Source organism: Paenibacillus piri, assembly GCF_004354045.1.
In the GTDB taxonomy this organism is placed as follows: Bacteria; Bacillota; Bacilli; order Paenibacillales; family NBRC-103111; genus Paenibacillus_S; species Paenibacillus_S piri.
In genome coordinates, this window is record NZ_SMRT01000012.1 from 1 (window position 1) to 115,343 (window position 115,343).

The 115,343-nt window shown below is 47.3% G+C and carries 110 protein-coding genes, 2 tRNA genes and 3 pseudogenes (1 of these 115 running past the window's edge); 91 read left to right on the plus strand and 24 right to left on the minus strand.

The window, feature by feature from the left end; translation table 11 throughout:
• The 15 genes from E1757_RS22130 to E1757_RS22200 form a co-directional block, all read left to right on the plus strand.
• Nucleotides 1-258, plus strand: a 258-nt coding sequence (locus E1757_RS22130; RefSeq protein ID WP_165972235.1) for an IS3 family transposase, incomplete at its 5' end; no start/stop codon positions are given.
• Between the two features lie 454 nt (nucleotides 259-712).
• Nucleotides 713-1,867 carry an AlbA family DNA-binding domain-containing protein gene (locus E1757_RS22135; protein ID WP_133232193.1) on the plus strand — a complete coding sequence of 385 codons (1,155 nt, stop codon included), beginning with the start codon at nucleotides 713-715 and terminating at the stop codon, nucleotides 1,865-1,867.
• 124 nt (nucleotides 1,868-1,991) lie between these two features.
• The gene (locus E1757_RS22140) at nucleotides 1,992-2,597 is read left to right on the plus strand and encodes a hypothetical protein (protein WP_133232195.1); all 606 of its coding nucleotides are present in this window, start codon (nucleotides 1,992-1,994) and stop codon (nucleotides 2,595-2,597) included.
• A 23-nt stretch (nucleotides 2,598-2,620) separates the two neighbouring features.
• Complete coding sequence (locus E1757_RS22145) at nucleotides 2,621-2,848, plus strand: hypothetical protein (protein WP_133232197.1); 228 nt, start codon at nucleotides 2,621-2,623, stop codon at nucleotides 2,846-2,848.
• A gap of 26 nt (nucleotides 2,849-2,874) precedes the next feature.
• The gene (locus E1757_RS22150) at nucleotides 2,875-3,975 is read left to right on the plus strand and encodes an AlbA family DNA-binding domain-containing protein (protein WP_133232199.1); all 1,101 of its coding nucleotides are present in this window, start codon (nucleotides 2,875-2,877) and stop codon (nucleotides 3,973-3,975) included.
• Nucleotides 3,976-4,119: 144 nt separating this feature from the next.
• Nucleotides 4,120-5,478 (plus strand): AbiJ-related protein, encoded by a 1,359-nt coding sequence (locus E1757_RS22155; RefSeq protein ID WP_133232201.1) that lies wholly within the window; start codon nucleotides 4,120-4,122, stop codon nucleotides 5,476-5,478.
• A gap of 195 nt (nucleotides 5,479-5,673) precedes the next feature.
• Entirely contained in the window at nucleotides 5,674-5,991 is a 318-nt protein-coding gene (locus tag E1757_RS22160; RefSeq protein WP_133232203.1) for a hypothetical protein, read from the plus strand.
• A 108-nt stretch (nucleotides 5,992-6,099) separates the two neighbouring features.
• Nucleotides 6,100-6,330 (plus strand): AbrB/MazE/SpoVT family DNA-binding domain-containing protein, encoded by a 231-nt coding sequence (locus E1757_RS22165; protein ID WP_133232205.1) that lies wholly within the window; start codon nucleotides 6,100-6,102, stop codon nucleotides 6,328-6,330.
• Nucleotides 6,324-6,665 carry an endoribonuclease MazF gene (gene mazF / locus E1757_RS22170; RefSeq protein WP_133232207.1) on the plus strand — a complete coding sequence of 114 codons (342 nt, stop codon included), beginning with the start codon at nucleotides 6,324-6,326 and terminating at the stop codon, nucleotides 6,663-6,665. Before E1757_RS22165 ends, mazF begins: the two co-directional genes overlap by 7 nt.
• A gap of 69 nt (nucleotides 6,666-6,734) precedes the next feature.
• On the plus strand, nucleotides 6,735-7,460 hold the full coding sequence (locus tag E1757_RS22175; protein ID WP_133232209.1) for a Cthe_2314 family HEPN domain-containing protein: 726 nt from the start codon (nucleotides 6,735-6,737) through the stop codon (nucleotides 7,458-7,460).
• A 96-nt stretch (nucleotides 7,461-7,556) separates the two neighbouring features.
• Nucleotides 7,557-7,892: a YolD-like family protein gene (locus E1757_RS22180; RefSeq protein ID WP_133232211.1), complete on the plus strand. Its 336-nt coding sequence runs from the start codon at nucleotides 7,557-7,559 to the stop codon at nucleotides 7,890-7,892.
• 355 nt (nucleotides 7,893-8,247) lie between these two features.
• Nucleotides 8,248-11,001, plus strand: coding sequence for a type I restriction endonuclease subunit R (locus E1757_RS22185; protein ID WP_133232213.1), 2,754 nt, complete (start codon nucleotides 8,248-8,250; stop codon nucleotides 10,999-11,001).
• Nucleotides 11,002-11,112: 111 nt separating this feature from the next.
• Entirely contained in the window at nucleotides 11,113-11,721 is a 609-nt protein-coding gene (locus E1757_RS22190) for a restriction endonuclease subunit S domain-containing protein (protein ID WP_133232215.1), read from the plus strand.
• Nucleotides 11,718-13,271 (plus strand): type I restriction-modification system subunit M, encoded by a 1,554-nt coding sequence (locus E1757_RS22195; protein WP_133232217.1) that lies wholly within the window; start codon nucleotides 11,718-11,720, stop codon nucleotides 13,269-13,271. Before E1757_RS22190 ends, E1757_RS22195 begins: the two co-directional genes overlap by 4 nt.
• A 5-nt stretch (nucleotides 13,272-13,276) precedes the next feature.
• Nucleotides 13,277-14,527 carry a restriction endonuclease subunit S gene (locus E1757_RS22200; protein ID WP_133232219.1) on the plus strand — a complete coding sequence of 417 codons (1,251 nt, stop codon included), beginning with the start codon at nucleotides 13,277-13,279 and terminating at the stop codon, nucleotides 14,525-14,527.
• Between the two features lie 36 nt (nucleotides 14,528-14,563).
• On the opposite strand, the gene E1757_RS22205 is transcribed toward E1757_RS22200, so the two are convergent.
• The gene (locus E1757_RS22205) at nucleotides 14,564-14,920 is read right to left on the minus strand and encodes a hypothetical protein (RefSeq protein ID WP_133232221.1); all 357 of its coding nucleotides are present in this window, start codon (nucleotides 14,918-14,920) and stop codon (nucleotides 14,564-14,566) included.
• A gap of 270 nt (nucleotides 14,921-15,190) precedes the next feature.
• On the opposite strand from E1757_RS22205, the gene E1757_RS22210 reads away from it, so the two are divergent.
• From E1757_RS22210 to E1757_RS22220, 3 genes are all read left to right on the plus strand, one after another.
• Entirely contained in the window at nucleotides 15,191-15,478 is a 288-nt protein-coding gene (locus E1757_RS22210; RefSeq protein ID WP_246079394.1) for a hypothetical protein, read from the plus strand.
• Nucleotides 15,479-15,492: 14 nt separating this feature from the next.
• A complete protein-coding gene (locus tag E1757_RS22215) occupies nucleotides 15,493-15,768 on the plus strand; it encodes a hypothetical protein (RefSeq protein WP_133232223.1) in 276 nt (91 codons plus the stop codon).
• Between the two features lie 281 nt (nucleotides 15,769-16,049).
• A complete protein-coding gene (locus E1757_RS22220) occupies nucleotides 16,050-16,793 on the plus strand; it encodes a hypothetical protein (protein ID WP_133232225.1) in 744 nt (247 codons plus the stop codon).
• Nucleotides 16,794-16,810: 17 nt separating this feature from the next.
• Here the strand turns inward: E1757_RS22220 and E1757_RS22225 are convergent, their stop codons facing one another.
• Nucleotides 16,811-18,037: a hypothetical protein gene (locus E1757_RS22225; RefSeq protein ID WP_133232227.1), complete on the minus strand. Its 1,227-nt coding sequence runs from the start codon at nucleotides 18,035-18,037 to the stop codon at nucleotides 16,811-16,813.
• Nucleotides 18,038-18,716: 679 nt separating this feature from the next.
• Between E1757_RS22225 and E1757_RS22230 the strand changes: the two genes are divergently transcribed.
• From E1757_RS22230 to E1757_RS22240, 4 genes are all read left to right on the plus strand, one after another.
• Nucleotides 18,717-20,450: a recombinase family protein gene (locus tag E1757_RS22230; RefSeq protein ID WP_165972236.1), complete on the plus strand. Its 1,734-nt coding sequence runs from the start codon at nucleotides 18,717-18,719 to the stop codon at nucleotides 20,448-20,450.
• 33 nt (nucleotides 20,451-20,483) lie between these two features.
• Nucleotides 20,484-20,604: transfer RNA gene (locus E1757_RS35925), tRNA-Ala, on the plus strand.
• Nucleotides 20,605-21,639: 1,035 nt separating this feature from the next.
• Nucleotides 21,640-22,383, plus strand: a complete 744-nt coding sequence (locus E1757_RS22235) for an alpha/beta fold hydrolase (RefSeq protein WP_133232231.1) — start codon at nucleotides 21,640-21,642, stop codon at nucleotides 22,381-22,383.
• Nucleotides 22,384-22,641: 258 nt separating this feature from the next.
• Nucleotides 22,642-23,352 carry a CAP domain-containing protein gene (locus tag E1757_RS22240; protein ID WP_246079396.1) on the plus strand — a complete coding sequence of 237 codons (711 nt, stop codon included), beginning with the start codon at nucleotides 22,642-22,644 and terminating at the stop codon, nucleotides 23,350-23,352.
• Between the two features lie 1,823 nt (nucleotides 23,353-25,175).
• Here E1757_RS22240 and E1757_RS22255 read toward each other — a convergent pair.
• Complete coding sequence (locus tag E1757_RS22255; protein WP_133232233.1) at nucleotides 25,176-25,655, minus strand: SRPBCC family protein; 480 nt, start codon at nucleotides 25,653-25,655, stop codon at nucleotides 25,176-25,178.
• Between the two features lie 94 nt (nucleotides 25,656-25,749).
• On the opposite strand from E1757_RS22255, the gene E1757_RS22260 reads away from it, so the two are divergent.
• The 3 genes from E1757_RS22260 to E1757_RS22270 all read left to right on the plus strand — a co-directional run bounded on the left by E1757_RS22260 (nucleotide 25,750) and on the right by E1757_RS22270 (nucleotide 27,777).
• The gene (locus E1757_RS22260; protein WP_133232235.1) at nucleotides 25,750-26,175 is read left to right on the plus strand and encodes a winged helix-turn-helix transcriptional regulator; all 426 of its coding nucleotides are present in this window, start codon (nucleotides 25,750-25,752) and stop codon (nucleotides 26,173-26,175) included.
• 671 nt (nucleotides 26,176-26,846) lie between these two features.
• Nucleotides 26,847-27,119, plus strand: coding sequence for a serine aminopeptidase domain-containing protein (locus E1757_RS22265; RefSeq protein ID WP_246079398.1), 273 nt, complete (start codon nucleotides 26,847-26,849; stop codon nucleotides 27,117-27,119).
• A 67-nt stretch (nucleotides 27,120-27,186) separates the two neighbouring features.
• Complete coding sequence (locus E1757_RS22270; protein WP_133232239.1) at nucleotides 27,187-27,777, plus strand: TetR/AcrR family transcriptional regulator; 591 nt, start codon at nucleotides 27,187-27,189, stop codon at nucleotides 27,775-27,777.
• Between the two features lie 331 nt (nucleotides 27,778-28,108).
• Here the strand turns inward: E1757_RS22270 and E1757_RS22275 are convergent, their stop codons facing one another.
• The 6 genes and pseudogenes from E1757_RS22275 to E1757_RS22300 all read right to left on the minus strand — a co-directional run bounded on the left by E1757_RS22275 (nucleotide 28,109) and on the right by E1757_RS22300 (nucleotide 33,128).
• On the minus strand, nucleotides 28,109-28,660 hold the full coding sequence (locus E1757_RS22275) for a site-specific integrase (RefSeq protein ID WP_133232241.1): 552 nt from the start codon (nucleotides 28,658-28,660) through the stop codon (nucleotides 28,109-28,111).
• Between the two features lie 17 nt (nucleotides 28,661-28,677).
• Nucleotides 28,678-28,962, minus strand: a complete 285-nt coding sequence (locus E1757_RS22280; protein WP_165972237.1) for a helix-turn-helix domain-containing protein — start codon at nucleotides 28,960-28,962, stop codon at nucleotides 28,678-28,680.
• Between the two features lie 5 nt (nucleotides 28,963-28,967).
• Nucleotides 28,968-30,063, minus strand: a pseudogene (locus E1757_RS22285) (IS1182 family transposase); the annotation flags it as partial.
• Between the two features lie 147 nt (nucleotides 30,064-30,210).
• Entirely contained in the window at nucleotides 30,211-30,933 is a 723-nt protein-coding gene (locus E1757_RS22290; protein ID WP_133232245.1) for a hypothetical protein, read from the minus strand.
• 106 nt (nucleotides 30,934-31,039) lie between these two features.
• Nucleotides 31,040-32,458 carry a sensor histidine kinase gene (locus tag E1757_RS22295; RefSeq protein WP_133232247.1) on the minus strand — a complete coding sequence of 473 codons (1,419 nt, stop codon included), beginning with the start codon at nucleotides 32,456-32,458 and terminating at the stop codon, nucleotides 31,040-31,042.
• Complete coding sequence (locus tag E1757_RS22300) at nucleotides 32,439-33,128, minus strand: response regulator transcription factor (RefSeq protein WP_133232249.1); 690 nt, start codon at nucleotides 33,126-33,128, stop codon at nucleotides 32,439-32,441. Before E1757_RS22300 ends, E1757_RS22295 begins: the two co-directional genes overlap by 20 nt.
• A 362-nt stretch (nucleotides 33,129-33,490) precedes the next feature.
• Here E1757_RS22300 and E1757_RS35930 point away from each other — a divergent pair, with 362 nt between their 5' ends.
• The 20 genes and pseudogenes from E1757_RS35930 (at nucleotide 33,491) to E1757_RS22385 (ending at nucleotide 50,726) form a co-directional block, all read left to right on the plus strand.
• Entirely contained in the window at nucleotides 33,491-33,652 is a 162-nt protein-coding gene (locus tag E1757_RS35930) for a hypothetical protein (RefSeq protein WP_165972238.1), read from the plus strand.
• A gap of 337 nt (nucleotides 33,653-33,989) precedes the next feature.
• Nucleotides 33,990-34,247 carry a hypothetical protein gene (locus tag E1757_RS22305; RefSeq protein WP_220446523.1) on the plus strand — a complete coding sequence of 86 codons (258 nt, stop codon included), beginning with the start codon at nucleotides 33,990-33,992 and terminating at the stop codon, nucleotides 34,245-34,247.
• A 57-nt stretch (nucleotides 34,248-34,304) separates the two neighbouring features.
• Nucleotides 34,305-34,871, plus strand: a complete 567-nt coding sequence (locus E1757_RS22310; protein WP_133232253.1) for an S-layer homology domain-containing protein — start codon at nucleotides 34,305-34,307, stop codon at nucleotides 34,869-34,871.
• A 61-nt stretch (nucleotides 34,872-34,932) separates the two neighbouring features.
• A pseudogene (locus E1757_RS36930) lies at nucleotides 34,933-35,040 on the plus strand (S-layer homology domain-containing protein); the annotation flags it as partial.
• Nucleotides 35,023-35,307: an S-layer homology domain-containing protein gene (locus tag E1757_RS22315; RefSeq protein ID WP_342774590.1), complete on the plus strand. Its 285-nt coding sequence runs from the start codon at nucleotides 35,023-35,025 to the stop codon at nucleotides 35,305-35,307. The pseudogene E1757_RS36930 and the gene E1757_RS22315, both read left to right, overlap by 18 nt.
• A gap of 47 nt (nucleotides 35,308-35,354) precedes the next feature.
• On the plus strand, nucleotides 35,355-35,492 hold the full coding sequence (locus tag E1757_RS35935; RefSeq protein ID WP_165972239.1) for a hypothetical protein: 138 nt from the start codon (nucleotides 35,355-35,357) through the stop codon (nucleotides 35,490-35,492).
• A 472-nt stretch (nucleotides 35,493-35,964) separates the two neighbouring features.
• On the plus strand, nucleotides 35,965-36,735 hold the full coding sequence (locus E1757_RS22320) for a peptidylprolyl isomerase (RefSeq protein ID WP_133232257.1): 771 nt from the start codon (nucleotides 35,965-35,967) through the stop codon (nucleotides 36,733-36,735).
• A 19-nt stretch (nucleotides 36,736-36,754) separates the two neighbouring features.
• Nucleotides 36,755-39,802 carry a peptidase domain-containing ABC transporter gene (locus E1757_RS22325; RefSeq protein WP_133232259.1) on the plus strand — a complete coding sequence of 1,016 codons (3,048 nt, stop codon included), beginning with the start codon at nucleotides 36,755-36,757 and terminating at the stop codon, nucleotides 39,800-39,802.
• A gap of 30 nt (nucleotides 39,803-39,832) precedes the next feature.
• A complete protein-coding gene (locus tag E1757_RS22330; RefSeq protein ID WP_133232261.1) occupies nucleotides 39,833-43,603 on the plus strand; it encodes a histidine kinase N-terminal 7TM domain-containing protein in 3,771 nt (1,256 codons plus the stop codon).
• A gap of 26 nt (nucleotides 43,604-43,629) precedes the next feature.
• Entirely contained in the window at nucleotides 43,630-44,448 is an 819-nt protein-coding gene (locus E1757_RS37110; RefSeq protein WP_133232263.1) for a response regulator, read from the plus strand.
• A 505-nt stretch (nucleotides 44,449-44,953) separates the two neighbouring features.
• Nucleotides 44,954-45,064, plus strand: a complete 111-nt coding sequence (locus tag E1757_RS37270; RefSeq protein WP_425464861.1) for a transposase zinc-binding domain-containing protein — start codon at nucleotides 44,954-44,956, stop codon at nucleotides 45,062-45,064.
• Nucleotides 45,021-45,248 (plus strand): P-type ATPase actuator domain-containing protein, encoded by a 228-nt coding sequence (locus tag E1757_RS36605; RefSeq protein ID WP_133232265.1) that lies wholly within the window; start codon nucleotides 45,021-45,023, stop codon nucleotides 45,246-45,248. The genes E1757_RS37270 and E1757_RS36605 overlap by 44 nt, the downstream gene beginning before the upstream one ends.
• Nucleotides 45,235-45,384 (plus strand): P-type ATPase actuator domain-containing protein, encoded by a 150-nt coding sequence (locus E1757_RS37430; protein ID WP_133232267.1) that lies wholly within the window; start codon nucleotides 45,235-45,237, stop codon nucleotides 45,382-45,384. Before E1757_RS36605 ends, E1757_RS37430 begins: the two co-directional genes overlap by 14 nt.
• An 811-nt stretch (nucleotides 45,385-46,195) precedes the next feature.
• Nucleotides 46,196-47,431: a three-Cys-motif partner protein TcmP gene (tcmP, locus tag E1757_RS22360; protein WP_133232271.1), complete on the plus strand. Its 1,236-nt coding sequence runs from the start codon at nucleotides 46,196-46,198 to the stop codon at nucleotides 47,429-47,431.
• Nucleotides 47,432-47,458: 27 nt separating this feature from the next.
• The gene (locus E1757_RS22365) at nucleotides 47,459-48,163 is read left to right on the plus strand and encodes a DUF5131 family protein (RefSeq protein ID WP_133232273.1); all 705 of its coding nucleotides are present in this window, start codon (nucleotides 47,459-47,461) and stop codon (nucleotides 48,161-48,163) included.
• 518 nt (nucleotides 48,164-48,681) lie between these two features.
• Nucleotides 48,682-48,792 (plus strand): GyrI-like domain-containing protein, encoded by a 111-nt coding sequence (locus E1757_RS36610; protein ID WP_246079402.1) that lies wholly within the window; start codon nucleotides 48,682-48,684, stop codon nucleotides 48,790-48,792.
• A gap of 43 nt (nucleotides 48,793-48,835) precedes the next feature.
• Nucleotides 48,836-48,914: transfer RNA gene (locus E1757_RS35940), tRNA-Ala, on the plus strand.
• A gap of 359 nt (nucleotides 48,915-49,273) precedes the next feature.
• On the plus strand, nucleotides 49,274-49,747 hold the full coding sequence (locus E1757_RS22375) for a MerR family transcriptional regulator (protein ID WP_133232275.1): 474 nt from the start codon (nucleotides 49,274-49,276) through the stop codon (nucleotides 49,745-49,747).
• Nucleotides 49,728-50,162: a hypothetical protein gene (locus tag E1757_RS22380; protein ID WP_181956676.1), complete on the plus strand. Its 435-nt coding sequence runs from the start codon at nucleotides 49,728-49,730 to the stop codon at nucleotides 50,160-50,162. Before E1757_RS22375 ends, E1757_RS22380 begins: the two co-directional genes overlap by 20 nt.
• Nucleotides 50,163-50,357: 195 nt before the next feature.
• Nucleotides 50,358-50,726 carry a DUF4180 domain-containing protein gene (locus E1757_RS22385; protein WP_133232279.1) on the plus strand — a complete coding sequence of 123 codons (369 nt, stop codon included), beginning with the start codon at nucleotides 50,358-50,360 and terminating at the stop codon, nucleotides 50,724-50,726.
• 984 nt (nucleotides 50,727-51,710) lie between these two features.
• On the opposite strand, the gene E1757_RS22395 is transcribed toward E1757_RS22385, so the two are convergent.
• The 4 genes from E1757_RS22395 to E1757_RS22410 all read right to left on the minus strand — a co-directional run bounded on the left by E1757_RS22395 (nucleotide 51,711) and on the right by E1757_RS22410 (nucleotide 55,538).
• Nucleotides 51,711-53,276, minus strand: a complete 1,566-nt coding sequence (locus E1757_RS22395; protein WP_133232283.1) for a sigma-70 family RNA polymerase sigma factor — start codon at nucleotides 53,274-53,276, stop codon at nucleotides 51,711-51,713.
• A 179-nt stretch (nucleotides 53,277-53,455) separates the two neighbouring features.
• The gene (locus E1757_RS22400; RefSeq protein WP_246079403.1) at nucleotides 53,456-53,683 is read right to left on the minus strand and encodes a hypothetical protein; all 228 of its coding nucleotides are present in this window, start codon (nucleotides 53,681-53,683) and stop codon (nucleotides 53,456-53,458) included.
• 113 nt (nucleotides 53,684-53,796) lie between these two features.
• Nucleotides 53,797-54,651, minus strand: coding sequence for an SDR family NAD(P)-dependent oxidoreductase (locus E1757_RS22405; protein WP_133232285.1), 855 nt, complete (start codon nucleotides 54,649-54,651; stop codon nucleotides 53,797-53,799).
• On the minus strand, nucleotides 54,648-55,538 hold the full coding sequence (locus E1757_RS22410; RefSeq protein ID WP_133232287.1) for an NAD(P)H-binding protein: 891 nt from the start codon (nucleotides 55,536-55,538) through the stop codon (nucleotides 54,648-54,650). Before E1757_RS22410 ends, E1757_RS22405 begins: the two co-directional genes overlap by 4 nt.
• A 149-nt stretch (nucleotides 55,539-55,687) precedes the next feature.
• Here E1757_RS22410 and E1757_RS22415 point away from each other — a divergent pair, with 149 nt between their 5' ends.
• Nucleotides 55,688-56,239: a TetR/AcrR family transcriptional regulator gene (locus tag E1757_RS22415; RefSeq protein WP_133232289.1), complete on the plus strand. Its 552-nt coding sequence runs from the start codon at nucleotides 55,688-55,690 to the stop codon at nucleotides 56,237-56,239.
• A gap of 346 nt (nucleotides 56,240-56,585) precedes the next feature.
• Here E1757_RS22415 and E1757_RS22420 read toward each other — a convergent pair whose 3' ends face one another.
• The 3 genes from E1757_RS22420 to E1757_RS22435 all read right to left on the minus strand — a co-directional run bounded on the left by E1757_RS22420 (nucleotide 56,586) and on the right by E1757_RS22435 (nucleotide 59,759).
• Complete coding sequence (locus E1757_RS22420; RefSeq protein WP_133232291.1) at nucleotides 56,586-57,827, minus strand: MFS transporter; 1,242 nt, start codon at nucleotides 57,825-57,827, stop codon at nucleotides 56,586-56,588.
• 27 nt (nucleotides 57,828-57,854) lie between these two features.
• On the minus strand, nucleotides 57,855-58,889 hold the full coding sequence (locus tag E1757_RS22425; RefSeq protein WP_133232293.1) for an ROK family protein: 1,035 nt from the start codon (nucleotides 58,887-58,889) through the stop codon (nucleotides 57,855-57,857).
• Between the two features lie 465 nt (nucleotides 58,890-59,354).
• Entirely contained in the window at nucleotides 59,355-59,759 is a 405-nt protein-coding gene (locus E1757_RS22435) for a MerR family transcriptional regulator (RefSeq protein ID WP_133232295.1), read from the minus strand.
• Nucleotides 59,760-59,870: 111 nt separating this feature from the next.
• Here E1757_RS22435 and E1757_RS22440 point away from each other — a divergent pair, with 111 nt between their 5' ends.
• From E1757_RS22440 to E1757_RS22450, 3 genes are all read left to right on the plus strand, one after another.
• Nucleotides 59,871-60,635 (plus strand): SDR family oxidoreductase, encoded by a 765-nt coding sequence (locus E1757_RS22440; protein WP_133232297.1) that lies wholly within the window; start codon nucleotides 59,871-59,873, stop codon nucleotides 60,633-60,635.
• A gap of 270 nt (nucleotides 60,636-60,905) precedes the next feature.
• The gene (locus tag E1757_RS22445) at nucleotides 60,906-61,568 is read left to right on the plus strand and encodes a FusB/FusC family EF-G-binding protein (protein ID WP_133232299.1); all 663 of its coding nucleotides are present in this window, start codon (nucleotides 60,906-60,908) and stop codon (nucleotides 61,566-61,568) included.
• 222 nt (nucleotides 61,569-61,790) lie between these two features.
• A complete protein-coding gene (locus E1757_RS22450; protein WP_133232301.1) occupies nucleotides 61,791-62,672 on the plus strand; it encodes an AraC family transcriptional regulator in 882 nt (293 codons plus the stop codon).
• 356 nt (nucleotides 62,673-63,028) lie between these two features.
• On the opposite strand, the gene E1757_RS22455 is transcribed toward E1757_RS22450, so the two are convergent.
• On the minus strand, nucleotides 63,029-63,862 hold the full coding sequence (locus tag E1757_RS22455; RefSeq protein ID WP_133232303.1) for an alpha/beta fold hydrolase: 834 nt from the start codon (nucleotides 63,860-63,862) through the stop codon (nucleotides 63,029-63,031).
• An 86-nt stretch (nucleotides 63,863-63,948) separates the two neighbouring features.
• Between E1757_RS22455 and E1757_RS22460 the strand changes: the two genes are divergently transcribed.
• Nucleotides 63,949-64,236, plus strand: coding sequence for a hypothetical protein (locus E1757_RS22460; protein ID WP_133232305.1), 288 nt, complete (start codon nucleotides 63,949-63,951; stop codon nucleotides 64,234-64,236).
• A gap of 315 nt (nucleotides 64,237-64,551) precedes the next feature.
• Here E1757_RS22460 and E1757_RS22465 read toward each other — a convergent pair whose 3' ends face one another.
• Nucleotides 64,552-65,331 carry a MerR family transcriptional regulator gene (locus E1757_RS22465; protein ID WP_133232307.1) on the minus strand — a complete coding sequence of 260 codons (780 nt, stop codon included), beginning with the start codon at nucleotides 65,329-65,331 and terminating at the stop codon, nucleotides 64,552-64,554.
• A 583-nt stretch (nucleotides 65,332-65,914) separates the two neighbouring features.
• Here E1757_RS22465 and E1757_RS22470 point away from each other — a divergent pair.
• From E1757_RS22470 to sigJ, 5 genes are all read left to right on the plus strand, one after another.
• Nucleotides 65,915-66,448 carry a helix-turn-helix domain-containing protein gene (locus tag E1757_RS22470; RefSeq protein ID WP_133232309.1) on the plus strand — a complete coding sequence of 178 codons (534 nt, stop codon included), beginning with the start codon at nucleotides 65,915-65,917 and terminating at the stop codon, nucleotides 66,446-66,448.
• A gap of 92 nt (nucleotides 66,449-66,540) precedes the next feature.
• Nucleotides 66,541-66,894: a hypothetical protein gene (locus E1757_RS22475; RefSeq protein WP_133232311.1), complete on the plus strand. Its 354-nt coding sequence runs from the start codon at nucleotides 66,541-66,543 to the stop codon at nucleotides 66,892-66,894.
• A gap of 232 nt (nucleotides 66,895-67,126) precedes the next feature.
• Nucleotides 67,127-68,338, plus strand: coding sequence for a multidrug effflux MFS transporter (locus E1757_RS22480; RefSeq protein ID WP_133232313.1), 1,212 nt, complete (start codon nucleotides 67,127-67,129; stop codon nucleotides 68,336-68,338).
• Nucleotides 68,339-68,463: 125 nt separating this feature from the next.
• Complete coding sequence (locus E1757_RS22485) at nucleotides 68,464-69,774, plus strand: phytoene desaturase family protein (RefSeq protein ID WP_246079404.1); 1,311 nt, start codon at nucleotides 68,464-68,466, stop codon at nucleotides 69,772-69,774.
• A 37-nt stretch (nucleotides 69,775-69,811) separates the two neighbouring features.
• A complete protein-coding gene (gene sigJ / locus E1757_RS22490; protein WP_246079426.1) occupies nucleotides 69,812-70,615 on the plus strand; it encodes an RNA polymerase sigma factor SigJ in 804 nt (267 codons plus the stop codon).
• 69 nt (nucleotides 70,616-70,684) lie between these two features.
• Here the strand turns inward: sigJ and shc are convergent, their stop codons facing one another.
• Nucleotides 70,685-72,577, minus strand: a complete 1,893-nt coding sequence (shc, locus tag E1757_RS22495) for a squalene--hopene cyclase (protein WP_181956677.1) — start codon at nucleotides 72,575-72,577, stop codon at nucleotides 70,685-70,687.
• A 206-nt stretch (nucleotides 72,578-72,783) separates the two neighbouring features.
• Between shc and E1757_RS22500 the strand changes: the two genes are divergently transcribed.
• From E1757_RS22500 to E1757_RS22515, 4 genes are all read left to right on the plus strand, one after another.
• A complete protein-coding gene (locus E1757_RS22500) occupies nucleotides 72,784-75,909 on the plus strand; it encodes an ATP-binding protein (RefSeq protein WP_133232317.1) in 3,126 nt (1,041 codons plus the stop codon).
• Between the two features lie 158 nt (nucleotides 75,910-76,067).
• Nucleotides 76,068-78,140, plus strand: coding sequence for an Ig-like domain repeat protein (locus E1757_RS22505; RefSeq protein WP_133232319.1), 2,073 nt, complete (start codon nucleotides 76,068-76,070; stop codon nucleotides 78,138-78,140).
• A gap of 135 nt (nucleotides 78,141-78,275) precedes the next feature.
• Nucleotides 78,276-79,085, plus strand: a complete 810-nt coding sequence (locus E1757_RS22510; RefSeq protein ID WP_133232321.1) for a helix-turn-helix transcriptional regulator — start codon at nucleotides 78,276-78,278, stop codon at nucleotides 79,083-79,085.
• Between the two features lie 92 nt (nucleotides 79,086-79,177).
• Nucleotides 79,178-79,600: a VOC family protein gene (locus E1757_RS22515; RefSeq protein WP_133232323.1), complete on the plus strand. Its 423-nt coding sequence runs from the start codon at nucleotides 79,178-79,180 to the stop codon at nucleotides 79,598-79,600.
• 24 nt (nucleotides 79,601-79,624) lie between these two features.
• Here E1757_RS22515 and E1757_RS37275 read toward each other — a convergent pair.
• A pseudogene (locus E1757_RS37275) lies at nucleotides 79,625-79,763 on the minus strand (glycerophosphodiester phosphodiesterase family protein); the annotation flags it as partial.
• Nucleotides 79,764-80,247: 484 nt separating this feature from the next.
• On the opposite strand from E1757_RS37275, the gene E1757_RS22520 reads away from it, so the two are divergent.
• The 17 genes from E1757_RS22520 (at nucleotide 80,248) to E1757_RS22600 (ending at nucleotide 95,093) form a co-directional block, all read left to right on the plus strand.
• Nucleotides 80,248-81,117: a PHP domain-containing protein gene (locus E1757_RS22520; RefSeq protein WP_133232325.1), complete on the plus strand. Its 870-nt coding sequence runs from the start codon at nucleotides 80,248-80,250 to the stop codon at nucleotides 81,115-81,117.
• Nucleotides 81,114-81,746 (plus strand): DapH/DapD/GlmU-related protein, encoded by a 633-nt coding sequence (locus E1757_RS22525; RefSeq protein ID WP_133232327.1) that lies wholly within the window; start codon nucleotides 81,114-81,116, stop codon nucleotides 81,744-81,746. The genes E1757_RS22520 and E1757_RS22525 overlap by 4 nt, the downstream gene beginning before the upstream one ends.
• Before the next feature lie 19 nt (nucleotides 81,747-81,765).
• Nucleotides 81,766-82,467, plus strand: coding sequence for a GntR family transcriptional regulator (locus E1757_RS22530; protein ID WP_133232329.1), 702 nt, complete (start codon nucleotides 81,766-81,768; stop codon nucleotides 82,465-82,467).
• A 102-nt stretch (nucleotides 82,468-82,569) separates the two neighbouring features.
• Nucleotides 82,570-82,995, plus strand: coding sequence for a phosphonate C-P lyase system protein PhnG (gene phnG / locus E1757_RS22535; protein ID WP_133232331.1), 426 nt, complete (start codon nucleotides 82,570-82,572; stop codon nucleotides 82,993-82,995).
• Nucleotides 82,996-83,015: 20 nt separating this feature from the next.
• The gene (phnH, locus tag E1757_RS22540) at nucleotides 83,016-83,609 is read left to right on the plus strand and encodes a phosphonate C-P lyase system protein PhnH (RefSeq protein WP_133232333.1); all 594 of its coding nucleotides are present in this window, start codon (nucleotides 83,016-83,018) and stop codon (nucleotides 83,607-83,609) included.
• A gap of 4 nt (nucleotides 83,610-83,613) precedes the next feature.
• The gene (locus E1757_RS22545) at nucleotides 83,614-84,720 is read left to right on the plus strand and encodes a carbon-phosphorus lyase complex subunit PhnI (RefSeq protein WP_133232335.1); all 1,107 of its coding nucleotides are present in this window, start codon (nucleotides 83,614-83,616) and stop codon (nucleotides 84,718-84,720) included.
• A gap of 28 nt (nucleotides 84,721-84,748) precedes the next feature.
• Entirely contained in the window at nucleotides 84,749-85,591 is an 843-nt protein-coding gene (locus tag E1757_RS22550; RefSeq protein ID WP_133232337.1) for an alpha-D-ribose 1-methylphosphonate 5-phosphate C-P-lyase PhnJ, read from the plus strand.
• Between the two features lie 26 nt (nucleotides 85,592-85,617).
• Nucleotides 85,618-86,463, plus strand: a complete 846-nt coding sequence (locus E1757_RS22555; protein WP_133232339.1) for an ATP-binding cassette domain-containing protein — start codon at nucleotides 85,618-85,620, stop codon at nucleotides 86,461-86,463.
• A gap of 25 nt (nucleotides 86,464-86,488) precedes the next feature.
• On the plus strand, nucleotides 86,489-87,670 hold the full coding sequence (gene phnM, locus E1757_RS22560; RefSeq protein ID WP_133232341.1) for a phosphonate metabolism protein PhnM: 1,182 nt from the start codon (nucleotides 86,489-86,491) through the stop codon (nucleotides 87,668-87,670).
• Nucleotides 87,671-87,688: 18 nt separating this feature from the next.
• Nucleotides 87,689-88,417 (plus strand): phosphonate C-P lyase system protein PhnL, encoded by a 729-nt coding sequence (locus E1757_RS22565; protein ID WP_133232343.1) that lies wholly within the window; start codon nucleotides 87,689-87,691, stop codon nucleotides 88,415-88,417.
• An 86-nt stretch (nucleotides 88,418-88,503) separates the two neighbouring features.
• Complete coding sequence (locus tag E1757_RS22570; RefSeq protein WP_133232345.1) at nucleotides 88,504-89,562, plus strand: phosphate/phosphite/phosphonate ABC transporter substrate-binding protein; 1,059 nt, start codon at nucleotides 88,504-88,506, stop codon at nucleotides 89,560-89,562.
• Nucleotides 89,563-89,716: 154 nt separating this feature from the next.
• Nucleotides 89,717-90,505 carry a phosphonate ABC transporter ATP-binding protein gene (gene phnC, locus E1757_RS22575; protein WP_133232347.1) on the plus strand — a complete coding sequence of 263 codons (789 nt, stop codon included), beginning with the start codon at nucleotides 89,717-89,719 and terminating at the stop codon, nucleotides 90,503-90,505.
• Complete coding sequence (locus E1757_RS22580) at nucleotides 90,495-91,280, plus strand: PhnE/PtxC family ABC transporter permease (RefSeq protein ID WP_133232349.1); 786 nt, start codon at nucleotides 90,495-90,497, stop codon at nucleotides 91,278-91,280. Before phnC ends, E1757_RS22580 begins: the two co-directional genes overlap by 11 nt.
• Nucleotide 91,281: 1 nt before the next feature.
• The gene (locus E1757_RS22585; protein ID WP_133232351.1) at nucleotides 91,282-92,151 is read left to right on the plus strand and encodes a PhnE/PtxC family ABC transporter permease; all 870 of its coding nucleotides are present in this window, start codon (nucleotides 91,282-91,284) and stop codon (nucleotides 92,149-92,151) included.
• Between the two features lie 233 nt (nucleotides 92,152-92,384).
• Nucleotides 92,385-93,074 (plus strand): response regulator transcription factor, encoded by a 690-nt coding sequence (locus E1757_RS22590; RefSeq protein WP_133232353.1) that lies wholly within the window; start codon nucleotides 92,385-92,387, stop codon nucleotides 93,072-93,074.
• Nucleotides 93,067-94,161: a HAMP domain-containing sensor histidine kinase gene (locus E1757_RS22595; protein WP_133232355.1), complete on the plus strand. Its 1,095-nt coding sequence runs from the start codon at nucleotides 93,067-93,069 to the stop codon at nucleotides 94,159-94,161. Before E1757_RS22590 ends, E1757_RS22595 begins: the two co-directional genes overlap by 8 nt.
• 89 nt (nucleotides 94,162-94,250) lie before the next feature.
• Nucleotides 94,251-95,093, plus strand: a complete 843-nt coding sequence (locus E1757_RS22600) for a M15 family metallopeptidase (protein WP_133232357.1) — start codon at nucleotides 94,251-94,253, stop codon at nucleotides 95,091-95,093.
• Between the two features lie 12 nt (nucleotides 95,094-95,105).
• On the opposite strand, the gene E1757_RS22605 is transcribed toward E1757_RS22600, so the two are convergent.
• Complete coding sequence (locus E1757_RS22605; protein WP_133232359.1) at nucleotides 95,106-95,975, minus strand: LysR family transcriptional regulator; 870 nt, start codon at nucleotides 95,973-95,975, stop codon at nucleotides 95,106-95,108.
• Between the two features lie 120 nt (nucleotides 95,976-96,095).
• Between E1757_RS22605 and E1757_RS22610 the strand changes: the two genes are divergently transcribed.
• Nucleotides 96,096-97,010 carry an NADP-dependent oxidoreductase gene (locus E1757_RS22610; protein WP_133232361.1) on the plus strand — a complete coding sequence of 305 codons (915 nt, stop codon included), beginning with the start codon at nucleotides 96,096-96,098 and terminating at the stop codon, nucleotides 97,008-97,010.
• A gap of 41 nt (nucleotides 97,011-97,051) precedes the next feature.
• A complete protein-coding gene (locus E1757_RS22615; protein WP_165972241.1) occupies nucleotides 97,052-97,612 on the plus strand; it encodes an NADPH-dependent FMN reductase in 561 nt (186 codons plus the stop codon).
• Between the two features lie 167 nt (nucleotides 97,613-97,779).
• On the opposite strand, the gene E1757_RS22620 is transcribed toward E1757_RS22615, so the two are convergent.
• Both E1757_RS22620 and E1757_RS22625 read right to left on the minus strand, forming a co-directional pair.
• Complete coding sequence (locus E1757_RS22620; protein ID WP_133232365.1) at nucleotides 97,780-98,556, minus strand: arylamine N-acetyltransferase family protein; 777 nt, start codon at nucleotides 98,554-98,556, stop codon at nucleotides 97,780-97,782.
• Between the two features lie 30 nt (nucleotides 98,557-98,586).
• Nucleotides 98,587-99,549 (minus strand): DMT family transporter, encoded by a 963-nt coding sequence (locus E1757_RS22625; protein ID WP_133232367.1) that lies wholly within the window; start codon nucleotides 99,547-99,549, stop codon nucleotides 98,587-98,589.
• Nucleotides 99,550-99,715: 166 nt separating this feature from the next.
• On the opposite strand from E1757_RS22625, the gene E1757_RS22630 reads away from it, so the two are divergent.
• The 5 genes from E1757_RS22630 to E1757_RS22650 all read left to right on the plus strand — a co-directional run bounded on the left by E1757_RS22630 (nucleotide 99,716) and on the right by E1757_RS22650 (nucleotide 103,753).
• Nucleotides 99,716-101,086: an aminotransferase-like domain-containing protein gene (locus E1757_RS22630; protein ID WP_133232369.1), complete on the plus strand. Its 1,371-nt coding sequence runs from the start codon at nucleotides 99,716-99,718 to the stop codon at nucleotides 101,084-101,086.
• A 97-nt stretch (nucleotides 101,087-101,183) separates the two neighbouring features.
• On the plus strand, nucleotides 101,184-101,762 hold the full coding sequence (locus E1757_RS22635; RefSeq protein ID WP_133232371.1) for a TetR/AcrR family transcriptional regulator: 579 nt from the start codon (nucleotides 101,184-101,186) through the stop codon (nucleotides 101,760-101,762).
• Between the two features lie 94 nt (nucleotides 101,763-101,856).
• Nucleotides 101,857-103,032 carry an MFS transporter gene (locus E1757_RS22640; protein WP_133232373.1) on the plus strand — a complete coding sequence of 392 codons (1,176 nt, stop codon included), beginning with the start codon at nucleotides 101,857-101,859 and terminating at the stop codon, nucleotides 103,030-103,032.
• 159 nt (nucleotides 103,033-103,191) lie between these two features.
• Nucleotides 103,192-103,464, plus strand: coding sequence for a type II toxin-antitoxin system Phd/YefM family antitoxin (locus E1757_RS22645; RefSeq protein WP_133232375.1), 273 nt, complete (start codon nucleotides 103,192-103,194; stop codon nucleotides 103,462-103,464).
• Nucleotides 103,451-103,753: a type II toxin-antitoxin system RelE/ParE family toxin gene (locus tag E1757_RS22650; RefSeq protein ID WP_133232377.1), complete on the plus strand. Its 303-nt coding sequence runs from the start codon at nucleotides 103,451-103,453 to the stop codon at nucleotides 103,751-103,753. The genes E1757_RS22645 and E1757_RS22650 overlap by 14 nt, the downstream gene beginning before the upstream one ends.
• Before the next feature lie 161 nt (nucleotides 103,754-103,914).
• Here the strand turns inward: E1757_RS22650 and E1757_RS22655 are convergent, their stop codons facing one another.
• On the minus strand, nucleotides 103,915-105,513 hold the full coding sequence (locus E1757_RS22655; protein WP_246079406.1) for a catalase: 1,599 nt from the start codon (nucleotides 105,511-105,513) through the stop codon (nucleotides 103,915-103,917).
• A 266-nt stretch (nucleotides 105,514-105,779) separates the two neighbouring features.
• Here E1757_RS22655 and E1757_RS22660 point away from each other — a divergent pair, with 266 nt between their 5' ends.
• The 8 genes from E1757_RS22660 to E1757_RS22695 all read left to right on the plus strand — a co-directional run.
• On the plus strand, nucleotides 105,780-106,652 hold the full coding sequence (locus E1757_RS22660; RefSeq protein ID WP_133232381.1) for an aminoglycoside 6-adenylyltransferase: 873 nt from the start codon (nucleotides 105,780-105,782) through the stop codon (nucleotides 106,650-106,652).
• Between the two features lie 168 nt (nucleotides 106,653-106,820).
• On the plus strand, nucleotides 106,821-107,690 hold the full coding sequence (locus tag E1757_RS22665; RefSeq protein ID WP_220446525.1) for a carbohydrate ABC transporter permease: 870 nt from the start codon (nucleotides 106,821-106,823) through the stop codon (nucleotides 107,688-107,690).
• A 31-nt stretch (nucleotides 107,691-107,721) separates the two neighbouring features.
• On the plus strand, nucleotides 107,722-108,714 hold the full coding sequence (locus E1757_RS22670) for a carbohydrate ABC transporter permease (protein ID WP_133232383.1): 993 nt from the start codon (nucleotides 107,722-107,724) through the stop codon (nucleotides 108,712-108,714).
• Between the two features lie 22 nt (nucleotides 108,715-108,736).
• Nucleotides 108,737-109,891: an efflux RND transporter periplasmic adaptor subunit gene (locus E1757_RS22675; protein ID WP_133232385.1), complete on the plus strand. Its 1,155-nt coding sequence runs from the start codon at nucleotides 108,737-108,739 to the stop codon at nucleotides 109,889-109,891.
• A 27-nt stretch (nucleotides 109,892-109,918) separates the two neighbouring features.
• Entirely contained in the window at nucleotides 109,919-111,322 is a 1,404-nt protein-coding gene (locus E1757_RS22680) for an ABC transporter permease (protein WP_133232387.1), read from the plus strand.
• Nucleotides 111,303-112,733, plus strand: a complete 1,431-nt coding sequence (locus E1757_RS22685) for an ABC transporter substrate-binding protein (protein WP_133232389.1) — start codon at nucleotides 111,303-111,305, stop codon at nucleotides 112,731-112,733. Before E1757_RS22680 ends, E1757_RS22685 begins: the two co-directional genes overlap by 20 nt.
• A gap of 209 nt (nucleotides 112,734-112,942) precedes the next feature.
• Nucleotides 112,943-115,075: a hypothetical protein gene (locus E1757_RS22690; protein ID WP_133232391.1), complete on the plus strand. Its 2,133-nt coding sequence runs from the start codon at nucleotides 112,943-112,945 to the stop codon at nucleotides 115,073-115,075.
• Between the two features lie 104 nt (nucleotides 115,076-115,179).
• Nucleotides 115,180-115,343, plus strand: partial view of a response regulator transcription factor gene (locus tag E1757_RS22695; RefSeq protein WP_133232393.1) — the 5' portion only. It continues 541 nt past the right edge of the window; 164 of the gene's 705 nt are visible here — the first part of the coding sequence; it begins with the start codon at nucleotides 115,180-115,182; its stop codon lies off the right edge, out of view.

Here is a 115,343-nt window from a genome sequence, read left to right on the forward strand (position 1 = left end):
CAGGAGCGGCTTAAAACATATAAGATGAAAGGCAGCATGAGCCGCAAAGGGAATTGCTATGATAACGCTTGTATAGAGTCATTCCACAGCGTGTTGAAGAAAGAGCTCGTATATTTAGCGAAGTTCAAGACCCGCAAAGAAGCTAGAGAACGGATTTTTGAGTATATTACATGCTTCTACAATGGAAAGCGAATCCATTCCTCCATTGGGTATTTTACACCCAATCAGTACGAACGTATGTACCGCCTTGCTGCGTAATTCTCTCGATTCTATGTGTCCAATCTATTGACAGAAGTCCATAATAAACCATACTTTATAAATCGAGAAAAAAAATAGCTTACAAAAGAAGAACCTCCCCAACTTCTATTTTAGGGTATGCAGCCACCCCGAAGAACAGCAGTTTATGTTTCGGGGGTGAAGACTTTCCCGAAGTCGTGATCCAAACCAATGAAGATCTTTCCTATCCTTTACCCTACTTGCCCTCTCCTACCCTTCTGATTAATACTTATATAAAGTAAGTTCTCCAGTATCAGGAAGGGGAAAACACTCCATCTGTCGAATTTTGTATCAAGAAATTCGTCTGGTGGGGTATTTTTATTTATTAAATAGGTTGTGAAGTAAGTCAACCCGCCAACCGAATGGGGTATTGATGGTTCTCTTAGAGCTAGATCAATTCTATAACACATGAAGTTAAAGAAGGTGTGAGCCTTAAATGAGTTATACGCTAGAGGAAGAAATTCTAAGGTTAATTGATTCTAAGCGTGAAGATGATTACTGGGACTTTAAGCAGCAGCATCATACCAATAAAGCTGACTTACTACTCGACATCATTTGTATGGCAAACAACAGGGTTGACAGGGATGCCTACATCATCTTCGGTATCGCTGACAAGACCTTCGAGGTGATCGGGGTTGAGAATGACGAGAATCGTAAGAATCAGCAGATGGTTATCGACTTCTTAAAAAGCAAGAGTTTTGTTTCCGGCATCCGACCAAGGATTGAGATTCGGACACTAATGCTGGCTGATCATGAGATTGATGTTCTGATCGTCAAGAACAGTACTGACACACCTTATTTCTTGACTGACCGATATTCTGATGGTAACAGAACAGTTCGCTCCAACCATATCTATACCCGTGTCGGTGACACAAATACCGATATTGATAAAAGCGCGGACATCAATAACATCGAGTACCTATGGAAGAAGCGCTTTTTACTTACGAGATCTCCCTTCGAGCAGATCATGAAACGTCTTGAAAACAAGGACGAATGGAAAACTGATGAGTATGTTTACTACAACGTCTATAATCCCGAGTTTACCATCACACTTGAGGATGACGATGAAGGATTCGAATTGAGACCCGAGTTCTATGCATATGCAATGACTAATTCGTCAACGATGTACCAAATGTTGAGTATCAAATATTTCGGGACGCAGCTATACGGAAGGCAGATAGTAATTCTGGATGGAGGTCGGTATTCCACACCAACTCCCGAATGGGAGTTCCTCTATTTTGGAGAATACAGGACACAAGCTGATTATGCTCTCAAGTGTTTTACAAAGGACAGTCCTGCTTACAAGTTGAATGAGTTTCTCTACAACGAGGACAACCATGAACAGGGGTATGCCCGAAGGCGTTTCTTCGAGGTCGTTCTGTTGTTTGAGGATTCGCTTGAGAAGGATGCGTTTCTTGAATACGTCCATCACTACAAAGACGATTTTCTTAAAAGATTAGATGCCCTAGATGGCGAGTGGTCATGGATTGAGTCCAACACCCAACGTCAGCAGGAGCAAGTCGTGATCCGGCTGAAAACGGGGAAAGTATTGAAGCAGATGCTTGAAGAGTTCCGACAATTGAATTGGTGATGATGTTATTTGGTTTGCCACAATCTCCAACTCACACCACTTTACTCATAATCTCCAATTACTTATAGGAGTTTCACATCTCTTGTAAAATGGTCTTAATTAGAACGTATGGGAGTTGTTAACCATGAGCCGACAGTATAACCGAGAACTCGAATTGAAAGAGCGATTCAACCGATTCATCGCTGACAAAATAACCGGTACCGCCGAAGATTATTATTCAAGGCTGTCAGTTGAAGATTTTGAGGACATCAAGACTACCTTGAAGGACATCCACAATATTATTACATACAAGACCACGATCCGTTTCATCGAATGGGTCAGTGACCGCTTCCCATACGTTAAGGAGAATTACCAGGTATATTTGGATCAGGTTCTTGGAACGAGACCGAATGATAATGGTTTCGACCTCATCGTAACCGGAGAGGTAAACATTATCGCTGAAATCAAGTGTAACAAGCCGATCAACAATGGTTACAAATTTGGTCCACAACAGAAAAACGGTCTCATTAAAGATATTCGAGGTCTACTTGAAGGTAAGTCTAAGGTTAAGTCGATTGATCCCGCGGTAGCATTCAAATTTTTGGTGATCTATGATTTTGGCGACCATACTTTACTCGCCGCGCAACACTTAATAAAGAATCTTTCAACTGATATTAAGGACAAAGTAAAAATTCATGAAGATAACATTGAGTTGACGCTGGATAGTGTATACATCGTATTTATCAAATAAGAAATGTGAGGTTGGGGTTCTACATGACAAAAGCCGAACTGCTTAAGCGACTCCAAAATGAAGGCATTCCAGAAGAAAGTTATAGCCTTGAAGGTGGGCTACCTAATGAGCGACTATGCTTAGAGTGGAAAAACAACCGTTGGTATGTCTATTACAGTGAACGAGGAATCAAAACCAATACAAAGGATTTTCTGATTGAAGAAATAGCTTGCCAATATTTCTATAACGAGATTGTCAGAATGGTAGTGTAGCGTCTCAAACGAAAGGGGCAAATCTGATGACATTGTTCCATAAGCCAATACAGCAAGTAACCCTAACTGATCTAGAAGCACTGATGGGTGATTTCCCGGTCAAGGAAGGACAGCAGATAGATTTTAAACGTGAAATGATCCGCCCCGAATCATTATGTGAGGCGGTAACCTCTTTCGCCAACTCTCAAGGCGGCGATTTACTGATCGGTATCGATGAGAAAGAAGGCTCCCCTATCGCTATCGTCGGAGTATCTTGTGAAGATACGGATAAAGAGAAATTGCGACTTCTGAACATTTTTCATAATAATATTGAACCCAAGCTAACTAATATTGAAATTGAGTTTATTGCTATAGAGGGGTTCAACTATGTGATTCTGATCAGGACGAGAAGGAGTTGGCTTCGTCCACATCGGGTTAAGCATAACTCGAAATTTTATGCTCGACAATCAAATGGGAAATACGAGTTAGATGTTCAGCAGCTAAGACAGATGTTTTTAGGAGCCAGTGAATTTGCAGATAAATATGCTAAGTTTCATGAGGAACGAGTCGCTCATCACATTGAGAGATTCGGGACAAAGCCCTTTGTTTTACTACAGTTTGTTCCTGTTTCGGCATTTGAAAATCCAAATGTGGTTGATTTGACAGGAATATTTAATTATTTAAGGACAGTTCCTATTTCGACTTCAAATGATAATAGGCGTATAAATTTTACTGGAGTATACTCCGAGTCTAACGATAAGTCGAGTAAGTTCCAATTATTCAGAAATGGTATTATTGAGCATGTCACTACAAGGATTATCCGCGACAATGTCATTTCGGGTAGCAGCTTATATGAAAATCTGAGAGACTCGTTTTCACGTACATTGCAAAATTACAGGTCATTGGAGATAAAAGAACCTATTTATGCAATGCTTTCTTTTTACGGGTCTAAGGGGTTGACAGCAAGTGATATCGATTCATTCTACGCTGATCATGACGTAGTCCCATATGAAGAAGATAAGATGATCTTCCCTGAAGTTTATATTGAAGACATTGAAACTGTGAATATACCGGAAACCATAAGACCAATTATGAACGTACTTTGGAATGCATATGGGTTTTCAAAGTACTCTCATGAACTTAAATAATCAGTCCAACCTTGTCATCAAGGATTTGACGATTGATCGGTTATTAGAGGAGCAGAAGCGCGAGTTGAAGGTCAGAAAAAGCCAGTTAAACTTCAGAATCGATCTGCGCCGCATCGTGTTGATTTTATAAAATGGGGGTATTCAATGGCGAGTATCAACGAACTTATTGATGCAATAACTCAGGTGCTGCTAGAGGAAAAAGCTTACGACATTCCGACTGTCTGCACTAAATACGGTTTGGAAAGTGGAGATGAATCTGAGGCGTTTAGCAGCAGAAGGGTTTACGTTCAAAAAAGACTTAAAGGCAAGGATCAATTGTTCCTCTTGGACTTAGCCAAGCGGATTATAGACGACTACGGCACAAAAGCGAATTCATTGTCAAAGTTAGTCCTTCGACTTAGTCCAACAGGTTTTTATACAATCAGCGAAATAACAAGGCGAAATATCATGGATGAACTCCATGCCAGAAACAATATCCCAGGTAAGTATGATTTGGTCGACTTCTTAAATAGGGTATGGGATTTGGATAGCATGCCTTCAACTGATTCCCGCTTTAAGACAGCTTCAGGTGATATATGGCAACATATGATCAACAACTCTGACTGGGATGAGGTCTATTTATACGAGAAATACTTGGAACTGATGATTGCGCCCGATGAAGTATTCATAAAATTCTTAGAACAGGTCGTACATCCATTGGTTCGACAACAGGAAGATCAGGACGAGTATATTGAATTCATCAATAAGCATTTAGTGAATGATGGATATAAGTTTACTTTGGCGGAAAATATTTCAGGTTTTCCAGTATACCGTATCGATAAAGTGCTCGATGGGGTAAAAGGTAATGTAAAAAATCTGATATTCGCCGCGGTTGGTCAGAAACCTGAAATTGTTATAAGCGACTCGATCAATAACGACATTAGAATTGTAAAGCATGAAGAAAACTGCTTAGTCTATGACCACACTATTCCAAATACAGGTCTTTATTGGGCTGATCTTGTAGTGTGGTGGGCAGATAGAAATGGAATACCTGAGCCCAATAGAGAAACTGAAAAGCAACTGTATTGGCGTTTGTATCAAACGTTAGCATCTCAGCCGGAAAAGTTATTATTCAAAAGTTATTTTAAATACTTCAAGGAGTTGTTCGACAAGAACTTCCCTGCGTTAGTACCTCAAGTTTATTTACATTATGATCCCTACACTATAAGGCAGCGCGCAGGAAAAGCTTACTTATCAAGGCAACGTATGGACTTCCTCTTGTTGTTTTCAAACAAACAGAGAATAGTTCTTGAAGTTGATGGAAAGCAACATTACTCTGATGACGATGTATCTAGCCCCAAAAAATATGCTGAAATGGTTCAAGCAGATAGGGAATTAAAACTTAATGGGTATGAGGTTTATCGATTCGGCGGTTATGAATTGATGAACGAGGAAATAGGGGCTATTGTCATTAAAGAATTCTTTGAAGGACTTTTCAAAAAGCATGGGGTTAAGCCTTCATAACATGAACAGCTCTCAACGATACCGAGTGTTATGCTATTCAAACTGTCTATAAAAACCACAAACCTGAGCCATTTGGCTCTTTTTCTTTTGTGTAATTCGACCATTTGCTCCAGTCTTCCGAGTCGTTAAAATGACTTGTGAATTTCCCCCAACTACGCTATCATCAACGAAATTGTTCGCGGGGAGGTTCGTTCAATGACTCAAATTCCTTTACCTAATTGGATGATTACGTCAATTGATCAACGATTCAATGAGCTTGCGAAAATTGCTTCACTGTTGGATGAGGTAAAATCCATGCGTCAGAGTCAAGCCGAGATTGAGGTTAGATTAAAGCAGGAATTAGCTCCACAGTTCTATCAACTCGTCTTAGACTGGGAAGATGCAATGAACTATCGCAGTACTATCGAAAGGGAATGGCTGTATATCGCGGGGTTCAAGGACGGTTTGCGGTTCTTCAAGCAGCTTCATGATTTTATGTCGGCTAATGCTGATAAAGCGACAGAACCGAAGTAATGACGCCAGTATGTATGCCCTAAGTTCGATTAAATACCGGATACCGATTTGACTTCACCCAACAAAAAAGTTTATACTTTGTATATACTTTTTGTTGGGGGCGGTTCCATGTTTCAGGTTCAAAAATGGGGTAACAGCTTGGGCATTCGCATCCCGAAGTCCCTTGCCTTGAAGGTTGGTATTGAGGAAGGCACCGAAGTCGATCTAGACGTTGAAGATGGTCACCTTGTAATTAAGCCGAAGTCGGCAACACTGGATGAACTCCTTGCCCATGTCACACCGGATAATCTCCATAAAGAGGTATCTACTGGTGAGCCACAAGGACGAGAGACATGGTGAGCAATTTGTATGTGCCGGATCGCGGCGACTTAGTATGGTTGCAATACAACTCACAATCAGGTCATGAGCAAGCTGGGAAGCGTCCTGCATTGGTCATTTCACCTGCCGCGTATAACGGTAAGGTAGGGCTTTCTCTACTCTGTCCGGTAACATCCAAGATCAAGGGTTACCCATTTGAGGTCATCATTCCGCAGGATTTGCCCATCGAGGGGGTAATTCTCTCCGATCAGGTGAAAAGTCTTGACTGGCAATCCCGACAGGCAACCTTCATCTGCAAAATACCTGATGAGACTCTAGCAGAGGTTGTTTCAAAAATGGAGTTATTGATTCGCTAACAGTTTTGCCTTCCAACGGATTATTTGGAAGGCATTTTGGCATAAGCTTAATTCATGGAGGGATCTTGAATGGACATCATCAATCTTCAGCTAGACCAAAGCTATCTGGATAGAGCCAAGGCGGAATTATGCCTACCGAACTTTCCTTCGACGGAAATCATCGGAAAAATATATGATGCTATGGGTGGAACGGTTGAGCATTCTCAGAAAATGGAGTCTATGATAACATGGATCAAACTTCTCGAAAAGAAGTATCAAGAGACCGTAACAAGTATCGTTTATGGACTAGCCCATCACTATAAGCAGCAAGATGAAGGCTTCCATTCTCCAAGCGACCCGTTTTATCATCCACAGGTTTCTTATTTTACCGAGAATGCTGTCTCTCGTTCTTTTTCGTTAGCCGAGAAGCTCGCACAATTGATTAATGTGTGGAAGGAATTGGGGATGCCTGAGAGCGGTTCACCACGTATTGCGGTATCATTTAAAAAGGTTCGTGAAAGATCGGTTATCGATCTATCGGCATTTGGTGACAGTCTTGACACCCTTAGCCCAGAGCGGCATTCACATACTCACGGTCTGAATCCTGAAATGTCTCGCCCTAAGGTTTCATCAGTAGGTGTGGGAAAAATAAGCAGCGATGAGCGTCCGGTCGAAGTAATAATGCACTCTTTTGACGAGTCAAAATTACCTGTAACACCGTATCAACAGTTGCTTCGTTGCAAGAATGTAATGGGCAGCTTCACTACCACAGTCTCAACAGTTTTTGATGATATTGAAGAAAGTCTCGAACCATAAAATCAATTCGGTAGCAACCCTCATCTTGTGGTTCCAGACCTGATCCAATATAATTTAATTAATCGAACATTTGTTCTTATATTGGGGGTATAAATAATGGGACACAAACTTGAAGGAAATGGACGTTGGGAATCTTCACGTCTCATCCTGCCGGAGCATCGAGAGCAGATCGTTCGCTCCATTCATGAACGTAATCGCCACGAGAAGCCAATCCTTACGGAAGAAGAAATTCAATCCATCGCGGCAGCAGATGCTCAATCTTATCGAAATGTAACGGAGGTAACGTTTGAGGTATTTGATCCATTTGAAAATACGGAGATTCGGGGTATCGTAACGAAGGTCGATCAGCAGTTACGCCGGTTCCGAGTCGGAGAGTTTGAATGGGTAAAGTTCAGTGAAGTCTTGAAAGCCACAACTATAGATCACGATTGAGTTTCGCCTTCCGGGGTTCACTTAGGGCGGCATACTTGCGGGAGGTTATCGAATCCAACAATTAGTGGTTGCAGATCGATTTTTATTGTTTCCGTATCTTGATGCTGAGGGTTTTGATCATGACGCCTTTAATACTTTGGTATTGATCACGAAGATTGATCGGGCATACGAACTATACATAAGAAGGATGGTGTCGAGATGGCATCATCTTTTTTTTGCATAAATGTTCGGGGCAAAATTATGGGTATATCGATAACGTCGAAATAAATTCAGGCAGGACAAAAGGACTCTGTTGTAGAATATTGTAAAATGCCTGTGTATAGTGGGCGTGAATAGCAACGAGGGGGTAAATCTTTTGTCCTACCAGTCTGAGGCGCAACTTGAGAAAAATTTGATTGAGCAACTTGTTCGTCAAGGATATGAGCAAGTTACGATAAATGATTATGATTCGATACTTGAAAACTTTAGACAACAGTTAAATAGGTTCAACGAGAAGAAATTAAACGGTCAGCCACTTACTGATGCGGAGTTTAGCCGGTTCTTAACCCAGATTGACGGAAAAAGTATTTTCGACTCCGCTAAGATCCTCAGGGATAAACAGGTGTTCCAACGTGATGATGGAACAGAGGTTTATTTGGAACTGATGAATACTCGTGACTGGTGTAAAAACAACTTTCAGGTAACCAACCAGACTACCGTCGAAGGAAAATATAAAAACCGCTATGATGTAACCTTGTTTATTAACGGACTTCCGGTAATACAAATTGAGCTAAAGCGCCGCGGCTTGGATTTCAAAGAGGCGTTTAATCAGATACAGCGGTATCGAAAGCACTCATTCCGAGGACTTTACCGTTACCTGCAGATGTTCATCGTAAGTAATGGGGTAGATACGAAGTACTTTGCCAACTCCGATGGCGACATATTGTTCTCTCACACATTTTTCTGGTCGGATGCGGAAAATAATCGGATCGCAAATTTAAGTGAGTTCGTATCAAGTTTTTTAGAAAAATGCCACATGTCGAAAATGATCGCAAGATATATGGTACTTAACGAGACTGAGAAGCAGCTAATGGTTATGCGTCCATACCAGGTCTTTGCGGTAGAGGCACTTGTTAAACGTGCCTTGGAGACCAAGAACAACGGTTACATCTGGCATACTACAGGTAGCGGTAAGACATTGACTTCCTTTAAGTCGAGCCAGATTTTAGCCAACGAACCGCACATTAAAAAGGTATTTTTCCTTGTTGACCGTAAGGATTTGGACAGTCAAACGTTGGCGGAGTTTAATAAGTTTGAACCTGACTCGGTTGACATGACTGATGATACGAGTAAGTTGGTAACACAAATTTCGGACCTAACAAAGCCGTTAATCGTTACAACAATTCAAAAGATGGCGAATGCCATAAAAAACCCACGTTATGAAGCAATAATGAAGCCGTATCAGCAAGAAAGGGTCGTCTTTATCATCGACGAGTGTCACCGTAGCCAGTTTGGTAAAATGAAGAAGCTCGTTGATAACCATTTTAAACAGGCACAGTATTTTGGATTTACAGGCACACCACTCTTTGAGGTAAACAAGAGCCAGGATGGTCGAGTAACTGCTGATATCTTTGAAAAATGCCTTCATACGTATCTAATTAAAGATGCTATCAATGATGGCAATGTCTTGGGATTCTCGGTTGACTATGTTAAGACAGTCGATGTTAAGGTCGATGAGAACGATAAAACCAAAGTAAAAGGTATTTTGACTGATGAGGTATGGATGCATGATGAGCGTATTCAAATGATTGCAGAGAACATCCTAACTCATCATGAACGTAAGTCTCGCAGTAAAGGCTACACCGGCTTATTTACTGTAGACAGTATCCCAATGTTGATTAAGTACTACGACACCTTCAAGTCGATGTCCCACAATTTGAAGGTGGCTGGTATCTTCACCTATGGTCAGAATGAGGATAGTGAAGGTGATGGTCAGGACGAGCATTCTAGAGACAGCCTTGAACGTATTATTAAGGATTACAATGGGATGTTCGGCACGAACTTTTCTACCGATAAGTATCAAGGTTATTTCGCAGACGTCTCCAAGCGGGTAAAGACAGCGCAGATCGATGTCTTACTTGTAGTAAACATTTTCTTAACAGGGTTCGACAGCAAGACCTTGAATATACTCTATATGGATCGCTTCCTGAAATATCATAATTTGGTTCAGGCTTTCTCGAGAACAAACCGTACTGAGAAGGCAACCAAGCCATACGGTAACGTCGTATGTTTCCGCAATTTGAAGGAAGATACCGATGAGGCGATTCGCTTGTTCTCGAAGACGGACAATGTAGACGATGTTTTGATGAAGAGCTACGACGATTATCTTCAAATGTTTAAAGCCGCACTTGCTAAAGTGAAAGCTCTAGCTTCGACACCTGCTTCGGTCGATAATTTAGAACGTGAAGAAGAAAAGCAGGAGTTTGTTGTTAGCTTTAGGGATCTCACGAAGTACTTGACACGACTAGAGACTTTCACCGAGTTCGAGTTTGATCCTGAGCGCTTGGGTATCGAAGAACAAACGTATCAGGATTATAAGAGTAAGTACCTCCGTATCTACGAAGAAGTGAAGCGTGGTGGGGGTAAAGAATCAATTTTGGCAAACGTCGACTTCTTGATCGAGTTGATGCATACAGACCGGATTAATGTAAGCTACATTATGAATCTAATCAAGAACATTGATTTCGATAACGAGGAGCAACGTAAGAAGTCCGTTAAGGATATCGAGAACGAGATCGATCGATCAGACAGCGAGGAACTTAGACTCAAGGCAAAACTGCTCAAAGACTTCTTGCAGAAAGTCGTACCCACACTTACTAATGCTGATTCGGTGGATGAAACCTACAATGCGTTCGAACTTGAAGAGCGTACAAAAGAAATTGAAGCATTTGCTGGTGAAGTCGGATTAGCCTCCGAAGATATTCAAGGATTTGTCCAAGAATTTGAGTACGGTGGCTTCGTTAATCAGCAGGAAATAAGTGACGCTGTAAAGCTACCGTTCCTTCAGAAGAGAACGATGATTCAACGCATCATTGAGTTCATCACAGAACACACAAAACGATATTCATAATGCTATTTTGATAAATAGCAGAAAGGGGCTTGCCTTTTCTGCTATTTTTTATTATTATGGAGACATCAATAAAATGCTATTTCGTCAAATAGCAGTTAGGGGAGGGTTGGGTTGAATTTAGAACAATGTGCGTTGGTCACGCAAGGAGCGTTTCTCTCGCGCGTACAGTCAGTGCCAGTAACTGAAGAAGAAAAGCTTGGGCTTCATAAGTGTCCTTTGTATTCTATGAAGGAAATGAATGAGTGGTTAAGTCCAGACCCAAACGTCTTATCGGATAATGCCCAAGAGGTGTATGTATCTTATGATCGTGTGGATTCATTACCTATTGCAAGAGAAGGATGGGTCTTAATCAGTCTCACTGGTCAACGTGCGGTCGCTTTAAAGCAGGAGCATGTAGGTAAACTTATTCCCTCAAATTTTGCAATTATTGAGCCTACAAGGGTATTATCTCCTGACTACTTGGAGTGGTTTATTAATGAGCATCCTGATTGCCGAAAGCAACTTAAACTCGCTACGCAAGGCTCTAGCGTCGCAGCATTATCGATTCAAATGCTTAGAACATTAGAGATTATTTTGCCACCTATGACAGACCAGATAAAGGTTGGTAGAGTCCATAGGTTGTTACACCGGAAAAATCGCTTGCTACAAGAGAAAATCGTGCTTGAGCAGCAGTATGCTAGACAAATCATAATGGGGTATATCAAGGAGGAGCATAAATGACTACAACTGAATTACAGCGTCAGCAGCAAGCTGATTTGCATAAGAAGCTTTGGGATATGGCGAACGATCTTCGGGGTCAAATGGAAGCTTATGAGTTCAAGAACTACATACTGGGCTTGATTTTCTACAGGTTCTTGTCTGAAAAGACTGAAGCACGGGTAAATAAACTGCTTGAGGAAGATAAAATCAGCTACAAAGATGCTTGGAAGAACGATGACTACCGCAATGCCCTGAAAGATGAGCTCATTCAGCAGATTGGTTATGTAATTGAGCCAGAGTATCTTTTCTCAAACATGATTGAAGAAATCGCTAAAGGCGAACAAGGTAAATTCGATATCGAAATGCTTCAACAAGCAGTAAATGCCGTTACTGAATCAACACTCGGAGCAGCGAGTCAGGATGACTTTCAACATCTCTTCGATGATATGGACTTGGCATCTTCCAAATTAGGTCGTGATGTAAAATCCCGATCCAAGCTTATTGCAAAAGTCATGGCGAATATTAGCGAGATTCCTTTCTTGCACGATGACGTTGAGATAGATGTCTTAGGCGATGCTTATGAATATCTGATTGGTCAGTTTGCCGCAACAGCGGGTAAGAAAGCTGGCGAGTTTTACACACCACAACAGGTGTCCAAGATCTTAGCGAAGATTGTAACAGTCGGCAAAAAGGATTTGAAAAACGTTTATGACCCAACCTGTGGCTCCGCATCATTGTCTTTACGGGTAGGTAAGGAAGCTAATGTTAGAAAGTACTACGGTCAAGAAAAGACATCTACAACTTATAACTTGGCTCGAATGAACATGCTCTTGCATGATGTCTCCTACCAGAATTTCGATATTCAAAATGCTGATACTTTGGAAGAGCCACGTCACCTAGATCTTCGTTTTGAAGCGATTGTCGCAAATCCTCCATACTCTGCAAAGTGGTCTGCAGATGAAAAGTTTTTGAATGATGAACGGTATAGCGCATATGGCAGACTCGCACCTTCGTCTAAAGCGGATTTTGCCTTTATTCAACATATGATCCATCAACTTGACGATAATGGCACAATGGCAGTGGTTCTGCCGCACGGAGTACTGTTCAGAGGGGCGGCAGAAGGGATTATTCGTAAGTACTTGATAGAGGAAAAGAACTACTTAGATGCTGTAATCGGTCTACCGGCAAATATCTTTTTTGGCACATCGATTCCAACTTGCATTTTGGTTTTCAAAAAGTGCCGAAAAGATGATGAAAACATCCTGTTCATAGATGCATCTAATGACTTTGAGAAGGGAAAGAACCAGAACCGTTTGCGTGATGAAGATGTTGAGAGAATTGTTGAAACATATATGAGTCGTCCGACTATCGAGAAGTATTCTTACGCAGCAAAGCTTGAAGAGGTTAAGGAACACGATTATAACCTTAACATCCCACGGTATGTTGATACCTTTGAGGAAGAGAAAACAATTGATACTCATGCTGTAAAAGCAAGGCTTAATGCTATTGACAAAGAGATAGAAGATATAGACAAAGAGCTTGAGAAATACCTCAATGAACTGGGGGTGTAAGACAATTGGAACCTTTATTGCGCTTTCCTGAATTCCATGACAAGTGGGATCGAAAAACATTGGATCAACTGCTTCAGTTTAAGAATGGAATTAATGCTTCAAAAGAACAGTATGGACATGGAAGGAAGTTTATTAACGTTTTAGATATCCTTAATAACGACTATATAAAGTACGAACTAATCAAGGACTCGGTAAGTGTCAGTTTTTCGCAAGAAGAAGCTTATAGAGTAGAATATGGTGACTTGTTGTTCTTAAGGAGTTCAGAAACAAGAGATGATGTTGGAAAGTGCAACGTTTACCTTGATGAAGATACCCCTGCCTTATTTGGCGGGTTTGTGATTAGGGGCAAGAAGGCTGCGGAGTACGATCCATACTTCTTAAAGCTACTCTTAAATGCTTCTAGTGCACGTAATCAGATATCAAGTAAATCCGGCGGTAGTACACGTTATAACGTTAGTCAAGATATCTTAGAGTCTGTTATAGTTTCTTTGCCGACTATCAGCGAGCAGGTGAAGGTATCTAGATTCTTCACATTACTTGATAAAAAAATAAGGAAACAACATGAGAAGATCGAGCAACTAGAACTATTTCAAAAGGGATTATTGCAGAAAATCTTTTCGCAAGAGATCCGTTTCAAAGATGAGAATGGATTGGATTATCCCGAATGGAGTATAGGCACTTTAGGGGAGCTAGGATCATTTATTAAGAGCTACAGCTTCTCGCGTAGTATGGAAGGGGAAGGTGAATATCGACACATCCATTACGGTGATATTCACTCTAAATTTAGCGGAATAATTGATTCTCAAACGGAGCTTCCTTCAATATCTGTTGAAGCGGGTGAAACTTCATATACACTCCTCACTGATGGTGATGTTCTTTTCGCTGATGCTTCCGAAGACACATCTGATCTTGGTAAATGTGTCGTCCTGTTGGAAGTTAACCGAAGAAAGATCATAGGAGGTCTGCATACTCATTGCTTTAGAACCAATAATCATCTTGATCCCCTATTCCTACAATTCTTCACAAAAACGGACGAGTATAGGAGATTCATCAAAGTTAATGCAAATGGGGTTTCAGTCTACGGGCTATCAAAACCTGCTTTATCAAGTCTGGAAATCCCTTTACCTGACATTGAAGAACAGAAAAAGATATCCGGTTTCCTGTATAAGTTATCGAAAAAGATTGAGTTGCTCAAACAGAAAAAGATTGAGTTAGAAGCAATGAAGCGAGGCTTTATTAGTCAGATGTTTGTTTAATTGAACGAAGCAGGGGGAATCGAGTCCCCTTGCTTTTTATTCTTCACTACTCTTTTTAACCACCCAACAATGCCCCTTAACATCAACATAGAAATCCCACACCTTAGGATCATACTCCACGCCATTATTCCTCGCCCCAAGAAAGCTCACAGCCTCCGAAACCATTTCTTCGTAACCGAGCCGTAATTCCTCGTACTCCACCATCATCTGTTCAATCTGATTCTTTTTAAACTCCATTATATCAATCATTTTCCGTAATGACTCAGTTCTCTGCTTGGTCAAAACTCCGATGTATTTCCCGTGTTGTTCGACGAGCTCGTCATTTTGCTTAAAGTTATGCTTTACAAGTTCAAACTGGGCTTTTCGAGAGAGAAAATCGTAGATTTCCGCCATATACGCCATCTCCATATTGGGTTTTTATCTAATATACACAGGTTTCTCCTAAAATTCTACCAGTGTAGTTTAATCCATTCCTGAGGCATTTAACGGCTCTCTGGCTGGCGTTGTGCTACTTTGCGCCCGATGTATCTGATGCCCTTTTTATCGCCCTAAACGGTGTCAATTTCGTTAAAGGGGTTGCAAGATTGGCAAAAATACGCTAACGTCAACAACCAACGAATATGAGGTTTCATTTAACCTATAACCTTAATGGGGGCGTTATCAATGAACTGTCAAAAGTGTGAAGGAAATAACGATGTAATCGCTTTTCAAAAAGGAGCCGAGCGAATGGTGCTCTGTGCCGATTGCCGCCTTCAGCTGTTAGCTCCGCATTTTCAGGTTCCCGAAAGCCGGTGGAGCAATAGTGCATGCCTGGGCTATGCGATCTTGGGGGCGCAGCGTCTCGGTTATAGTCAGAATCAGATAAAGGAATTGGTCAGAGCCGTATACAGCGAATTCGATCTGACTAGTATTGCAGAGGCTACAGTAGTCTACGAGTTATCACCCTATTGAGGGGGTCAAATTTTATGAACCATGAGCAATGTGAGCATCCTAATCAGCGGTATCATCAACATTCCTTGACCTGTTCGGACTGCAAGCAGCCGGGGCTGGACCAGTCCTTGAGTGAAAATGATTATCCGGCTTTATTCACCGAAGTGTATCTTAATTCGGACACTGGTTTCAGCGTCATCAAGATTAACAACCACATTGATAAAGTAACATTTTATCGAGGCTTCGATGGTAACACCGAATGCCTTGGGACGTTTCACGATCTGCAGGAAGCTATCGCCATACAGTGGTAACAGAAGGCGCCGCGGCTAAAGTTCGGCGCTTTTTTTTTATTGGAGAAGTCTTCTTACTGCAGGAGAATCAGTTTTATAAAATCATCGACAATTTTAGAACGACAAGGATATTTTTATAAAAACCGAAGGAGGAATTAAAAATAGCACCTATTCTGTGCAGCATGACTGTATTATCGGTCAGCCAAACGGAATGGGTGATTTTTTTTTCGTAAAATTGAAGTAGACGGTTACCGATATTATATTTAGATGAGGTTGGTGAAATAATTCAACGAGGTGGTAGCATGAGTAGAGAAAATCAGAAGCAGTATGGAAAATCCGATACTAAGAAAAGGGTCGAGCACCTAGGTAAGCAAATTATTAAGGAAAATATGAGTCCTGAGGAACGTGAGCATCTCGGTAGTAAGTGGAATACTCTACACTTCAAAGAGCTTTATGGTCTAAGCTCAATCCAAACAACTAGGAATGAAGGCGGCACTGATATGAAGCCAGTGGCTGTCCTTTTGGAGACTGATATTGATATTGATGATGTTCCAGTTATCGATGTTACGATAGACAAAGATACAGGTATTAACCTTGAAACAGATATTGGGTCGAGACAAGTAAAGGCAGGAGAAGAGTTCTGCCTTTCTTATTATGAATTCATGTTTTTAGTGATTCGTGATGAGTATGCGGGATTCGTGAGTTACGGAGGTTATAAAGCGGTATGTCTCTCTGTAAAGACTGCTGTTAAATTTGATAAGCGCGAAGGCAAAAAGTCGTATGAGTTCTTGGAAATAGATGAGGATTTGAACTTCGAATTACTTGAGGTTGAAAACAGCCCAGGGAAGTTTAAGCTCCCAATACCAACGATTACTTTCGTTCAAGGTAAGGACGAAGATGGCAATGGCTTTAGTTTCGGTGCAATTCGTGATTACCTAGAGGCTATTGACGAGAAGACTGAGGATGGTTGGAAGATAAAATTGAAGTACATGGATAGCGAAGATATTAGTCGCTTTCAGGCTTTAATCGACAAACACGCTAACTGAACTAAGAAGAGCCGGCGTTATTCGGCTCTTTTCGCATATTTATCGTATATTGGAGTTTTGCCTTTCATGGTGAAGTACTCATTCAGGAACTTTTCTTTATTGTATTTTATACCTCGATCTTCGAAGACGGCATAAATCGTATCCAGTGTATTTAGTTTTTCTGAAATCAGACCACCGCTGCTGTAATCCCTAAATAATTGCATTGTGGAGTCTCCTTCAACTGGTTTGAAGATAAAGGTGTCCTCTAGGTGTGTGCATGTGCCAACCCCGATTGCATCTAAAGAATAGGTTTCCACATTGCTAGAAGTGCGTTCAAAGTCATCCAGAGTAAACCACTCCTTAAGCTCTTCAATCTTTTCGACAAGTTGTTCCATCCTTGTTCTTTGCGTGAGCTTAGTCTCGACATTACTGTAGTACCTCAAAGTGATAAATTTCTCGTCACAACTTTCAATCACAGCGGGGTAACAGGATTTTAAGCTTCCAATAGTGCTTCTCTTTTTGCTAGTAGAGTTTTCTTTCTTTTTGACTTTGAAAATTCTAGAGTACAGTAGAACTACATCCCCTATAGCTAATTCGTTCTTCAACAGATAAGCGTACTTCTCCTTTGATGAATATTCCCTATTCATTAACCCTTTTCTCCGAAATTCTCTCACAATGGTTGCCCAAGGCAGTTGAACTACACCCTGACTTTGATATTTGATCTCGAGAATAGATTCAGGCAGGATGCCGTTTTTCTGTAAATCGATAAGGTCTGTATACTCACCATCTTTCTGATCGTGATCATCTTGGTCGATGATCAGTTTGCGATTCGGTTCAAGGTCGATGAAGTTTTTCACCAAAACAAAAGCCATTAGACTTACATAGGCAGCCGAACGGCTTTTACCACGAAAATCCCTGTTAGCTTTTACATCGGAGTTGTAGTTGAAATAAACATAACGCTCTTTAAAATTTATATCTGCTTTCAAGACATTTTGGGTTTTAAGTAAGAAGTCACCATAGTTAAACTTTGCTAATTGAATATCGTCGTAAGGTAGGTCATTTACAAACTTAGACTGGGCGACAAAACTAAAATGACTGGTCTTTTTGAGTTCGTCGTCAACATTAACACCCGCGACTGACAAGTCTTCTTGTAACAGCGATTTCGTGTATTTCCCTAATTCACAAGCTAAAAGTAACTCCGATCCAGTCTTAAATACCTCAATGCTGACCCCTTTCGGTAGCAGTTCATTTATATGTATGGACATAACGTATTCCCCTTGTGACAGAGCTTGTTGTAGGTAGCTCATTGCAATATTAATATGGCTCCATTATAGCAAAACTTTCTCAGTTTTTCGCTCATGGGGTTCTTCTCTAGAGGTGTCGAGAAAACCGACACCTCTATCTCGTGTTGTTATCACTTACTTAAAACAGCACGACTATGATCAGGTTTTTATTCCCTCATTTCAAGACATGAGGAATATTGGGTGATATGAATATTTGTTTGAGGGAGTTGGAGTTTTCGTCATGGAGTTGAGATATAAGTAGTCAAGAGGTTCCCGCCCTCAAGGCATGGAGGTCAAACTCCAAATCCATTGTAGGCGGAGTGACTGCTATGACAGCTGCAATACAAAAAATGGCAAAAAGTGACGAATACGATTTGGTTATAGAAGATGACTGTATAGTGGGGTTCAAACGGTATAACAAAGAGTTTGGGATGTGGGTCGAACTAAGGTTCTCGGAAATGGATAGTGATTCGAGAGAAATGTTGCTTATAACTCTGGTTGACGAGTATGCGAAGCAGACACTTTTGTAGACGCAGTTGACCATTTATATCAGCACTTAGCATTACGAAGAAAGAGTTTGAAAACACTTCATTGACATGGTAATACAACAAGGATCGTTGTAGTTTCGACTAATTATACTCTCGAAGGGATGGCACTTAAAATGGTTGTAGCAAATAGAACTGATAATTTCACTACGAATACTGATACAAAAGTAAAGAAAGTTGGAACGCTCTATCGGGTATCAACAAAGAAGCAAGTTCATTTCTCAGAGAATGGCGGCGATATCCCAACTCAGAGAAAGGCTTGTCATGACTTTATTAGAAGCATGCCAGGTTGGGTGTTGGTGGAAGAATGTGAATACTACGAGAAAGGTGTTTCGGGGTTTAAGACTCGTGCAGAGAATCGAGACGTAATTCAACAGGCAAAAGAAGATGCTCTCCAAGGTAAATTCGATGTCTTACTGGTGTTTATGTTTGACCGACTTGGTCGTATCGATAGCGAGACCCCGTTTGTCTTAGAGTGGTTTGTTCAGCAAGGAATTGAAATGTGGTCTGTTAAGGAAGGTCAGCAAAAAATTGAAGGTCAAATGGATAAGTTGATGAACTACCTCCGATTCTGGACTGCGAATACAGAAAGTGTTAATACTACACATCGAGTAAAGAACAGTCACGATCAGATGGTTAAAGAAGGAGTCTATCGAGGAGGAACTGTTCCTTATGGATATAAGATTGTGGAGTCTGGTGAGATTAGTAATCGAGGTAGGTTGTTACATAAAGTAGTGATCGATCCTAATGCAGCGGAGATTGTAAAAATGATGTATGATCTTGTGGATCAAGAGGGGTATGGTCAGTATCGAATTTCTAAGCTACTTAATGAGAAAGGATTAAAAACTAATCGAGGTAAGCCTTGGTCTTCGCCATCAGTAAGTGTCATCCTTCGTAACCCGTTATATAAAGGGTTAATGGCGATTAATCGTGGTTCAAGTGCAGAAGTTTATTCTGAGAAACCGAATCCTGAATTGATCATTATTGATGAAGAGAAATGGAATCGAGTACAAGCCATTCGAGAAGGTCGGAACCCTGAAAACAGAAAAAAGGAAAACAAGGTAACGGTCTTGATGAGTACCAAGAGTACATTGTTGCTTATCGGAATGAGTCGTTGCGGTTGTTGTGGTAATGTCCTATCCCCTACGTGGAATAAAAAAGATCACAAATTAAAGGATGGAACGATACAGAGTTATAGATACCCAAAGTATCGTTGCTCTGGTAAAGGCGCTCAGAAAGCAATCACATGCACAGGACAAACGACTTATGCTCAGAAAAAACTTGAAGGTATCGTACTAGCTGAAGTATATCGCTATCTTGATCATCTGGAATGTGTAGATATTGATGAACAGCTTAAGAAGCTAAAAAGTGAAAAGGTCAGCGACGAAGAAATAGTACTAAAAAACTTAAAGAAGCAACTGGCAAAGTCTACTCAAGAACTTACTGCTTTGGATGATGAATTGATGAAGGTCGTAATGGGCAAAAGTCCTTTTTCTAGAGAGAAAATTAGCACAATAATGAGTGACAAGGAAAGCGAAGTAAATGATTTAAAGTCCAAGGTTGATGAACTTGAACAAGAACTGAATTCACGAAATGTGAAGCGTACGGAACTTGAAGTACTTCAAAAACGGATACCAATCTGGCGTGACGTGTTTAGACGTTCATCCATAGCTAAACAAAAGATGATGCTAAATACCCTTGTCGACCAAGTTGATGTATTTCGAAATAAGGTGGTTATTAAGTACAACTTGCGGATCGGGAGCTTTATCGCTGCAATGGGAATCGACACGAAGGAGCGGCTAGGTAATAAGAAATTGATGGCACAAAATGTGATCACTAATAAAGGTTAGTATGTTAAACTAAAGCTCCTGTTTATTCATGCAGGAGCTTTAGTCTTGCGGTTTTAGGGGTTGAAGTTCTGCTTTTTGGGTGCTAAACTGATAACTACGGTAGAGCGCATCGCTGGCAGCGATGAGGTCAGGGGTTCGATCCCCCTAGGCTCCATATAACGAATAAAAGCACCCTTCGGGGTGCTTTTTCGTTATGGAGCTTAGGGCAGGAGAGAACCCCTGACGAAGGGGGGCAGACCGCGCGGAGGGAGCGAAGCGAGTGAGCACGGCATGGAAATCTACCGCTAAGATCGTCATCTTCGAATAAGCTTCGTCAGCAAGTTAAATCAGGATATCCATATCCCCCTAGGCTCCATATAACGAATAAAAGCACCCTTCGGGGTGCTTTTTCGTTATGGAGCTTAGGGCAGGAGAGAACCCCTGACGAAGGGGGGCAGACCGCGCGGAGGGAGCGAAGCGAGTGAGCACGGCATGGAAATCTACCGCTAAGATCGTCATCATCGAGTAAGCTTCGTCAGCAAGTTAAATCAGGATATCCATATCCCCCTAGGCTCCATATAACGAATAAAAGCACCCTTCGGGGTGCTTTTTCGTTATGGAGCTTAGGGCAGGAGAGAACCCCTGACGAAGGGGGGCAGACCGCGCGGAGGGAGCGAAGCGAGTGAGCACGGCATGGAAATCTACCGCTAAGATCGTCATCGTCGAGTAAGCTTCGTCAGCAAGTCGGATCAGGATATCCATATCCCCCTAGGCTCCATAAAAAAAGTGTCACTACGATACCGTTGTGGCGTTTTTTTATGTGTATTGGGGAGCGAACCCCTGAGAAGGGGGGCGTCCCGCGCGGACGGAACGAATGGGATGACATCAATGAAAAACTACAAGTGTAGGAGCACGGCGTCTGAATCTACCGCTGGGAACTGCATCAGCGAGTTAGCTTCGTCAGCGGGTTAAATCGAGATTCATACATCACCCCAAAGCTCCACTAAACACACGCCAAGTTATGGCGTGTTTTTTACGTTTGCTAGAGCCCAATAGGGGGCAGGCCGCGCGCACGAAGCGTCAGACTACAATTCAGGATTTTTGTCGACTAAGGAAACAAAAAATATTACAATTATATTGTTTCCTAATTCAACAATAAGTGAGGAGTGAACTTTACTATGAAGTTCGAGGAGAAGGAGAACCGCTTATAATGATTTCAGGCGGTAGTGGAGATGCGGGCTTCTTTTCGAATGGGGCAGATATTCTTGCCGATGAATACCAGGTCATAACGTATGACCGTCGCGGCAATTCGCGCAGCACCAGAAACGATCCTCAAAATTTTGAGGTCAGTCAGCAGGCCCGAGATGTAGTTGCGGTTATGCAGGCAGCTGGTCACCAGTCGGCTTATGTGTTTGGAAATAGCGGCGGCGCCATTTTTGCAATGGAAATGGCGCCGAGACATCCTCAAGCTGTCAAAGCGATGGTTATTCATGAGCCGCCTGTTGTACAGGTTCTTTCTGATAGTAAAAAATGGCTAAGCTTTTTTGCTAGCGTTTATCGGACGTCATTTAAATTTGGCGTCCAAGTGGCCAGCTTCAAGTTTAATTTGTCCCTTTCAATCCCGTTCAGTGCTTTTAAAAGCGTTCCGAAAGATTTTCAAAGCCGTGTAACGGAAGCGAATAATGAAAGCTTCTTAATCAGTCACGAAATGATTCCCAGTATGAATTATCAGCCCGAAATCGAGAGGATTAAGCAAAATGGAGTGAAGATTATTGCGGCGGCAGGCAAAATGACTCTGGATAAGGGGAAATACTATGGACGAACAGCTCCAATTTTGGCAGAGAAGCTCGGCTGCGAAATGGTAATATTCCCGGGTCACCATCTATCCTTTTTTGATATGCCACAGGGATGGGTAGTTGTCTTGCGGGATGTCCTTCATAGAGTATCGAGATAGCAGGCATCAACATCAAAAAACAGGGGCTCTAGCTTGATATACTGTTTTGCCGACATTCTTCGTGATAATTACACTGCCCATAAATCCCTATGACATAAATCATGACGTGACTGAGTAAATCGGTCACGTCATTTCTATTTCCCCCAATCTCCACCAAGAACAACCATTTTTGTGGATTGTTAAATGGGGGCATGAGCCTTGGCTTCACTTATGATTTCGAATCGAGTCTGAATAAATCAAAGGCATTTTGCAAAACCTTTGTTCGATAACGTCTTTACTTTGACGGTTCAAGGAGGTATTGTTATTAAACAATTTATCGTATTCGCGGCGTTATTACTCATTGCAGGCTGTACGACGAGTAATAATATTACAACCAAGCAACAGACCGCTAATCCACCAAAGGTTGAAACTCATGCTCGCAGTGCTGCTCCAACGTCAACCTTAACGCAAGCATCATCCATTTCTACGCCGGGCGCAGGGAAATCATCGATCACGATGAATCAAGCACCCGATGCCGCTTCGAATTGGATGGATTGGTCCGGTAATGCACCGGTAAAAAAACCGGCGGATCAGTCCGGAAATCCACAACAATCCATCAATCCATCCCAATTTGGGCAGCAAGTGCTGGATCTAGTGAATCAAGAAAGAACGAAGGCAGGCTTGCAGTCCGTTAGTATGAATAGCAGTCTCTCGAACATGGCCATGGCTAAAGCACAGGATATGTACAACAATAATTATTTTGATCATCAGTCACCGACTTATGGATCTCCGTTTGATATGATGAAAGCATACGGGATTACGTATAACTCTGCAGGAGAAAACATCGCCAAAGGCCAGACAAGCCCGACGGAAGTGATGAGCCAATGGATGAATAGTCCCGGGCATCGCGCCAACATCCTGAATAGTAGTTTCACCCAAATTGGAGTCGCATACTATAACAGCGAGTGGGTCCAAGAATTTACTGGCTAGCTAGTGCAGGAAATAATAAAACCTCCGCTACGATGGCTCTAATGGGGACAGGATATCGTTACGCAAAAAAACATGCCACACGGCGTGTTTTTTGCGTTCGGTGAAGCATACGGTTCATTTTTACGAGTACAGATGGCACTTGTATTTTGTAGATGAATGCCCCGAACATGCAAACATAGCTCCCCGTGTTCTACATATTCCCGTACAACTAGAAGAAGAAACAAAATTCGCGCCGTATCCAGAAACAACAGCCTAGATTGCTTCATCATTTCACTTAATGAAATATTCTGGTTACACCACAGCTCATCCTGAAATAAATGTTCCGTCTCAAACGTTTCCGTTTGAAGTATAATGGATGGAGGCATGACTACATGCCATCGATAAAATAATTGTATACGCGAATTAAATGAGTGAGGTAAGAATGAAATGAGATTGCGTACAACATGGTTTATCTATGCCGGTATTTTATGGACATTGCTTTTTGCTATAATGAGTTTTTACTGGGCAGTTGGCGAATGATCGGGGTTAAATCATTGGGTGGGAAAATTTGCTAAATGGCGCTGAACCGGGACCCAGGATTTATACCAGTAGTTTGGGCAACAGGCGTTGTCAAATTAGGAGGCGTGCTTCTTTTATTATGTTTGATTAGAAGCAGAAGTTCTCGTACAAAGATAAGAAAATGGTTATCGTTTATTTGTATTTCAGCTGGAATCTTTATGATTTTGTATGGAGAGCGGGAAATTTCATTACAATTTCCCTTTCAGCAATTAACGTATTGGATTTTGATTTGGACGCTTATGCGATAAAATGGAGGCTCCTATTCTGGGAGCCGTTCTGGATAGTTGGTGGAATCTTTTATGTACTAGCTGGATATAGCAATAAATGATAGTTTGTCCCTAGTTCTTAGCTTCATTCTGTGGTAGAAAAAGGGCACAAAAAGGAAATATGTCATCACGGCAACAAAATCTAACAAAGCATTGCACCCATGGTTGGAGTTATTTATTATTGACTAACGTCAAACTTTATTGGCAGTATAATACCCAATGGTGGTAGAGCGCATCGCTGGCAGCGTTGAGGTCAGGGGTTCGATCCCCCTAGGCTCCATATAACGAATAAAAGCACCCATACAGGATGCTTTTTCGTTATGGAGCTTAGGGCTGGAGAGAATCACTGACGAAGGGGGGCAGACCGCGCGGAGGGAGCGAAGCGAGTGAGCACGGCATGGAAATCTACCGCTAAGATCGTCATCGTCGAGTAAGCTTCGTCAGCAAGTTGGATCAGGATATCCATATCCCCCTAGGCTCCATATAACGAATAAAAGCACCCATACAGGATGCTTTTTCGTTATGGAGTAGGGCTGGAGAGAATCACTGACGAAGGGGGGCAGACCGCGCGGAGGGAGCGAAGCGAGTGAGCACGGCATGGAAATCTACCGCTAAGATCGTCATCGTCGAGTAAGCTTCGTCAGCAAGTTAAATCAGGATATCCATATCCCCCTAGGCTCCATATAACGAATAAAAGCACCTTTCGGGGTGCTTTTTCGTTATGGAGCTTAGGGCTGGAGAGAACCCCTGACGAAGGGGGGCAGACCGCGCGGAGGGAGAGAAGCGATTGAGCACGGCATGGAAATCTACCGCTAAGATCGTCATCGTCGAGTAAGCTTCGTCAGCAAGTTGGATCAGGATATCCATATCCCCCTAGGCTCCATAGCGAAAAAAGGTTAGCCATCAGGCAGCCATCAGGCTAGCCTTTTTTCGTTACGAGCCCCGTGCTCGTATTTTGATTCATTGCATTTTCTCCTCTAGATCGATATTGTTTAAGTATTACTCTTTTTTGGGGAGTTGTCCGTGTTTGATGGCAAGTTCTTCATTTTGATTGGGCTTGCCTTTTCCTGTTGCGATCAAATCCCTCAGGCTGCCTCGAATGTAAGTGCCCCATGCATCTGAGCAGATTTCATAGCATTCATCAACGGGGGAAAGACCAACATGCGTGAATCGGACTTCCGCTTCGCCGCCCTTCTTTTCGATTTCGAAGACGATATCGGTATCGATCCACTCGTTCTTGTCCTTGACGAAATTAAAGTAGTTGTCGGCAATGTGCCAAACTACCTTCTTGTCGGGAACAAGTTCGGTGATCTGAATGGTGCAGCGGTGAATGTCCCGGTAATGGTACTTGAATTCCCCGATTTCGTCGGTCTTTCCTTCGATTTCTTCCGACCACCATCCGCGGACATTGTTAATGGCGGCGAACACCTCCTCTGGACTTTGGTCTACCGTAAATGCAGTGCTGTAACTTTGATTCATGCCAAGATCTCCTCTCAAAATGGATTAACACAACTCAAGTATAGCTCTTGTACTTGTGAAATGCAATCACAAACTTGCAAAATGCAATCACAAATTGTATAATCAAATCATGAAAAAGCGAACCTCAACCGTTTGTCCAATTGTATATGCGCTTGACATCTGGGGAGACTCCTGGAGCCTGGTTATCCTTCGCGATGTGCTTATCCACAACAAGCGATATTACCGCGAGTTTCTTGCTTCACGTGAACGTATCTCAACCAATATATTGAGCGCACGGCTACAGTCACTCGTTGAAGCGGGCCTTCTTGTCAAGATAGAAGGTGATACAAACCGCGCACAAACGATGTACCGACCAACACAAAAAGCTCTTGATCTGTTTCCGGTCGTATTTGCCATTATGCACTGGGGCCTTAAATACAACCCAAATACCGATATGAGTATACCGATTATGCAGGAACTGATAACCGACGAGAATGGGCTGGGGCAACGCCTATTGCGAAATTTTGACGATATTAAATGAAAACCAAAACTTATTCGATTTCGGGGCCAATAAATGCTATGAAAGGTGCCTAACAAAGTTTTGGGGCAGTGAAACCGACCACGGCGGTAGAGCGCATCGCTGGCAGCGATGAAGTCAGGGGTACGATCCCCTGACGTAGGGGGCAGACCGTGCGGAGGGAGCGAAGCGAGTGAGCACGGCATGGAAATCTACCGCTAAGATCGTCATCGTCGAGTAAGCTTCGTCAGCAAGTTGGGTCAGGATATCCATATCCCCCTAGGCATACAATAAAAGCAAACGGCAGAGATGCCGTTTTTTGTTTTTTAATAAATAATTGTTGAAGGCGCCATAATTTTTTGCACCTTCAACAATTATTTTCAAGGAATTTTAGGTTGGTGTTGCGTAAACAAGCCTCGAAGCAGACGAATTTGGTTAACATGCTGTATGATTGGCATAAATGTTGGTTTGATTACAGGTTTGCTTGGAGTACGTATAATGAGTGATTAACTCACTTATTAAACATACAAGAGGTGAGGATAAATGTTCATGAGCAAAAATAACATCTTGCCTGACCTAATTCTGCGGAAACTCAACCAACGAAAGAACTACCGAATTCTTCAAATGAATACACCGAACAGTATCGTCGTCGAATAGGTGATATCATCGACATTTTTAAGGGTATGCATGTTTCTTTGGATCACCTGTTTGACGAACTGATGACCTTTGATTTCGCTAAGCTGGGGCTGAGATTTGAATTGCCGTTTTTCGTTTTCCATGGAGATGCCGATATTATCACCCCTCCTGCAACGGCTAAAGCGTTCTTCGACGAAATCGAAGCTCCTCGAAAACATTTTGCGCTGATCAAAAATGCCGGACATCTGGCATGTTTTGCCCGGCCCGATCAGTTTCTCAGTGAATTGATCGAGAGAGTTCGTCCTCTAGCCCTCGCGCCAAGTTCCCTTTGATGGAATCCAATCATTTATTCATGATACAATGAATTCAATAACCCATACGATCGGAGATTGAAGTTCATTGTCCCCATTAAATAAGCAGCAATTGGAGCAAATTCGTGACGAGCGCAAAGAACAAATTAAACAAGCGGCGCTAAAAGTATTTGCCACTCGCGGATTTGCCGGAACAAAAACGAGCACCATTGCTTCCGCAGCTGGTATTAGTGAAGGTTTAATCTATCGATACTTTAAATCGAAAGACGAATTATTCACCGAAATCGTTGTCGAGTTGATGGAAGAAGCGGGAAAGGAAATCGGGCACATTCAACTTTCCTCCCAACCACCCTCTGACTTAATTAGAACGTTGACTGAAAGCATGCTAGAAGAGAACAACAAGTACGCTTTCAGGCTGATTTTGCAAGCCAGGAAAGCGGAGAAAGTTCCGGAGCAGGTCGGTCATATCCTTGAACGATATGCGGAAAGCAATCTGATCGAGCGGTTAGTTCCCGTCATTGTCAAGGGACAGCAGGCAGGACAATTCTTTGAAGGAGACCCTCGGCAGTTGCTTTCATGGTACTTTTCCGTTGTGAACAGCCTCATTTTGCAGGAACTGGGAACAGAAGAATACGGGATGCCAAGCGCAGATGTCTTAATGCGTATTCTGGCAAGGTAAGTACATCCCTCAATGTCTTGGGGGCTGTGAAACTGACCACGGTGGGAGAAGCGAATCGCTGGCAGCGATGAGGCCAGGGGTTCGTTCCCGCTAAGGTCCACCATACAAAAACATTGTAGCACCGGGGTTTCCCGGTGTTTTTTGTTTTTTTGAAGAACTACTGAATTACAAAGATTGACGTTGTGGTCACATGTTTGGTCACACTTGAATTTATTTGGGCTCAATTTTGCTTATAATCGATGTTTTGCGACTCTGCTCTACACACGATAAGTATCGATGCTAAAAAAAATGCTCATAAGGGAATCCAATGAAATGAGCAATTTTTAATCCATCAAGCGAACAACATATCGCCATATTGTTTAGCGGTTTCTTTATGAACAGATGGCAAGACATGAGAATACACGTCTAGTGTAACTCTCACGTCTGAATGCCCTAAAATTTCTTTTACAATTTTTGGATTTGTATTAGAACTCAGCAAGAGCGAGGCTGCAGTGTGGCGAAGATCGTGAAAACGTATCTTTTTAACGGATGCCTCCTCCATTAACAGGTAGAACTCACGTAGCAAATTGCGCGGGTTTATCGGCTTCCCCAATTTTGTACAAATGACAAGATCGAAATCGGCATAATCGTCTCCCGCGGCTAGCTTTTCTTCTTCTATTTTAACTTGATGTGCGTTAAGTTGCTGTAAAACTTCTTCTGCAAGCGAAATCGTTCGCGTGCTTGATTTTGTTTTGGTGTCTTGATAAATCTGTTTTCCGTCATGACTGAGCGTTTGTCGAACATGCAGTACTCCTTTTTCGAAATCTAAATCCTTCCATCTATCTGCCAATACTCGGCACTTGAACTTTCCTTTTTCATTTAAATGGTGGGAGTTAGCAGCCAACTTTTTTATCCTTTTTTCTAAGTAATATTTCTTAAAGTGCTTGTATCAGCATTGTCATTGGTTTTGTTGCATTTTGATGGTGGAATGATTGAATCTCCCCCGTTATTTCTGATCGTTTCTACAATTAGCTGTCTAAGGTCATCAGGAGAAAGTATTGTAAGAACTGCATTTTTGTCATTCATGGAAGATTCTTGTTTTTCGATATTGATAATCAATGTTTCCAGCGATGTATCAAGCCCACCTGCGATCTTCTCTAGAGTTTTGATTGTCGGATTTTTTTCGCCGCGCTCCACCTGCCCCAAAAAGTGTCCTTTTGCCATGCCTTGCTTTTTTCACGATGGTAGGTACTGTATTTGACAACGGCCTCGACTTCGTTTTGCTCTAAATAGTTATAATTCTCTTCGCCGCCGTATCCCGCGTCAGCGATGACAGTGCTTGGCAGCTTGCCCAGTTGAGATTTTACTTTTTCCAGATGAGGGATGAGACAACGCGTATCTGTAGGCCGCTGGTGTACGCTGTAGCCGAGGATGAATTGATTTTCGGTGCCAATCTGTACATTGTAACCCGGCTTGAGCTGACCGTTTCGCATGTGGTCCTCTTTCATCCGCATGAACGTTGCGTCGTTGTCGGTCTTGCTGTAGCTGTTCCGATTTCCCAAAATCTCTTCTTGGGATTCATACTTTCGGAGGCGAGGGAGGAAGTCTTTTCGGAGCGTACGCACCGCCTTCTTCAGCGGTTTGTCCTTTGAGCTTTTCTTGCAGTCGTTCTTCCAGTTGCTTGACTGCGTTCTCCAACTTTTCACTTGTGATTTCCGAGGATTCGCCAAGCTCGAAGAGATCTTGACCGCCATGTGACCGTTCTTCTTGTTTTTCGGCTTCTTCGATGGTGGCAAACAGCGTCTGCACCTTCTCTTGCAGCTTTGCCTTATGCTTTACAACCGCTTTACCCCAAACAAACGTATATCGATTGGCATTGGCTTCGATCTTCGTACCATCGACAAAGTAGTGCTCAAGTTGAACGTATTTCTCATCCGCTAGAAATTGAAGAACTGCGGTAAACACGGTCTCCAATACGGCTTTCATCCGTTCGGAACGAAAGCGGTTGATCGTACGGAAGTCCGGGCGCTGTCTACCCGCGATCCACATGAACATGACGTTCTCACGAACGGCCTTGGCGATCTGACGGGAAGAATAGATCCGCTGTGTGTAGGCGTAGATAATGACTTTGGTAAGCATCTTAGGGTGATAGCTGTCTCGTCCACCTCCGGAGTAAGCAGCGTCAAAGATAGCGTCATCCAGACGGTCCACTGCTGAATTAACGACGCGAATGAGGTGATTTTGAGGAATGTCTTCCTCCAGATCCATTGGCAGTGTAAGTTGGTTCATGGTATATTGAATGTACAAAGAAACCGTCTCCTTTGAAGTGGTTGGGTGGTACCTCCATTTTACCAAAGAACGGTTTCTTTTTGTTTTACAAAATTAAAAAAGAAGGTGTCCCTCAGCCATTTTCATGGCTTTTGGGACACCCTCTTTCGGAATCCATACTTATACTTATTGAATTGAGATCGAAGCAATGCTGCCGTTGGTCTTGAAATCCGACGTGTAGGCGATGGTTGCCGTTGCGGTGATAGCTCCATTCGGTCCCGTAATCTTTATCGTTGGCGCTGAAGAATAGCCGGAGCCTGCATTGGTTATCGTGACCCCGGTCAAGACACCATCCTTGATCGTTGGGGTCAGCACAGCAGGAGTTCTGATCCACACTTCGCCTTTGACTTCGCTGTAGCGGTAGTAGTCGGATACTTCATCCAGGCGTTCGTTGGTGATGCCATAGGGCTGTAGTACCTTCATCAAAGCGGCTTTGTTTGATTGCGCTTGTTCCGATGTGGGGCCGGAGCTTCCGGCGCCTGCAGGTGTTACGCCACTGAAGGCTTGCCGGAATACGTCGGCTGGGACGCCGAGCGCGGCTGCAATGAGCACGGTCGGTCTGCCATGGTCCTGCGCGTCCGTATTATAGCCTCCGGAGATAACGATGGTATACCCATTCTGATCGGTTACGCTGCTGTTGCCGGCTTCGGTTGCGACGCCTGAGGGTGGCTGCGAATCTGCACGAGCCGGGTCCGGTTTCTTATTCGGTTTCTTTTGGGGATGATCTTGAACGGTTGCCGCTTCCGCGCTGGTCTTGGGCCCGGATTGGGTGTCGCAAGCGGATGCCAGCGATACATCGACGATGCTGCAAGCGAACAGTAGAGACAGGAAGACAATGAATCTTTTCATTTTTGTTCTCCTCTCACATTTGGAATAATGGTGCTAGAGATAGATTAATACACAAATGTGTCAGGAGAACGTCACGACGCGATTCGTCCGCAAAAAAAATCAATGCCTAATGCTGCTTGGGCAGCAATAGCTGGAACGCGGTGCCCTGAGGAGAACTGTTGATTAGATTAAGCTGGCCTTTCATCGCAACAGCCAACATCCGGCTATAGGTCAGGCCAAGTCCAAGGCCGCTAACGGACAACTTCTTGCGCTCACCCCGGAAGTATTTCTCGAAAATATGAGCTTGCTCGGCTTCCGGTATGCCGGGACCGTCATCTCGAACGATAACCTCATAAGTTTGATCCGTATATTCCGATAGCGTTATGCCAATATGTCCCCGACCTTGAAACGCCTGTTTGCTATTGTTCAGCAAATTCACCACAATCTGCTGAGTGCGGCTGGCATCCCCCATGCACATAAAAGTCCGATTGGGAATATCGACCGTGATCTCTATCCCCTCCTCCTGATAGAGCTGCCCCCACTGATATACGATTTCGCTCAAAAGCTTGCCAAAATCAATCGAATCCTGTCGAACTTTGATTATGCCCGAAGCAAAAGAATTAAAGTCCAGCAGGTCGGTGACCATATGCTGGAGCCTGCGCGTCTGCTCAAGGGAGATGTCCAGAAACTCCTCCGCCTCGCCTTCCGTAACGACCTGATCACGAACCGCGCGGATCAAGCCATGAATGGAGGCGACAGGTGTCTTCAGCTCATGGCTAACGCCCGCCAGCAATTCCGTGCGAAGCTCTTCCAGCTGTGCCAGACGCGAAGCCATCGTCTTGAAGGACAAGAGGAGATCGTGAACTTCCTTCTCCTTCACATTCACCGGGACGGTTACATTGTAATCGCCGGATTTTATCTTGTAGAGCGCTTCCGATAGCTGGATGATCGGTTTTCTTAAATTCCGCGAAAGGAAGTAGATGATCGTCCAGCCGAGCAAACCCGCACAGAAGAGCAGAGAGATCGTCAGGATGTAGTTATGATTGACATTGGTGAGTTCATCATAGCTGTAAGCAATGACGACCGAGCCGATCGGGGAATGATAGTCCATCATGGGTGCCATCAGGATGAAATCATCCCCGATTCTCGCTGTGCGGAGACGGTCGGTCAGTTCCGGCTTCGAATCGATATTCGGCGAGGAACGGCCGGGGGGGCGCGGAGGCGCTTTTTTGACAAAAACGGGGGTCCCGCCGCGATCGAACACGATTAAAGCGAATTGTCCGGGAATGAAGTATTCTCGCTGCGTATGGTCAATCCATTCATAGAAATCGCCCGGGATGACGATGTTGTTATGACCGTCGGTCACATATCGGGCTGCCGCTTGGGAAAATTCCTGGAGAGAATGCTTACGTTCATTGATAGTCTCCTGACGGATCCAGAAAATAGACACAAGTCCGATGATAAACAATCCTAAGAAAAGAGTAAGTACATAACGGAACGTCCAACGACTAAGCAGCGTCTGACGTCTAATCAGATGTGTTTGCATAAAGCTGATACCCCGTCCCACGTAACGTTCGGATTTCCCCTTCTTCCGGCGGCCAGTGAAGAAGCAGCTTCCGCAGGCGTTTGATAGCGAGATCCACGGCCCGGTCGCTGCCTTCATAATCGATGCCCCATACCTTCTCGATCAATTGCTCCCGATTGAAAATCTGGTTCGGATGCTCCGCGAGGAACAGGAGAAGCGATAAATCGCGGGGCGTAATCGACAAGGCAGCCCCGTTCAGGAAGACGCTGCGGGACTTGAAGTCGATTCGGAAGCTCCCGTAGGTAACTTGATCTGAACTGACCAGAGACTGGGGCGGACGTCTAAGCACAGCATGAATTCTGGCGATCACTTCGTCTGGCTCGAAGGGCTTCGTTATGTAGTCGTCCGCCCCCTCGTTCAGTCCCATAATTCTGTCGCCGACATCGCCCCTGGCTGTCAGCATGATGACGGGACAAGCGCTTTTGCGACGGATATGCTGCAAGACTTCCCAGCCGTTCATTCCAGGGAGTAGCACGTCAAGAATGACAAGCGCGGGTTGTGCCGAATGGAAAGACTCCACGGCTTGACTACCGTTCCGACAGATGAGGCAATCAAATCCGGCCTTGCGGATATACGCTGCGAGAACCCTGGCAATTGCGGCCTCGTCTTCTACGATCATAATCGTTTTCATTCCGTATCCCCCGATACAGCGGTTCATTGTCTTTAGATGAATTATACAATATATAACTGGACGATTCTCATTATTATTATTATCGAAGAATGTGTCAGCCGGATGTCAGCAGCCGACATCTTCCTGACACATTTCGATATTACAATGATTTGAGTACATTCCCGTCGGTAACACCTAATGGCATTTTCCAAAGGTAGCCAAAGATCGTAAACACCTAATATTTCGTCCCTGCGGGTCACTCCCCTGCTTCACTTGGGCTGCGTCCTCCACCTGGGCAAGAACATTCAATTTCCAAGGTACAAAAATCATAATAGCAACCCCAAAATTCAGGAGCTGCTCTTAGCATACAAGGAGGTGTAGGAATGCGAAAGGTGATCGTAACAGAATTCATTATCGGAGAAATCTTAGCTGAAGATGTCTATAACAAGCAGGGTATGCTTCTATTGAAAGCAGGGAATAGGGTAACCCAATCTTTTGTAAACCGTCTGAAACAACAAAAGATTGTGTCCATAAGGATTAAGTGAACGATTTAAAACCACAGATTTATTTATAAATTTCGATTCATTTTACCTCAGTTTACTTTGATATTTTATATTCGTATTTGACTTTGGATTTATTCGGCAGATGGCATAGATTGTAAAAAGTAAGGAGAATTCCACGATGGAAAAAGAGTATAAGGAGCCGCAAATCGAGATTGAGCGGTGATGGTTTCCGTTAAATTCAATCAAGCCATTACCGTCCTGATGGTTTTTCTTAGAAAACATATTTTTTGTTTATCGCATTTTTATTGCTAGTCAGTGTATGTCAAGCTATGCAAATGACGATGCCAGGAATTTGAGAGTAGGAGAGGATGATTACAAAATGGACAAGAAATACACGAAGAACAGAATAACCGCAACGCCGATGAGTTTCCTGCTCGTTTTCCTGCCTGTGATTCAGTTCGTTATGGGGGGCATTGCCTTTGCGGCAAACGAGATTTGGACGGACATCACCGGTACGGGTAATTTTAACTCACCGCGTGGTATAGCGGTAGACAGTTCCGACGATGTGTATGTGGCGGATACTTATAATAACAAGGATAATCTCTTTTCAAATATCTGCAAGTATAAATTCGGATAGGTGATCCTAGCAAAGCTGTTTACGCTTGGGTACTTGAACGAAAGGAGTTCGAATAGGATGCATTTTTTAAGCAGGAAGAGACGACGTACGGCTTTGAACGGGATCGTGATCATGGCTTTGATAGCCGGTTTGTTCCCTTTCGGAACGATGTCGGCAGCGGAAGAGGTTCCGCCAGCGGTGTCGGCATCCCGGCTTGTCTTCAACGATATTCAGGGCCATTGGGCCGAGCAAGCCATTGAGCGTTGGGTCGATCTGGGTTGGACCAAGGGCCATGAGGACGGCAACTTTCACCCGGAGCAAAAAGTGACCAGGGCAGAATTTATCGCTTTGGCCAACCGGATGTATGGCTATATGGAACGGGCGGCCATCGATTACTTGGATGTCATGATCGATGTGGCCGGGGGGGAGGAAGTCGCCTTTCGCGCAATGAAAGACGCCGGTTACAGTATCCTTGAACTCACCCGAGCGATGGGGAGTTATGGAGTCGACCGCCCGAAAATGACGAATAATTTGCAGGCGCTTGGCTATAGCCATGCAGAGGCGTTTAGCGCAGTGAATACAATATATCCGATCTCTATCGAAGAGTGGATGGGAATCATCATGAACGCGGCCGGGTGGTTATGATCACGTCCGTAAAGATAAGATACACATTAAATGTGTAGCATGAACAACGCCGTTCTCGGATGTAAAGACGTCGGATTGGTACAGCAGCGCGATAAACACCGCCTACGCGTTTGATTTGATCAACGGGTTTGAAGACGGCACGTTCCGCCCGATGGACACGATCACTCGTGAGCAGGCAGCAACAATTATCGCTAAAGCGATGACGATCACCGGCCTGAAAACCAAACTCGCTATAAAAGCAACTGAAGATCCATTGCGTCCATTTAGAGATGCAACCGATGTTTTGACTTGGGCGCTAAGCAGCATTGCCGACAGTGTTCAAGCAGGTATCGTATCGGGAAGAAACGGCGCTGAGCTGGCGCCCAAAGCGCTTATTACGAGAGCTGAAGTAGCAGCGATTATACAAAGACTGCTTCAAGAATCGGAATTGATATAAATCTGCTGTGCAGTGAAACTGACCACTCCTGAGAGGAGGTGATTACGATGGAAGAGCACAAGAAAACGGGCGCAAACATGGAGTCCGTAGAGACGAGCAAGGCTTCCGAGATCAAGCTCGGCGATTTGCCGAAGAAGCTGACCGAGGAAGAAGCGAAAAACGTGTCTGGCGGTAGATTTTTTTAAGGAAGAGAGCAGCATCGCGCGGGAGCGACTCCCGCGCTTTTATCTAGTAGACCGTTTCAAAAATAACGTTCCTGAAGACATACCGCTGATCCGATATATGTAGTCTAATCAGCCTGGCCGTTCGCATTCGTTCGAAAGAAACGAGCTAACGGACTCCACAACTGCTATTTCCCCGTTTTACCTTGGTTTAGAAAGCTAACGGTCGCCACAGCCGTTAATTCGAAAAAATCTGGTGTTTTCGTCTGATTTTGGGCCGATAACGGCTCCTGCGTCCGTTAGCAGCGTCGAAGGGTAGGTTTTTCACAAAATAATGATTCCCATGTCTACAACTCAGCATTGGAATCTCGGTTGGAATCCGTACCCAATCATGCATTCCGATCATGAACGAGACGGTCCGAGCAGTGAGTAGAAAACTTACTTTACTTTAAGATCGTTATACTAGACTTTGGATAGATAAAAGGAGTTTGGCACAATGTCTCTCGATCAAGTCATTGCTCTTCAAATAGATGGATGCAACTTCTCGCTCGCGACCGTGCTGCGATCGGCCCAAATGCAAGGTAGCTTCGGTGCGATTCATGATTACCTTACGATCGCGCTTATTGCAGCTTATGCCGAGGAGCACCGTATCCTGGCTAGCCAAGCGGAGATCCAGGAGGCCGTCACCGACTGGAGAGTAGCAAATTCGCTGTATCAAGCATCGGAGGTGAAGGATTGGATGGAAGAACGCTCGCTGTCGATGGCGGATCTGGCTGAATTTGCCAGGATAGAGGTATTGAAGGAACGAGTCCGTAACCACGTGGCAGCTGGCAAGGTTGAACGGTACTTCGCAGAGCATCGATCTCGATTCGAAGAGGTGGCTCTCTCGCAAATCGTCGTGAACGAGCGGGGGCTTGCGCGAGAGCTTAAGTTCAAGCTCATGGAGGGGGAAGAGTTTTTTTTGCTTGCCCGCACCTTCTCGACAGAAGAGTCGTCCAAGTTTGGAGGAGGGTATATCGGCCGTAAGATGAGGGCGCAGTTGCCTCTTGCGATTACCACTCAAGCGTTCCGATCGGTTCCAGGAACGATCGTAGGACCCCTGGAGATCGACAAGAAGTTTTATGTCGTCAAGATCGAAGAGGTCAATCCGGCAGAGCTAAATGCGGACACAAGGGCGCGAATCGAACAGATCTTATTCGAAGATTGGCTAACCGCCAGACGTAAGGAAGCGAACGCGTACATGCCGCAATTATGGGCGCAAGATTAGGTTAGGGGATACGGAATCGATGGAGACGAATAAGCTGCTTGGCTACATGGTGAAAAGTCCTTTTTTTGTTGTGCTTAGCCTAAGCGAGAAGCAAACGCTGGCCCGACATGGGCAGATCATTCCGTTCTCAATCGGACAGACGGTGCAGGATAAGGATGAGTTATCGGAATTTCTGTATGTCGTCGTCTCGGGCGAGGTTCGGATGATCGACGAGCGGTCGGATGGAACGGAGATCAGCCTCGGCTTATTAAAGGACGGGGACAGCTTCGGCTGGGAAAGCGGGACGAAGCAGCCAAGCCAGCCCGTCGTCTACAGCGCGGCAGGAAATGTGCGGTTGCTGGCCATTCCGATCGAGAAGCTTCGCGAGGTGCTGTCGCACAATCCAGGCCTGGAAGATCTGCTCGATACGTACGCGTCGTCCCGGGCCGTCTCGATGTTCCTAAGAAGAACGGCATTGCTGTCCTCCGAAGATTATCAAGCAGTTCGTACGTTTCTGGAGCGGATGACCGTTATTCAAGCGGACAAAGGGCAACCGATCGTGCGCGAAGGGGACGAGGGAGACGCGTTCTACATCGTTCACTCGGGTCATTGCGAGGTCGTCAAGGAGGTTGATGGCGCCGTCCTCAACCGACTCATCGCGGGCGACTTCTTCGGTGAATTGGCCTTGCTCACGGGGGCACGGCGCAAAGCGACGGTGGTCGCCGTCGAACCTGCGCAGTTGTTCCGGCTAAGCAAGGACGACTTCGATGTCATGATCGTGGAGTACCCGGCGCTCAGAACGGCTATTGAGAGCATCTCCTCCAATTATGTATCGAAAGCGTCCAAGTATGACGATGACGAAGAAGATTCGATGGACAGATTGGAGGCGTCTTCCGGTCAATCGGTGAAGTGGGAGCCGGTTGTGAAGAAGGGCAACAGACGATTCAGGCTGCGCAAATACCCGATACGCCTGCAGCACAACGAGATGGATTGTGGCCCTACCTGTCTTGCTATGGTGATGGCGTATTACGGTTCGCATATTCCGATCAACCGAATCAGGGAGCAGACGGAGATGTCGCGCTCCGGAAGCACGCTGTACGGCTTGACGGAGACGGCGGAATCGCTGGGGCTAGCCGCACAAGGCTTCACGACGCAGCTCGATGCTCTCTCCGGGGTGAAGTTGCCCGCGATCGCGCATTGGAAGGGCGAACACTTCAACGTCGTATACGAGGTGACGAAAAGCCATGTGATTGTCGGCGATCCCGCTTACGGCTTGGAGAAAAAAAGCAGGGCTGATTTCGAGGCGGGCTGGAGCGGGGCAATACTGACACTGACGCCGACCGAGCGGCTTGCTTCTCATGAGCGGATGCGCAGCCCGGTATCGCGTTTTATCGCCTACGTGACCCCGAATAAAAAAGCGCTGCTGACGCTCCTGATCACGTCATTGCTCGTGCAACTGATCGCACTGGCGATTCCGATTATCACGCAAGTCATCGTAGATAAAGTGCTCGTAGAGAGGTACGGCGATCTGTTGAACGTGCTGCTGGTCGGCATGCTCGGCTTGTCGGTTTGTTATATTGTCGTCAACTCGTGCCGAACTTTTATTGCGGCCAAAATTGCGCTGAAGATCGACGTGGCGATGCTGGGCGAATTTTACAAACACCTGCTCAGCCTGCCCTTATCGTTTTTTTGGGCCCGTACGATCGGAGATTTGACAAGCCGGGTGGGCGAAAATCAGAAGATACGCAGAATGCTCACAACCGGGGCGGTTCAGATGCTGCTTGACCTGCTGACGATTCTCATTTACGGGACGCTGATGCTGGTCTACCATGTCAAGCTGTCGCTTATCGCGTTTGCCATCATCCCCTGTTATGCGGCGCTTGTGCTTCTCTTCTCGCCGCTGATGCGGAAAAACAGTCGCAGGCAATTCGAAGCGGAAGCGGAGTCGCAAACAACGATGGTAGAAGCGATCAAGTTGATCTCCACCGTCAAAGCGCTTGCCGCCGAGCCAGCCATCGGCTGGAAGCTGATGGATAAGCTGCAGCTCGCTTTGAAGCAGAGGATCAAAGCCATCCGCTTGATCGTAACTTCGGAAACGATCGCCGACACTATCAAAACGATCGGCAACGCCTTGGTGTTATACGGAGGCGCATTGTTCGTCATGCGCGGCGAATTGTCGGTAGGCCAGTTCGTTGCCTTTTTGTCGGTTTATTTTACCGTTACACAGTCGATCACTCAAATGCTGATGATGCTAAACGACATTATGGAAGTGAGAGTTTCGATGGAGCGGATTGACGATGTGTTTGCAGCGCACCCGGAGGAGCTTGAACCGCAAAACATGCGAAGATTGGCCGCGCTGAAGGGGCACATTCAGTTCGACAATGTGACGTTTCGCTACAGCAAGGACGGCCCTAACATTTTGCAACAAATTAACTTGAACATAGAGCCGGGACAGACGGTTGCGCTTGTCGGAAGAAGCGGGGCGGGCAAATCAACGTTCGCGAACCTGCTTACAAAGCTGTTTGCCCCGACAAGCGGGACGATTCGTCTTGACGGACACGATATCCGTCAAATTCACGCCGCGTCCTTGCGCCGCAAAATCGGCATCGTTCAGCAGGAAAATCGGGTATTTCGGGCAACGATTCAAGACAATATTGCCATCCGCTTTCCGTCCGCTACGCTCGAAGAAGTCGAAACGGCTGCCAAGCTGGCAGGGGCTTACGAATTTATTACCGCTTTGCCGCTCGGTTTCAAGACGATGATCGGAGAAGGTGGTTTAAGCCTCTCCGGAGGGCAATTGCAACGAATCGCCATCGCGAGGGCGTTGCTTGGCGAGCCGGGTATTCTGATTTTCGACGAGGCGACCAGCGCGCTGGATTCGGAGTCGGAGCGAATCATTCAGCAGAACATGGATACGATGCTGAAGGGCCGCACCTGCCTGATCATTGCCCACCGTCTCAGCACAGTGCAGAAGGCGGATATGATCGTCGTATTGGATCGCGGAGCTGTTGTGGAGACCGGTTCCCATGTCGAGCTGATCGAAGCCAAAGGGCTTTATTATTACTTGATCAGTCAGCAGTTGAGTTGAGAATATCTTATTACCGATAGGTGGGGTATCGTGGTAAATATTACGGTTGCGACTATTTTGTCTGTCGCATTGCTGATAACCCTATTTCTTGCAGTTTTTACGTTGATGTATTGCCAAAGCTCAAAAAAGGTGTATTTTATTTTACTGTCCGTATCTGTCTTTCTTTTCGTGCTTGGTTACCTGTTGGAGGTTACGGCAACGTCTTCAAATGGCGGCTTGACGGCTACAAAGGTCATGTATTTGGGTGCCGCGTTCTTTTCACCGCTGTTTCTTCTGTTTGCGGCGGATTACTGCGAAGTGCGGATTTCCAAACCGCTAGTTCTCTTCCCGCTCTTGTTGATTCCATCCATTGTGGTTTTGCTTGTCTGGACATCCGAGTATCACACTCTCATCTATTCATCTTACTACTTTATATTGGATGCGCCGATTCATCATCTGGAAATGGAACCGGGAAAGCTGTACTATTTGAATCATGGTTTCGCGTTGCTTTGCATGATCGTTACAAGCGGAATATTAATTCACCGGTTGATTCATTGGGGGAAGCGGTACAGATTACAGCTATTGCTTTTGGTTTTAGGCGCGTTCACACCGGTCATAGCCAATTTTCTTTACGTAGTTAAGCTGAATGTGTTTGGTATCAACTACACGCCGGTGTCCCTCGTTGTATTAAACCTACTCTTTTTTATCAATATCATACGATACGACCTTTTCGACATTCTGCCCCAAGCATCTTCAATGGCGCTAAATTCCATCAAAGAAGCGTTCGTGCTGATTGATAAGGATATGCTGTTTTTAAGCGCAAACCCGGCTGCTTATCTGGTTATGCCCGGTCTATCCAATCTTCACAAAGGCCGTGAAATAACGGGGATCAGCGAGTGGCCGCCGGAGCTGACCAAGCTGACTGATCATAGGAATGCAGATATACGGTTTTCCGTCCGAACCGATACCGAACGATTTTACGGTGCCAGTGTCAGCGCTGTCTTCACAAAAAAGAAGGAGATGGAAGGCTGGATCATTTTGATTCAGGATATAACGCTAAATGAGGAAAATGTCGCCTTGCAACGGTTGGACAAGTTGAAGGATGATTTCCTCGCCAATACGTCTCACGAGCTGCGTACGCCGCTGCACGGCATTATAGGCATCACCGAATCGCTCGCGGCCGGTGCGGCCGGTCCGTTGCCCGAACGAGCGCTGAATCATATTGCGATGATCGGTGCCAGCGGCAAGCGGCTTGCTTCGCTTGTCGACGATATACTCGATTTCTCGAGACTTCGACATGAGGAGATCGTGCTGCGGCGTCAAGCGGTCGATATGCATCAGAGCGTCGAGGTGGTGACGATGGTGCTGAGGCCGTTGTGGCAAGCGAAGTCGCTGCGGTTGGAAAATAAACTGCCGGTGAACTGTTATGTAGATGGCGACGAAGGGCGCATTCATCAAGTTCTATACAATATCATCGGCAACGCGATCAAATTTACGACGGAAGGGTCAATCGAGGTGACGGCGGAGCGAACGACGCTCGGGTGGACAATGCGTGTTGCAGACACCGGCATCGGTATTGCGCCGGAGCAGCAACAGTTAATATTCGAATCGTTCGCTCAGGGAAGCGGTTCGATTGCCAGGGATTACGGCGGCACCGGCCTCGGGCTTTCGATCTCAAAGAAGCTGGTCGAGCTGCACGGCGGCAGCCTCACCGTCGCTTCGGTTATCGGAGAAGGCACGACATTCTCGTTCGAGCTTCCGGCTGCGGAATTGCCGCAGGAATCGGAGTTGAAGACAAGCCTCCTCGCTGATGGGAGCAGGCAGATGCCATTGATCGAGGAGGAGCTTGCGTCCGAAGTACAAGAGGAGGCTGCGACGCTTGCACAGGTGGACAACGCCGTTATAGCCGCCCGAGACAACACGGACTTAAGTATCGCCGCGGCGCCGTCGCCGACCTGTATTCTCGTTGTCGACGACGAACCGGTCAATCTGCAAGTGCTCGACAATTTTCTGACGATGGAAGGTTACCGGGTCGCCCAAGCGTCCAGCGCGTTCCAGGCGCTGGCGCTGATCCAAGACGGCCTCAAGCCGGATCTGATCCTTCTTGACGTGATGATGCCGCGCATGTCCGGGTACGAGCTGAGTCAGAAGCTTCGCTTGGACTACGCTACGCGCAGCCAACTGCCGATCCTGCTATTGACGGCTCGCGGCTTGACGGCGGACCTGGTCGAAGGCTTCAGCTCCGGCGCCAACGATTATTTGAGCAAGCCGATCTCGCGGCAAGAGCTGTTGGCGCGGGTCAAGCTGCATCTGCAGTTGGCGCAATGGAACAGCTCGCTAGAGAACGAGGTGTTGCAGCGCACGCTCGCGATCCGCAACCTGCTCGACGAGGCGGGGCAAGGTTTCCTATCGCTTGCCGAGGATATGCTTATTATGCCGGAATACAGTGTCGAATGTGAGCGTTTATTCGGGGCGGAGCTGACCGGGCAGCTGTTCGCTCCTCTGATTTACCCGGCAGATCTAACCGATCGGCGGTTTCTGGAGGAGCTGCTGATGCAGATTATTCACGAGCAGGACGAGTTGCAGGTCGCCGTGCTGCTCTCGCTGTTGCCCGGCGAAGTCGAGATTAAGGGCAAGCATGTGGAGTTGCAGTATAAGAAACTGGGCAGCGAAGCCGGAATGCCCGACCGCATCATGGTGATTATGACCGATATAAGCGATCGGCGCCAGCTCGAGCAGACGATGGATAAAGAGCGGCGCATGCTGCGGATGGTTGTGCGCGTCGTGGTGCACTATGCGATGTTCAAGGAGTTGACGGAGGAGTATCGGCGATTTGCAACTTCCGGCATCCGTGAGATCCTTGCGGAGGATGCAACGATGGAAGAGCGGATCAACGAGATGATGCGTTATGTACATACGCTCAAGGGCAATTTTGCCCAACTTGACTTTATAGATGTGGTTGAGAAGCTGCACGCGTTCGAAACGCAGTTGCTGGAATGGCGTAAGCGAATGGAAGGGGGGAGCGAAGATGTATTGGCGGCTGAGGTTTTTGCCGAATGGGTGACGGAAATCGATTACGCCGGCTGGCTGGAAGCGGATATGCAGGTGTTGCGCGAGATGCTCGGCGATCAATTCGCCGATGAGACCGAGACGGTCGCTGTGAAGAAGACGAAGCTGCTCCATCTCCAGCGCAAGGTCGCCGAGCTGTTCCGCGCCTCCGAGGGAGCGTGGATTGTCGACGAGTTGAAGCGGCTCCATCATAAGCCGCTCCGCGATCTGCTGGCGATCTACCCGGACTACGTCCAGCGGCTGGCAGCCAAACTCGGTAAGTCGGTGTATCCTGTAACAGTCGCTGGCGGCGAATTCACGGTCGATCACGAACGATATGTACCGCTTGCCTGCGCACTTAGCCATGTGTTTGCCAACATGGTCGATCACGGCATCGAGACGCCGGAGGATCGCGCTTCGATCGGTAAGGACAAGTTTGGCACAATATCTTGCCATATCGGAGAGAGCGATGGTCAGGTGACGATCGTGATTGCCAATGACGGCAGCGTCATCGATACGGCAGACATCCGGCGCATCGCGCTCGGCAGAGGGCTGGCGTCCGCCGAGGATTTTGATGCGGCCAGCCGCGCCGAGCAGCTTCGTTATCTTTTCCACGAGTCGTTCTCGACAAAACGGGTTGTCAGCCACGTATCCGGCCGCGGCTTCGGTTTGAGCGCGGTTAAGCATGCGATAGATGCGCTGCATGGCGACTATGCTGTCGTAAGCGACGCCGAACAAGGAACGATATTTCGCTTTACATTGCCGATTCAATAACTTCAATTCTGAGGAGTGTGAGACCAATGGCGATGATTTTGATTGTCGACGATTCTTCGATTATGAGACGCAGCCTGCGCGAGATTCTCGAAGAGAGCGGCCACGAGGTGGTGGCCGAAGCGCAGGATTGCGAGGAGGCGCTTGAATTGTACCGCAGCCACAGAGTCGATCTGGTGACGATGGACATTCAGATGCCCGGCAAAAGCGGAATAGAAGCGGTGCGGATGATCAAAGAGTTCGATTCTCAAGCGCGCATCATGATGATCAGCTCGGTCGAGCAGCGCAACTTGATCTACGAAGCGATTAAGTTCGGCGCAAAGCATTATATCGTTAAGCCGTTTACCAGAGAGAAAGTGAATGAGGTCATTAAGTCAATTTTGCCGGAGTCGTTGGTTTCCGTTCCAACATCGTCTGCGAAGGAGACTAGCCGTCAGGCCTCGAAGGACCCCGATGCGGATAAGGCGGCCAACAATTCCAAATCTAAGACTGCGTATGAGAAAATCGTCGATCCGCAAGCGATCGGTTTGCCGTTCGACGTCAGCATGGAGAGTGGCAAGATCATCTTTACGCTGTACAAATATGTAACGGAGCAAACGCTGCCGTACTTGGCAGGGTGTCTGCAAGGTTTGCTGCATATCTATAACGCCAAATATGTTATTGTACTGGAAAAAGTATCGGTGTCGCAGGACGCCGCGCTGCTGCCGATCATCGACTTCATCCGCATCGAGCGCAACCGCCGAGGCACGATCGCCGTCGTCGCTGAAGACAACAACCAGTATATTGTACTGAAATCCAAACTGAATACCGAAGTGTACAAGTCTGTGAAGGAGATCAGCTGGTATTAATACATCACTTGCAAATGGCATTGAAATCTATCGCTTTGATCTGTATCGTCGAGTGGACTATTCTCTTACATTGGATTTCATCGAACTTCCATTTAGTTCTTGACCAATCATCATTTATGGCAATAACATTATATAATGAATGCTGAATACCGAGAACGCCGACGATTGTCTTATTCGTATTATTACTTGTCCTGCAACCGTTGCCGATCAGGTTTTCATTTTCTGAGTTGACACATTCCGATTTCATATGATAGCATTCGTTGCATCTAGATCAGTACATTCTATATTTATAACAAGTGTGAAGCACACACGTGTCCGATTCAAGGAGCGTGTGTGCTTTTTTCATCGAAAATTCGGTGGTGACAGGTGATCAGATATGCAATATAGAAAGCGGAATCCCCGGAGCACTCCGTTTTACCGCTGTGTTGCCAATCATTGCGAGGAACTGGAACATGTCTCGGATGGCAGATATCAGCATCAGTACGGGTATTGGCGTCCTCATGTGATGAACGTCATCTACAAATATTTGGACTGTGGCGATTTGTATCAAGGCTTTGCCCGGGTGAAGTGTAATGACTGCTATTATGAATACCTGCTGCCGTTTTCCTGTAAGTGAATTAGAGGAACTGGTCAGGCTCATTCCATCGGAAGCGCACCTTGTCGCCGATGATGGAGCGATAAAAGACGTTTCCGTTATGGAGTTGAAACCACAGCAGGTCATCTTGATTAAACCAGGTGAGCGTATTCCTGTTGATGGCGTGATTAAGATCGGTCAATCCCCTGTAGATGAGTCACGGTGAATCCGTACCGGCCGTGAAGAAATCGGGAGACAAAGTCATTGGCGGAGCCATCAATGGGGAAGGCTCATTAACCGATACAGTACAAAATGAAGGCGGGGCAGGATATTTATCTCAAGTCATCAAAGATCACCCGTGATCATGATTCCTAAAGAACAAAGAACTTATATCAGAATAACGGTTTTGAGGCGATATGTTTTTAGATGGGGAGAAAAAATGAGAGATTATGCAATTGCACTAGGGGTTGGTTCTCTTTTTAATCATTCCTACCATCCCAATGGTCGTCTACACGAACAACTTGGAAGATATGTGCGTTGAGTTTACTGCTTTGCAGGATATTCCTTCAGGCGCTGAAATCACTGTGAACTATAATCGAGACCTGAATGATAAATCACCCTTGTGGTACGAAGTGATTGAGTAAGCCGAAAAAGAAACGAAGCGCGATATTCTGGAACAGGAACTCGCGGCGAAGAAGGTTGAACGCGCTGAAATAGAAACGCTGCAGCAGTATATCCCGAAATGGCGGGAAGTATTTGAGGCAGCGTCTATTGCAAAAAAGAAGATGATGCTTCGCACGATCATAGGTGGTATCCGTGTATACCGTGACCGGGTCGAGGTAATGTTTAAGCTCTGTATCAGCCGGTTCATCGATGCGATGGGAAGCATCGAGGGGATGAAAACTCCTCGATTCGATGCCACGCAATATGGCAAAGTATTAATGGGCAGTGCCGTTACCGATGAATTGTATAAGAATGCTTAATGTCTTGCAGCTCTCGCTGGTTTTGGGGGAGCTGTTTTCTTGATAAAACCAGAGATTATTTCCACATATCGCCAAACTGGGACTTTAGTATTATAATAACTAAATGGAGATAGATTGATATTTTAGTGATATTGTTTGATCCGAGGTACTGTCGGAAAACTACAAATAAGCTGCAGGAGATTGGTTGCCTATGTCAAATGAACATGAGCATTGGTTAGAGAAATCTAACCACACTCGACTAAAGCATCACATCCTTCAATTCTACTTAGAAAACTGGTCTAGAATATTAGCAGATGCAAGCTTCCACAATAATCAAGAAGATATTTACTATATTGATGGCTTCGCTGGTCGAGGAGAGTTTCTCGATGGTGACCTTGGATCGCCCCTTATTGCATTGGAGGAGATGGAGAAGGTTCAACGAAGCTTTAACGAACAGTATCCACATAAGCCCCTTCGGTTTCATATTATTAATATTGAGAACAATGAAGGTAACTTTTTCAAGCTTGAAGAGCTCAGAAGGAAAAATCGTACTTCTGTTAGTATTCAAAATCTACATGGGAATTTTCTGGTTGAAAGCAAAAAGGTGTTGCTTAGAGATTCTCTCAAGAAATGTGCTTGCTTTTGGTTTGTTGATCCGTTTTATGGCGCAAGGGACTTTTCTTTCGAACATGTGATCGATCTACTCTTTTTCCCTAACGGTAGTAGACGTATTCGGAAAGAAGTACTCATTAATTTTATGACCTATAATATTGTGCGATTTATTAGATATGACAAAGAGCAGCCGTTCATTTTGAAGTTTCTAGGTGCCGCTAGTTATAATGAAGTTGTGGAATCTGGTAACTCTGTAAAGCTTGAGGAAGCAATTATCTCGTTCTATAAGTCGAAGCTAAGAGATCAAGGTTTATTTGTACTAAGCCAGAGGATTCAATGCAAAGATCCTAAAGATCCTCATTCAGACCTAATATACTTCCATATGATACACTGTTCACATAGTGAACGTGCGCTATTAGAAATGAGAGAGTCTTTCGTAAAGGCTCAGGAACAAAAGAACACTTTTGAAAAAGAGCTAAATGGCGGGCAGATCGACCTATTTGATCTAGAATTAATAGACCCAACCTACTTGGAGTATTCCAAACAGCAGCTTATAGACTTTATCAAGAACAACTTTGGACTTGGGAAATCTATTCTGTTACATAAGATTTTTGTCATGACGCTACAAGAAGTACAGGTTTCTCACGGTGTCATCTGTGAAATGCTTCAAGAACTCTGGAAAGAAAACATTATAAAAGTCATCAACCAGGATGGCACAAACAGAAGGAAGCCATTCAACAGAACAATTAAAGACTGGAAATCGATAGAGATTGTCTTATTAAAGGATAAAGCAACTCAGTCAGAACCAATTGGAGAACAACTAACTCTCTTTTAGTAAAGTATAACTAAGGATGGAGACAAAATGTCTGAAACAAAGATTGAATGGACAGACATGACATGGAATCCGACCACTGGCTGCAGTAAAGTTAGTGAGGGATGTAAAAATTGTTATGCTGAACGCATGGCTAAGCGATTAAAGGCTATGGGTAATCCTCGGTATTTGAGAGGTTTTGAACCTCAGGAACATTATGATGCACTTTCTATACCGTATACATGGAAAAAACCAAAAAGAGTTTTTGTTAACTCAATGTCCGATCTATTTCACGATGAAATATCTGATGAGTTTATTGCTCAGGTATTTGATGTAATGAACAAGACCCCGTTACATACTTATCAGATCTTAACAAAGCGACCACAAAGAGCTGTTCAAATGGCAGATTGCTTAAACTGGTCTGATAACATCTGGATGGGAACAAGTGTTGAAAATTCTCGTGTTGTAGGAAGAATTGATGAACTTAGGGAAGTACCCGCAAGAGTACGATTTTTATCGTGTGAACCACTAATTGGTGCGCTAGAAGCGATGAATCTCCAAGAAATTCATTGGGTAATTGTAGGTGGAGAATCCGGACCGGGTGCTCGACCAATGGATGCCAACTGGGTTCGGTCAATTTTGAATCAATGTCAAGCTGCTGAGGTTCCGTTCTTTTTCAAGCAGTGGGGTGGAGTAATGAAACATAAAAATGGAAGACTACTCGATGGTCGAGAATGGAATGAGTTCCCACAATAATGGAATCTGGTATCCAGATTCCATTATTGTTATCGAGAAATCTTTCCATAATATTGGGGCGACTTACTAGTGGCTGAAGATTTATATAATCTTTTTATATCAGGTGATGAAACTGCTTGGGAATCAGATGCGAAAATTTATGATGTAGATCGTTGTTTACGTGAATATACTGAGAAGGATATTTTTGAAAGGTTCGGTAAGTTGGGCAAGGAAGAAATTAGTGAGATAAAAAAGCTCCCTTGTATATTTGCATACGAAGATCATTGCCAAAAGGATGCTAGCATTGGTTACATCACTGATATTTTAGTACGGCAGGTTGGTGTAAAAATTACCTTTCAAAAATTACGCCAACCCGATTTTTTGACTGAAAAATGGTTTGAGCGTTTTCTTGAACAAACGAAAAAGAAGAAACCTAATCCGTTTCTTGAGAATGTCCGGTTTGAGCATGTGGAGGAAGGATTGTGTTGTCAAATGATGCATATCGGAAGTTTTGAAGATGAACCGAAAGCTTTGCTCGAATGGAAGCGTTCTGTGCAGAGAATGGTTATAGCCGTACCAGCAAAATTCATCTGGAGATTTATTTGTCAGATCCTCGAAAGACTAAACCGGAAATGCTAAAAACGTGTTAAGATTTCTTGTGAAGAAATGATTATTCTCACCCAAAGACAAATTGGAGCAGTGTAATCGACAATTGTGGTAGAGCGCATCGCTGGCAGCGATGAGGTCAGGGGTTCGATCCCCCTAGGCTCCATATAACGATTAAAAGCACCCTTCGGGGTGCTTTTTCGTTTTGGAGCCGAGTGCCGGAGCGAACCCCTGACGAAGGGGGCAGACCGCGCGGAGGGAGCGAAGCGAGTGAGCACGGCATGGAAATCTACCGCTAAGATCGTCATCGTCGAGTAAGCTTCTCCGTAAGTTAAATCAGGATATCCATATCCCCCTAGGCTCCAAACACAAACGTTAAACGCTTCAGGTTGTCAACGTCGTGCGCAAACAGACATTGCACTGTCCCATGATCTGCTTGCGAATGAACTCGTTTCATAAACTTTTTGCGAGAAAAATCGAAAAATAACTTGACATTGGAGTTGACTCCAATGATATTTTAAATTCATGGAAAAACTTTATTCTATACAAGAGGTTTCGCAACTACTTGGGATACCGAAGGATACGCTTCGGTACTATGACCGGATAGGGATCGTCTCGCCTTCCCGGGGAAACAATCGGTACCGCAAGTATTCGAAGGACGACCTCATCGACTTGATGAATATTCAGATCATGCAGTATGCGGACTTTTCTCTTGATGAAATCAGGGGAAAGTTTGGTTTCCGCAAGATGGAAAATATCGACCCCGCTTACTGCGAAGAGGTTGCCGCATTCCTCGATGCCAAGAACGCAGAAACGCGCAAGAAGATTGCTCATCTGGAAAAGGTCAGTCGGCTGCTCGACGTCGCAGCCGAAACGCTAAGGGACTTTAATAACAAAAGCGACCAACGCCTGGCAGAGATCGTCCGTGAGATGTACAAGGATATCCGAAAGACGGAATCGGGAATTTCCAAGGAAGGTTGTGGTGAACATGAAGGTTAGGAATATTTATTATCTGATTGCAGGCGTCCTTGCGATGCTGTTTTCCGTCACGCACGCATGGAACGGACAATCCGCTGTATTGCCGACGCTCGACATTGAGGCGATATCCGTGGGTACCCGGACAGTATTCACGTATGTCTGGCACATCATCTCGGGGGAAAATCTGGTCTTCGGCATCGCTTTTATTTTGATGTCATTCCAAACCGAACGATCAAAGATCCAGTTTGCCGCATGGTTGATCGCGGCGATCCTGATTGTCCGACTGATGGTAATTATTGGTGTAACATCATTGCTTGACGTATCGGGGCTTACGGGTACGCTTATGGATTCGATTGTCATTATAATCTATGTCGCCCTCATCATACTGGGCACAAGAATGAAGAAAAAGCAGTACGATGGTCAGCAACAACAGTGACCGAGATTTCCGAATTGTCTTAGCGTAGCAAACATTCCGCCAATAAATGGCGAAGATAACCGATACATTTGTAAGGATTATGTGATGAGGTTTACCGATGGATGATGAGTATAAGCTAAGCATAAGCTAAGTACATGCCAGTTTTGCTTCGGAAAAGTGGCGCTTTCTGCCTCACAAAACTTTTTTAGGGTAATTATGAATATAGCGAAGGTAGAAGCAGGCGGGAAAAATATTGCCGTTGTAAGCGGCAGCGAGATATTAATTGGGGATGTTCAATCGGCATTGGATCTTATGGCAACCGTACAATATGAAACAGGCTGCGATCGTATCGTTATAAACAAATCTCTGCTAAGCGAAAGCTTTTTCGATTTGAAAACACGTCTTGCAGGCGAAATCCTTCAGAAGTTCGTCAATTATCGCGTGAAGCTTGCAATTATTGGAGATTTTTCGGTTTATTCAAGTCGAAGTTTTCAAGATTTCATCTATGAATGCAACAGCGGAAACGATATTTTATTTTTGCCGACCGAACGACAAGCGATTGAAAAGTTAAGCATGTTGCAGTAGAAAATGGAACGGGAGGAAAATAAGTGTCAAGCGCACGGCGTAGTCATACTGAGTATCCAATGGTGAGATAATTGGCTCAAAATCGAAAACAAGGCTTGGCGAAATAAGCCAAGTTTTATTTTATTTCATGTGGGCATATATCCAACCCAAACAATGATCCCGGAATACACTGAGGTAGAAGCCTAATTGATAAGGAGTGAAAAAAATAATATGGGATTTATGCCCCAACAAGGCCCTACATCTCCCCCGCCCTCATATGTACCTCAAATGTCTCCGTATGCAGTTGACATCAGGAGAATTTCCGAATGTTTGGATCGATACACTTTCTTATGGCTCAAAAATGGAGACAGCTTCTGGTTTTATCTAACTTTTGTCGGACGCAATTCGGTTTTAGGTTATAGGTTTTTCGGTGGAAGATGGAATCATTATACGGTTGAGTTAAAAGAGATTATTTCATATTCATGTGCTTAATATTGTAAAGCATCGAAGCGGCGTTCTTGGCTAACCTTTTGTTCATCAGCAACCGCTATACTGCATTTATGGTCTTGTGCTGCCGGGTGCTGCCTGTTTGACCTTGCCGAATCCTTCGATCCGACCGAATCCGCTTAGGGCTTGCCCGGTGGCCGTATGGCCTCCTACATAAAGCTAACAGTGATGCACTATTTTTGAGGTTGAGCCGGAAATATGAAAAAAGTGCTTTGGCAGTATTGCTATTGCTTAAGTATTGTTTTTGGTAGAAGATTGCCTACCGTTATCAACACAATATTACGATCCCTTAGGCTCCATATAGCGATAAAAGCGCCCCAGAAAATTTTTTTACTATAACATACTGACAGGATGAGCCATAACAAAACCCACTATACTATCCTGACAATTAGCTTAACGCGGCTGCCGATCGATACCGGCAGCCGCGTCTTAGTTTTTTATTAAGATAATGACTTGTGATACGGTTCAGCGCGCTGTCTGTAACGGCAAGTTATTCACTTATTCCATATAAACCAACTGCCTTCTCTCAGGGTCCCAGCGCCATGTTAAATCACCATGCAGCCTCAGACCGCCATACCACTCATTCATTCCCTTCACCTTCACCCAGTCCTTTACTCCCGCGGCTACATCCATCCCTACCTTTGTTAATGCAACAACGCAATTTTCAAAAGATGGGGTAGCTTTCTTTCGATAATCAGGAAATGTATGAGGACCGCGTATCTCTAATAATGCATTCGGTTGTTCCGACATGCTCCTTAATCGATACCAAAATTCCAAATCACCCATTCCTAGCACACTTAAGCGCCTCCCAATCTCTTTAAACAGCTCACGCGGGGTATCCACCCCATGCCGGATAAGCTCCAAGATTGTCTGCTCTACAATTCCCAACCCATTCATTACGGAAGGCAGGCGGGATAAGTGCAGCTCAAGTGCCGCATGAGCGAAGGGCAGCGCCGATGTGTCTTCATGCAAAATTGCAACATGCCTTTCTATATCCGGGGAAGCGTATACCTCCCAGATGTTGCTGCCCGTCTCAAGTTCCTTCCGTTCGATCTTCTTCAACGTACCTGACAATGTTTCCAGCTGCTTGGTTGTAAGCTGTCCCAACCCTCGAAACAAATCAATACCTGGGTAGTCGCCGATACATAACAAATTCAGTTTTGTATGACCTAGTGTCCGCTTTGAAAACCAATGCAACAAATAGCTGAGCATGAGTTGGTCAAACAAATCATGCTCAAACCATAGTACGACCTCATCGTATTTGTGGAAGCTCTGCAGAATCTGTTCTTGTGACTTACAATTTGTCTCATAGTCATCTGCCGGAATGCCCATGGTTCTCTCCAAATATTCCACTCTGGTTGACCTCTGATGGGGCTCGCCCATATCTACGAATACCGGACCTACCGGATACACTTCTCTCCAGACCAGAATATCTCCGCGAATATTCCCCTTCCTTAACTTATCGCCGACAATATCTCCGTTTACTATATGGAGCATCGTTACTCCTCCTTCGTAAAGATCGTTGAACATGGATACAAAGTCGGTGACAAGCAGCGACGTTCTCAGCTTACTGCGAGCATCGAACAGCCGTTTTTTTAGTACGGAGGGGGATACGCTCAGGTAACTTGATATTTCTCTTATCGAATACCCGTGAAAATAAAATAATTGGACTACCAGTTTTAAATTGCTAGACAGACCCTCGACGGATTGATGGAGCCTTTCCTGCCATTCCTTTCTTTCTAAGATGGACTCCACGGCGAATTTCTCTGCATCCATTGCAATCGCTTCATCCATCGGCATCGTGGAATGTTTTTTCCGGCGAAGAAGCCGATCGCATTGACGTTTGACAATGATCTTGAACCATCCTGGGAACGCTTCTGCCTCTTTCAATTTAGCGAGATTGGCGAAGGCCTCTGCGAACGCTTCTTGAACCGCATCCTCCGCTTGGCCCCAATCACCCAACTTTCCATATGCAACAGAAAATGCCATTCCGCCGAAATGTCGCACGATTCGCTCCCATGCGATTTGGTCGCCAAGCCGAGCTCCTTCGATCCACTGCCGCACCTCTTACACCTCCTCTGTATTCAGATTCTATATACAAAGTGCCAGTATCGTTGCAAAAGGTTACTTGGATCTGTCGAAAAAATAACAGAAACTTGCCTTCATTAATGGTACGGTTCTCCTTACGGGTTCAATAAAATGTCTATTACTTGATTAACAACTTGAAGTTAGGAGTTCCCTTATCAAGCTCGCATACTTATTTTTTTTAATTGTTTGCTTTCAATAATAGGATGAGAATAACCGTTTCTTGCTACCCTAATCATGGCTTTTCCCAATTGTTCAGATGTAATGACACTGTTCAATTTCGATAGTAATGAATTCAAAGGCTTCATTACATCATAAAATAATTGGTACCATTTTGTTTTTGATTTCACACCATGCAAAGGAATGATGACACTTGGATGAAACATATAAGCCGCCTTAATTGGAAGATGCAGTAAAGCATTCTCGTTGCGGGATGGCCTTTGCCCGATATCACTCCGTTCTTGACAAAGCATTCTCAATCGCTAGACAAGCGGCTCGGTTAGTAACTTGTCAGCCCTTCGCACAAGGTCCACAGTTTGTTGCCCGCTCCATCATCAAACTTGGTGTGAATCGGTACGATCTGTTTCTTATCATCGAAGAACACGCCATTTGTGCGCTCTATTTCTTTCGCAGACGCCAGATAAACGCCGACCCCGCATTCTGCTTTGACACATGCGTTCACGAGAGGTGCAGCGACCCTCAAATACCAAGGCGCATTCCTCGCGAGATTGGATTTCACAAACCCCGGATAAAAAGCGTTGGAGGTCACTCCCGTTCCTTCCAAACGCTTTGCCAATTCGAAAGCAAATAACGTCCTGGCGAACAGCGACTGATTGGTTGCACGCATCGTGCTATACTGGTGCTCCATTTGAATATCATCAAAGTTAATGACGGGATTCTTCAAAAATCTAGGATTCCCCGACACTGTGATGACGCGTGCAGGTCCGCTTTCTTGGAGGATGTCGAGCAGCCGGTTAGTCAGAAGATAATGACTAAGCACATTGACCGCGAACATACGATCAATCCCATCAGCCGTCAATTCCTTCTTAAAATAGACTGCTCCACAAGCATTAATAAGCACATGCAATTGATCGTACTTCCGCTTGAACACGTCGCTGACTTCCCGGATCGATGACTGTAGGGAAAGGTCCGCCGCCACCCAATCTCCCCTATGGTTGCCTGTGGCTTCCGAAATATCCTTTAATGCAGCTTGTCCACGCTCCGCACTTCTGCTGATGATCACGATCTTGGCACCAAGTCGGGCTAGTCCCGTTGCGATTGCTTTTCCTACTCCGGATGTTCCCCCTGAAATTAAAAATACTCTGTTTTCAATATCCGTACGTGTTTCGTTCATCGTCTCTCCCCCTTGTATGCAACAGCAAAAACTTTGGCGAAGTCTACGAGCTTGACTTTGCCGAGGTGGTAGTCGGTGGCGCGGAGACTGGCGTAAAATTCATCGGGGCTCTCACCGGCGCGGCTCATTTGGGCGAAGCGGTTAGCGGTGTCTTCGTGGAAGCCTAGTTTTATCATATTTTCAACGAGGGCTTCGACAGGGATTTGTTGGTATTTGGCTTCGATGCCATTCTCGGCAAGAGCCTGGAGCCAGTCGTTGCCTGTGGCCCAGTCGCTAACGACGAATTTCGCGCTTTTGCCCGCTGGGGTGTGACAAATCAGGGCGTAAGCGACGTCCGCAATATCAATGGGGCTGACCCAACCGTGCGCGATATTATCTGAAACTGGACTAAAGAGGGTTTGCATCGTTTTGAGGCTTTGCATGTCGGCAAAAAGATTGCTGTAAAAGCCGCCAGGACGAATATGAGCAACGTTCACGCCTACAAGCGAGTTAAGCGCGTCTTCTGCAAAATGATAGCTGTAAAGGATGCCGGCGTTAGGGTTGTCAGCGCCGACCGAGCTGAGGTTGACAACATTCTTTACTCCTGAGTTTTGCACGGCGGTCTTGTAAATTTCAGAAAGCTCGATTGCGCTCTGCCACATGTCGATGCCGGAGGTTGGATTGATGCCTGAAATCATGAGATAAACAACGTCTCTACCTGTGAAAGCCCGGGTAAGGAAGTCGACGTCGCGGTTTGAGCCGACTGCTGATTTGGCACCGAGCGCTTCGATGTCGGCGATACGATCACTAGAGCTTGTGATGACCGTGACGTCATGTCCGTCAGCTATGAGGCGTGGAAGGTAGTAACGATTAATATTGCCAAGTGAGCCGAGTACTATGATTTTCATTGTGTATTCTCCTTCTTTTTGATAAAATAGTGTCACAAACTGACATTTGAGATTATTGTACGCTTGTGGGTTTCTACTGTCAATAAAAAATGTCAGAGACTGACTATTTTGTTCTTCTGCCATTTATAACATAAATAGGAATGATGAGAATGAAAAGTAAAGAAAAATTACAGGCGGCGGCCGCGAAATTATTTATGGAAAAAGGCTATGAAAACACGACTGTGCAGGAGATTGCGAGTCTTGCGGGTGTGACGGAGCGAACCTTTTTCCGGCAGTTCAAAGACAAGTCGGACGTTCTTTTTGACACGAACAATGAGATGGGGCAGCGGATCGCGGCTTTTATCACGGACAATTTTGACGTCGAGCAAAAACCGCTGAAGCTTGCGGTTGAAGGCTTTGTGTCGATTTCCGAGTTTTTCGACGGCTCGCGGGAGAGGGTGCTGGCGCGGAATCAAATTATTCAAAGCAACCCTGATCTGCAGGAACGGGAGCTGTTGAAAGGGCAGGTGCTCATTGCGTCTGTCACAAACTCTTTATCTGTCAAATATGATAGCGAGCTGTCAGAGCTTGCCGCGCGATTTGCGGTTGAAATTTTTCACATGGCATTTATTAAATGGATTAAAAGCGCTGAGAAAGGCCTTGCGGAGCAGCTGCTCACCGTTTATGAGCTGTATAAGAACTCGTTTTGTTGCGTGGATTGAAACACCAAAAATTTCGCAGTCACTTATGGTGGGTTCTCCGCACTATCTGAAACGGCAAGTTTTTTCGCCCGCCGTCTTTTCGTGCATGGACTTCCACGGCAAAAACCGAAAAGCCTTCACTTGAAAGCATATATCATGATCTTACAAGAAACAAAGACCCCTTTCGCGAGGGGTCTTCAACTTTATTAGGAGGGATGAACATGCGAACCATCAACACTCGGCAGGACGTCGAAGACCTTCGCCGGGACGGAACAGCGCCCGCAGCGCCGACAGAACATATCGCGGAGTTCTTTCAGCAGCTGGAGGAAGAGTTAACCGACGAAGAGAAGCTGCGGGATTTTAGCTTTCAAATTGATTCGAACCTGTTTTCCTGGTCCCTGAACTTGGTTGTTTGCATTCCAATGGGCTTCGCCGCTTGAGACAACAAACCGGCAATGGTTACAGCGATAAGCACGACAATCAGGGCACGAAGCAGGCCGACCGATTCGCCGATAATCCCCAAAAAAGGCGGACCGACAAGAAATGCGAGGTAACCGGCCGTCGATACTGCGCCTACCCTTGCCGCTACTCCGCGTGGATCGTCCCCCGCAGCGGATAATCCCACCGGAAAGCCGAATGCTGCACCAAGCCCCCAAAACACAATCCCGACAGCTGCAACCGCGTAATTCTGCCCCAGTATAACTATAAGCAGTCCTGCAATCGCAAAAAGCGCGGATGCCCGCAGAACGGCAACCCTGCCGAAACGGTCGAGCAGCATGCCGCCTGCTGCACGGCCAATAGTCATCGCGGCCACAAATATGCCAAAAGCGAATGAACCCATGGCTGGGGTAACCTTGTAGCCGTCCACCATAATAAGCGGCAGCCAGTCACCGGCGGAGCCTTCCGCAAAAGCCATTCCAAGCACAATGATGCCGATCAGAACCGTACGACGTTCTTTCCATACGGCCATGCGTTCCCTGGCGCTCATTGGCGGATCAATCGAATCACCGCCGGTTTCCTTCCCGGTGCCTGCGGGTACGAGCCGGTATAAATAGATCATAGACAGCACGGTAACCGCAACAGCAAACGCCATGTGGACAGGGACCGATATACCTACCTTAATCGCAGCCGATCCGGCCATTGCGCCAAGCAACGTACCGACGCTGAACGCGGCATGAAAACCGGTTAGCAGCGACTTTTGAGCAGCTCTCTCAACTGCCGTTCCTTCCACGTTCATCGCAACATCACATATTCCGTTCCCGAAGCCGAAGACAGCTAATCCCAAAAATACCGTGATGCTGCTAGTCAGCCATGAGCCACCCATACCTACAACTACAAGTCCAATCGAACTGACCGCCAGACCGGCGATGATGACAAAACGCCCGCCCTTATACGCAATAAGATGGCTGGCACATAACAGACCGATTATTGAGCCTACCGCCAGTCCGAAAATAATCCAACCCATTTGTGCCGTTGTAGCCCCCAAAGCATCCCGAATAGTTGGCGTACGCGATACCCATGATGCTATAGCAAACCCGGGAAGTGCAAAAATAAAATAAACGGAAATACGCCATAAATGAATTTGCCGAGTGTTTAATGAATGGTTCATGTTTTTCCTCCTGAGCTGGTTAGTTCTTCAATCCCCTGCCATCATACTCCTCACTGTCAACTGATGCAGTCCATGAAAATAATCCTGCTCCCAGTCGCTAACAACGAGATCAGGCAGATTCTCTTCCGGAACATACGAAGCGCTTTTATTTCGGATTTGAACAAGATCGAAATTGGTTAGTTCCGAACTACAGAAAATGACAGTATGCGGATTAATAGTGGCCGTGAAGGAGGCGACGAGACGACTTATAGCTTCTATATGCATCGGACGGCTCTTATTGCTGTCATGTATGGCAGAAGCAGCATTAAGCATTTGACCGAAGTTTTGCGTATCGGATACCGGAACATAGGAAACCTCTCCCGAAAAAAAGGATCTGCCTCTCACAATGTGCCCATTTACAATAATTCCGGCTCCCGGTCCGTTCTTGCCCAAGTAAAGGTACACAAGTGAGAGTGAATCATCGTTGCCTGTGCGGTCATAATAACCGAAAACCGTGGTATTCATGTCGTTTTCGACTTGGACCCGGAGAGAAAACCGCTGCTCGTAAAAGGTTTTGAAGTTGAAGTCCTTAAACCCTTCGTAACCAGGAATGTGGAACGCGCGACCGTTATCCACCGCACCGGGTATACCCAGCGTAAGAACACGCATTGACGGGTAACGTGCCAAGAATGTCTCAATTTGTTCAGTCAGGAGCTCCGGACCGAATTCCAGAACGCCGGGCAGAGTCTCCCGGACGATGACGTCCCCCTCGTAATTAAGTATCGAGTAGGAGGAGAAGTCCTTCTCCAGATACACGGCTAGCCCCGTCATATAGTCGGGATTCAACTTATAAGTTCTTGGCCGTCTGCCGCCGCTAGATAAGCCCAACCCAGTTAGCAGCACCTCTCCGGAAGCATTCATTTCATCGAGCGTTTTACTGATTGTAGGAAAGCTGATGCCAGTGTTCTGTGCAAGCTCAGCGTTGGTCGATTCAGCATCATGATAGAGCGACGCACGAATAAGTTGACGAATCATTTCGCCCATCATTTTCGGATTAACAAAAGGCTGCTTTATTGTATTCACCGTCCAAACTTATTAAACATCTTTAATAAGTCATTATTCTAACACAGATAAAGGAGTTACACAATGTGTATCACAGGTTGTTCTGGCAAACTCGAATATTCCGCAACCGGCTCTTATTCAACTAGCGAAATTCTTTGTGCTATTTCCTCTTTGCTAAAATCAATATGTTCCAAAGCCCATAGATAACCAGCCTCACTTATTGCAGAAACTTGGTATAATCTATATGAGAAAAAGGATCGATTTGAAGCAATATTTCCGCAAGAAATGGATCAAACTAAACTTTTATCGTAACTATCACAATATCCTGCCCTTTAGCGGAACGAGGCTGCCGATCTATACCGGCAGCCTCGTTCTATTTGCTTATTAAGCTATCGTACCGTTAGCCCTTTACATAAGAATATTTATCTCGGGAAACGTTATTGAAGATAATATAATTTGGAGGCTATGGGGAAAAGCTAACGGGGGTTAATTGTTCGTTATTATTTGATCCAGATGCCCGTCCATCTCTCGGGCCTTGTCCGGATCTTCGTAGATCGCGATTTTTGAATCGATGAGCTCCAGGTTTTTCTTCAAGTCGTCGATCTGCTTCAAGACCTGGTTGCGGTGAGCGGTGAGCATCGTTTTCCGTGCTTCGATCGTTCCGCTGCCTTGCGTGCACCAATCACTGTACTGCTTGATTTCTTTGATTTGCATGCCAGTATCCTTCAGACAACAGATCAGTGCTACCCAGTTAAGATCCAATTCGGTGAACATCCGGTTACCGGCTTTGTTCCTCGCGATAAAGGGCAGAAGGCCCTCTTTGTCATAATAACGCAACGTGTGCGCGGACAGGCCGAATTTATTGGCCACCTCGTTGATGGTTAAGTTCATTTTTTTCACCCTTTTATATTGACTTAGAGTTAACTCGAAGTGCTACTCTTACTATAGACCACAAAATTAGAATGATCAAGCGGTCAATCATATCATTAAGGAGAGTGCACAATGGAAACAGCTCAAAAGATCGCATTAGTAACAGGAGGCAGCCGCGGACTAGGCAGGAATTCCGCTATCGCGCTGTCCCGCAAAGGAATTGACGTCATCGTCACTTATCATACACGGAAGGAAGAAGCGGAATCAGTTGTCAAGGAAATTGAAGGAAATGGCCGGAAGGCCGCCGCGCTGCAACTTGATACGGGTGACGTATCCTCTTTCGAAGCATTTGAATTCCAACTGACAAACGTGCTTAAAGAAATATGGAATCAAGAGCATTTCGACTTTCTGATCAACAATGCAGGATTCGGACTGAACGCTCCGCTTGCGAGCACAACAGAGGAACAATTCGACAGCTTGATGAACGTTCAATTCAAGGGTGTATTTTTCTTGACACAAAAGTTGATTTCCCGCATTGCCGATAACGGAAGGATCGTCAACCTTTCGACGGGCTTGACCCGTTTTGCGCTTGAAGGCTACGGAGCTTATGCGGCCATGAAAGGCGCAATCGAAATATTAACGAAGTACATGGCCAAAGAATGGGGACGCAGAGGCATTCGGGTCAACGTGGTCGCCCCGGGAGCGATCGCTACGGATTTCGGCGGGGGCGCTTTGAAGAACAATCAGGGTGTGCGGGATTTTATCGGCTCACAAACGGCGTTAGGAAGGGTCGGAGAAGCCGACGATATCGGCGGGGTTATCGCGTCCTTGTGCTCTGCCGATATGGGCTGGGTGAACGCGCAGCGTATCGAGGCTTCCGGCGGCATGTTTCTCTGATCCCCATTGAAACGGAAGGAAGTTTATTAGATTTTGGAATTGCAATTAAAGCTGGCTTTCCTTTATAATGGCTGGTGAAGGGGGTCGGTAGAGATGGCAAATCATTTTGCCGGAAGAAGAAGCGGCTCATGCAAAGCCTGACGTTAGGGCGATACTTTGCATGGGCGGACGGTTATCATTAACATGTCGCCTGAGAAAGCTTATATCGTTTCTAATTAATGGGCTTTGCACCTATTTTTTTTTTCATAAAAAAATAAGGGGCTGAAAGCAATGGTCAAACCATTTATTAGAAACCATCAATATAACTTGCTCAAAAAGCAGATCGGTCTGCTGCAGCAAGCCAGCAATACCGTTTCCGATCCGAAAGTGGTGGAATCGGTAAGATATAGCGCTCGAACCAAAATTATAGCCGCGTTCCCGAATGCCACTGAGCTTCAACTACAAACGTTGGAGAACATTTCGACATTGCGCGAGCCGGAACAATTCCATCATTATCTGCATGCATTGGAACCTCATTTGATACCATTTTCACAAGTGACGGGAAAGCAGCTTCATAAGCTGTTCCCCAAAATCAAAAAACTGAAGGTTCCCGATTTAGCCGCTATCGATTACCGCTATGTCACTTATCTTGGCTGGGTCGACATCGCGACAAATAAATTGTTTCTCGTCTATCATCTGAACGGTCAAGTCATCGGCATCGAAGGAAGATATACCCCGGTAAATAAAGGCGTATGCTTTTTGTGCAATCGGCACGGAGACGTTGCGTTATTTTCAGCGATCTCGAAGTCGAAGCCGGCTAACGCCTCGCCTGATTACTATAAGGCAATCGGCAACTATTTGTGTGTGAACAGCGACGTTTGCAACAAGAACATCACGGACGTTACCGCATTGGAAAAGTTCGTTCGAGAGGTAGCGGGATACCATGAATCGTAATTGGGTTCTCGTATCGAAGGACGCCGCGGCACGAAAGGATATGCAAGGATAAGAGCAGTAGGAGCCCGCCATCAGTGGCGGGCTCTTTGCAATATAATGGAAACATACATATTGCTTTAGGGGCTGTCCTGTATACCATTTCATTGCCCTGCAAAACTGTGCATGAAAAGTCGGATTGATACGTTCCGCCTCTGTTATTCTATTACCTGAGGGAGGTCAATAATGGATCTGCTTAAAAATATGAACGGAGCATTACATTATATCGAGGAGAATCTTGCTCAAGAGATTGACTATACTGAAGTGGCGAGACGGGCTCTTTGTTCGGAATATCATTTCAAGAGAATGTTTTCGTTTCTTGCGGGCGTAACGCTTTCGGAGTACATTCGCCGCAGACGCCTTACTCTTGCAGCTTTTGAGCTTGGCGACAGCAAGCTAAGGATCATTGATGTCGCGGTTAAGTATGGATACAGCTCGGCAGACTCGTTTACAAGAGCTTTCCAAAGCTTGCACGGTGTAACTCCGTCGGAAGCCAGGTATCATGGTCAATCTCTTAAAGCCTATCCTCGGATGACCTTCCAACTATCGGTTAAAGGAGGAAGCGAAATGAACTATCGTATTGAAGAAAAAGAAGCTTTTCGCATCGTTGGTATCAAAAAAAGGGTGCCTATCATTTTCAACGGGGTGAATCCGGAAATCGCTTCTATGTGGGCAAGCCTGGATGCTGAGGCGATCGATAATCTTAAGAAAATTTCGGATGTCGAGCCATTGGGGCTGATAAGCGCGTCCACGAACTTTTCCGAAGGTCGAATGGAGGAAAAGGGAGAGCTGGATCATTATATCGGCGTGGCAACAACGAAGGACTGTCCCCAAAACATGACGCAGCTCGATGTTTCCGCATCAACATGGGCTGTATTCGAAGCTGTCGGACCATTTCCCGATACACTTCAACATGTATGGGGGCGCATATACTCGGAATGGTTCCCATCCTCCAACTATGAGCTGGCAGAAGGCCCGGAAATACTGTGGAACGAACACAAGGATGTAAGTTCTCCAACTTTTCGAAGCGAGATATGGATACCGGTTTTGAAAAAACATGGATTGTGACCTTACAGCATTTGCCGGCATGAGTGCAATCATTCTTCTGCAAACTCGTATCGATACGAACGGGCATTAAACCGTCCACGAAGGGTCACCTATCATACAAACAACCGATCCGCTTGGGATCGGTTGTTTGTATTTGGACTTAACCAGATTGGCGGATCACGGGGGGGGGGGGGGGGGGGGTCCGTCGATGACGTGAGCCGTTGTTATTTATGCAAGCATATCGCGCGGATATCTTGCTACGCTTGAGCTCGGATAAAGCATACGGGAGTTATGCAAACAAAAGGCAGTGGAAATCATTCGAAGCAGAGCCTGCTTAGATCATGTCCACATACTTCGTTTGCATCCCTCCCGGCTACTCAATCTTGCAAAGCGATATGCAGCCTCATGGCAAACTCTTGACTTTGATGGACATAGCCGAGGTGATTTCCGGGAAACTCAACGATTTCCAATCCCAGCTGTCTGGCCAACGCAACCGCGCATTGATAAGGAAAAGTCCCATACGAAGCACGGCCTCCTCCGATTACTATTCGCATCGATGCGCCATTCCATACTGTCTTCAACGTTTCGAGATCCAGCGTATGGCGTCGGATGGCCGGAGCTTCCCGCATCACGAAGTAATTCATATTGGCCAACAAACGCTCAAGCTGCTCGACATTCGGCCGGCCGGATGAGCCGTTAGATTGGTCTAAGCCTAGTAGAGTCGCGAATTGCCTGATCGCGGGAACGATTCCTTCGCGCTGAGCGGTGATCTCCAGATTTTCCTGGATGTGTCTGGCATGGACTTGCTCATCGCCCGACAACAGATGGGTTAACGGAGGTTCGTGCGCAATCAGGGTATGGATTTGCCCAGGATAGTGGCAGGCCAACTCGAGTCCGATGATAGCGCCGGCACTGCTGCCGAATACGTAAGCCGGTTCGCATGTTAGCTCCGTCAACAGACGATGAATGTCTTCACTATGCGTCTCCAAGCTGTACTCCTTGGCAGCATTGTCAAGCTTGCTGCGCGAATACCCGCGGCGGTCGTAGGTGACCACCGTATATCGTTCGGCGAGATGCTCGGCGATACCGGCGTAAACGTTGGCATCGCCATTTCCTCCGTGGATCAGAAGCAGGACCGGGCCCGAACCGCGAACCGTATAAGAAAGATTCGCTCCGGGTACAGATAACGTAGCTGTTTCTGTACTGCTCATGGTCACATTCCCCTTTCGTTATTGGACGTAACGATCTTCATGCTCTTTTTTTGCCCCATAAAATATGTCGGACAGCCAATACCAACATGGCCAGCATGGCTAAGGTAACGATACGCGACCAGAGCATGAACGCGCCGGTCGGCAACGACAGCGCCATTACGATGTGGACTATTCCGTCAAGAAGGAACACGAGGCCGAACACGGCTGTGGCCGAATTGAATTTTCGCCGAGCCGAAGGCCTGTCGAAGCGCGCGGGATCGCCGCCTGTATTGAGCGAACGAATCAGTATGAGCGCCAGAGGTTTCCTGATCGTGACGGAGGCGAGAGCGACGATGCCGATGATAAAGCTTAATCGGCAACGACCCTCCTCCTGATAAAGCCGATATTAGACAGGCGACGCCAAAGGCTGCAACCCCCAGCACCCCGATCCAATCGATTCGGCGAGTACTTGCCATCTGTAGGATGACCCAAACAATTGGAGCGGCCCCGGCAATGGCGAGCGCTGCTGTATCGGTCGCCACGTAACCGCTCAACACCATATACAAAACCAAGGGAAGCAGCCAATTGAAGGTAAGGCTCGGGAGGACTTTTTTCAAAGCTTGACGGGAATGCGCCTTAACATCCGGTCGTTTTGACATAGTAGCTTCACATCCTTCTTCGAGTAGTTTTATATGAATATGGATCTGTCTTCAGGACAAGTTAATATTGTTATTCTTCAGATAAGCGAAAATGGCTTGTTTCAAAAACGACAGTGTCGCTTGCTTCAAATCCTCGGAGCCTGGCGGCCAATTGCTCTCGTGCATGACGGCAGAGGACACCCACGGAATCAAGGATTTGTCACCTCGGGTCACCTCCATCATCAGGCTCCACCACATGTCGGCCAATTGCTGGCCTTCGGCTCCTTCCGGTTGTACCTTTCGCCGGTACAGGTCAACGAGTTTGTCCGAAAACGCTTGAAGAGTTCGGTTGAAAGCCGCCGCATCCTCCTCGTTAAAGCGCTGAAAAATGAACTCCATCTGCGCCTGACCCATATGACGGCTCATGAACGCATAAGGATTGCCTGTTCTCGTCGCTCTCATGATAAAAAGCAATCGGTCCATCCCGATTTCTTGTCCTTGACGGACCTCCTTGATCATTTTGTCCAACCGGTCTACGGTTTGCTGGATATAAGCGATCTGTTGGACGAGTATATTTTTCTGGCGTTCAAAGACTTCCGAAAGTTCTGAGGCCGAGTCGGTGGGCAATAGGTTGTCGCGGATATCCTCTAAGGAAAAGCCTATGGATTTCAGAAAGAGAATTTGCTGCAGGCGCAGGATATCCCGTTTGCCATACAAGCGGCGTCCGCCTTCACTGAATGCGCTTGGAGTGAGCAGCCCGGTTTTGTTGTAATATTGCAGGGTACGCACCGTCACTCCGCCTTTTCGCGCCAGTTCACCGACCGTGAGCAAGTCTTCGTGATTTTTGTTCATGGAGATCACCTCGGGTTAATTGTATTACGTTACGTTGCGTCACTAGCAAGAGTGTTATTCCATGTTTTTTTAAAGATAGGGCAGTGAAACCGACTCACGTGGGAGTCCCGCTCGGGCAAATCAATAATGGTGGAGTAGAATAAGTTTACTGATGAGCTATTGTTTAGCGACGAAGAATTTTTCAAGAATAGGTGCAAGCATTTCTGGAGGTACATTATGTGTCTGGACTTCTGAGATTTTATCCACGTCGGCGCGTTTGCGGTATGTTCATTCTTGATCATCACTTGAATTACCGGATTGTTCTTGTACGTTTCGCAAATATGCCTCCAAGCCGTCAAGGCTGCCGCTCCATAATCGTCTATAGTGGTCGACCCAATCGGAAATATTTTTGAGGGAACTGGTTTCAATGCTGCAAGGACGCCATTGCGCTCTTTTTTTTCGCGAAATAAGACCGGCTCGCTCTAGAACTTTGATATGCTTTGAAATCGCGGGCAGTCTGTTCTTGGACGCATACTTGCGTAAAAGAGAGAAATGAATTATTATCATTATATAAAATGATAATGAAACATTTGGAGGAAACGAAATGAAGAAAATCGATCTGCTTCTACATCCTATTCGAATGCGGATTGTACAAAAATTACTGCTGGGCAAGCCAATGACGATCGCACAGCTTGCCGAGACATTGGGCGATATCCCTCAAGCTACTTTATATCGTCATATGAGGCTTTTGCTTGAGGAGAATCATGTCGAGGTAGTCGATACCAAAAAAGTATCCGGCACGGAGGAACGTATTTTTTCGGTCAAGAAAGAAACGTTGCAGATTCCGGAACATGAAGTTGAAACCATTTCACAAGAGGACAACGTTCGTCATTTTTCGGTATTTCATACGAATCTGCTTCAGCAGGCAACATCCTATCTGATGGAAACGCCGCCCCAGCAATATAAACAAGAAGGCTTTGCCTATTGGCAAACACCGTTGCATTTGACGGATGATGAATTTCAGGCGTTGGTTTCGTCTATGAATGATTGTATTGAAAAAGCTTTTCAATACGAAAAGACGCCCGAACGTACGACCAGAATTTTTGCCGGTATGTTTGTGCCGCAAAAGCAGCCGTAGAGAATAGGAAATGGCCAATGTACAAATGGATTGGGCTTATCAAGGCGGACATATTCAATATAATTAAGTGATAAAGAGGAGAGGGATATGGAATGGGTGTTCAAGTTAATTTAGGCAACAGTGAAATCGTATTTAATATTTCCGGCTGGACGGCGCTTACCAGTTTGAGAAGGGAGATCAAGATTCCTTACACTTCAATCGAAAACGTACAGGCGGGACATTTTGAATTTCCATGGAAAGCTGTAAAAAGAGCCGGCATTAATTTTCCAAATGGCTATAAAGCGGGGGAATTTTTATATAATGGACAAAAATACTTTTTATCGTTTCGGGATGGGAATCATGTAGTCATACTGGATTTGAAAGGATGCGAATTTGACAAAGTGGTCATTCAGAGCGAAGCTCCGAAACAACTGGCTGATCATATTATGGAGCATTGCCCCGGCTGAAAATCATGATCTGTACAATAAAGCGGTTACTTGCCCGCATCCGGATTAAGTTGCTGTTAAGGTGTTGGATTTCTGGCCGTCTCGGTCTATAATGAAGCAAGTTGGCTAGTTATACATTGCAATTCATGATCTGAATGCTGGATATAACAAATAAACTTTGACAAGGAGGCAGTTCATTTAAACAGTCAACATGATGATCAAAATATAAAAGTGGTTGGGAGAAACCGGAAACATGCACGCAACAAAAAATCATAACCGGCTTAGACTTGTTTTGCTTCTAGGTGCCTTCTCGGCGCTGGGTCCTCTTACTATCGATATGTATTTACCGTCATTCCCTCAAATAGCTGCCGAATTTGGAACCCAGGCATCTCTGGTGCAGCTTAGTTTGACCGCTTGCTTGATAGGCTTAGGTTTGGGTCAAATCATTATGGGTCCTTTGAGCGATGTTCATGGAAGACGTGTTCCCATAATTATCTCGCTTATTCTTTATTTGATCGCTTCGTTTGCTTGCGCCATCTCACCGAATATTATTTATTTCATAGCAGCGCGCTTTGTTCAAGGCTTCGCGGCCTCAGCGGGAATTGTGATTTCCAGGGCAATTATTCGCGATGTGTACAACGGTCCGGAATTAACCAAGTTTTTCTCATTGCTTATGTTAGTGAACAATTTGTTTCCCTTAATTGCGCCCGTGGCAGGTAGCGGCGTTATATCGTTCACCACATGGGTGGGAGTCTTTATAGTGCTGGGTATTATCGGATTGACGTTAGTTATATTTGCAACCTTCAATCTGAAGGAGACATTGCCTGTTCAGAATCGGGTTTCCGGCAACTTCGGCGAGCTGCTCAGCGGCATTCAAACACTGCTGAAAGATCGTCAGTTTATCGGTTACGCGCTTGCGCAAGGCATTATGATCGGAGGCGTATTCGCTTATGTATCCGGGACTCCTTTTATATATCAAAATATATACGGAGCCTCTCCACAATGGTTTGCCATTTTATTCGGATCGAATGGAATCAGCTTGATTATCGGTTCCCAGGTCGTCGGACGCTTTAGCCATGTCGTTTCGGAACGCCGCTTCCTCGTTTTCGGGCTGCTGTTATCCAGCGTGTCCAGCCTTGCGGCGTTAACCGTTATTGTTTTGCACGGCCCGCTGCTCGGATTAGTTATTCCGCTTTTCTTTTTCGTTGCGTCGATCGGAATGACTTCAACGGCTTCCTTCGCCTTGGCCATGGAGTCGCAAAGCCAAAGGGCCGGGAGCGCATCTGCACTGCTTGGATTATTGCCTTTTCTGCTGGGAGCATGTACGTCTCCGTTGGTCGGCATAGCAGGTGAATACACTGCAGTTCCAATGGGAATCATTATTTTATCGACCAGCTTATTGGCACTCCTTGCTTACTTTGGACTTGCGCAGAAAACCCAAACGAAGCTTGCAAGGCTGCAATAAAATGAATATCGGCTTACCGTAAAGCATCGGGTTTTCCCGGTGTTTTTATTTTTTGGCTCTTTTAGCGTTATTTGTGTCACAATTTGCTGCCCTTCCCCGTCATATGGGTACAAAAACCGAAAGGGATGATTCAGATGCAACTCTATGATGTAGCCGTTGTGGGTGGAGGAGTAGCGGGTTTAACAGCTGCAATTTATGCGGCCAAAGCGGGAAAGCAAACGATTGTGATTGAAAAGCAGGACCGGTTGGGAGGCCGGGCTATGTCCAATAAGAAAAATGGAGCATATTTCAATTTGGGCGGCCATGCGTTATATCATGGAGATGCTCTTGCATCGTTCCGCGAATTTGGATTGAGTTTGCAAGGAAACAAGCCTTCGATCGACGGGTATGCGATTTGGAATGGCAAATTAACGGTTTTACCTACGGGGGTTAAATCGTTAGTCGCCACGCCGCTCTTATCCTGGAAGGGCAAAGTGGAGCTTGCCGCTTGGCTTGCGAAATTTGGAAAACTGGACACTCATCGATATGATCAAGTCAGTCTCCGTGAATGGATTGAAGGAAATGTACAGGATCCGATGGTACGAAATATATTTTACGCGCTGCTGCGTACTGCAAGTTATGTGGTGGCGCCTGACTTGCAAGCCGCGGGTCCTGTTTTGCAGCAGCTTAAAAACGCTCTTCAAGGCGTATTGTACCTGGATCGGGGTTGGGGAGCAGCGGTCGATGAATTAAGGAAAAAAGCATCTGATTACGGGGTGCGCTTTATAACGAAGAGCAAGGTCATTTCTATCGATCATCACAACGGAATCGTGCAGCAGGTTCTTTGTGAAGACGGAACGAAAGTGCCAGCGAAAAATATCATACTAACCACTTCGCCTGCAATCGCTCACCAACTGGTGCCTCATGCAGAAGCGACCGCTCTTCATACCTGGAAAAAACAAGCGATTGAAATCACAGCCGCTTGTTTGGATGTGGCCTTGCGGCGTCTCCCAAAACCGAAACAGCAATTTGTGTACGGGATTGATCAGACCGTCTTTCTTTCCAATCAATCGCGTGCGGCTTACCTGAGCGAAGATGGCGCACAAGTCGTATCCGTGATCAAGTATCAAGGAAAGGAGACCGATCCGGAAAAAGATTTGCAGGCTCTGGAACAAACCTTGGATCTGGTACAACCGGGTTGGCAGGACGAATTAGTTGCAAAGCAATACCTTCCCAAGATTACGGTTTGTTATGATTTTATGCATACGAAGCGTCAAGAGAACCCGGGCCCCGCTGTTCCGGAAATTAAAGGATTATATGTGGCAGGAGAATGGGCATCGCATGGTGAACTATTGGTCGATGCTGCGACGGCAAGCGCCAAAAGGGCGATACAACATATACTCTCGCATGAGGGAACGGAGCGAACCCCCTATTATGAGCACAGAGACATTGTATAAAACTTATCAAAAGCCTCTTTTTTCGTTAGCTTATCGGATGCTGGGGAGTGTCATGGACGCGGAAGACATTGTACAGGAAGCCTTTCTTGCCTATGATCAATTGCCCGATTCCGCTGCCATTCATAACGAAAGAGCGTTTCTATATAAAATCGTGACGAATCGTTGTCTGGATCTTTTGCGCTCGTCGGCAAAAAAACGGGAATTGTACGTTGGGCCATGGCTTCCGGAGCCCCTGATCGAAAAAGGAACTTTGGAAGGAGACCCGTCTGATGTTTATTTACAACGGGAATCGATTTCTACGGCGTACCTTTTGCTTTTGCAGCAGCTGAACGCAGTGGAAAGAGCAATCTTCCTTCTGCGCGAAATATTTCATTATTCGTATGAAGAAATCGCGGAAATGATCGGAAAAAGCAGTGCGAATTGCCGTCAAATATTTCATCGGGCCAAAAGCAGTATTCATTTCGACCCTGATCAGACCCCGTCGATCTCGATGGCAGAGGCGCAAATCAAGGAATTTGTGAACTCTCTTTTACAAGGAAATACGAACAAAATGCTTGAACTGGTCAGTGAAAATGTAGTTTTCTACTCGGACGGCGGAGGCAAAGTGAAGGCGGCGCAAATTCCTGTTGCCGGATTCAATCAAGTAATCGGCTTGCATCGTAATTTACTCAACATGTATGAGGGGAATTATACGTTTTCTTTCCTTACCGTGAATGGACTGCCAGGGGTTCGAATCCTGTTAGCCGATAATATTCAATATGTATATTCTTTCGCATTTAAAAATAATCAAATCCAAGCGATCTATTCCGTAGCCAATCCGGATAAACTGCGGCATATATAAGCTGATCGAAAGCGGATCAGAGACCAACCATATAAAATAAAATCCAAACACGCCAATGCGGCGTGTTTTTTACCCCTCATACTTCCTTATATAATGACTCAGCGCAAGGAGCGGCCAAATGTACCGGTAGCTGTGGTAATGAATGTAAAAGTTGCCGGGGAGACCGGCACCAGTCGGATAGGAGGCCGCACGGTTGTTTTCCCGCAATAAACCGATAAGTGTGCGGATTCCATTATTCATAGCGGCAGTTGGCCGCGAATGAACAGCGATAAGCGCGTCCAACGCCCACGCGGTTTGAGAAGGCGTGCTTTCCTCCAAAGGCACGAAGTAAAGAAGCCGGTCGCTTCTGCACGATTCTCCCCATCCTCCGTCACTGTTCTGGATGCTTAAGAGCCACTTGGCCCCTTTTTGCATAGCTTCATGGTCGGAGGAAATGCCGGCGGCTTTTAAGCCCGTTAGCGCGGCCCACGTGCCGTAGATGTAACAGATTCCCCATCTTCCATACCAGGAGCCGTCCTTCTCCTGATGATTAATCAGCCAATCGGTTCCATTTTTAATGAATTTGTGCCGGATGTCAAATCCGCCGAAGTTCCCCAAATACTCCAGGGCGCGCCCCGTAAGATCAGCCTCCGAGGGATCGATGGCGGCGGATTTGGCGCCGTCGATTGCAAGCCAAGTGAGCATTTGTTTGTTTGTGTTTTTTTCGAAAGCGGGCCAGCCTCCGTCGTCATTTTGCATGGATAGGACCCAATTAAGTCCGCGATTCCACGAATCCCGGTAGGAAGGATCGGTACGGGACAAGCTTCTGATTGCACGCAAAGCGGCAGTCGTGTCGTCCACATCCGGGTTGATGGTATTGGTTTCGGAGAACCCCCATCCACCCGGCGTAATATTAGGATTATGAAGACTCCAATCTGCCGGTTTGCGCTGCTGCCTGGAAAGCAGATAAGCAGCAGCGCTCCGAATCGCCGCATGGTCATCGGCAATCCCGGCTTCCTGCATCGCGTAGGCAAGCAAAGCGGTATCCCACACGGTAGAGGGTGAGTTTTGCATCGTCGTTTTGCCGTCAAAGCTGCAGCGCATTGCGGTGATGCCTTGAACGGCATGAGCGATGAGAGGATGCTGTCCGTCATACCCGAGAGCAAGCAAAGCGAAAATCATCAAAATTGTGCTGCTGGCGTAGCTGTATAAGGTTCCGTCCGATTCAATCCGCTGCAATATGAACTGCTCGGCCTTTGTCAGGGCTGCTTCATGAATGTAACGGGGCGTGCCGATAAGCCGGTTTAGTCCGGTTTGTATACGGTCAAGAGTCTCATGAAATTCCCGGGGGAGCTGTTCGTCCGTGTCATTACGGTCGACATGAAGATCGTTGAGATCAGGAGCGTGGCTGGTCTTTATTGAAAAATGCCGATCGGCCATGATCAGCATAGGGGCGAGATGGACTCTTGAATATCCCGAAAAATCAAAGAAGCTGATTGGAAAAGAAGCAGGGAGGAGCAGCAGCTCCAGCGGAATGGATGAGATGGAGGCGGGCCATTTGCTATGTCCGGTAGCGGCGAGGATAGCCTTGGTCAAGATGCTCGTGACTTTTCCAAGACCGCCCTTCGTTTGGATAAAACGCTTCGCGCGCCGCATCGGTTCATCCGTCGTTCGGCTGTAACCGGAATAAAGCAGGGCATAGTAGGCCTCAACCGAAGCGGACAAATTTCCTTCTTCCTCGTCTGGAAACAATTTCCATGATCCTTCGGGCTGCTGTTCAATGAGGATTCGATCATGCAGCTGCCGAACAAGGTTTTCGTTCCCCTGAATATTTAACGTTCGAAGGAGAATGATCACGTATGCATCTATGGTTGTCCCATTCTCAAAACAAAAGCGCCAAGATCCGTCTTGCTGCTGCTGCTGAATAAGGGCTGTTGTCAGTCGACGGATTTCCTCATGAATTTCGCTAGACATAGAGCTCATCACATCGGTACCTCCGAAGTCATTTTCAACATTATATGATCGTCGGTAAAAGGAAATGAGGGTGAAGTTATTTGGCAAGCAAAGTGGGTATCAGAAACTGGCGAAGGAGGATTAGAAGCAAATTCGTCGAATACATTTCGACGGGCAGCGAGTTTGTGGCCGGCCTCGACTCGAACGATTTTTTTCATTATTAGAGGGGTGTACTTGTGTTCAAAAGGACTTTGATCGTCTGTCTGATCGGCTTGCTTGCTTTTTCCTTAATTCCGCTGTCTATCTTCATGGATAGAGATAAACAAACGAAAGATTTGCAGGTTCGCCATGGCGTCATGGATCTGTCTTCGTGGAATTATGAACAGGACAGGAGAATCAAGCTGGACGGAGAATGGGAATTTTATTGGAACCGATTATTGACTCCCGAAGACTTCAGGCAGCCGGGAACAGACAAGCCCATTACCCCCGCCATGATGAAGGTGCCCTCCGTGTGGAACGGCAAAATCGTCGACGGCCAGGCATTGCCCGCCTACGGCTCCGCCACTTACCGGATGGTGCTGAAAAATGTGCCTTCAAGTGGGGCGTTTGCCTTAAAAAAGACCAATATTCGTTTTTCGAGCGCGATTTATGCCAATGGCCATAAGCTGTTTGAGGATGGCAAGCCTTCCGGGAATGCGGCGGAATATGAGCCCGGCAATGTTTCGCAAATCGGCTTTTTTTCGGCTGAAAAGGGCGATTTGGAAATTATTATACAGGTCGCCAACTATGATTATGCGAATGCAGGCATTCCGGTGTCCATCTATTTCGGTGAGCAATCAGCCATGATGGATTTTCAGCAGAAGAGCAAGGCGCGCGAGCTGAGCATTTTTGCCATTCTTGCCACGCTTGCGCTTATTTACGTCATCTGCTTCGTGACGGCGGCATTTTATCGCAAGAAAGATTACTCTTTGCTGCTGTATGCCTTGATCTGCTTGCTGTATGCAGTGTATAACGGGATGATTGGCGAGCGGCCGCTGCTGCTCTATTTGCACGGATTTTCGTACGAAGCGATATTTAAAACGAAAGACATTTTCTCATTCGCCTGTTTTATCGTATTGGCCGTCTTTTTTTATCAAGCGAAAAAAAATATTATTTCATTAAAATTTACGCAAATCGTCGCCATTGTGCTGGGCGGCTATATGGTGATGGTCGCTTTTCTGCCCATTTCCACTTATACGGCCATCCAATCCTATATTATCGCCTTATACGAGTCGTTGACGATTTGGCTGCTGCTGCGGATTGCCGTGCTGTATATCAAGAGCGCCGAATCCGACCGCTTGAAGTCTTTTCTGTTGTTCATGGCTATTCTTTGTATGACGCTGTACTCCATCGACCTGATCCTGTTTTCTTTCTCTTTAAAAGAAACGTTGTGGCTCGGGCAAATTTATATTGTCGCCTTTAACCTCATCATGGTTTTTTTGATCGCTTTTCGTTTTTTCGAGGCTTACCATACGATAGACGAAATGAAAAATCAGCTGCTCCAACTGGATAAGATCAAAGACGATTTTCTGTCCAATACTTCCCATGAGCTGAAGACGCCCTTGAATGCCATTGTGAGCATAACCGATACGCTCCTCAAGGGAGTTGAGGGACCTGTGAACGAAAGGCAGGCGCAGAACCTTGCCATTGTCATGGGGAGCGGAAGAAAATTAACCCATATCGTCAACGAATTGCTCGATTATTCCAAAATGAAGCATGGGGACATCGCCCTGCATAAAAGCAGCATAGATCTGAAAGCGGTCGTCGATTCGGTCATCCGGATCCATTCGTTTCTGCTGGGAGAAAAGCGGATTACGCTTGTTAACGGGATCGCGGAAAATATGCCTGCGGTATATGCGGACGGCAATCGGCTGATTCAGATTTTGCATAACCTGATCGGCAATGCGATTAAATTCACCGATAGCGGCACCATCAGCATCAATGCCGTCGTTATCCGGGACATGGTTGAGGTTCGTGTAACCGATACGGGTATCGGGATCGCGGCGCATTTGCAGGAGTCTATATTTAACGCTTTCGAACAGGCGGATGTCTCCGAAACTAAAAATTATGGCGGAACCGGACTCGGATTGAGCATCACCAAAAAGCTGGTTGAGCTTCAGGGCGGAGCCATTCGCGTCGAATCCAGCCTCGGGGAAGGCTCGGTGTTCAGCTTTACGCTTCCGGCGGCGAGCGAGACCCCGGGCAAAATCAAGAGGCAAGCGGCGGACAAGGAGCCGCCCCTTAAGGAAGTGCGCATAGCCCACCCGCAGTATCCGGTCCATATCCAGGGGGACAAAGAACCGATCCTCGTGGTGGACGACGATTTCGCCAACCTTCAATCGATGATTAACCTGCTCAAGCTGGAACGATATTCGATCGTCGTTGTCAACCGCGGGCAAATGGCGCTGGACGTGCTATCCGGGCCGACGGACTTCTACCTGGTCGTACTGGACATTATGATGCCCGACATGTCCGGCTACGAGGTGCTGAACGCGCTCCGGGAGCGATTCTCTCCTTTTGAACTGCCGGTACTGATGCTGACGGCCAAAAACAGAGCGGCCGATGTGATCGTGTCGATGGAAAACGGGGCGAATGATTTTGTCGGCAAACCGTTTGAAGCGGAGGAATTAATGGCGCGCGTTAGAAGTCTGACCCGATTGAAAGCTTCCGTGAAAAACGCCAAGGCTGCGGAAATTGCTTTCCTGCGTTCCCAGATCAAGCCTCATTTTCTGTACAATGCTTTGAATTCCATCGCCGCGCTATGTATCGACGAGCCGCAAAAGGCTGAGGACTTAACTTTGCAGTTATCGCAATATTTGAGAAGCAGCTTCGACTTCAAGCAGTTGGATTCGTTCACGACGATAAAGGAGGAGCTGGAGCTCGTACATGCGTATGTCCACATCGAAATGGCGCGGTTTGAAAGCAGACTGCAAGTGGAATACGATGTAGACGCTAATCTGGATAACCGGATTCCCCCGCTCATTTTGCAGCCATTGGTTGAAAACGCCATAAGACATGGACTGATGTCCAATGTACTCGGGGTAAAGGTAAGCGTATCGATAAAAATGCATGCGAATACCGCGATTCGCTTTGTCGTGGAGGACAATGGAGTCGGCATGAGCGAGCAAAAGCTGGAACAAATAATGAATCCGGATGCGGAAAGGAAAGGCATAGGGCTGCGGAACATAAGCCAGCGCATCAAGCTTCTGTATGGAAGCAGCATCCGGATTGAAAGTACGGAAGGAACAGGCACCAAGGTTTCCTTCGATATTCCGGTAGAGCCGATTTGGGCGCCGATGTATGCTGCGAGTCATCGCGAATAAGGGAATTTATCGGCAAGACGATAGAAGCGGCCGCTATTCGGAGCGGCGGGTTGGATTTGCAATGAGCCGTCCGTTCGAGGCCGCATGGTTTTCTACTGTCAGCGCCGGATATATAGTATAATTTAGCAAGTACGGTAAAGAGGGGGCCTAATTTTACGATGAATCAAATCATGCGCTATTTCATTAAATCCTCAATGTTGCTCGGATGCTCGGCTTTCTTTTTCGCACTCCTGTTTTCGGGTTATCCCGATACGGGACAAGCTGCCGGAACGGGCACGACTCCGGTCGAAATTTCCTTGACCGGAGATTCCGGGTCAACTTCTTATGGGAATCCCGTTGCGTTTACAGCAACCGTAACGGATACTTCGGCAGGGAACATTTACCCGGAAGGCACCGTTACTTTTATGAATGGCGGCACAGCTTTGCAAACTGTAGCACTGACTCCGAGCTATCCGACGGTAGCGACAGCACCATCGGGGCTGCCCATTCCTTCGGGCCTCAAGGAATCCTGCTACGACGGACCGAATAGCTTTAACCCGACTCCATGCCCTGTTGTGGTTTCCGGGGGCTATACGTTCCAGGCATACAGCTACGACGACAACAGGAGTTCGTTCGCAATTGTCGAGTATGATTCCCATAAAAATATCATCAGGCAGTGGGAAGCGCCAGGGGCCCGCTATTTATATCAAATTACGATCGATTCCACTGCCCGGACGGTCAGTTTTTGGGGACAAGGCGGCGCACAAGTGACGTTAAGCTGGAGTTCACTGCAGGCGGCCGTCAGTCAAGCGCAATTTTCGTCTTCATCTTTACCGGTCGGAATCCACTCGATTACGGCCGTTTACTCGGGCGATACGAATCACGCGAACGCGGAATCGGCGATTTTCACTCAAACGGTAAATCCGATTGCGACTGCGACAACATTAACGTCAAATGCGAGTTCGGCGGCAGCAGGCGGAACGGTGACATTTACCGCAACCGTAATATCTACAGGCGGTTCGCTCCCGTCAGGAACTGTGACGCTTAAAGAAGGCGATTTTGTTCTGGATACAAAACCTTTAGACGCAAACGGAGTGACCCCATTTTCAATTTCCTCGCTGTCTGTCGGCGTTCATACGATAACCGCATACTATTCGGGAGACAGCAATCACGCTTCCAGTGTATCGCAATCCGTATCCCAGACCGTAAGTCCGATGGATACGGCCACAGTTGTTTCAGGCCCAGCAACCCAGTCATTTTATGGCGATACCGTCACATTGAAGGTAATAGTTACGGCTGTTGAAAATTACGTTCCTAACGGTAATGCAATTGTAAAAATCGACGGCCAAATTCAAGGCTCAGCCGCCCTTAAGCCGGACGGAACGGCGGATATAACTTTACCGCTCCTGTCTGTAGGCAGTCATTCCATTACCGCGGCGTATACAGGCAGCACCAATTTTAAAAGCAGCAATTCCGCTGTTTATCCATTAAACATACTGCCGCATAGCAATGCAAATTTAAGAGAGCTGACGTTATCCGGCGCGACTTTGAGCCCCGCCTTTCAGTCAGGAACAGTAGGGTACCAAGCCGCAGTAACTTATGACGTTTACAGCGTAAGGGTCATTCCCGCCTTGGAAAATCCGTACGCATATGCCGTCGTTGCGGCTAACGGCCAAACCGTCGATGCAGCAGTATACGGTACGGCAGGAGTACCGGTTGCGCTGAATGTGGGCGGCAATCCGATCCAGGTCACGGTTACCGCGCAAGACGGCATGACGCAAAAATCTTATGTCATCAATGTGACGCGTGGCAAATCAAGCAGTATAGAGCTCGCAGATTTAATCCTGGACGGTGCGGCATTCAGCCGTTCCTTCAACAGCGGTACAACAAGCTACACGGCCACGGTTGCGAATAGCGTCGATAGCGTAGCGTTAATTCCCAAGACCGGTAATCATGACGAAACAGTAACCGTCAATGGAAAGCCTGTCATCAGCGGTCAGTCTAGCGAACCGATTTTGCTTCATGACGGAATCAATTACATTACAGTAAACGTAATCGCCCAAGATGGCGCCTCCTTTCAGACTTATTCCGTCGCTATTTTCCGGTTTGCCAGCGGCAGGATCGATATCGGCCAAGCAACAAAAGGGATTTCATACAGGTTTGATATTTACGGCGATGGCATATTTAATAGTTTGGACGTTAGAAATTTCCTGGGTCTGTTACAACCAAGCGTAGTTCTGCCCGGATCTTGATGATCGACACTCGCCGCGGAATGGGTGCCGGGCATTGAACGGCCCGAATGCGCTTATTCGTAATCATCGGGATGATGAGGTAAAATCAAATATAATAGGTTGATTCTATGATTTTAAAAGGAAGCGGGAACGAATATGCTAGCTTATTCTCCTTTGCAGCCGTCTGCATTACAAAGCGAACGGATGGATGCCCATTTCCGGTACCGGGAATTTCCGCCAGGCAAGAGCCTGGAACCTTACGTTGCTTGTTATTGGACCATTGACGCCGATGCTACCGATCAGCCTTATTTGCACCGCATTATCCCGGATGGATGCGCGGATATTATTTTTGACCTGAGAGCACGTTCTTTTTCCACAGGAGCGTTCGTGGCAGGATTGATGACCGCGTTTGCAGCGATGAACCTTGAGTCGCGTTATTCCTTGTTCGGCATTCGCTTCTATTCGGAGAACGTACGCCGATTTTTCATATATCCCGTCTCCGAATTGACCGGATACCATGTGCTTCTTGAAGACATATGGGGGAAAGAAGCGGGGGCTATTGCGGAGCAAGTCATATCGGCCGATGGGACATCGGAAATGATTGAACGGGTGGAATCCTTTTTGTCGAAAGCTTTGCTTCAAAACGAGACGAATTCAGATCAGCTGCTGCAGTCGAGCATGCAGTATATATATGCAAGTCAAGGAATGATGCCGATTCGCGATTTGGCGGAACAGCTTTGTTACAGCGAAAGAAATATAAGAAGAACTTTTCAAAAGGAACTGGGCGTCAGCCCGAAAGAGCTTTCAGGCATCATTCGATTTCAATGTCTGCTACAGGAGTTGTATCATGGTGCGCCGTCACGTTTCACGGATATCGCTGTAAAATACGGATATTTCGATCAATCCCACTTGATCAACAGCTTTAAACGCTTTTACGGATTGGCGCCCGGTCAAGTGTTTAGATAGATTGTCCGTTTTTTACAAGTATAATGGATTGAAATAGGCGATTATTACGTTAAGCAAATGATTATAACGATTCCGGGAGGACTAACGAAACGATGAAACCGCGCATATCGGTACTTACATTGGGTGTGGATGATTTGGAAAGATCGCTTTCATTTTATCGCGATGGACTGGGTTTACCGACAGAAGGTATAATTGGCACAGAATTTGAACATGGGGCGGTTGCTTTCTTCGACTTGCAGGCAGGCGTCAAGCTCGCCATCTGGAACCGCAAAGATTTGTCTCATGAAACGAAGGTTCCTTTGACGGCACCAAGCTCTACCGAAATGACAATCGGCCACAATGTAGGCAGCAAAGAAGAGGTGGATAAGATCATGGAGCTTGCCATGAAGGCAGGGGCCGTTATAACGGACCACGCTCACGATGCCTTTTGGGGAGGATATTCCGGGCATTTCCTGGACCCGGATGGTCATTTATGGGAAATCGTCTGGAATCCTGCATGGGAGATCAAGGATTGATAGCTAAAGGGGCGAATCGATAACTTATCGGTACGCCCCTTCTTTTCGATACAGAGGCGCGATCCGGTCAATCCGGTTCGTCCAAAATGCCGCCGGTGTAGCCGTCCGGAAGGCGCTTGATGTCATCGGCCGTCAACCCCCCCCCCCCCCCCCCGATGAGCAAGCAATAGAGGCTCTCCGTTATGCCGTTCTGCCAGCAGAGAGCTGTTGTTTAAATAGATGAGGACAACAACCACGAAACAAATTACGGCGATCTTGCTCTTGAACCGTTTTTTAACTCTATTCATTTGTAATTCCTCCCCACACTACATCCAACTGCTGTCGTATGGATTCCATCATTTCCGCTTCATTAATGTTCGAAGCATAGCGGATAAGCGTATGAATAAACAATCCGACCAATACTGAAGCGCTTATGTCCGAGTCCCAACGGCTTTGAAGGGCGCCGCTTGCCTTACTACTATTCCAAACCGCAAATGCTCATTTCGGCAGGTTTTACAATTTCTTCACTTGGTCATTACATTGTATTGACCCTTGTAACTTGGCATCAAGTTAGACTTGTTTCTAGATACGAAATTGAAATGCAGGAGAACAATCCAATCCTGCTCACCAAAAATTACAATTAATTCCATTCCATCAAGGAGGCTTTTATGAAAGCGGAATTGCACTGCCATACGAAGCTATCTGACGGTTCCTTCAGCTTTGATGAAATTTTGGAGCTTGCTGTCCAACAAAATATTGGCTATTTGGCTATAACGAATCACGATACGACGCGGGATCTCCATGAAATGATGGAACAAGGCAGGAAGAGAGGCGTCGAGATCATCCCTGGAATTGAAATTTCGGGCTATGATTTTGAGAGACGCCGTAGAATCCACATTCTTGGTTACTATATCGAGTCCGGGAATCAGGCGATTGAGTCCTTATGCAAACCGATGCTGGAGAGACGCCATCAAGGTTGTCGTACGGCGGTCGATCGGCTGATCGAAGCCGGATATGACATTACATGGGAAAATGTATTGAAGTACGCCGAAGGCGGAACAGGCGTTTATAAGCAGCATATCATGCATGCACTGCTCGACCAGGGCTACACGGAGTCCATTTATGGCGAATTATATAAAAAGCTGTTCTCCCGAGGCCAGGACGACGAACAACCGGGCATTGCCTATATGCCTATGGAGTATGTCGACGCGAAAGATGCGATCCGTGTTATTTTGCAGGCAGGCGGTGTTCCCGTACTCGCGCATCCCGGTCAATACCGCAATTTTGAAGCTGTGAATGAGCTGGTGGAAGCCGGTCTTCAGGGTATCGAGGTTTGGCATCCGCTGCACGGGCCGGAAGATGAGGCCAAAGCGCAGGAATTTGCTGCAAAGTTTAGTCTGATCATGACCGGAGGCTCAGATTTTCATGGCTTCTATGGCGAAAAAGATGTGACGTTAGGGAGCAAAAATCCCGGTCTGAATGCAGTGCGTGCCCTGCAGGAACGGAAACGGGTGTTAAAAGGAGTGTTTAATCCATGAAGCCAATTCATCAAACCGGTTCCCGGCCTGCTTTATCGTCCGAGCCCAGCATTCATAAGAGCAGCCATATTTTGAACAGCTTCGCCGGGGAGTGGACCTCGATCGGTCCCAACAATAAGCTGATTGAATCCAGAATCGGGGATTATACCTACACGATGGATGATGTGACAATAAATTATGCCGAGGTGGGCAAATTTACGTCGATCGCCTCGCATGTCTGCATCAATCCGGTTGACCATCCGATGGACCGGGTCACGCAGCATCATATGACTTACCGCCGTGCTTCCTATGGATTTGCCGAGACGAATGACGAGGATATTTTTAACTGGCGAAGAAACAACCGTGTCACCATCGGTCATGATGTCTGGATCGGTCACGGGGCGATTATTATGAAGGGGGTACACGTCGGCACCGGGGCAGTCATCGGCTCCGGAGCCATTGTTACAAAGGACATCGAACCGTATACGGTAGTAGTGGGAGTCCCGGCCAAACCGATCAAAAAGCGCTTCTCGCAGGATGTGATTGATAGTTTGCTCAAAATTGCCTGGTGGGAGTGGCCTCGCGACCTGCTGGAGGAAAGGTTCTACGAGCTGAACGATATTGCCGGTTTTATCAAAAAATACGGCTAAATTTCCGGAGGTGACCGGCATGTCTGAAGAGATGGATATTATGGATCATCTTATTGCAGCTATCCAATCGGGCAAGTATGAACCGGATGATAAATTACCGTCCGAAAACGAACTGGCGGATCGGTTCAAAGTTCCCCGTATGACGGCCCGTAAAGCCTATGAGCGGCTTCAGGAGCTTGGCTATATTTACTCCAAACAGGGTAAGGGCAGCTTTGTTCAGGACAGGAATCTGCGCATTCCCCTGACGCTGTCTGCCGGCAAAAGCTTTAGTGAAAAAATGACCGAGCTTGGGCTTGATTACAAGTCGAAAAATATTTTCAACGAGATTATCGAGTTTAATAACAAGATTTACGAGTCGCTCGGAATAAATGAAGAGGATCGTGTATATAAAATCGGCCGCTTGCGCATCATTGAAGGCCGTCCAATTGCTCTGCATATCTCTTATGTCGCCGAATCGCAGTTTCCACAAATCGGGAGCATCGGCGGGGGCATTACCTCGATGTTCGAATTTTACCAAAGCCAAGGTTATCATGACTTTCAATCTGCCGAAACGATGCTCAGGTTAACGTATCCGTCCAAGTATGAGAGAGAGCTTTTGGCCTGCTCAAGCCTGATTCCCCTGCTCGTTCTGGAGTCGGATGTTAAGGACGGAGTGTCGGGCCGGACGCTGGAATACAGCAAAATTATGTACCGTGGAGACTTGTTCACATATGTCATTTAAAGGCATGTTTCATTTACACAAACTTAACCGCCGTTAGCCTGGCAACAAGATAGAGTGAGCTTTGGGAACGGAACAATTTTTCAGGAGGCAGGAGGTTCGGACTTGAAGCGTAAGCAAAGAACAGAAATGTTGATTAACGGTTCGCCCGATATCGTATCGGCTTTGGCAGGCGAGATCAAGAGCCGCTACGACGTTGCGGTAATTGAGGAACCGAATCATGGTCTAGTTATGGTCAAGGTGAGAGAAACCGCACAGAAAAGCCAGTTTTATCTGGGCGAGGTGCTGGTAACCGAATGCAAGGTTCGAGTCTCGGGGAAGATTGGTGTAGGCATGGTCAAAGGGGATGAACCGGAGAAAGCCTGCGACCTCGCAATTATCGATGCGGCTTATGCCGCCGGGTTGGAAGAGACGATGGCTTGGTCGGCTATTTTAGAGGCGGAAAGCAGCAGGCTTGCGGAAGAACGGGCGGCATTCCAGGCGAAAGTGCTGCGGACCAAAGTCGATTTTGAAACGATGGACACCGATTGAAGATCGAAAGGAGTATCCCTATGAAGCTGGATATGGTTCACGACATCCAAACCGCATATCGAAAATTAGTCGACAGCATGTCAAGGCCGGGAACGATCTCTGACCTCTCGGAAGAAGCGGGCAAGCTGGAGCGGGATCAAGCGCTCTTGCCCGGAACGTTGATTTTGGCTCAAATGCTCCTCGATACGGAAGTGACGTTCAAGGTAATATCGCAAAGGGAAGCGATGGCGGCCCACATGCTCAACCAGCTCACCTATGCAAAAGAAGCGGATGTGGAGGAAGCGGATTTCATTTTTGTATTAAACGACGCGGCGCCGGGAGCATGGCTCCGTACACTCGAAGCGGTCAAAATCGGCGAGTTGAACGATCCGCACAGCTCGGCCACGGTCATTATTGAAACGGAAAGCTTATCCGGAGGAACAACGCTGCGTCTGACGGGTCCGGGAATTCAGCATACCGCTTATGTGGGGCTGCAGCTGAAAGAGGATTGGGTCGACGTGCGGGCAGAACGAAATGCCGAGTTTCCGTTAGGTTTGGATCTATTATTTACGGATGCAAACCACCGGGTGCTAGCTTTGCCAAGAACGACACAGGTTGTGAAAGAGGAGGTTTAGCCGGATGGGATACGTTGCGGTCAAAGGCGGAACACGCGCTATTGAACAATCGTTGAAGCGAATTCAGTACGAACGATTGCGGCGGGGTAAAGTCCTCGATGTTGAAGCGATAGAAGCCGGAATGAGAGGTCTCATCGATCAGGTGATGTCGGAGAGCAGTCTGTACAGCGAGGAGCTTGCGGCTCTAGCCATCAAGCAGGCGGAGGGCAATCCGGAGGAAGCGGTCTTTTTGCTGAGGGCGTACCGGTCTACATTGCCGAGAAAGCATTATTCCAGAACGGTCCGTTCCGAAGAGATGCGCGTGGAAAGACGGATTTCCGCGTCGTTCAAAGACATCCCGGGAGGACAAGTTTTAGGCGCATCGACAGATTATTCCCATCGACTGCTCGATTTCGATCTGTTGGATGAAACGGAAGAAACCATCGCCAAGTGGCTTCAGGCGTTTAACCTCGAGGAGGAAGCGGAAGTGCAAAAGTCAGCCGAAACACAGTCCGGACGGTTCCCCAAGGTGCTGGATTACCTTAGAAAGGAAGGGCTCGTTGCCGATTGCCCGTTCGATCCGACGGAGCCGGACGATGTCACCCGGACCAGCTTGACTTTTCCGGCAAGCCGCAGCGAGAAACTGCAAATTTTAACAAGAGGACAGACGGGAGCGGTGACTTCCTTGGCTTACGCGGTTATTCGCGGCTATGGGATGGTCCATCCTACGGTAGGGGAGCTGCGTGTCGGCCAGATTCCGGTCTATGTGAACAGCCCGCTGCACCCTTCCGATGAGGAGGAAGAGTCCTATTTTATCGGGGACATCAAAGTAACGGAAGTCGAGATGCTCGTTCCCGCAACTGTAGAAAAGGAAAACGGCAAAAAACAATTGAGCCTGGATTTCGGTTACGGTCTTTGCTACGGACAAAATGAAACGAAAGCTATTGCCATGAGCATTCTGGACAAAAGCCTCGAGAAAGGCGACAAGACCATTCCGACGCAAAACGAGGAATTTGTGCTTTATCATATCGACTCTGTGGAATCGACAGGATTTATCTCACATTTGAAAATGCCTCACTACGTGACCTTCCAATCGAAGCTGAACGATGTGCGCAAAACAAGAAAGAATTAAGCAGAGAAAATCCGGAAGGAGCAAGCATATGCGAATCCAATACAACTTTGCTTTTTTGGATGAAGGATCCAAAAGAGAAATCCGCCGGGCCACGCTGAAGGCGATTGCCATTCCGGGCTATCAGGTTCCTTTTGCCTCGAGAGAACTGCCTATTGGACGCGGTTGGGGAACTGGCGGAATGCAGCTCACGCTGTCGCTGATCGGTAAAAAAGACATGCTCAAAGTGATCGATCAAGGCTCCGACGAATCGGTTAACGCCGTCAGCATTAAGAAGCTGATTCATAGAACGACAGGCGTCCCTGCGGTCGATGACACCGCGGATGCCACGCTGATTCAATCCCGCCACCGGGTTCCGGAGGTGCCGCTTGCGTCCGGTCAAATTCTGGTCCTGCAAGTGCCAATGCCGGAGCCGCTGAGGATGTACGAATCCAGTGAGCTGGAAACGAAGCGTCTGCACGGGGAAAAAGACTACAGCGGGGCTTGGCTGATGCTGTTCGAACAAATTATGAAGTACCGTACGGTCTCCACCGGGGCCGACCATCCGGTAATGGTGCACGACCGCTATGTGATGGCGCCAAGTCCCATACCGAAATTCGACAATCCGAAGATGAACAGCTCCGAAGCTTTAATCCTGCTGGGAGCCGGGCGGGAGAAAAAGATTTATGCCGTCCCTCCGTATACCCAAGTGGTTTCCTTGGCTTTTGACGATGTTCCGTTCGAGCCGGAGTCCTTTCCGGACAAACGCTGCAGGCAATGTGGGGCTGCGGATGTTTTTATGGATGAGCTGTATGATCGGGATGCAGACGAAACGTACTATCAATGCAACGACACGAGCTATTGCCTAGCGCGTATGAATCAGCAGCCTTCCTAAGCAGATAAGAAAGAGGTGACGTCAAAATGGGAGAAAAAGCAGTCCCGATCATGACCGTAAACCATTTGAACAAGCAATTCGGTCCCGGTTGCGAGCAATGCAGCCGGCCGGAACGCCGCATATTGGAAAAAAACTATTGCCGCGTCTGCGACACCGTCTATTCGTGCCAGAACATCACATTCGACTTGTTTCCCGGAGAAGTCCTCGGCATCGTAGGGGAGAGCGGCAGCGGCAAATCGACGCTGATGCGGTGCCTGTATTTCGACCAGGAGGTCACCTCGGGCGAGGCGTATCTTCAGCCATATAAAGAAGGACGCAAAAATATGTTCGCTGAATCGACCCAGCAAAAAAAATATATTCGCAATCATCTGATGGGCAAAGTTTATCAAAATCCGGTTCTGGGTCTCAGGATGAACTTCTCCTCCATAGGCAATATTGCGGAGAAGATGATCGCAGCCGGAAACCGCAATGTGGCGGCTATGGAATCGCGGGGAAGCGAGCTGCTGGAGCGGGTTCATATTCCGGTTTCCCGGATGAAGGAAGCGCCGAAGAACTTCTCCGGCGGCATGCAGCAGCGGGTGCAGATTGCCAAGGCCTTATCCAACAATCCGCCGATACTGCTGCTTGATGAAGTGACAACCGGCCTTGACTTATCCGTTCAGGCCAACGTATTGGATCTGATCAAGCATTTGCAAAGGGAGCTGAGCATCAGCATGCTGCTCGTATCGCATGATCTCGGCGTTATCCGGATGCTCGCGGACCGGACGATGGTTATGCTGGACGGCCGAGTCGTCGAGCAAGGCCTGACAGACCAAATCCTTGAAGATCCCCAGCATGCTTATACCCAGCAGCTAGTTCATTCCTTATTATAGCGAATCAGCGGGAGGAGGCTATTTAATGTTACTTATTACTAACGGAATCATTATTACGGATGAATCGCTTTTGGACGACTGCGATTTGCTTATTCAGGATGATCGGATTGCCCGTATTGCCCGTAAAGGAGAGCTTGCTGCGGATCAGCATACGGAAGTCATCGATGCGGGCGGGGGCTATGTCACCCCGGGAATGATCGATATTCATTCGGATTATATCGAGCATATGACAGCGCCAAGACCAACCTCGCTCATCGATTTCCGCCTGGGTCTGCGTGAAACAGAGAAGGAGCTAATCTCGCACGGGATTACTACGATGTACCATTCCTTGTCGATATTCAAATCCGCCGATTATAAGTATCGCCCTATCCGGGAGCCGGAAAATGTGCGCAAGATGATCGATTTGATCGACCGAACGCACAACAGCAAGCACTTGATCCGTCACCGGTTTCACGCCAGATTCGAGATCGACAATTTGGATCAAATCGACAATTTGAAAAGCTACATTATGGAAGAGAAAGTTCACCTCGTTTCCTTTATGGATCACACACCGGGACAAGGCCAATATCGGGATCTGGAAATGTATAAAAAAACAATCCGCGGTTATGACCATGTTTCCGATGATAACATTGCTCTCTTGATCGCCAACCATCAGACGAAAGAAAAAATGACTGTTGACGCCATCCGTGAAATCGCGGAGATGGCCAGAGCGAGGAACATTGCTATTGCTTCGCATGATGACGATTCGCTGAAAAAGCTGGATCTGGTACAAAGCTTCGGCACCGCGATCAGTGAATTTCCGATTACGCTTGAGATTGCGCGCAAAGCGAAGCAAAAGGGCTTGCATACGGTAGCCGGAGCGCCTAACGTCATCCTGGGCGGCTCCCACAGCGGGAATCTCTCTGCGGCCGAGGCTGTGCACGACGGTTGTATCGATATTTTATGCAGCGATTATTACCCGGCTTCAATGCTTCATGCGGTGTTCCAATTAGCGGGTTCATCCCCGATGGAATTAGTAGAGATGTTCAAGCTGGTGACATTGCACCCGGCGCAAGCGGTGAACATCGACGCGGAATACGGCTCGGTAACCGAAGGAAAGAAGGCCGATCTGCTTATCATCGAACGGCTGGAGCCGGACGACTTCCCGGTCGTAACCGGTGTGATCGTAGACGGCAAGCTGATACAAAAAACAAATTACAGAATTTAAATAAAAGGAGGTGATGGCATGGATAACCTGCTGTCGATACAACATCTGTCCAAGTCGTTTACTCTGCATAATCTGAACCAACATATTTCTGCCGTTGAAGATATCAGCTTGCATCTCCGGGAAGGGGAATTTGTAGGTATTACGGGCAAGAGCGGAAGCGGCAAATCCACCGTCCTGAGGTGCATCTATCGTACGTATCTGCCTCAATCGGGAAACATTTGGTACAATTCCAAGCAGTTCGGCCTCATTGATCTGGCAGCAGCTTCGGAGAGAACGGTCATTGATTTGCGTAAGTTTGAAATTGGATATGTGTCCCAATTTTTGAACGTCATGCCGCGTACGACTGCCAGGGAGCTGGTTCGCGAAGCCATTGTGGAAATGGGACATGATGCGGATTTTGCCGAGGCGGAAACAGTGAAAATGCTGGAGCACTTTGAGCTGGACCGCAGCTTATGGAACAGCTATCCGGCCACCTTCTCCGGCGGCGAGAAGCTTAGGCTGAATATAGCGAGAGCAATGGTCAAGCATCCCAGACTTCTGCTGCTGGACGAACCGACGGCAAGCCTCGATCACGGCTCCAAGCTGAAAGTGAAACAGCTTATTGAACAGCTGATGAAGGAAGGCACAACGATGCTGGGCATTTTTCATGACCTGGAATTCATGGATCATTTGTGCAACCGGGAGTATCAAATCAGGGACGGAAAGTTCTACACGGCACAAAAACAGAAAAATCTTACAACATCTTAAAATTGTTCGAACAATTAGAAAATAATCGGGATATATACTAAGCTTGATTACACTAAAATAGCGGTTATTCTAGGAGGAGTTTAAAGGTGAAAAAAATTTTGACGCTCATCGTTTCATTATCATTGGTTGCAGTTGCGGCAGGCTGCGGATCGAAAGCCGGCGATGCGCAGACCGCTGCGTCCCCTGTAAAAACAAAGGAGACGATTACAATTGCCTGGTATCCTAACGAATCCGGTGCGGATTTGAAAAATGCCCGCGATGAGCTGGGAAAAGTCATTGAAACCGCAACAGGAAAAAAAGTCGAGCATAAAACGACAACTGATTATACGATAGCCATCGAAGCTATAGCCAGCGGCAACGCTGACGTCGCTTTTATGGGACCGCAAGGCTACGTCGAAGCTAATGCAAAGAACAAGAAGGTCCAACCGCTGGTCGTGTCGAGCGGAGAGTCGGGAACGTTGGACGACGCCGTTTACTTCAGTTGGTTGAACGTACGTAAAGGTGAGGAAGATCCGTATAAAAGCGGCAGCGACTATGTCATGGATAATATTGCAGGTAAAAAGTTTTCGTTCGTTTCAAATTCCTCCACATCCGGATTTAAAGTACCTTCGGCCGGAATCGTAAGCTATTTCAGCAAAAAGGACAAGTTCAAAAACTTGACCCCCGATGATCTGCTTCAAGGCGGCAAGGACAAGTTTTTCAGCGAGGTGCTGTACGGAGGATCGCATCAAGGCTCCGCTGTCAATTTGTTGACCGGAAAAGCTGATGTAGCGGCTTTCTGCGATACTTGCGTGTCCAATTATGTAGAACTGGCTTCGGGAACGGCCAACAAGCCTGGTGCGGTGTATAAAGTGAAGCAAGGCGCAGCCGAACCGTTCAACACGCTGATCGGCAAAGAATTTACCGTTATTTCCGTTACTCCAGTGCTCAACTCGCCGTTCGCCATTAATACGGGCACAATCAGCGCAGAAGACCTGAAGAAGCTGCGGGATGCTTTTACCTCCGATGCTGTAACCAAGAACCCTATGGTTTTCCTGCCCAAAGATTCGAAGGATTCAGGCTTGTTCAAGCAAAAGACTGGAAAAGAGAAGTTTCTGCCCGTAGAGGACGCTTGGTTCAATCCGGTTAGAGAACTGTCTAAGTGAACTCGTTCAGCCTTGCTGAACATCGGGGAATCAGATGGGGATTCTACCCCACCGATTCAAGGGCCCACCTTAGAGGTGGGGTCTTAACCCGATAAAGTCGTAATCGGATAAATGGTTTAACGTGAACCACAAAAACATATCAAGGGAGTTAACCATGACAACGTTATTGGAATTCAAGCAGGTATCAAAGCAGTACGGCGCGGATACAAGAGCGTTATCAGATGTTAATTTCGCTGTGAGAGAAGGAGAGTTCCTGTCGATTATCGGACCTTCGGGCGCGGGTAAATCGACTCTCCTTCGCTGTATAAACCGTATGATTGACGCAAGCAGCGGAGAGATCATTTTTGATGGCGCAAACATAATGGGCTTTAACAGGAGCGAATTGAAACGGCTGCGAACCCGGATGGGGATGGTTTTTCAGCACTACAATTTGGTGAACAGGCTGACCGTGATCGAAAATGTCCTTCATGGTCGGCTTGGGTATAAGTCCACTCTGGAAGGCGTTCTCGGATTTTACACCAAGGAAGAGAAGCGGCAGGCCTACGCCATATTAAAGATTCTTGGACTGGAAGACCAGGTGTACAAACGATGCGATCAGCTGAGCGGCGGACAAAAGCAGAGGGTAGGGATCGCCAGAGCCCTTGTTCAAGACCCTAAAATGCTGCTTTGCGACGAGCCAATCGCTTCCTTGGATCCGAACGCCTCCAAAATCATTATGGATCATTTGCGAGGTATCTCTTCCAACATGGGAATCACGGTTATTGTTAATCTGCACCAGGTTGAGGTAGCGCTTAAATATTCAGATCGGATCATCGGTGTGAACAAAGGAAGCATCGTTTATGACGGCCCCCCGGCAGGAATCAATCGCGAGCAGCTGTCCAGAATCTATGGCTCGAAGCCGGATGACCTTGAAGAAGAGATGGAGGGTCAAAATGCGGGATAATTTCTTTGCCAGAAAGAGAATGAACACGCTGCTCTTCTGTACATTATTAATGGCAGTCACATTAATTGCTATCATCATTACCGACTATAATGTAATCAAAGGCTTCACCTCTATTCCGAAAGCTGCCGAGTGGGCTCTCAGCAATTTTTATCCTAATGAAAAAGCTCTGAAACGGCTTCCCGCCATATTCAGCAGCATGACCGAGACGATACTCGTTTCCATAGCGTCAACCGCCGTTGCAGCCATATTCGCAATGCTGTTTGCTATCGCAGGCTCCCAAACGACGGGTGTAGGGGGAGTCATTAGTTTTATAAGCCGATCGATCGCGACTTTATTTCGCAACATTGATGTAGCCGCTTGGTCGATGATTCTGCTGCTTTCCTTCGGGCAAAGCGTGCTGACCGGGTATTTCGCGCTCTTCTTCGGCTCTTTCGGTTTTTTGACGCGCGCCTTCATGGAGTCGATCGATGAAGTTAGCAATAGCTCTGTAGAGGCGCTGAGAGCGACGGGAGCGGGTTACTTTTCCATCATTTTTCAATCGGTGATTCCTTCCAGTATCCCTCAGCTGCTCAGCTGGATCTTGTTTATGGTGGAAACAAACATTCGCCATGCCACATTGATCGGCATTTTGACCGGAACAGGTATCGGGTTTCTTTTCAGCTTGTATTACAAAAGTTTGAATTACAGCTCCGCGTCCTTGGTTGTCATTGTCATCGTCATTGCAATTTTGTTCATAGAAGCCGTTTCGAACTATGTCAGGAAGGTGATTTTGTAAAATGGGACTTCAAGAAACGATAAAAGCCGTCTATGACAAAGACACCGATCTAAAGACGACATTGGACGAACGGATGAAGGCGAAGCCCTTCAACAAACAAGCGATGGCAATCAGACTCACTTTGACCGCTTTGGCCATCTTAACGTTATATGGATTCGCAACTTTTGACTATAAGGACATTCAATTGCTGGATGCCGTCTATTCAATGGCCATTACCGTCAAAACGATGTTCTTCCAGCCAAGTATAAATCACTTTACTTTTGGAGACGGGCTTAAGCAGGTGAGCATAACGCTTGGCCTGGCGTTTCTGACAACGCTGTTCGGCTCGTTCGTCGCCTTGTTCCTTAGCTTATTGGCTGCCCGCAATCTCTCCGATCCCAGGCTTTCGATTGTAATTAAGGGCGGAGTCGCGTTTATTAGAGCGGTCCCAACCGTTTTATGGGTTTTAATTTTTGCGGTTGCAGCGGGACTCGGAAGTGTTGCAGCGGTAATTGGCATGACCTTTCATTCCGTCAGCTATCTTGTTAAAGCTTACTCCGAGTCATTCGAGGAACTGGACAAGGGGGTTATCGAAGCTTTGAAGGCAAGCGGCGCCAATTGGTGGCAAATCGTGTTTCAAGCCGTTATTCCGTCGTCCGTCACGTATTTGATTTCATGGACTTTCATGCGCTTTGAGATCAATTTTGCCGTTGCCGTGGCCATGGGAGCCGCAGCAGGCGCAGGAGGCATCGGATATGACATGTTTATGGCCAGTTCCTTTTATTATGATGTCAGGGAGATCGGGGCCATTACGTATTTCATCCTTGTATTTGCCATCCTGCTTGAAATTATGGCAGGGAGAATCAAGAAGAAATTAAAGGTTCATGATTGAACGTGGTACCGACATGGAACCGACAAATGCAAGTCTTGTCGACAGGCGCGTCACAGCTTATTTAAAGCGCGTACATCATTTAAGCGTGGAGCTGCCGAGATATTATGATTACCAATAAACAAAACCGGTCTAACACTTTATTTTCGTGTTGTGACCGGTTTTTGCTTTCGCGTGCAGATAAAGGCTTAAACGGGGTATAATGGTACGTATATGAAATCGGGAGCTGGATAGGAATGAAGCGTATTACGATATTGATCGCGGACGACGAGGCGGAAATTGCGGATCTGATTGCGATGCATTTAGAAAAAGAAGGCTATTATACGATCAAAGTATCGGATGGGGCAGCGGCGGTTCATGCGGTACAATCCCATTCGATCGATTTGGCAATTTTGGATATCATGATGCCTAAGCTGGACGGCCATGAAGTAACCCGTCAAATCCGGGAGCAGCATCGGATGCCGATCATTTTCTTGAGCGCGAAAACGTCGGATCTGGATAAAATTACAGGGCTTGTCATAGGAGCCGACGATTATTTGACCAAACCGTTTAACCCGATGGAATTGGTTGCCCGGGTGAATGCCCAGCTCCGTCGCTCCATGTATTTGAATCAGCCTTCAACGGAAAATAAATCGGTTCTGGAAGCCGGCGGCTTGATTATCGATCCGGATAGGCACACGGTTGTTCAATACGGCCGAACCGTCGAGCTGACGCCCAAAGAATTCGATATTTTATATCTGCTAGCCTGTCATCCGAGCAAAGTGTTCAGTGCGGAACATATATTCCAGCACGTATGGGGCGAATCCTATTATGAGAGCGGAAATACGGTCATGGTGCATATCCGCACGCTTCGGAAAAAGCTTGGCGACGATAAGAACAAATATATCAAAACGGTATGGGGAGTAGGGTATACGTTCAATGGCTAAAATAATACGAAGCTTTCGGTTGAGAATGATCGTGCTGTTCGGGCTCAGCATGCTCGCTTCCGGTATCCTTACGTACTTTTTGTATAAAGGCCTTCAGCTGTACTATCATGAGTATGCCCGGCCGGGAGATGCTGTGGTTCAACTGCGCTACTTCATAAACCGTGTCGGGGACGTTAATTTTTTTATGATCGTGTTTGTCCCGCTGGCGATATTATTTTTCTTTTTATTGACCAAGCCTTACGCAGCGTATTTCGATAACATTTCCAAAGGCATTCACAGACTTGCCGTCGGCGACTTCACTTCCCGGGTGGAGCTCCACTCCAACGACGAATTCCAGGACATTGCGGAAGACATTAACCGGGCCGGCGAAAAATTGAAAAAAGCCGTCGAGCGGGGAGATTTCGCAGAAAGCAGCAAGGATCAGCTTGTATTGAATTTGGCTCATGATTTGCGTACGCCGCTGACATCCGTTTTGGGATATTTGGATTTCATTCTGACGAACGATCATTTGACGGAAGATCAAGCCCGGCATTATGCAACGATTGCATATACGAAGTCGCGGCGGCTGGAAAAACTGATCGAAGAACTGTTCGAAATCACGAGAATGAATTACGGCATGCTTGCGGTGGAAAAAAAGCCGATCGATTTAAGCGAGCTGCTGAACCAATTGAACGAGGAGCTTTATCCCATTTTTGAGAAAAATAATTTGACCGCCAGATTGAATGTTCCTCCGCATATTGTGATTTCAGGTGAAGGGGAGCTATTGGCGCGCGTGTTTGAAAATCTGCTGACGAACGCAGCCCGATATGGAAAGGATGGGCAGTATGTCGATATCAGCTGCAGTCTCGAGGGCTCCGATGCAGTCGTTCAAGTAATCAATTACGGTCATGCGATTCCGCAGGAAGAACTGCCTTATCTCTTCGAGATGTTCTACACCGGGGATCACGCCCGGACTTATCAGGGGGACAGCACAGGCCTCGGCTTGTTCATCGCCAAAAACATCGTGGAGCGGCACAACGGAACGATATCCGTCGAAAGCGGCTTGATTTGTACTGTTTTTGAAGTGCGTTTACCGCTTCAGGTCTGAAGTTTAAGAAAAACTTTAGATTTGCCCCGCTTCTTTTTAAACAATTTGTCCTAGCCTAGAGGAACATAAGGTTAAGGAGGAAGCTGAGTTTGAAGAAGTGGTTATGTTTGTTCGTTTTATTGCTGCTGCTGGGCTGCGAATCCGTTCAACCGAAGCCGGAGGTTTCCATCGATGTTCAGAAGAAAGCGGAAGCAGCCAAAAACAATACAAAAATCAATGTGGCTAAAGATCAGATTTACAAAGGAAATTTGGTATTGGTCAACAAGGAGTACCCGGTCCATCCCGGGAGCGTCGAACCTGACATCGTTCGTTTGGCTCAGCATAAAGAGCTGGTGACGGGCTTCGGGCTGCTGGATAACACGATTCAGCTGCCCCGAAGTGTAGTGCAGAGCTTTATAACGATGATCCAGGCTGCGGGCAAGGATGGAGTCAATCATTTTATGATCAGCAGCGGTTATCGGGATGATGCGGAGCAGCGCAAGCTTTACAAGGAAATGGGAGCCGATTATGCTCTGCCAGCGGGCCACAGCGAGCATAACCTCGGTTTATCTCTGGATATCGGATCCACCCTCAAAGAAATGAATCAAGCTCCCGAAGGAGCATGGTTGAAAAAGAATGCATGGAAATACGGATTTATTTTACGTTATCCGAAGGACAAAACCGCGATTACGGGCATTCAATATGAACCTTGGCATTTTCGCTACGTTGGTTTGCCGCACAGCGGGATTATGGAGGATAACGATTTCACATTGGAAGAATACTTGGATTATTTGAAAGAGCAAAAGTCCATTTTGGTGAAAGTAGACGGCAAGCAGTATGAGATTTTATATGAACCCGTTTCCCGAAGCGCGACGATTCAGGTGCCAGCCAATCGTCGCTATAAGATATCCGGAAACAATATCGATGGCGTAATTGTAACCGTTCAGCTTTGAGCTTGGTGTCCTTCACCGGTTGGAAAAATATTCGATGACAAAGTCGCGAAATTTGCGAGCCGCCATGGACAAGTATCGTTTCTCCGACCAAATGATCCGATAGTCGCGCTGACAGACAGGATATTCGATAGGCAGCAGAACAATCCCCGTGTCTTCTTCGCTCTTGCATCCGAATAGCGCAACGCCGAGCCCGGAGCGGACCAGACTGACCATAGCGCCGGGTTCGTCTACCTGGCAGACGAATTTCGGCGACATTCCGGCCTCCCGAAAAAACAATTCGTTCATTTTTTGAAAAACAAAGCTTTCCTTGTACCCGATAAACGGTTCTTCGGCCGCTTCGCTAAGACGAACGGCATGGCGGCTTGCCAAACGGTGCTCGCGGGGAACCGCCAAATATAATTGCTCCTTCAGCACAGTCACATGCGCAATGCCCGGATATTCAAGCGGCATCGCCGTAAAGCCGATATCGACCGCTCCGGCTTCGATTAATTGCGTAATTTCTTCGGTCGAGGCCTGCGTAATTTGCATATTGACGTTTGGATGAAGCGAAAGAAATTCGCCCAACGGCTCCGATAGACGAGCCAAGGTCAAAGTCGTCAAATGAATGCTCCCATGCTCCAGGCCGGCCAGCTCGAGAACCTCCTTCCGCCCGTCCTCCAACAGCGCAAGCGCGGCTTCCACTTTGTTCAAGAACGCTCTGCCGAACGGATTCAATCGAATCCGCCCGCCTTGCCGGTCAAACAGCGGCACCCCCACATGCTCCTCCAATCGGGCGATCGTCTTGCTTAGAGCAGGCTGAGCGATCCGTAGCTCCTGGGCCGCCCGCGTCATATGCTCCAGTCTGGCAACCGTTCGAAAATATTGCAATTGCAGCAGCTCCATACGTTCTCCCCCCTTAATCATATACTGCAGTATATGATCTATATAGCTTAATATATATTTTTATTTATTGCAGATCAATTATAAAATGAATCTCATCTAAACAAGAAAGAGGGTAATGAGATGAAGGCTGCTGCATTTGCTTCGATTGGCGGTCCGGAGGTTATGCGTGTGATGGAATTTCCGGAACCGCAAGCCGGACCGGGCCAAGTAAGGATCCGGGTGAAGGCGGCGGGCGTACAGCATTACGACTGCAGTGTGCGCAGCGGCTGGTCGCCGGCGGGCGTCACGATAAGCTTGCCGCAAATTCCCGGGAACGAGTTCGCGGGCATCGTAGATCAGGTTGGCGACGGGGTAACGAACGTCACATTGGGGAGCGAAGTGCTCGGCTTCACGACATTGAGCTGCTATGCCGAATATGTGACGGTTAGCGCGAATCAAATCGTGAGCAAGCCCGAGTCGATGTCCTGGGCAGAGGCGGGGGGATTAACCGGCAATGGTCAGGGCGCTTATATCGCGCTGAAGGCGATCGGCATCGGACCAAGCGATACGCTTCTGATCCACGGCGCAGCCGGCTCGCTCGGCGCATTCGCCGTACAGCTGGCCAAGGAGTGGGGGGCCGCGACTGTCATCGGCACAGCCAGCGAGGGCAATCACGACTATGTTCGCTCGCTTGGCGCCATACCGGTTGCGTATGGGGAAGGACTGGTCGAACTGGTGCGGGCAATCGCGCCGCAAGGGGTCGATGCGGCCTTCGATACGGCAGGAGCTGACGCCGTCCGCGCATCGGTGGAGCTGGTGAAGGACAGGAGCCGCATCTGCACATTCGCCGCCCACGAGCTGATCGGCGAGCTCGGTCTTTGCGTCGTCCGCGGCGAACGCACCGCAGCCCGTCTTGCCGAACTGGTCGAGCTGCATACAATGGGGAAGCTGCGCATTCAAATCCGGCAGACGTTCCCGCTCGATCAGGTCGAAGCTGCGCACAGGGAGATCGAGACCCGGCACGGCCGCGGCAAAATCGTCCTCACTTTTGACTAATAACAATTGTATTTATGGCCATTGCAAAGGAGAGAATTGAATTGAACATTCAACTGATTATCGGAAGTATCCGGGAAGGGCGAAGAGGCAGATCTATCGGGGAATGGGCTTATGAGACGGCCGCGGCGAGAGGAGACATGTCCGTCGAATTGATCGACTTGAAGGAATGGAATTTACCGATGTTCGATCTCGCCAAGCCGCCCATCCGCGGCGAGTATGAAAATCGTCTGCAGCAGCTCTGGGCGGACAAGATCAAGGAAGCGGACGGGTATTTGTTTATTAGCCCGGAATATAACCACAGCTATACGTCCGCGCTCAAAAATGCCGTCGATTACCTGTACGATGAATGGGGGCGCAAGCCGGCAGGCTTCATCGGCTATGGACCGACAGGCGGAATACGCGGCATCGAGCAGCTGCGGCTCGTGCTGATCGAATTAAAGATGGCTGCGCTGGGCAATGCGCTGCATCTCATGAGGGTGCATGAGAAAATTGAAAATAACCGGTTTAACGGCGATGAACATGACGTTGCGAATTTGAACTATGTGTTGGATGATTTGCTTTGGTGGAGCAAGGCTTTACACGAAGCCAGGAATATTCAGTAAAAGGCTGCCGGTTTTTTGGGTATCACCAGCGGTTGGAACCCGTACCCATACCTCGGTACATGAAGGATCGTCCGTGATTTTTTCCGGACGGTCCTTTCATATTAGCTCCAGCCGGATCTCTAAGGCAGCGCAGTATACCGCCGGGACAACATTCGGCATATCGACTCCTACATCCCGAAATGCTCCTTTAGCAGCTCCTTGAATCTCGCTCTGTCGATGCTCTCTTTGGTTACGATACCATGGCTCCATCGGGTGAAGGAGGTATCCGTTAAGGTCATATTTCCTTCATTCGTCAGCCGGGTAACAAGCGGGTTTTTATTAAATGAAGATTTCGGGTCATGTGCGATGATCTTTTGAATCTCATTCATTTCCGATACATCGGTTACAGGCATTCCGGAATCGAAGGCATAACCTGTTTTCCAATCCGTATGCTTATACTTCAATTTCTGTTCAAACACATAATCTCCGTGCTCGGTGCTCGTTTTCCTGATCCGGGACTGTCCATTCGCGGAGCTTACCGGCTCCCCGCTTAAAGGAACAGGCTTCAATGGCAAATTTCCGCCAAAGCCCGTATCTATTAAGTAGGTTTGATCCTCATGCGTCAGAAGGATGGTTACATGGGTTCTTCCTGCCGCCGAGTATACTTGAGCATCATGATTGTATACGACCCCGCGCGTTAATACGACGTTGAAGCCATTGTCGACCAGAAAGAAATACAAGATCGAGTTTAGTTCGTAGCATAGCCCGCCTTCCTTGTTCACTAAAATTTTGTTCATGAGGCTGTCTTTTGTAATGTCGTTGGTTTTCCCTTCGATGATTCTTAAATTTTCAAAAGGAATGATTGTTGCCGTTTGCTCAAGTAGGTGATTCAGGCTTGCAAAAGTGATCGTTTCATCCTCCGAAAGGCCGATCCGTTGACGAAATAACGCGTTCAGCTCGCTCATTTGCCGTTCCTCCTTATCGTTTCCCGCAGCTTATTGCGCTTCCGCGCGGTCCGATTGGAGCCCCGGCGCAGCAGCTTTTTTGGGAATTTTGTTCTGTCCCCGATAATTCGTGCCCATAACCCCTATTATAATCAGTATCGAACCGATAATATGATAGACCGTTATGTCTTCTTTTAAAAATATCGACCCGGCAGCGACAGAAACGACCGTCGCCAGATTGGAAAATACGCTCATCCTGGAAGCTTCGATTTTAGATAAGACGTAGTTGGCCGTTAACGCGGTGACGAATGAGGAAATGACCCCCAGGTAAAGGATAGACACGATAAAAGTCCCGCTGGCGAGCGGCGCGAATAGCTGATCGAGCGTCCCCGAGGCCGCATGACCGGTGAGCGATATCGCCAAAAACGTGACGAAGCCGATTCCCAGCATCAAAAAGCTGATTTCCATCGGGGTGTATGTTCGTAAAAGCGAGCGGGCCAAAACGCTGTATCCGGCAAAAGTCAGAGTCGATAAAAACAACAGGAGAAATCCTGTCATATTGGACAAGTCGATGCCGCTTCCCTTCATGATAAAGATGAACGCAACGCCGAATACCGACAAAAAGATCGACAGCTTCTGCAGCGCCGTCGTCGATTCCTTTAAAAACACGAAGGCCAGCAGCATCGTCACAATCGGCGTGAAGGCATACAGGATGCCTCCCTCGGAAGAAGTGGCATGCTGCAGCCCGAACGTTTGCAGCGTGAAAAATCCGAACGGATACATTGTGGCCAGCAGCAGTATTTTATATAGCGGTTTGCCGCGGTAATTCAGACGTACCCGCCCGAACATAACCGGGATGGAGACGGCCGCAAACGATGCGGCAAAACGGTACATCAGCGTGTCGACAGGCTGGCCGTGCTCGAGCGCCATTTTGGCAAACAAAAATGAAAATCCGATAATTACCGCGTTCAGCACGGCTAATACATAAGCAAGCTTCAGCCCGTTTTGATTCATAACGATGTCCACCTCGTTTCAAAAATCGGAATCTCGTTCGCGAATATCGATCCGTTACTTGACATCGTATGGCAAATGGTCGGCCCGGACAATATATAATTACGTAAAGTGTATCGATACAGTTGGCTGATCCGCTATAATAAATACAGAAAGCGAGGGGAGCGGCGTGAACAAATACATGTCCATTCTTTCTGATATGGAGCAACAAATTACAGAAGGACGATACCGTTCCGGCCAAAAGCTGCCTTCTGTCCGCAATGCCGCGAAGTCTTACGGATGCAGCGTCAGCACCATTATACGGGCGTATGCGGAATTGGAGAAGCGCCACATGATTTATTCGATTTCGCAAAGCGGCTACTACGTGGTCGAAAAACCGGGTGACGGGGAAGACCGCATGGAGAGTCAAATCATCGATTTCGCTTCGGCTTCGCCGGATGTAAACCTGTTTCCGTATTTGGATTTTCAGCATTGCTTGAACAAGGCGATCGATACTTACAAATATCATCTGTTTACCTATGGCGATCCGAAAGGGCTGGAAAGCCTCCGCCATACGCTCGTTTCCCATTTGGCCGGCGATCAGGTGTTTACGACAGCGGAGCGGATTGTAGTTACATCGGGCGTGCAGCAGGCGTTGGAAATTTTGGCGAAAATGCCGTTTCCGAACGGGAACTCGCTTATTTTGGTAGAACAGCCGAGCTACGATATTTATTTGCGGTTTCTTGAAGCTGAAGGCATACCGGTGCGCGGCATCGCCCGTTCGACGGCAGGCATCGACTTGCGGGAACTGGAGAAGAAGTTCAAATATGATGGGATTAAATTTTTTTACACGATGTCGAGATACCACAATCCGCTGGGCACTTCGTACAGCATGGAGGAGCGGAAGGCGATCGCCGGATTGGCGAGCAAATACAATGTGTACGTCGTAGAGGACGATTATATGGCCGACCTGGGCGAAGAACGGGGATTCGATCCCATTTACGCCTATAACGGAACCTCGCATGTCGTGTATTTGAAAAGCTTTTCGAAAATCATTTTCCCGGGATTGCGCCTGGGTGCAACCGTTTTGCCGGGATCGCTGCTGGAGGCGTTCCACGCCCGCAAAAATTACGCCGATACGTCGTTATTGTCCCAGGCGGCGCTTGAAGTATACATCAAAAACGGCATGTACGAGCGGCACAAGCACAAAATAAACAGGCAATATACGGCGCGGATTCGTACTTTGAATGAGGCCGTACAAAAGTATAATGACGCCGGGGAGATTGAAATATCGGATGTCCGCTCAGGCATATATGTGCAGTTTAAGCTGCCGCGGACGGTCAATCTGGAACGGTTAACGAATCGGCTTGCAGCGAGGAAAATCAGCGTTGTGCCGGGGAAAAAATTTTATTTGTCCGGTTACATGGAGCGGGAGAAGTTTTTGCGGCTCAGCATTTCCCGGGCGCAGCCTGAGCGAATCGAGGAAGGGATCATGGCGATCGTCGAGGAAGTAAGGCGTGCGGATGGATTGTTTATTCTTGAATGTTTGTTAAAGAAATGATAAGCTTCTAGTATTAGGAGGTGTCGATGAACAATATTGCGATTTCAGCAGAGCCGATTAAAATTCGTCAAGTTACTTGGCAATAGGGGGGATCATCGTGGCCAGGCACAGAGAGTTCGATACGACAGAGGTGCTTTCCAAAGCTATGGAATATTTCTGGAAGCATGGTTATGAAGGTACGTCCATCCAAGAGCTGGTTAATCATGTGGGCGTCAAGGCGCAGAGTCTATACAATACTTACGGGGGCAAACGCGATTTATTTTTCGCGGCGCTCAAGCATTATGTCAACCAAAGCACGGTCATTCATACGCTCGAACGGACGCCGTCGGGAAAGGAAGCCATCACTCAAGTGTTCCGTGAAGTGCTTGCAAGCCTTGCCCATACAGATCGGTCGAGGGGATGCTTCGTGAACAATACTTGTGTTGAACTCGCACCGCATGACCCCGAGATTGCCGATTTTTTAGAAAAGGAAAGAATCCGTCTTGAACGCGCTTATTACGACGCATTGACCCGGGCCAGGGAACAGGGGGAGCTTAATGAGCGCTATCAAGATCTGACGGCGCTTGCAAGATCTTTGAACAATGCGCAAGGCGGATTGATGGTTACCGCCAAGACGATATCGGATATGACAGTTCTGGAGGACATCGTTCGGGTCAATCTTTCGATATTCGATTGAAAGGTGCCCTTTTTTTTACCTAATATTTTAATGATCATTCAAAAAAACAAGTAATTACGCTGATGAAAAAAACGATGGTAGGGGAGAACTGAAGATGAACAAGAATGCGATCATTTATTTACTTGCCTTTGGCTTATTTGTCATGGTTACAGCGGAAATTGTTGTAGCAGGTATTCTGGGAATGATTGCACAGGATACGAAGGTGTCCATTGGGATTGCCGGTCAATTGGTGACTGTTTTTGCCGCTGTAATTGCGGTTGGGACGCCCATTTTGATATCACTAACTTCAAAAATGGAGAGGAAGAAGCTGCTTCTCCTTTCCTTTTTTGTTTTCATCGTCGGCAATTTGCTGGCCTTTTTTAGCCCCAATTTCACCGTTCTCATGGCTTCCAGGATTGTTCAGGCGGCAAGCGTAGGCGTATTTGCAGTTGTCGCTTTGACTGTAGGCTCAAGTATAGCAGCGCCGGAGAGGCGGGGCAACGCTATCGGCATTATTGTTATGGGAGCAAGTACGGCCTTGGTTGTCGGCGTTCCCCTCGGAACGTTAATAGGCGAATATTGGGGATGGCGCTCCGTCTTTATGTTTACGTCCATTTTAGCCGTATTATCGACCATCGGGATTGCTGCATCCGTTCCAAAATTTGAAAGTCAGGAATCGGTTTCGATAAAAAAACAGCTTGCGGCATTGCGGGATCGTCGCTTAATTAGCGGATTGCTCATTACGTTTTTTTGGGTTGCAGGGTACCAGATCATGTTTACCTATATATCCCCTTTTCTGCAGGAGGCTGCAGGTCTGAACATTTCACAGATCAGCGCCGCGCTATTCATATGCGGAATATTTGCGGTTATAGGTTCGCGTATCGGAGGATATGGAGCTGACCGATGGGGAATATACCGCACATTGCTTGTCAGTCTGCTGCTCCACGCAGCGGCGTTAATGCTTCTTCCTTGGGCAGCGACAACATTTACAGGGGCACTAATCATCCTTGCGGTTTGGATAGGGTCCGCTTATATGACGTCGCCTGCACAGCAATACTATCTTGTTTCGCTTTCCCCGAACTCCTCCGGTTTAGCACTCGGCCTAAACCATTCCGTTAATCAATTCGGAATAGCTGTTGGAGCCGGCGCAGGCGGATGGGCAGTAAATCAAACATCCATGATGAACCTGGGGTGGATAGGGGCCCTAAGCATCCTTGTCGGCTTGCTTGCCGTATTTTATTCGTTTTCATTAAAAAACAAACAGCTTAAAGAGCTGGATGAAGCCTCATGACCGGCTCCTTCGGGTCAAGCAGAAATAGTGAAAAGCATGACAGTTATGATTTGGGACAACGAAACTAAGGAGACAGATAAGATTCACTCACAATATAATGTTTAATTTACTCGTAATTATGCTATAATTATATACAAATATTGCCGAGGAGCGATCGTTATGCCTACAATACGTCCAATATCAGATTTACGCAATAACGCGAATGAAATTTCCGAATTTTGCCACAGAGAGCGTGAGCCTGTATTTATAACTAAGAATGGTTCAGGCGATATGGTAGTCATGAGTATCGAGGAGTATGAGCGCCAGCAAGCATTAATCGAATTATATAGCAAGTTGTTTGAGGTTGAAGCTGAAATTGCGGACGGCGCTGTCGGCGAAGACTTCATGGACGTTTCCCGGAAGTTGAGGTCAAACATTCGTGGGAAAATATAAAGTGTTGATTTTCCCTGCTGCAATAAGAGATTTGCAGGAGATTATCGATTATATTAATGAACAATCATTATTTAACGCTTATGAGTTGTATGATGACATTACTGATCAGATCGCATCGCTTGCAGAATTGCCATTTAGATGTCCCTTGATTAAAAATCAAATTCTTCGGTTGAAGGGTTACCGCGTTTTACAGGTTCATAGTTATTTGGTATTTTACGTTGTCATAAATGATTTAGTCCAGATCAGACGTATTTTGCATGGAAAAAGGCATTACGACTCTTTATTGTAAAGGAGTTCGATCCCCTTTGACTCCAATCAAATGTCGATCCGCTGACGAAATATTCGCGGCCTGTCTCCGAAATAATAACAAGCCGACGCGGGTACGGGCGTCGGCTTGTCCATTCCGATAGCCATCTGAATGTACGACGAAGACGGGCTTCTGTATCTTGATCAATAAGGAGCGGCGTCATGGCCTTTTTGCACGGCTTTTTCAGGCGCTTGATCGCTCTCGCCGTTGCCGAGCGGCTTTTGGCTGGATCCGCCATTCGGCGCATTGGCCAATCCTTCCCTTAAACGTCGGCCGTATTCCTTGTCAGCCTCTTCGGCGAGAGCTATCATTTTATGTTGAATGCGCTTGTCGCATCGCGAAAGGTCCGCTACAAGGTTGGAGATTAATTCGGCTCTTTCCCATTCCTCGAACCTGCGGTACGTGTCGCCCGCTTGCTTGGTATTGCTCTGCCGGGAGATCGACTCGCGCACCAGTCTTCCTTCAATATGCGGCGTATATTCCTTGCCTGCCTGCTCCGTTTCCTTTAATCCGCCCAACATCGAGGGCTCATAATTAATATGAGGATTTTGACCGGGGGCGCGGTCGACTTTATATTGCATCTGGCCGCCGCTCTGGTTCGTTGCAACCCTCTTTTTCGGCGCGTTGATCGGCAGCTGCAAATAATTCGCGCCTACGCGGTGGCGCTGCGTATCAGAATAGGAAAACGTTCGGCCTTGAAGCATTTTATCATCGGAAAAATCAAGGCCGTCGACGAGGACGCCTGTACCGAATGCCGCTTGCTCCACTTCCGTGAAATAATCCTCCGGGTTGCGGTTTAAAACCATTTTTCCGACCGGCAGCCAAGGAAAACGTTCCTCCGGCCACAGCTTTGTATCGTCCAGCGGGTCAAAATCCAATTCGGGATGATCGTCGACACTCATGATTTGGACCAGCAATTCCCATTCCGGATAATCGCCGCGTGCAATCGCATCATATAAATCTTGAGTCGCATGATTGAAATTGATGGCCTGGATCTCGCTGGCTTCTTTTTGCGTCAAGTTTTTGATGCCTTGCTTCGGCTCCCAGTGATATTTGACGAGCACCGCCTCTCCTTGCCGGTTTACCCATTTATACGTGTTGACGCCGGAGCCTTGCATCATGCGATAGTTGGCTGGAATGCCCCAAGGCGAATAAACGAATGTCACCATGTGAAACGTTTCGGGAGAGCTTGCGCAAAAGTCGAAAAATCGTTCTCCATCCTGAATATTTGTAATGGGATCCGGTTTAAACGCATGAATCATGTCGGGAAATTTAATGGCGTCGCGGATAAAGAAAATTTTCAGGTTGTTTCCAACCAAATCCCAATTCCCGTCCTCCGTATAAAATTTTACGGCAAATCCGCGGGGATCGCGAAGCGTTTCAGGGGAATGTCCGCCGTGGATGACGGTCGAGAAACGGACGAACACGGGGGTCTGCTTCCCTTTCTCCTGAAAAATTTTCGCACGCGTATACTTCGATATCGGCTCGTCGCCTGCCGTTCCATAAGTTTCGAAATAACCGTGAGCGCCTGCGCCGCGGGCATGCACGACACGCTCCGGAACACGCTCGCGGTCAAAATGGCTGATTTTTTCGATAAAATCGTAATTTTCCAAAGTGGCCGGACCGCGGTTGCCTACGGTTCTCAAATTTTGATTGTTCGTAACCGGATGTCCCTGCCGATTCGTCAAGGTATGGTCGTTTTCAGAGTTCCGGTTTTCACGATTGGATGGATCTTTTGCCACGATTAGCCCTCCTGTACATTTTATTCCCGCCCTCATGTTTCCCTATTTTTAACAAATTATTACGAATTGCATCAAATGGAAACGAATGGTATTCTGAGAATAAACAGACGTTCTTTCTGAAAGGGGAAGAAAATGATGAAAAAAACGTTCGTCAAGTTATAACATGCTTATCGAATCCGTATTCGCGACGTTCGAACCCGCGGACCTCCCGCCTGCAATTTTGAAATGCATCCAAACAAATAAAATGCGGAGGTCGGCAAACGAATATGAGAAATGAAAAAGAGATGTTTGAATTAATTATCGGGTTAGCCCAAAAAGACGAGCGGGTCCGTGCCGTAACGCTGGAAGGCTCGAGAACGAATCCGAATGTTCCCAAAGATATGTTTCAGGATTACGACGTCAGCTTTCATGTTTCGGAGATGAAATCCTTTCTCCTTCAACCAGATTGGATTGACGTTTTTGGAGAGCGGATTATTATGCAGACTCCCGAAGCCATGTCCATGTTTCCTCCGGAACTGGGCCGGTGTTTTTCCTATCTGATGCTGTTTACGGACGGGAATCGCATCGATCTGACTTTAGTCCCGCTGGATGGGTACGAGGCGTATAGCAAAGAAGACAAGCTGATGATGGTTTTATTGGATAAAGACGGCATTTTCCCCGGGGTCCCGGCTCCTACTGACAAAGATTATTGGGTGAAGCGCCCTTCGGCCGAGTTTTTCGCGGACTGCTGCAATGAATTTTGGTGGGTTTCTACGTATGTGGCGAAAGGCTTATGGAGGAATGAAATCCTTTATGCCCAGGACCATCTGAACAAAATCGTCAGGCCCATGCTCATTAAAATGCTGGAATGGGAAGCAGGCATCCGAACAAATTTTTCAGTCAGTACCGGTAAAAACGGAAAATATTTGGATAACTATCTTTCCGAGCAAAGCTGGCAGCAGCTTTTGTCCACTTACGCCGATGGCAGCTACAAGAGTACATGGAATGCGCTGCTCGCTGCGGGAGCACTTTTTCGCAGTACGGCGAAGTACGTTGCGGATCATTTCCATTATGAGTATCCTCATGAAGACGACCGGCGTGTCACGGAATATTTAAAGCATGTTCAACAGCTGCCGCCCGATGCCGCCGAAATTTATTGATCCATGAAGCTATTTCACGGATAACCGCATAATGAATCACAACCAGCCCAACACTTTTTACGTGTTGCGGCTGGTTTTTTGTTGAACGTTTTTATTTTGATCGAATTCTAATCGAATTCTAATTTTAGCGTGCGAGAATGGATTTAGACCGAAGGAGGCGATCGATTTGTGCGGAAACGTTTGCGTTTCAATGAGGGCTTGACAGCGCTATTGTTTCTGCTGCCGAGCCTGACGGGATTTGCTGTCTTCTTCGTGATTCCATTTGCAATGGGGTTTTACTTTTCGCTTATGGACAGCCCTGTCGGCGGATCGTTTGCCGGAGTCGCGAATTACCGCGAGCTGCTTGAAAATCCCGTGTTTAGGCGGGCAGCCGCCAATACGTTCCTGTTCACGGCTATTTGCGTGCCGCTCAACATGCTGCTATCGCTGGGATTAGCCATGATGCTGAATAAAAAGCTGCCGTTTCGCCAATCGTTCCGTGTTTCGTTCTTGAGCCCGCTGGTCGTGCCGGTGGCGTCCGTGGTGCTCGTCTGGAAAGCTTTGTTTGACCTGCACGGAGCACTGAACGGATGGACCGCGAGCTGGGGGATCGTTCCGAAGGATTGGATGGAGAGCAGTGCTGCGCTGGCGGTGGTACTCATCGTCTACTTATGGAAAAACATCGGTTACAACATGGTGCTGTTTCTCGCCGGTCTGCAGAACATTCCGGCGGACTATTACGAAGCTGCGGCAGTCGACGGGGCCGGCAAATTCCGGCAATGGCGATCGATTACGCTCGTGTATTTGACTCCGACCGCATTTTTCGTGTTCATCATGTCGATCATTAACTCGTTCAAGGTGTTCAGGGAGACGTACCTGATGGCAGGCGATTACCCGGACCCGAGCATTTACATGCTGCAGCATTATATGAACAACATGTTCAAATCGCTCGACTATCAGAAGCTGACGTCGGCCGCTTTTTTAATGGCGCTGGTGATCATACTGCTGGTCTGGATTCTCTTCCTGGCGGAACGGCGCATCGGCAAGTCGCTCGGTTGATCGAGAATTCGCCACGGAAAGGAGATTTCGAATGGAAGCGAGCAAACCGCAAGCAGAGCCCGATTCGACCGCTTTACGAAGCCCGGTACTCCGAAAAGGCGCAGCGGCGAACGTCAGGCGCAGACGCAGGCTGCGTGCGGCCCGTATCGGCCCCAAAGCCGGGCAAATCGGGCTCGTTATCCTGCTTGCCGCGTTGATGGCGGTATTCCTTTTCCCGATGATGCTGACATTTGCCAATTCGTTCATGGCGGAAGACGAAATTACAACGGTTTTTGCCCCGCTTTCGGGCAGTACGGCGAGTCAAGGCGCAGGCACAGACGGTAACGAATTCGTCAGCCTGAAATGGATCCCGGATCGCGTGACGCTATCGCAGTTTTACGCTGTGTTGATCGGGAGACCCCAGTTTCTGTTCATGTTCTGGAATTCCGTGAAAATGACGGTACCCATCATCGCCGGCCAAATCGCGGTCGCATCGCTCGCCGCGTACGCGTTCGCCCATTTGCGCTTCCGGTTCCGCGAGCCGCTCTTTTTCATGTATATCGTCACAATGCTGATGCCGTTCCAGGTGACGCTCGTGCCGAACTATATCGTAGCGGATTATCTCGGGCTGTTGGACTCGCATTGGTCGATCATTTTACCGGGCATATTCAGCGCATTCGGAGTCTTTCTGCTGCGGCAGTTCATGATGTTTGTGCCCGGCAGCTACATCGAGGCGGCCCGGGTGGACGGAGCGGGCCATCTGTACATTTTCGCAAGAATCGTCCTGCCGATGTGCGGCACGGGAGTGGCGGCGCTTTCCATTCTCGTCTTTATCGATAATTGGAACATGGTGGAGCAGCCGCTTATCTTTTTGCAGGATGCGATCAAACAGCCGCTGTCCGTCTATTTGTCGGTCATCGGCGAGGGCGAACGGGGCATCGCTTTTGCCGCCTCGACGATTTATATGCTACCGCTTCTTTTGGTGGCGCTGTACGCTGAAAAATATTTGATCGAGGGCATCCAGCTATCCGGGATCAAAGGGTAAGGGCAGGAAGGAGGAACGCTCGATGGACAACACAATGGCTGCTTCAAGCGAAGAGCACGCCAGGAAGAAAGCGATCAGGCGGGCGATCCTCGTTTTCGTTCTGGTCATGGTCGCATTAACGTTTTTTTCGAATACGCTGCTCAATATCTCGCTGGCGGTGGTGACGGTGCAGCAGCCGGGGGCCGGACCTTTGTCGCATCAGATTACCGGCTCGGGTACGGTGGAAGCGGCGGAAACGGCGGATTTGTACGTCGAGACCAACTGGGCCGCAAGCGACGTCCGAATCAAGGTCGGCGACAAGGTGGAGGCTGGCCAGGAGCTGGTTCTGTTTAAAACGAGAGATGCGGAGGATTCGTTGAAAGATAATCAGGCGAGATACGAGCAGAAGCGGCTGAGCCTGCAAAAGCTGCAGGACAACTATATGGACGTTGCCCGCAGCAGCGACGAGAAGCAAATGCGGAGCGTTTCCCGCGACATCGACAGCACGAAGCTGGACATGCAGATTCTCGAGCGGCAAATTGCCGGCCTGCAGCGGCAGCTTTCTGAATTTACGCGGCTCACGGCACCGGTTGCCGGAGTTGTAACCGAGTTGAATGCGGTGAAAGGCGCGCCTGTCCAGAGCGGGAAAGCGGCGGTACGCATCGCCGATGCGGCAAAAGGACAGCAGCTCAAAGCGACGGTCCCCGACGCCAAGGCCTCCTATGTGCAGGTCGGGGATGAAACGGAGCTGATCTTTGCCGCTCTGAGCAATGCCCGGATCAAAGCCCGAATCTCGGATATCCGGGATACGGTCGATTCGTCCGGACAGGCGGGTTCATCCGGCGCTTCCACTCAGCCTAAGCGGGAAGGAAAGGAAATTACTTTCCTGCTGCAGGATGCCAGGCTAAAAGGAGGGGAGACAGGCGAGTTCGACATCGTCAAAAAAACGGTGCCGTTTCGGTCGCTGCTGCCGAACGACGCGATCCGGGAAGACGATAACGGGAAGTATGTGCTGATCCTCAAGGAAAAGAAAGGGCCGCTTGGCAGCGAATACATGCTGCAGCGGGCTTCCGTCCAGGCCGGAGACGCGGATGACAGCAAGACATCCATCGAGAACGGCGTTACGCCGCTGGATCAAGTCGTCGTTTCCGGCAGCAAACCGGTTGCGGACGGAGACCGAGTGCTTCGGAGCAACTGACTATTCCATGGAAAGGAGACAGAGGCCATGCTTCGCTCCCGAATAGCCGCTTTTATCATGTTTGCAGGCGTGCTGCTGGTTCTCGGTACCATCGGACTGTTATCGTCCGTGACGGCCGACTGGGAGCAAGCGAACGGCTCCCGCCGGCTCCAGAAGCTCACCGTCAATTTCGACCGGTCGGTCGCTTCTTCAAGCTCTGCCGGGCTGAAGCTGCAGGACGCCGAGCTATTGGCGAAAAAATGGAGTCCGCTGCCGATCGCTTATGAGGCAAAAGCCCAAGCCCGGGCGACATACGGCAGCGTCTCGGCCAGCTGCAGCATATTCGGCGTGAACGGAAATTTCCGCGACTTCGCTCAAATCAGGATGACCGCCGGAACGTCCATCGCACCCGCCTCCGTCAACGGGCACAGCCGCGTCGCGGTCATCGGCGCGAAGCTTGCAGACAAGCTGTTCCGTTCCGTGAAGGTCGTCGGAAAAACGATCGAGCTGTATGGAGTCCCCTTTACCGTCATCGGCGTGTTCGATGACGACGGCTCTCTGATCCGGCAAATGTCCGATGACGGCATCCCGGATATGCTGATCCCGGTTACCGCAATGTTCGATGTCAATCCCGATGCGCGAATCGATACGATCCAACTGGCCGCGAAGCCGGATGCGGCCATCCGCGGGGAGGCCGAGGCGAAGCATGCGCTTGCGGCGGCCGGCATAAATCCGCTGCAGTACCGGATCGTAAACGATGTGCTCGCGCATACGCAGGTTGCGCAGCTAAGATCGCTGCTGCTGTTCGGTTGCGGGATTATTGCCATCGTCCTGCTTGCGCGTCTGATCATTCGTCAGTTTGCGATTGTCCGTGCGGCGCTTCAAAGTCGGCTTGCGGCGCACGACTGGTCCGATGCGCTGAGCGGCGAACGGTACCGGTTCTTGAAATGCGGCCTTGCGGCGGCCTTGATGGCCGGCTGCGCTGCGGGATTGTGGGAGCTGATTCGCTTTCGCCTTTATATTCCGCCGGAGTGGGTACCGGATGAAATCATCGATGTATCGTTTTATACGGATAAGCTGCGAATGTTATGGCAGCAGCAGGCAATGGAGTCGGGATACGTCCCGTCGCCGCATGAACAGCTTGCGGGCGCCGCCGGGAAAGTCGCGGCCATGCTGTTTATGGCAGGCGCCATGCTCGGCTTGCCGTTATTTCTTCTCGGCGCCCGTTTATGGGCAATGGAGCGGGTTCACGCAATTGTACAACTGCAGCGGCTGTTTCTGTTTATTCCGGCTGCAGCCGTCATTACTTTCGCCGCCGCCCGCTGGACGGGAACGGATTATCGGATCGACCCGTTGGAATATGCGGTAACGGGCGCTTTATTTATCGTTACGATTGTTTATTTAAACGAACCTAAAGGAGTGAAGCTTTCCCATGTTGAAAATCGCAGTTAAACCATTCGCAGTCGCTTGTTCGGTTGTTTCCTTGCTTGCCCTGACCGCATGCTCCGGCACTAACGCCGGTTCGCCTTCCGCCGGCAACGGAGGCGATGAAGGCGGCAGTCCGTCAGGCTCGGAGAGTAAAACCGTCTCGTTGTCCGTCATGACATCCGACCGTTTTCTCGAGCTGGCCAAACAAAAATTCGAGGAGGCGCATCCGGGCATCAAAGTTGATATTAAAGAGTATGCGGCCGCTCCGGCAATGGGGGCGAAAGGGCCAAATCAAATGATCGTCACCAAGCCGGATCCGAAAAATACCGAGAAATACGTCAGTTCGGTAGGCACGGAGCTGATGAGCGGCAAAGCGTCGGACATCATCGTCATGAGCGGGCTGCCCTACAAAAAGTATGCCGACAAAAAGCTTCTGGAGAACATTGGCGAGCTGATGAGTAAAGACGCATCGTTCCAAATGAATAATTACTATACGGATATTTTTGACGCGATGAAGTACAACGGCGCCTTGTACACGGTCCCGGTCAAGTTCGGATTGAATATGTGGCTTGGCAATCAAGCCGTGTTGGGCAGCGAAAAAATCGACGACACCAAGTGGACATGGGCGGATTTCAAAGCGATAGCCGGCCGTTGGTTGACGGACCAGAACAAGGATGGAAAGCCTGATGTATATCCGCTGGGCCGTATCGAGCCCGACCAACTGATTACCTTGATGCTGAACAGCAGCTTCGCCAAGTTCGTCGACGGAGACGGGAAAAAGGCGAAGTTCAACACGCCCGATTTTATCGGCATGCTGAAGCTGGCCAAGTCGATGTATGATGACAAGATCATCCCGACAGACAATGCGGATCCTAACAACGTCGTATTCAACCCGAAAGCGAATGTCATGATGTATTTGGATATGTATTCCATGCCCAAATCTTTTTTCGACGGTAAAGCGGCGTATTACGACCTGCCTTCCGAAAACGGGACCGGAGGAACGGCTTTTACAACGTCGATGCCAGTCGCCATAAACAGCAAATCGGCGAACAAGAAGGAGGCATGGGAATTCGTGAAGTTTCTGTTGTCCGATGAAATGCAATCGGCCAGGGAACTGAGCGGATTTGCCGTCAACAGAAGCGGTGCGAAGGCACAGACAGAGAGCTTGAAGACGTTGGGGACGGGCGAAGGCGCAGCCGGAAAAGGGATGAGGCTCAATATCAACGGCAAGGAGTTGGCGCTGCAGCCGGCATCGGATCAGGATATCGCCGCAATCGAAAAAAAATTGAACAACGTCAAGACGTATGCCGAAAGCGATTTGAAAATTGCGGGGATCGTTTCGGAAGAAACCGCTCCGTACTTCCAGGGTCAGAAATCGGCGGAGGAAGTTGCCAAGGTGATTCAAAACAAAGTCAGCACTTACTTGCAGGAGTAACCGGACATCGCGCTCGTCCCGAAGGACGGCAAAGCCGTTTATCCGATTACGACTTTATCGGGTTAAGACCCCTACCCCTAAGGTAGGCCTTGAATCAGGTGGGGTAGAGTCCCCATCTGATTCCCCGATGTTCAGCAAAGCTGAACGAGTTCACTATCCCTGTTCCGCTTGAGCCTGTCAGGGCATTTCGATTTCAGGAGGTCTGCATCATGAAGAGGAACAAGTCGAAACTGCGCATATCCGCTCTTCTGCTTATCGCTATTCTTTGCTTTTGTACGGTTGTCCCGGCCATTGCCGGCGTAGAAGCCGCTCCCGAAGGAAGCGAGGTTATGTCTTCCGCTTCCCTTGGTACGGTGAACCTGTCGGACAGCAGTTATGTCGAATTGAAGGACTTGAACATCCTGCCCGATAACGGGGGGAAGAACGTCGCTTTTACGGTATCCGTTCACAACAACGGCAGCAGCGACCTGATGTTTTCCGACTACTGGCTGCATGTGCTGACTAAATCCGGCAACTCCATTACAGTCAGCATATTGCCTCAGGACAAGGATAAAAACCGGATTCCTCCCAAAGCGGTTCAAGATATCCGCTTCTACGCGACCTTGAACGACAAGACGGATTTATCCGATCTGGTTGTCCAGTTTTTCAAATGGGATTTCAGCCAACCGAACTACGAGCGAATTCTCGGGAGTATTGCCGTTCCGGACGGCTACTCCCCCGTAACCCCGGCCGGGGCGTCCCGCGACGTCAAGATGACGGAAACACCGGTCCGAACCAATATCAAACATGTGTACATGAACAAAAATGAAAAAAACTATAACGTGACTGTCGAATATGAAATGACCAATATAGGCGGCAGAAGCGTGCCCGTCCCGGTTTACCAGTTTTCAGTCCGTACTCCTGAAGGCTACATGTACCCGCTCGAGGCCAAAAATTTGAAAGATTTGACGATCGACCCACAGGTCCAAAAAGAAATCGAGCTTACCGGCTCCATTCCGGTTTCCGTCTCCTCCGCCGGATGGCAGCTCGTCGTCATGCAAAATTCGGCCGACCTGAAGCTGAACTTTGCCGTCGCATATTACGAGCTTCCGAAGGTTTCCTCCGCGGATGGGGGAGATATCGGCAAATCGTATACGTTTGCGAACGAAGCTGGCGTTTATACGGCCCAAGTCACCACGATCAACCGTCTGCCATGGGAAGATCAGGACATACTGACCGCTAATGTGACCTTGTCCAACAAAGGCGGGGAGTCGCTGCCCATTCCCAAATTGACGGGTTATTATTACCTGGACGATGCCGTGGAGATTGAAGCGAAGCTGATCCAAACCGATCAGTTGATCGGACTTGCGCCGGGCGCTTCGGCCAACTTCCAGATTGTCGGCAAAATGCCGTATACGTATCATTTTTCCAAGGTGAAGCTGGTGCTGCAGGAAAAAGAAAGCGAAACAAAAACGAATGAATTGCTTACGTTCACGAACAGCGCCGAGATGCTGAACGTGCCCTACAATAATATCGGCGAGACTTATACGGTGGAGCATGTCGGACGCAGTTCGAGCTATAAGGTGCGCGGGGTCCGGACGTATCAAGGCGACACCGCCGACACGCTTATGGTCATGCTGGAAGCAACCAATCTGGAGAAGCGTCATACCGACATAACCAGGCTGGCGGCCAATTTCAAGACGCCGGACGGGATCGTCTTCCCGGCGGCGGTCAGCGATATCCAGAACAAGGTGAGCCCGGGCGGAAAAGCGCTCTTGTTCCTTACGGCCGCCTTGCCGAAAGGGGTTCCGACCTCGGGCATGCACATCCTGGTCGGCGAAGCGGTCACCGATGGCAAGCTGACGGCCCATGACGCGAAGCCGGACGGGTATATCAACGCCGCCGCTTATTGGCTGCCCCGGGAGAGCTTCGAGGTAAAGGACGATTTAATCGATCTCGACATAGCGCCTTATACCGTCTCGATCAACCATATCGCGACCGCCATCATTCTCGGTGAGCTGAAACTGACGTTTAACTACGAGATTAAAAAGAGTCTGTTCATGGAAACAAATACGGAAGGCCGCAAGCTGGTCATCAAGTTTGAGGATGAGAAAGGCAATAAAACGTTCACCCGCGAGTTTGACTTTAAAGACTTCGAAGACAAGAAGCCGAATGACGGAACGAAGGATACGAAGCTGCGGTTGGGTACAACGAATAATTTTGAGATCAAAGAGACCGACAAAGATCTCATCTACAAGCTGGAAACGCTCAAGACGTACAAAATGAGCATATACGACTCGTTTAACGGTCATGAAAAGCTTCTCGGAGCGAAAAAAATCGACTGGTTCTCCACAACCGACTGACGGCAACGCATCGATGACGGCTTTTTAATCTGTCGTTCAGCTTTCCGTTTTATACTGGATTGACATGTGAGGCTGCAGCGTAAAAAAGGGGAGGAATGCCTTCGATGAAAATACTTGTTGTAGAAGACGACCTTCATCTGCTCAAAACGATAAAAACATTGCTTGAGGAAGAAGGTCATCAGGTTGACCCGACGGATTGCGGCGATGAAGGCTGCTATATGGCGGAGCAAGGGGGATACGATCTGCTGGTGCTCGATCTGATGCTGCC

Coding starts and splice junctions, on each gene's coding strand:
- E1757_RS22135 (WP_133232193.1), top strand. CDS start 713: ATGAGTTATACGCTAGAGGAAGAAATTCTAAGGTTAATTGATTCTAAG.
- E1757_RS22140 (WP_133232195.1), top strand. CDS start 1,992: ATGAGCCGACAGTATAACCGAGAACTCGAATTGAAAGAGCGATTCAAC.
- E1757_RS22145 (WP_133232197.1), top strand. CDS start 2,621: ATGACAAAAGCCGAACTGCTTAAGCGACTCCAAAATGAAGGCATTCCA.
- E1757_RS22150 (WP_133232199.1), top strand. CDS start 2,875: ATGACATTGTTCCATAAGCCAATACAGCAAGTAACCCTAACTGATCTA.
- E1757_RS22155 (WP_133232201.1), top strand. CDS start 4,120: ATGGCGAGTATCAACGAACTTATTGATGCAATAACTCAGGTGCTGCTA.
- E1757_RS22160 (WP_133232203.1), top strand. CDS start 5,674: ATGACTCAAATTCCTTTACCTAATTGGATGATTACGTCAATTGATCAA.
- E1757_RS22165 (WP_133232205.1), top strand. CDS start 6,100: ATGTTTCAGGTTCAAAAATGGGGTAACAGCTTGGGCATTCGCATCCCG.
- mazF (WP_133232207.1), top strand. CDS start 6,324: ATGGTGAGCAATTTGTATGTGCCGGATCGCGGCGACTTAGTATGGTTG.
- E1757_RS22175 (WP_133232209.1), top strand. CDS start 6,735: ATGGACATCATCAATCTTCAGCTAGACCAAAGCTATCTGGATAGAGCC.
- E1757_RS22180 (WP_133232211.1), top strand. CDS start 7,557: ATGGGACACAAACTTGAAGGAAATGGACGTTGGGAATCTTCACGTCTC.
- E1757_RS22195 (WP_133232217.1), top strand. CDS start 11,718: ATGACTACAACTGAATTACAGCGTCAGCAGCAAGCTGATTTGCATAAG.
- E1757_RS22205 (WP_133232221.1), bottom strand. CDS start 14,920: ATGGCGGAAATCTACGATTTTCTCTCTCGAAAAGCCCAGTTTGAACTT.
- E1757_RS22210 (WP_246079394.1), top strand. CDS start 15,191: ATGAACTGTCAAAAGTGTGAAGGAAATAACGATGTAATCGCTTTTCAA.
- E1757_RS22215 (WP_133232223.1), top strand. CDS start 15,493: ATGAACCATGAGCAATGTGAGCATCCTAATCAGCGGTATCATCAACAT.
- E1757_RS22220 (WP_133232225.1), top strand. CDS start 16,050: ATGAGTAGAGAAAATCAGAAGCAGTATGGAAAATCCGATACTAAGAAA.
- E1757_RS22225 (WP_133232227.1), bottom strand. CDS start 18,037: ATGTCCATACATATAAATGAACTGCTACCGAAAGGGGTCAGCATTGAG.
- E1757_RS22230 (WP_165972236.1), top strand. CDS start 18,717: ATGGTTGTAGCAAATAGAACTGATAATTTCACTACGAATACTGATACA.
- E1757_RS22235 (WP_133232231.1), top strand. CDS start 21,640: ATGATTTCAGGCGGTAGTGGAGATGCGGGCTTCTTTTCGAATGGGGCA.
- E1757_RS22255 (WP_133232233.1), bottom strand. CDS start 25,655: ATGAATCAAAGTTACAGCACTGCATTTACGGTAGACCAAAGTCCAGAG.
- E1757_RS22290 (WP_133232245.1), bottom strand. CDS start 30,933: ATGAAAAGATTCATTGTCTTCCTGTCTCTACTGTTCGCTTGCAGCATC.
- E1757_RS22295 (WP_133232247.1), bottom strand. CDS start 32,458: ATGCAAACACATCTGATTAGACGTCAGACGCTGCTTAGTCGTTGGACG.
- E1757_RS22300 (WP_133232249.1), bottom strand. CDS start 33,128: ATGAAAACGATTATGATCGTAGAAGACGAGGCCGCAATTGCCAGGGTT.
- E1757_RS35930 (WP_165972238.1), top strand. CDS start 33,491: ATGCGAAAGGTGATCGTAACAGAATTCATTATCGGAGAAATCTTAGCT.
- E1757_RS22305 (WP_220446523.1), top strand. CDS start 33,990: ATGGACAAGAAATACACGAAGAACAGAATAACCGCAACGCCGATGAGT.
- E1757_RS22310 (WP_133232253.1), top strand. CDS start 34,305: ATGCATTTTTTAAGCAGGAAGAGACGACGTACGGCTTTGAACGGGATC.
- E1757_RS22315 (WP_342774590.1), top strand. CDS start 35,023: ATGGACACGATCACTCGTGAGCAGGCAGCAACAATTATCGCTAAAGCG.
- E1757_RS35935 (WP_165972239.1), top strand. CDS start 35,355: ATGGAAGAGCACAAGAAAACGGGCGCAAACATGGAGTCCGTAGAGACG.
- E1757_RS22320 (WP_133232257.1), top strand. CDS start 35,965: ATGTCTCTCGATCAAGTCATTGCTCTTCAAATAGATGGATGCAACTTC.
- E1757_RS22325 (WP_133232259.1), top strand. CDS start 36,755: ATGGAGACGAATAAGCTGCTTGGCTACATGGTGAAAAGTCCTTTTTTT.
- E1757_RS37110 (WP_133232263.1), top strand. CDS start 43,630: ATGGCGATGATTTTGATTGTCGACGATTCTTCGATTATGAGACGCAGC.
- E1757_RS37270 (WP_425464861.1), top strand. CDS start 44,954: ATGAACGTCATCTACAAATATTTGGACTGTGGCGATTTGTATCAAGGC.
- E1757_RS36605 (WP_133232265.1), top strand. CDS start 45,021: ATGACTGCTATTATGAATACCTGCTGCCGTTTTCCTGTAAGTGAATTA.
- E1757_RS37430 (WP_133232267.1), top strand. CDS start 45,235: ATGAGTCACGGTGAATCCGTACCGGCCGTGAAGAAATCGGGAGACAAA.
- tcmP (WP_133232271.1), top strand. CDS start 46,196: ATGTCAAATGAACATGAGCATTGGTTAGAGAAATCTAACCACACTCGA.
- E1757_RS22365 (WP_133232273.1), top strand. CDS start 47,459: ATGTCTGAAACAAAGATTGAATGGACAGACATGACATGGAATCCGACC.
- E1757_RS36610 (WP_246079402.1), top strand. CDS start 48,682: ATGGAAGCGTTCTGTGCAGAGAATGGTTATAGCCGTACCAGCAAAATT.
- E1757_RS22375 (WP_133232275.1), top strand. CDS start 49,274: ATGGAAAAACTTTATTCTATACAAGAGGTTTCGCAACTACTTGGGATA.
- E1757_RS22385 (WP_133232279.1), top strand. CDS start 50,358: ATGAATATAGCGAAGGTAGAAGCAGGCGGGAAAAATATTGCCGTTGTA.
- E1757_RS22400 (WP_246079403.1), bottom strand. CDS start 53,683: ATGTTTCATCCAAGTGTCATCATTCCTTTGCATGGTGTGAAATCAAAA.
- E1757_RS22405 (WP_133232285.1), bottom strand. CDS start 54,651: ATGAACGAAACACGTACGGATATTGAAAACAGAGTATTTTTAATTTCA.
- E1757_RS22410 (WP_133232287.1), bottom strand. CDS start 55,538: ATGAAAATCATAGTACTCGGCTCACTTGGCAATATTAATCGTTACTAC.
- E1757_RS22415 (WP_133232289.1), top strand. CDS start 55,688: ATGAAAAGTAAAGAAAAATTACAGGCGGCGGCCGCGAAATTATTTATG.
- E1757_RS22420 (WP_133232291.1), bottom strand. CDS start 57,827: ATGAACCATTCATTAAACACTCGGCAAATTCATTTATGGCGTATTTCC.
- E1757_RS22435 (WP_133232295.1), bottom strand. CDS start 59,759: ATGAACTTAACCATCAACGAGGTGGCCAATAAATTCGGCCTGTCCGCG.
- E1757_RS22440 (WP_133232297.1), top strand. CDS start 59,871: ATGGAAACAGCTCAAAAGATCGCATTAGTAACAGGAGGCAGCCGCGGA.
- E1757_RS22445 (WP_133232299.1), top strand. CDS start 60,906: ATGGTCAAACCATTTATTAGAAACCATCAATATAACTTGCTCAAAAAG.
- E1757_RS22450 (WP_133232301.1), top strand. CDS start 61,791: ATGGATCTGCTTAAAAATATGAACGGAGCATTACATTATATCGAGGAG.
- E1757_RS22455 (WP_133232303.1), bottom strand. CDS start 63,862: ATGAGCAGTACAGAAACAGCTACGTTATCTGTACCCGGAGCGAATCTT.
- E1757_RS22460 (WP_133232305.1), top strand. CDS start 63,949: ATGGCCAGCATGGCTAAGGTAACGATACGCGACCAGAGCATGAACGCG.
- E1757_RS22465 (WP_133232307.1), bottom strand. CDS start 65,331: ATGAACAAAAATCACGAAGACTTGCTCACGGTCGGTGAACTGGCGCGA.
- E1757_RS22470 (WP_133232309.1), top strand. CDS start 65,915: ATGAAGAAAATCGATCTGCTTCTACATCCTATTCGAATGCGGATTGTA.
- E1757_RS22475 (WP_133232311.1), top strand. CDS start 66,541: ATGGGTGTTCAAGTTAATTTAGGCAACAGTGAAATCGTATTTAATATT.
- E1757_RS22480 (WP_133232313.1), top strand. CDS start 67,127: ATGCACGCAACAAAAAATCATAACCGGCTTAGACTTGTTTTGCTTCTA.
- E1757_RS22485 (WP_246079404.1), top strand. CDS start 68,464: ATGATTCAGATGCAACTCTATGATGTAGCCGTTGTGGGTGGAGGAGTA.
- sigJ (WP_246079426.1), top strand. CDS start 69,812: ATGCTGGGGAGTGTCATGGACGCGGAAGACATTGTACAGGAAGCCTTT.
- shc (WP_181956677.1), bottom strand. CDS start 72,577: ATGAGCTCTATGTCTAGCGAAATTCATGAGGAAATCCGTCGACTGACA.
- E1757_RS22505 (WP_133232319.1), top strand. CDS start 76,068: ATGAATCAAATCATGCGCTATTTCATTAAATCCTCAATGTTGCTCGGA.
- E1757_RS22510 (WP_133232321.1), top strand. CDS start 78,276: ATGCTAGCTTATTCTCCTTTGCAGCCGTCTGCATTACAAAGCGAACGG.
- E1757_RS22515 (WP_133232323.1), top strand. CDS start 79,178: ATGAAACCGCGCATATCGGTACTTACATTGGGTGTGGATGATTTGGAA.
- E1757_RS22520 (WP_133232325.1), top strand. CDS start 80,248: ATGAAAGCGGAATTGCACTGCCATACGAAGCTATCTGACGGTTCCTTC.
- E1757_RS22525 (WP_133232327.1), top strand. CDS start 81,114: ATGAAGCCAATTCATCAAACCGGTTCCCGGCCTGCTTTATCGTCCGAG.
- E1757_RS22530 (WP_133232329.1), top strand. CDS start 81,766: ATGTCTGAAGAGATGGATATTATGGATCATCTTATTGCAGCTATCCAA.
- phnH (WP_133232333.1), top strand. CDS start 83,016: ATGAAGCTGGATATGGTTCACGACATCCAAACCGCATATCGAAAATTA.
- E1757_RS22545 (WP_133232335.1), top strand. CDS start 83,614: ATGGGATACGTTGCGGTCAAAGGCGGAACACGCGCTATTGAACAATCG.
- E1757_RS22550 (WP_133232337.1), top strand. CDS start 84,749: ATGCGAATCCAATACAACTTTGCTTTTTTGGATGAAGGATCCAAAAGA.
- E1757_RS22555 (WP_133232339.1), top strand. CDS start 85,618: ATGGGAGAAAAAGCAGTCCCGATCATGACCGTAAACCATTTGAACAAG.
- phnM (WP_133232341.1), top strand. CDS start 86,489: ATGTTACTTATTACTAACGGAATCATTATTACGGATGAATCGCTTTTG.
- E1757_RS22565 (WP_133232343.1), top strand. CDS start 87,689: ATGGATAACCTGCTGTCGATACAACATCTGTCCAAGTCGTTTACTCTG.
- phnC (WP_133232347.1), top strand. CDS start 89,717: ATGACAACGTTATTGGAATTCAAGCAGGTATCAAAGCAGTACGGCGCG.
- E1757_RS22580 (WP_133232349.1), top strand. CDS start 90,495: ATGCGGGATAATTTCTTTGCCAGAAAGAGAATGAACACGCTGCTCTTC.
- E1757_RS22585 (WP_133232351.1), top strand. CDS start 91,282: ATGGGACTTCAAGAAACGATAAAAGCCGTCTATGACAAAGACACCGAT.
- E1757_RS22590 (WP_133232353.1), top strand. CDS start 92,385: ATGAAGCGTATTACGATATTGATCGCGGACGACGAGGCGGAAATTGCG.
- E1757_RS22595 (WP_133232355.1), top strand. CDS start 93,067: ATGGCTAAAATAATACGAAGCTTTCGGTTGAGAATGATCGTGCTGTTC.
- E1757_RS22605 (WP_133232359.1), bottom strand. CDS start 95,975: ATGGAGCTGCTGCAATTGCAATATTTTCGAACGGTTGCCAGACTGGAG.
- E1757_RS22610 (WP_133232361.1), top strand. CDS start 96,096: ATGAAGGCTGCTGCATTTGCTTCGATTGGCGGTCCGGAGGTTATGCGT.
- E1757_RS22620 (WP_133232365.1), bottom strand. CDS start 98,556: ATGAGCGAGCTGAACGCGTTATTTCGTCAACGGATCGGCCTTTCGGAG.
- E1757_RS22625 (WP_133232367.1), bottom strand. CDS start 99,549: ATGAATCAAAACGGGCTGAAGCTTGCTTATGTATTAGCCGTGCTGAAC.
- E1757_RS22640 (WP_133232373.1), top strand. CDS start 101,857: ATGAACAAGAATGCGATCATTTATTTACTTGCCTTTGGCTTATTTGTC.
- E1757_RS22645 (WP_133232375.1), top strand. CDS start 103,192: ATGCCTACAATACGTCCAATATCAGATTTACGCAATAACGCGAATGAA.
- E1757_RS22660 (WP_133232381.1), top strand. CDS start 105,780: ATGAGAAATGAAAAAGAGATGTTTGAATTAATTATCGGGTTAGCCCAA.
- E1757_RS22670 (WP_133232383.1), top strand. CDS start 107,722: ATGGAAGCGAGCAAACCGCAAGCAGAGCCCGATTCGACCGCTTTACGA.
- E1757_RS22675 (WP_133232385.1), top strand. CDS start 108,737: ATGGACAACACAATGGCTGCTTCAAGCGAAGAGCACGCCAGGAAGAAA.
- E1757_RS22680 (WP_133232387.1), top strand. CDS start 109,919: ATGCTTCGCTCCCGAATAGCCGCTTTTATCATGTTTGCAGGCGTGCTG.
- E1757_RS22685 (WP_133232389.1), top strand. CDS start 111,303: ATGTTGAAAATCGCAGTTAAACCATTCGCAGTCGCTTGTTCGGTTGTT.
- E1757_RS22690 (WP_133232391.1), top strand. CDS start 112,943: ATGAAGAGGAACAAGTCGAAACTGCGCATATCCGCTCTTCTGCTTATC.